Source organism: Ruegeria sp. Alg231-54 (assembly GCF_900143525.1).
Lineage (GTDB): Bacteria > Pseudomonadota > Alphaproteobacteria > Rhodobacterales > Rhodobacteraceae > Ruegeria.
On sequence record NZ_FREZ01000010.1, the window covers coordinates 54,542 to 162,923 of the forward strand.

Annotated in this window: 132 protein-coding genes (2 of these 132 cut by a window edge); 61 read left to right on the forward strand and 71 right to left on the reverse strand. The window is 57.5% G+C overall.

What is annotated here, in order from left to right:
- The 9 genes from DHN12_RS16915 to DHN12_RS16955 all read right to left on the reverse strand — a co-directional run.
- Window positions 1-698 carry the 5' portion of an aldose epimerase family protein gene (locus DHN12_RS16915; RefSeq protein ID WP_108861255.1) on the reverse strand. 319 nt of this gene lie to the left of the window's left edge, so the window shows 698 of its 1,017 coding nt (coding positions 1-698); its start codon is at window positions 696-698; its stop codon lies off the left edge, out of view.
- A gap of 134 nt (window positions 699-832) precedes the next feature.
- Window positions 833-1,129 (reverse strand): 50S ribosomal protein L23, encoded by a 297-nt coding sequence (locus DHN12_RS16920; protein WP_058272362.1) that lies wholly within the window; start codon window positions 1,127-1,129, stop codon window positions 833-835.
- Entirely contained in the window at window positions 1,126-1,743 is a 618-nt protein-coding gene (gene rplD, locus DHN12_RS16925; protein WP_050605826.1) for a 50S ribosomal protein L4, read from the reverse strand. The genes DHN12_RS16920 and rplD overlap by 4 nt, the downstream gene beginning before the upstream one ends.
- Window positions 1,740-2,465 (reverse strand): 50S ribosomal protein L3, encoded by a 726-nt coding sequence (rplC, locus tag DHN12_RS16930; protein WP_108861256.1) that lies wholly within the window; start codon window positions 2,463-2,465, stop codon window positions 1,740-1,742. The genes rplD and rplC overlap by 4 nt, the downstream gene beginning before the upstream one ends.
- 18 nt (window positions 2,466-2,483) lie before the next feature.
- Entirely contained in the window at window positions 2,484-2,798 is a 315-nt protein-coding gene (gene rpsJ / locus DHN12_RS16935) for a 30S ribosomal protein S10 (protein ID WP_008756422.1), read from the reverse strand.
- A gap of 216 nt (window positions 2,799-3,014) precedes the next feature.
- Window positions 3,015-4,256: a dipeptidase gene (locus DHN12_RS16940; RefSeq protein WP_234416674.1), complete on the reverse strand. Its 1,242-nt coding sequence runs from the start codon at window positions 4,254-4,256 to the stop codon at window positions 3,015-3,017.
- A gap of 158 nt (window positions 4,257-4,414) precedes the next feature.
- Complete coding sequence (gene tuf / locus DHN12_RS16945; protein WP_108861257.1) at window positions 4,415-5,590, reverse strand: elongation factor Tu; 1,176 nt, start codon at window positions 5,588-5,590, stop codon at window positions 4,415-4,417.
- A 113-nt stretch (window positions 5,591-5,703) separates the two neighbouring features.
- Entirely contained in the window at window positions 5,704-6,285 is a 582-nt protein-coding gene (locus tag DHN12_RS16950) for a hypothetical protein (RefSeq protein ID WP_234416675.1), read from the reverse strand.
- 110 nt (window positions 6,286-6,395) lie between these two features.
- Entirely contained in the window at window positions 6,396-8,744 is a 2,349-nt protein-coding gene (locus tag DHN12_RS16955) for a DNA topoisomerase IV subunit A (protein ID WP_108861259.1), read from the reverse strand.
- Between the two features lie 202 nt (window positions 8,745-8,946).
- On the opposite strand from DHN12_RS16955, the gene DHN12_RS16960 reads away from it, so the two are divergent.
- The 6 genes from DHN12_RS16960 (at window position 8,947) to DHN12_RS16985 (ending at window position 13,265) form a co-directional block, all read left to right on the forward strand.
- A complete protein-coding gene (locus DHN12_RS16960; RefSeq protein WP_234416676.1) occupies window positions 8,947-9,558 on the forward strand; it encodes an SH3 domain-containing protein in 612 nt (203 codons plus the stop codon).
- A 69-nt stretch (window positions 9,559-9,627) separates the two neighbouring features.
- The gene (locus DHN12_RS16965; RefSeq protein ID WP_108861260.1) at window positions 9,628-10,455 is read left to right on the forward strand and encodes an SDR family NAD(P)-dependent oxidoreductase; all 828 of its coding nucleotides are present in this window, start codon (window positions 9,628-9,630) and stop codon (window positions 10,453-10,455) included.
- Between the two features lie 81 nt (window positions 10,456-10,536).
- The gene (locus DHN12_RS16970; RefSeq protein WP_058273252.1) at window positions 10,537-10,740 is read left to right on the forward strand and encodes a twin transmembrane helix small protein; all 204 of its coding nucleotides are present in this window, start codon (window positions 10,537-10,539) and stop codon (window positions 10,738-10,740) included.
- Window positions 10,741-11,313, forward strand: a complete 573-nt coding sequence (locus DHN12_RS16975) for a cob(I)yrinic acid a,c-diamide adenosyltransferase (protein WP_058273253.1) — start codon at window positions 10,741-10,743, stop codon at window positions 11,311-11,313.
- Between the two features lie 264 nt (window positions 11,314-11,577).
- Window positions 11,578-12,336, forward strand: a complete 759-nt coding sequence (locus tag DHN12_RS16980; RefSeq protein WP_058278923.1) for an electron transfer flavoprotein subunit beta/FixA family protein — start codon at window positions 11,578-11,580, stop codon at window positions 12,334-12,336.
- Window positions 12,336-13,265, forward strand: coding sequence for an electron transfer flavoprotein subunit alpha/FixB family protein (locus DHN12_RS16985; RefSeq protein ID WP_058273255.1), 930 nt, complete (start codon window positions 12,336-12,338; stop codon window positions 13,263-13,265). Before DHN12_RS16980 ends, DHN12_RS16985 begins: the two co-directional genes overlap by 1 nt.
- 61 nt (window positions 13,266-13,326) lie before the next feature.
- Here the strand turns inward: DHN12_RS16985 and DHN12_RS16990 are convergent, their stop codons facing one another.
- Window positions 13,327-14,313 carry a DUF6473 family protein gene (locus DHN12_RS16990; RefSeq protein WP_306418411.1) on the reverse strand — a complete coding sequence of 329 codons (987 nt, stop codon included), beginning with the start codon at window positions 14,311-14,313 and terminating at the stop codon, window positions 13,327-13,329.
- Between DHN12_RS16990 and DHN12_RS16995 the strand changes: the two genes are divergently transcribed.
- The gene (locus tag DHN12_RS16995; protein ID WP_108861261.1) at window positions 14,312-15,187 is read left to right on the forward strand and encodes a 3-hydroxybutyryl-CoA dehydrogenase; all 876 of its coding nucleotides are present in this window, start codon (window positions 14,312-14,314) and stop codon (window positions 15,185-15,187) included. The two genes, DHN12_RS16990 and DHN12_RS16995, sit on opposite strands and share 2 nt — an antisense overlap.
- Before the next feature lie 51 nt (window positions 15,188-15,238).
- Here the strand turns inward: DHN12_RS16995 and DHN12_RS17000 are convergent, their stop codons facing one another.
- From DHN12_RS17000 to DHN12_RS17030, 7 genes are read right to left on the reverse strand one after another with little or no spacing between them, the layout of a single operon-like run.
- A complete protein-coding gene (locus tag DHN12_RS17000; protein WP_108861262.1) occupies window positions 15,239-16,138 on the reverse strand; it encodes a lysophospholipid acyltransferase family protein in 900 nt (299 codons plus the stop codon).
- Window positions 16,139-16,177: 39 nt separating this feature from the next.
- Complete coding sequence (locus tag DHN12_RS17005; RefSeq protein ID WP_058273259.1) at window positions 16,178-16,447, reverse strand: HPr family phosphocarrier protein; 270 nt, start codon at window positions 16,445-16,447, stop codon at window positions 16,178-16,180.
- Window positions 16,448-16,464: 17 nt separating this feature from the next.
- Complete coding sequence (locus DHN12_RS17010) at window positions 16,465-16,857, reverse strand: PTS sugar transporter subunit IIA (RefSeq protein ID WP_108861263.1); 393 nt, start codon at window positions 16,855-16,857, stop codon at window positions 16,465-16,467.
- Window positions 16,854-17,735, reverse strand: coding sequence for an RNase adapter RapZ (gene rapZ / locus DHN12_RS17015; protein ID WP_108861264.1), 882 nt, complete (start codon window positions 17,733-17,735; stop codon window positions 16,854-16,856). The genes DHN12_RS17010 and rapZ overlap by 4 nt, the downstream gene beginning before the upstream one ends.
- The gene (locus DHN12_RS17020) at window positions 17,732-18,202 is read right to left on the reverse strand and encodes an HPr kinase/phosphorylase (protein ID WP_108861265.1); all 471 of its coding nucleotides are present in this window, start codon (window positions 18,200-18,202) and stop codon (window positions 17,732-17,734) included. The genes rapZ and DHN12_RS17020 overlap by 4 nt, the downstream gene beginning before the upstream one ends.
- A gap of 3 nt (window positions 18,203-18,205) precedes the next feature.
- On the reverse strand, window positions 18,206-19,915 hold the full coding sequence (locus tag DHN12_RS17025) for a sensor histidine kinase (RefSeq protein WP_108861266.1): 1,710 nt from the start codon (window positions 19,913-19,915) through the stop codon (window positions 18,206-18,208).
- A gap of 32 nt (window positions 19,916-19,947) precedes the next feature.
- Entirely contained in the window at window positions 19,948-20,652 is a 705-nt protein-coding gene (locus tag DHN12_RS17030; RefSeq protein WP_108861267.1) for a response regulator transcription factor, read from the reverse strand.
- Window positions 20,653-20,999: 347 nt separating this feature from the next.
- Here DHN12_RS17030 and DHN12_RS17035 point away from each other — a divergent pair, with 347 nt between their 5' ends.
- From DHN12_RS17035 to DHN12_RS17045, 3 genes are all read left to right on the forward strand, one after another.
- Entirely contained in the window at window positions 21,000-22,598 is a 1,599-nt protein-coding gene (locus DHN12_RS17035) for a phosphoenolpyruvate carboxykinase (protein WP_108861268.1), read from the forward strand.
- Between the two features lie 367 nt (window positions 22,599-22,965).
- Window positions 22,966-23,256, forward strand: a complete 291-nt coding sequence (locus DHN12_RS17040; protein WP_058273655.1) for a hypothetical protein — start codon at window positions 22,966-22,968, stop codon at window positions 23,254-23,256.
- 111 nt (window positions 23,257-23,367) lie between these two features.
- Window positions 23,368-23,832, forward strand: coding sequence for a hypothetical protein (locus tag DHN12_RS17045; protein WP_234416678.1), 465 nt, complete (start codon window positions 23,368-23,370; stop codon window positions 23,830-23,832).
- Here DHN12_RS17045 and DHN12_RS17050 read toward each other — a convergent pair.
- Window positions 23,829-24,593, reverse strand: a complete 765-nt coding sequence (locus DHN12_RS17050) for a sulfite exporter TauE/SafE family protein (RefSeq protein WP_108861269.1) — start codon at window positions 24,591-24,593, stop codon at window positions 23,829-23,831. The two genes, DHN12_RS17045 and DHN12_RS17050, sit on opposite strands and share 4 nt — an antisense overlap.
- Before the next feature lie 145 nt (window positions 24,594-24,738).
- On the opposite strand from DHN12_RS17050, the gene DHN12_RS17055 reads away from it, so the two are divergent.
- The 3 genes from DHN12_RS17055 to DHN12_RS17065 all read left to right on the forward strand — a co-directional run bounded on the left by DHN12_RS17055 (window position 24,739) and on the right by DHN12_RS17065 (window position 27,642).
- Entirely contained in the window at window positions 24,739-26,430 is a 1,692-nt protein-coding gene (locus tag DHN12_RS17055) for an acyl-CoA dehydrogenase family protein (protein ID WP_108861270.1), read from the forward strand.
- A 216-nt stretch (window positions 26,431-26,646) separates the two neighbouring features.
- Window positions 26,647-27,201, forward strand: coding sequence for a hypothetical protein (locus DHN12_RS17060; RefSeq protein WP_108861271.1), 555 nt, complete (start codon window positions 26,647-26,649; stop codon window positions 27,199-27,201).
- Window positions 27,202-27,249: 48 nt separating this feature from the next.
- Window positions 27,250-27,642 (forward strand): META domain-containing protein, encoded by a 393-nt coding sequence (locus DHN12_RS17065; RefSeq protein WP_108861272.1) that lies wholly within the window; start codon window positions 27,250-27,252, stop codon window positions 27,640-27,642.
- Here the strand turns inward: DHN12_RS17065 and recO are convergent.
- Window positions 27,626-28,351, reverse strand: a complete 726-nt coding sequence (recO, locus tag DHN12_RS17070; protein ID WP_108861273.1) for a DNA repair protein RecO — start codon at window positions 28,349-28,351, stop codon at window positions 27,626-27,628. The genes DHN12_RS17065 and recO overlap by 17 nt on opposite strands.
- Window positions 28,352-28,447: 96 nt before the next feature.
- A complete protein-coding gene (locus DHN12_RS17075) occupies window positions 28,448-29,347 on the reverse strand; it encodes a hypothetical protein (protein ID WP_234416679.1) in 900 nt (299 codons plus the stop codon).
- A 278-nt stretch (window positions 29,348-29,625) separates the two neighbouring features.
- On the opposite strand from DHN12_RS17075, the gene DHN12_RS17080 reads away from it, so the two are divergent.
- Window positions 29,626-29,931, forward strand: a complete 306-nt coding sequence (locus DHN12_RS17080; RefSeq protein WP_108861274.1) for a hypothetical protein — start codon at window positions 29,626-29,628, stop codon at window positions 29,929-29,931.
- A 28-nt stretch (window positions 29,932-29,959) separates the two neighbouring features.
- Here DHN12_RS17080 and DHN12_RS17085 read toward each other — a convergent pair whose 3' ends face one another.
- The 3 genes from DHN12_RS17085 to era form a co-directional block, all read right to left on the reverse strand.
- Complete coding sequence (locus DHN12_RS17085; protein WP_108861275.1) at window positions 29,960-30,190, reverse strand: hypothetical protein; 231 nt, start codon at window positions 30,188-30,190, stop codon at window positions 29,960-29,962.
- Between the two features lie 154 nt (window positions 30,191-30,344).
- Window positions 30,345-30,674, reverse strand: coding sequence for a DUF1491 family protein (locus DHN12_RS17090; RefSeq protein ID WP_058278940.1), 330 nt, complete (start codon window positions 30,672-30,674; stop codon window positions 30,345-30,347).
- Window positions 30,671-31,579 (reverse strand): GTPase Era, encoded by a 909-nt coding sequence (gene era / locus DHN12_RS17095; RefSeq protein WP_108861276.1) that lies wholly within the window; start codon window positions 31,577-31,579, stop codon window positions 30,671-30,673. The genes DHN12_RS17090 and era overlap by 4 nt, the downstream gene beginning before the upstream one ends.
- Window positions 31,580-31,736: 157 nt before the next feature.
- Between era and DHN12_RS17100 the strand changes: the two genes are divergently transcribed.
- On the forward strand, window positions 31,737-33,113 hold the full coding sequence (locus DHN12_RS17100; RefSeq protein ID WP_108861384.1) for a multicopper oxidase family protein: 1,377 nt from the start codon (window positions 31,737-31,739) through the stop codon (window positions 33,111-33,113).
- 28 nt (window positions 33,114-33,141) lie between these two features.
- Here the strand turns inward: DHN12_RS17100 and DHN12_RS17105 are convergent, their stop codons facing one another.
- The 10 genes from DHN12_RS17105 to folK form a co-directional block, all read right to left on the reverse strand.
- Complete coding sequence (locus tag DHN12_RS17105) at window positions 33,142-33,618, reverse strand: hypothetical protein (protein ID WP_108861277.1); 477 nt, start codon at window positions 33,616-33,618, stop codon at window positions 33,142-33,144.
- 156 nt (window positions 33,619-33,774) lie between these two features.
- A complete protein-coding gene (gene rnc, locus DHN12_RS17110; protein ID WP_058279045.1) occupies window positions 33,775-34,452 on the reverse strand; it encodes a ribonuclease III in 678 nt (225 codons plus the stop codon).
- Window positions 34,449-35,288, reverse strand: coding sequence for a signal peptidase I (gene lepB, locus DHN12_RS17115; protein WP_108861278.1), 840 nt, complete (start codon window positions 35,286-35,288; stop codon window positions 34,449-34,451). Before lepB ends, rnc begins: the two co-directional genes overlap by 4 nt.
- A 57-nt stretch (window positions 35,289-35,345) precedes the next feature.
- Entirely contained in the window at window positions 35,346-35,765 is a 420-nt protein-coding gene (acpS, locus tag DHN12_RS17120; protein ID WP_108861279.1) for a holo-ACP synthase, read from the reverse strand.
- Complete coding sequence (locus tag DHN12_RS17125; protein ID WP_108861280.1) at window positions 35,762-36,385, reverse strand: LysE family translocator; 624 nt, start codon at window positions 36,383-36,385, stop codon at window positions 35,762-35,764. The genes acpS and DHN12_RS17125 overlap by 4 nt, the downstream gene beginning before the upstream one ends.
- A complete protein-coding gene (locus tag DHN12_RS17130; protein ID WP_108861281.1) occupies window positions 36,382-37,128 on the reverse strand; it encodes a pyridoxine 5'-phosphate synthase in 747 nt (248 codons plus the stop codon). Before DHN12_RS17130 ends, DHN12_RS17125 begins: the two co-directional genes overlap by 4 nt.
- Window positions 37,121-37,819: a DUF2062 domain-containing protein gene (locus tag DHN12_RS17135; RefSeq protein ID WP_108861282.1), complete on the reverse strand. Its 699-nt coding sequence runs from the start codon at window positions 37,817-37,819 to the stop codon at window positions 37,121-37,123. The genes DHN12_RS17130 and DHN12_RS17135 overlap by 8 nt, the downstream gene beginning before the upstream one ends.
- A 16-nt stretch (window positions 37,820-37,835) precedes the next feature.
- A complete protein-coding gene (locus DHN12_RS17140; protein WP_058278948.1) occupies window positions 37,836-39,968 on the reverse strand; it encodes a bifunctional (p)ppGpp synthetase/guanosine-3',5'-bis(diphosphate) 3'-pyrophosphohydrolase in 2,133 nt (710 codons plus the stop codon).
- A 26-nt stretch (window positions 39,969-39,994) separates the two neighbouring features.
- Window positions 39,995-40,348 (reverse strand): DNA-directed RNA polymerase subunit omega, encoded by a 354-nt coding sequence (gene rpoZ / locus DHN12_RS17145; RefSeq protein ID WP_010437681.1) that lies wholly within the window; start codon window positions 40,346-40,348, stop codon window positions 39,995-39,997.
- A 94-nt stretch (window positions 40,349-40,442) separates the two neighbouring features.
- Entirely contained in the window at window positions 40,443-41,000 is a 558-nt protein-coding gene (folK, locus tag DHN12_RS17150) for a 2-amino-4-hydroxy-6-hydroxymethyldihydropteridine diphosphokinase (protein ID WP_108861283.1), read from the reverse strand.
- Window positions 41,001-41,153: 153 nt separating this feature from the next.
- On the opposite strand from folK, the gene DHN12_RS17155 reads away from it, so the two are divergent.
- The 7 genes from DHN12_RS17155 to DHN12_RS17185 all read left to right on the forward strand — a co-directional run bounded on the left by DHN12_RS17155 (window position 41,154) and on the right by DHN12_RS17185 (window position 45,640).
- Window positions 41,154-41,726, forward strand: a complete 573-nt coding sequence (locus DHN12_RS17155) for an NYN domain-containing protein (RefSeq protein ID WP_058278950.1) — start codon at window positions 41,154-41,156, stop codon at window positions 41,724-41,726.
- A gap of 193 nt (window positions 41,727-41,919) precedes the next feature.
- On the forward strand, window positions 41,920-42,870 hold the full coding sequence (ispH, locus tag DHN12_RS17160; RefSeq protein ID WP_108861385.1) for a 4-hydroxy-3-methylbut-2-enyl diphosphate reductase: 951 nt from the start codon (window positions 41,920-41,922) through the stop codon (window positions 42,868-42,870).
- On the forward strand, window positions 42,867-43,319 hold the full coding sequence (locus DHN12_RS17165; RefSeq protein WP_108861284.1) for a DUF3429 domain-containing protein: 453 nt from the start codon (window positions 42,867-42,869) through the stop codon (window positions 43,317-43,319). The genes ispH and DHN12_RS17165 overlap by 4 nt, the downstream gene beginning before the upstream one ends.
- Complete coding sequence (locus DHN12_RS17170) at window positions 43,316-43,903, forward strand: bifunctional 2-polyprenyl-6-hydroxyphenol methylase/3-demethylubiquinol 3-O-methyltransferase UbiG (RefSeq protein WP_234416680.1); 588 nt, start codon at window positions 43,316-43,318, stop codon at window positions 43,901-43,903. Before DHN12_RS17165 ends, DHN12_RS17170 begins: the two co-directional genes overlap by 4 nt.
- Window positions 43,896-44,363, forward strand: coding sequence for a ribonuclease HI (rnhA, locus tag DHN12_RS17175; RefSeq protein ID WP_108861286.1), 468 nt, complete (start codon window positions 43,896-43,898; stop codon window positions 44,361-44,363). Before DHN12_RS17170 ends, rnhA begins: the two co-directional genes overlap by 8 nt.
- Complete coding sequence (locus DHN12_RS17180; RefSeq protein ID WP_108861287.1) at window positions 44,360-44,983, forward strand: trimeric intracellular cation channel family protein; 624 nt, start codon at window positions 44,360-44,362, stop codon at window positions 44,981-44,983. The genes rnhA and DHN12_RS17180 overlap by 4 nt, the downstream gene beginning before the upstream one ends.
- A 54-nt stretch (window positions 44,984-45,037) precedes the next feature.
- Window positions 45,038-45,640: an alpha/beta hydrolase gene (locus tag DHN12_RS17185; protein WP_108861288.1), complete on the forward strand. Its 603-nt coding sequence runs from the start codon at window positions 45,038-45,040 to the stop codon at window positions 45,638-45,640.
- Window positions 45,641-45,646: 6 nt separating this feature from the next.
- On the opposite strand, the gene DHN12_RS17190 is transcribed toward DHN12_RS17185, so the two are convergent.
- The 5 genes from DHN12_RS17190 to def (DHN12_RS17210) are packed head-to-tail and all read right to left on the reverse strand — an operon-like array spanning window position 45,647 to window position 48,054.
- A complete protein-coding gene (locus tag DHN12_RS17190; protein WP_108861289.1) occupies window positions 45,647-45,883 on the reverse strand; it encodes a GlsB/YeaQ/YmgE family stress response membrane protein in 237 nt (78 codons plus the stop codon).
- Window position 45,884: 1 nt separating this feature from the next.
- A complete protein-coding gene (locus DHN12_RS17195) occupies window positions 45,885-46,121 on the reverse strand; it encodes a hypothetical protein (protein WP_108861290.1) in 237 nt (78 codons plus the stop codon).
- Window positions 46,122-46,127: 6 nt separating this feature from the next.
- On the reverse strand, window positions 46,128-47,042 hold the full coding sequence (gene fmt, locus DHN12_RS17200) for a methionyl-tRNA formyltransferase (protein WP_108861291.1): 915 nt from the start codon (window positions 47,040-47,042) through the stop codon (window positions 46,128-46,130).
- Window positions 47,043-47,044: 2 nt separating this feature from the next.
- On the reverse strand, window positions 47,045-47,539 hold the full coding sequence (gene def / locus DHN12_RS17205; protein ID WP_108861292.1) for a peptide deformylase: 495 nt from the start codon (window positions 47,537-47,539) through the stop codon (window positions 47,045-47,047).
- Window positions 47,536-48,054, reverse strand: a complete 519-nt coding sequence (gene def / locus DHN12_RS17210) for a peptide deformylase (RefSeq protein ID WP_058273295.1) — start codon at window positions 48,052-48,054, stop codon at window positions 47,536-47,538. Before def (DHN12_RS17210) ends, def (DHN12_RS17205) begins: the two co-directional genes overlap by 4 nt.
- Window positions 48,055-48,148: 94 nt before the next feature.
- On the opposite strand from def (DHN12_RS17210), the gene DHN12_RS17215 reads away from it, so the two are divergent.
- The gene (locus tag DHN12_RS17215) at window positions 48,149-49,321 is read left to right on the forward strand and encodes a MalY/PatB family protein (RefSeq protein ID WP_108861293.1); all 1,173 of its coding nucleotides are present in this window, start codon (window positions 48,149-48,151) and stop codon (window positions 49,319-49,321) included.
- Between the two features lie 36 nt (window positions 49,322-49,357).
- Here DHN12_RS17215 and DHN12_RS17220 read toward each other — a convergent pair whose 3' ends face one another.
- Window positions 49,358-49,711 (reverse strand): hypothetical protein, encoded by a 354-nt coding sequence (locus DHN12_RS17220; protein ID WP_108861294.1) that lies wholly within the window; start codon window positions 49,709-49,711, stop codon window positions 49,358-49,360.
- 215 nt (window positions 49,712-49,926) lie between these two features.
- Between DHN12_RS17220 and DHN12_RS17225 the strand changes: the two genes are divergently transcribed.
- On the forward strand, window positions 49,927-50,916 hold the full coding sequence (locus DHN12_RS17225) for a glutathione S-transferase family protein (protein WP_108861295.1): 990 nt from the start codon (window positions 49,927-49,929) through the stop codon (window positions 50,914-50,916).
- Here the strand turns inward: DHN12_RS17225 and DHN12_RS17230 are convergent.
- Entirely contained in the window at window positions 50,898-51,260 is a 363-nt protein-coding gene (locus DHN12_RS17230) for a response regulator transcription factor (protein ID WP_108861296.1), read from the reverse strand. The two genes, DHN12_RS17225 and DHN12_RS17230, sit on opposite strands and share 19 nt — an antisense overlap.
- 182 nt (window positions 51,261-51,442) lie before the next feature.
- On the opposite strand from DHN12_RS17230, the gene cobD reads away from it, so the two are divergent.
- Genes cobD through DHN12_RS17245 form a run of 3 tightly spaced genes read left to right on the forward strand, consistent with a single transcriptional unit; the run spans window position 51,443 to window position 54,500 of the window.
- Window positions 51,443-52,408: a threonine-phosphate decarboxylase CobD gene (gene cobD / locus DHN12_RS17235; protein ID WP_108861386.1), complete on the forward strand. Its 966-nt coding sequence runs from the start codon at window positions 51,443-51,445 to the stop codon at window positions 52,406-52,408.
- Window positions 52,405-53,325, forward strand: coding sequence for an adenosylcobinamide-phosphate synthase CbiB (gene cbiB, locus DHN12_RS17240; RefSeq protein WP_108861297.1), 921 nt, complete (start codon window positions 52,405-52,407; stop codon window positions 53,323-53,325). Before cobD ends, cbiB begins: the two co-directional genes overlap by 4 nt.
- A gap of 11 nt (window positions 53,326-53,336) precedes the next feature.
- Entirely contained in the window at window positions 53,337-54,500 is a 1,164-nt protein-coding gene (locus DHN12_RS17245; protein WP_108861298.1) for a lytic murein transglycosylase, read from the forward strand.
- Between the two features lie 52 nt (window positions 54,501-54,552).
- Here the strand turns inward: DHN12_RS17245 and DHN12_RS17250 are convergent, their stop codons facing one another.
- The 5 genes from DHN12_RS17250 to DHN12_RS17270 all read right to left on the reverse strand — a co-directional run bounded on the left by DHN12_RS17250 (window position 54,553) and on the right by DHN12_RS17270 (window position 61,170).
- Window positions 54,553-55,350, reverse strand: a complete 798-nt coding sequence (locus tag DHN12_RS17250; protein WP_108861299.1) for a class II glutamine amidotransferase — start codon at window positions 55,348-55,350, stop codon at window positions 54,553-54,555.
- A 179-nt stretch (window positions 55,351-55,529) separates the two neighbouring features.
- Window positions 55,530-55,880: a hypothetical protein gene (locus DHN12_RS17255; protein WP_108861300.1), complete on the reverse strand. Its 351-nt coding sequence runs from the start codon at window positions 55,878-55,880 to the stop codon at window positions 55,530-55,532.
- Between the two features lie 54 nt (window positions 55,881-55,934).
- Window positions 55,935-59,390 carry a chromosome segregation SMC family protein gene (locus DHN12_RS17260; protein ID WP_108861301.1) on the reverse strand — a complete coding sequence of 1,152 codons (3,456 nt, stop codon included), beginning with the start codon at window positions 59,388-59,390 and terminating at the stop codon, window positions 55,935-55,937.
- A gap of 139 nt (window positions 59,391-59,529) precedes the next feature.
- Window positions 59,530-59,925, reverse strand: coding sequence for a hypothetical protein (locus tag DHN12_RS17265; RefSeq protein ID WP_108861302.1), 396 nt, complete (start codon window positions 59,923-59,925; stop codon window positions 59,530-59,532).
- Between the two features lie 45 nt (window positions 59,926-59,970).
- Entirely contained in the window at window positions 59,971-61,170 is a 1,200-nt protein-coding gene (locus tag DHN12_RS17270; protein ID WP_108861303.1) for a PLP-dependent aminotransferase family protein, read from the reverse strand.
- Window positions 61,171-61,326: 156 nt separating this feature from the next.
- Between DHN12_RS17270 and DHN12_RS17275 the strand changes: the two genes are divergently transcribed.
- The gene (locus DHN12_RS17275) at window positions 61,327-62,097 is read left to right on the forward strand and encodes an FCD domain-containing protein (RefSeq protein ID WP_108861304.1); all 771 of its coding nucleotides are present in this window, start codon (window positions 61,327-61,329) and stop codon (window positions 62,095-62,097) included.
- Between the two features lie 3 nt (window positions 62,098-62,100).
- Here DHN12_RS17275 and DHN12_RS17280 read toward each other — a convergent pair whose 3' ends face one another.
- From DHN12_RS17280 to DHN12_RS17310, 7 genes are all read right to left on the reverse strand, one after another.
- Window positions 62,101-62,883, reverse strand: coding sequence for a class I SAM-dependent methyltransferase (locus tag DHN12_RS17280; protein WP_108861305.1), 783 nt, complete (start codon window positions 62,881-62,883; stop codon window positions 62,101-62,103).
- A 3-nt stretch (window positions 62,884-62,886) separates the two neighbouring features.
- Window positions 62,887-63,747: a hypothetical protein gene (locus DHN12_RS17285; protein WP_159090049.1), complete on the reverse strand. Its 861-nt coding sequence runs from the start codon at window positions 63,745-63,747 to the stop codon at window positions 62,887-62,889.
- Between the two features lie 268 nt (window positions 63,748-64,015).
- Window positions 64,016-64,576 (reverse strand): F0F1 ATP synthase subunit B, encoded by a 561-nt coding sequence (locus DHN12_RS17290; RefSeq protein ID WP_108861307.1) that lies wholly within the window; start codon window positions 64,574-64,576, stop codon window positions 64,016-64,018.
- 5 nt (window positions 64,577-64,581) lie between these two features.
- Window positions 64,582-65,133, reverse strand: coding sequence for a F0F1 ATP synthase subunit B' (locus DHN12_RS17295; RefSeq protein ID WP_058273311.1), 552 nt, complete (start codon window positions 65,131-65,133; stop codon window positions 64,582-64,584).
- Window positions 65,134-65,219: 86 nt separating this feature from the next.
- Window positions 65,220-65,444, reverse strand: coding sequence for a F0F1 ATP synthase subunit C (locus tag DHN12_RS17300; protein ID WP_005981269.1), 225 nt, complete (start codon window positions 65,442-65,444; stop codon window positions 65,220-65,222).
- A gap of 48 nt (window positions 65,445-65,492) precedes the next feature.
- Window positions 65,493-66,251, reverse strand: coding sequence for a F0F1 ATP synthase subunit A (locus DHN12_RS17305; protein ID WP_108861308.1), 759 nt, complete (start codon window positions 66,249-66,251; stop codon window positions 65,493-65,495).
- Window positions 66,252-66,253: 2 nt separating this feature from the next.
- Entirely contained in the window at window positions 66,254-66,586 is a 333-nt protein-coding gene (locus tag DHN12_RS17310; RefSeq protein WP_108861309.1) for an AtpZ/AtpI family protein, read from the reverse strand.
- 231 nt (window positions 66,587-66,817) lie between these two features.
- Here DHN12_RS17310 and DHN12_RS17315 point away from each other — a divergent pair, with 231 nt between their 5' ends.
- Window positions 66,818-67,153 (forward strand): helix-turn-helix transcriptional regulator, encoded by a 336-nt coding sequence (locus tag DHN12_RS17315; protein WP_058273314.1) that lies wholly within the window; start codon window positions 66,818-66,820, stop codon window positions 67,151-67,153.
- Between the two features lie 2 nt (window positions 67,154-67,155).
- On the opposite strand, the gene DHN12_RS17320 is transcribed toward DHN12_RS17315, so the two are convergent.
- From DHN12_RS17320 to DHN12_RS17335, 4 genes are all read right to left on the reverse strand, one after another.
- Complete coding sequence (locus DHN12_RS17320) at window positions 67,156-67,569, reverse strand: universal stress protein (RefSeq protein WP_058273315.1); 414 nt, start codon at window positions 67,567-67,569, stop codon at window positions 67,156-67,158.
- Window positions 67,570-67,675: 106 nt separating this feature from the next.
- Window positions 67,676-67,954 carry a hypothetical protein gene (locus DHN12_RS17325; RefSeq protein ID WP_159090050.1) on the reverse strand — a complete coding sequence of 93 codons (279 nt, stop codon included), beginning with the start codon at window positions 67,952-67,954 and terminating at the stop codon, window positions 67,676-67,678.
- Window positions 67,955-68,018: 64 nt separating this feature from the next.
- On the reverse strand, window positions 68,019-68,933 hold the full coding sequence (locus DHN12_RS17330; protein ID WP_108861311.1) for a DMT family transporter: 915 nt from the start codon (window positions 68,931-68,933) through the stop codon (window positions 68,019-68,021).
- Window positions 68,930-69,808, reverse strand: coding sequence for a LysR family transcriptional regulator (locus DHN12_RS17335; RefSeq protein WP_108861312.1), 879 nt, complete (start codon window positions 69,806-69,808; stop codon window positions 68,930-68,932). Before DHN12_RS17335 ends, DHN12_RS17330 begins: the two co-directional genes overlap by 4 nt.
- A gap of 118 nt (window positions 69,809-69,926) precedes the next feature.
- Here DHN12_RS17335 and DHN12_RS17340 point away from each other — a divergent pair, with 118 nt between their 5' ends.
- On the forward strand, window positions 69,927-70,508 hold the full coding sequence (locus DHN12_RS17340) for an FMN-dependent NADH-azoreductase (protein WP_108861313.1): 582 nt from the start codon (window positions 69,927-69,929) through the stop codon (window positions 70,506-70,508).
- A gap of 71 nt (window positions 70,509-70,579) precedes the next feature.
- Window positions 70,580-71,320 (forward strand): aspartate/glutamate racemase family protein, encoded by a 741-nt coding sequence (locus tag DHN12_RS17345; RefSeq protein ID WP_108861314.1) that lies wholly within the window; start codon window positions 70,580-70,582, stop codon window positions 71,318-71,320.
- On the opposite strand, the gene DHN12_RS17350 is transcribed toward DHN12_RS17345, so the two are convergent.
- Window positions 71,321-71,851 carry a prolyl-tRNA synthetase associated domain-containing protein gene (locus DHN12_RS17350; protein ID WP_108861387.1) on the reverse strand — a complete coding sequence of 177 codons (531 nt, stop codon included), beginning with the start codon at window positions 71,849-71,851 and terminating at the stop codon, window positions 71,321-71,323. It lies immediately after the preceding gene.
- An 89-nt stretch (window positions 71,852-71,940) separates the two neighbouring features.
- On the opposite strand from DHN12_RS17350, the gene DHN12_RS17355 reads away from it, so the two are divergent.
- From DHN12_RS17355 to trmD, 12 genes are all read left to right on the forward strand, one after another.
- Window positions 71,941-72,459 carry a hypothetical protein gene (locus DHN12_RS17355; protein ID WP_108861315.1) on the forward strand — a complete coding sequence of 173 codons (519 nt, stop codon included), beginning with the start codon at window positions 71,941-71,943 and terminating at the stop codon, window positions 72,457-72,459.
- Window positions 72,460-72,620: 161 nt separating this feature from the next.
- On the forward strand, window positions 72,621-74,117 hold the full coding sequence (gene ffh / locus DHN12_RS17360) for a signal recognition particle protein (RefSeq protein ID WP_108861316.1): 1,497 nt from the start codon (window positions 72,621-72,623) through the stop codon (window positions 74,115-74,117).
- A complete protein-coding gene (locus DHN12_RS17365; RefSeq protein ID WP_159090051.1) occupies window positions 74,114-74,671 on the forward strand; it encodes a GNAT family N-acetyltransferase in 558 nt (185 codons plus the stop codon). The genes ffh and DHN12_RS17365 overlap by 4 nt, the downstream gene beginning before the upstream one ends.
- Complete coding sequence (locus DHN12_RS17370) at window positions 74,668-75,213, forward strand: GNAT family N-acetyltransferase (protein WP_108861318.1); 546 nt, start codon at window positions 74,668-74,670, stop codon at window positions 75,211-75,213. The genes DHN12_RS17365 and DHN12_RS17370 overlap by 4 nt, the downstream gene beginning before the upstream one ends.
- Window positions 75,210-75,761 (forward strand): GNAT family N-acetyltransferase, encoded by a 552-nt coding sequence (locus tag DHN12_RS17375; RefSeq protein ID WP_108861319.1) that lies wholly within the window; start codon window positions 75,210-75,212, stop codon window positions 75,759-75,761. Before DHN12_RS17370 ends, DHN12_RS17375 begins: the two co-directional genes overlap by 4 nt.
- Complete coding sequence (locus tag DHN12_RS17380) at window positions 75,758-76,054, forward strand: chorismate mutase (protein ID WP_058273325.1); 297 nt, start codon at window positions 75,758-75,760, stop codon at window positions 76,052-76,054. Before DHN12_RS17375 ends, DHN12_RS17380 begins: the two co-directional genes overlap by 4 nt.
- A gap of 42 nt (window positions 76,055-76,096) precedes the next feature.
- Complete coding sequence (gene rpsP, locus DHN12_RS17385) at window positions 76,097-76,486, forward strand: 30S ribosomal protein S16 (RefSeq protein ID WP_108861320.1); 390 nt, start codon at window positions 76,097-76,099, stop codon at window positions 76,484-76,486.
- Window positions 76,487-76,498: 12 nt separating this feature from the next.
- Window positions 76,499-77,134, forward strand: coding sequence for a 5,6-dimethylbenzimidazole synthase (bluB, locus tag DHN12_RS17390; protein ID WP_108861321.1), 636 nt, complete (start codon window positions 76,499-76,501; stop codon window positions 77,132-77,134).
- Window positions 77,135-77,140: 6 nt separating this feature from the next.
- Window positions 77,141-77,290, forward strand: coding sequence for a hypothetical protein (locus tag DHN12_RS24650; RefSeq protein WP_199520026.1), 150 nt, complete (start codon window positions 77,141-77,143; stop codon window positions 77,288-77,290).
- Window positions 77,283-77,786 carry a ribosome maturation factor RimM gene (gene rimM, locus DHN12_RS17395; protein ID WP_108861322.1) on the forward strand — a complete coding sequence of 168 codons (504 nt, stop codon included), beginning with the start codon at window positions 77,283-77,285 and terminating at the stop codon, window positions 77,784-77,786. The genes DHN12_RS24650 and rimM overlap by 8 nt, the downstream gene beginning before the upstream one ends.
- Window positions 77,786-78,601, forward strand: a complete 816-nt coding sequence (locus DHN12_RS17400) for a hypothetical protein (protein WP_108861323.1) — start codon at window positions 77,786-77,788, stop codon at window positions 78,599-78,601. Before rimM ends, DHN12_RS17400 begins: the two co-directional genes overlap by 1 nt.
- Window positions 78,598-79,401 carry a tRNA (guanosine(37)-N1)-methyltransferase TrmD gene (gene trmD / locus DHN12_RS17405; protein ID WP_199913526.1) on the forward strand — a complete coding sequence of 268 codons (804 nt, stop codon included), beginning with the start codon at window positions 78,598-78,600 and terminating at the stop codon, window positions 79,399-79,401. Before DHN12_RS17400 ends, trmD begins: the two co-directional genes overlap by 4 nt.
- Here trmD and DHN12_RS17410 read toward each other — a convergent pair.
- Entirely contained in the window at window positions 79,398-80,198 is an 801-nt protein-coding gene (locus DHN12_RS17410) for a GH25 family lysozyme (protein ID WP_108861324.1), read from the reverse strand. The two genes, trmD and DHN12_RS17410, sit on opposite strands and share 4 nt — an antisense overlap.
- 45 nt (window positions 80,199-80,243) lie before the next feature.
- Between DHN12_RS17410 and DHN12_RS24480 the strand changes: the two genes are divergently transcribed.
- The 3 genes from DHN12_RS24480 to rpmE all read left to right on the forward strand — a co-directional run bounded on the left by DHN12_RS24480 (window position 80,244) and on the right by rpmE (window position 81,193).
- Window positions 80,244-80,417: a hypothetical protein gene (locus tag DHN12_RS24480; RefSeq protein ID WP_159090052.1), complete on the forward strand. Its 174-nt coding sequence runs from the start codon at window positions 80,244-80,246 to the stop codon at window positions 80,415-80,417.
- Window positions 80,418-80,576: 159 nt separating this feature from the next.
- Window positions 80,577-80,960, forward strand: coding sequence for a 50S ribosomal protein L19 (gene rplS / locus DHN12_RS17415; RefSeq protein ID WP_058273331.1), 384 nt, complete (start codon window positions 80,577-80,579; stop codon window positions 80,958-80,960).
- Between the two features lie 11 nt (window positions 80,961-80,971).
- Window positions 80,972-81,193 (forward strand): 50S ribosomal protein L31, encoded by a 222-nt coding sequence (rpmE, locus tag DHN12_RS17420; protein WP_010437577.1) that lies wholly within the window; start codon window positions 80,972-80,974, stop codon window positions 81,191-81,193.
- 79 nt (window positions 81,194-81,272) lie between these two features.
- Here the strand turns inward: rpmE and DHN12_RS17425 are convergent, their stop codons facing one another.
- The 3 genes from DHN12_RS17425 to DHN12_RS17435 form a co-directional block, all read right to left on the reverse strand.
- Entirely contained in the window at window positions 81,273-81,737 is a 465-nt protein-coding gene (locus DHN12_RS17425) for an N-acetyltransferase (RefSeq protein WP_108861325.1), read from the reverse strand.
- A gap of 59 nt (window positions 81,738-81,796) precedes the next feature.
- On the reverse strand, window positions 81,797-83,392 hold the full coding sequence (locus DHN12_RS17430) for an MFS transporter (protein ID WP_108861326.1): 1,596 nt from the start codon (window positions 83,390-83,392) through the stop codon (window positions 81,797-81,799).
- A gap of 81 nt (window positions 83,393-83,473) precedes the next feature.
- Window positions 83,474-84,361: an AEC family transporter gene (locus DHN12_RS17435; RefSeq protein ID WP_108861327.1), complete on the reverse strand. Its 888-nt coding sequence runs from the start codon at window positions 84,359-84,361 to the stop codon at window positions 83,474-83,476.
- A 217-nt stretch (window positions 84,362-84,578) separates the two neighbouring features.
- Here DHN12_RS17435 and DHN12_RS17440 point away from each other — a divergent pair, with 217 nt between their 5' ends.
- A complete protein-coding gene (locus DHN12_RS17440; RefSeq protein ID WP_058273335.1) occupies window positions 84,579-85,388 on the forward strand; it encodes a division plane positioning ATPase MipZ in 810 nt (269 codons plus the stop codon).
- A 321-nt stretch (window positions 85,389-85,709) separates the two neighbouring features.
- Window positions 85,710-87,176, forward strand: coding sequence for a uracil-xanthine permease family protein (locus tag DHN12_RS17445; RefSeq protein ID WP_108861328.1), 1,467 nt, complete (start codon window positions 85,710-85,712; stop codon window positions 87,174-87,176).
- A gap of 77 nt (window positions 87,177-87,253) precedes the next feature.
- Here the strand turns inward: DHN12_RS17445 and DHN12_RS17450 are convergent, their stop codons facing one another.
- Window positions 87,254-88,498, reverse strand: a complete 1,245-nt coding sequence (locus DHN12_RS17450; RefSeq protein WP_108861389.1) for an adenylate/guanylate cyclase domain-containing protein — start codon at window positions 88,496-88,498, stop codon at window positions 87,254-87,256.
- Between the two features lie 60 nt (window positions 88,499-88,558).
- Window positions 88,559-89,011 (reverse strand): MarR family winged helix-turn-helix transcriptional regulator, encoded by a 453-nt coding sequence (locus DHN12_RS17455; protein ID WP_108861329.1) that lies wholly within the window; start codon window positions 89,009-89,011, stop codon window positions 88,559-88,561.
- A 57-nt stretch (window positions 89,012-89,068) separates the two neighbouring features.
- On the opposite strand from DHN12_RS17455, the gene hmgA reads away from it, so the two are divergent.
- The 7 genes from hmgA (at window position 89,069) to DHN12_RS17490 (ending at window position 95,702) form a co-directional block, all read left to right on the forward strand.
- Window positions 89,069-90,424, forward strand: coding sequence for a homogentisate 1,2-dioxygenase (hmgA, locus tag DHN12_RS17460; protein ID WP_108861330.1), 1,356 nt, complete (start codon window positions 89,069-89,071; stop codon window positions 90,422-90,424).
- A gap of 22 nt (window positions 90,425-90,446) precedes the next feature.
- A complete protein-coding gene (fahA, locus tag DHN12_RS17465) occupies window positions 90,447-91,703 on the forward strand; it encodes a fumarylacetoacetase (protein WP_108861331.1) in 1,257 nt (418 codons plus the stop codon).
- A gap of 10 nt (window positions 91,704-91,713) precedes the next feature.
- Entirely contained in the window at window positions 91,714-92,664 is a 951-nt protein-coding gene (locus tag DHN12_RS17470) for an MBL fold metallo-hydrolase (RefSeq protein ID WP_108861332.1), read from the forward strand.
- Between the two features lie 137 nt (window positions 92,665-92,801).
- Window positions 92,802-94,412 carry an FAD-dependent oxidoreductase gene (locus DHN12_RS17475; protein WP_108861333.1) on the forward strand — a complete coding sequence of 537 codons (1,611 nt, stop codon included), beginning with the start codon at window positions 92,802-92,804 and terminating at the stop codon, window positions 94,410-94,412.
- A 5-nt stretch (window positions 94,413-94,417) separates the two neighbouring features.
- Window positions 94,418-94,615 (forward strand): DUF2783 domain-containing protein, encoded by a 198-nt coding sequence (locus DHN12_RS17480; RefSeq protein ID WP_199913527.1) that lies wholly within the window; start codon window positions 94,418-94,420, stop codon window positions 94,613-94,615.
- A gap of 19 nt (window positions 94,616-94,634) precedes the next feature.
- Window positions 94,635-95,273, forward strand: coding sequence for a maleylacetoacetate isomerase (maiA, locus tag DHN12_RS17485; protein WP_108861390.1), 639 nt, complete (start codon window positions 94,635-94,637; stop codon window positions 95,271-95,273).
- A gap of 87 nt (window positions 95,274-95,360) precedes the next feature.
- Window positions 95,361-95,702: a DOPA 4,5-dioxygenase family protein gene (locus DHN12_RS17490; protein ID WP_108861335.1), complete on the forward strand. Its 342-nt coding sequence runs from the start codon at window positions 95,361-95,363 to the stop codon at window positions 95,700-95,702.
- Here DHN12_RS17490 and DHN12_RS17495 read toward each other — a convergent pair.
- Window positions 95,699-97,327 carry an acyl-CoA synthetase gene (locus DHN12_RS17495; RefSeq protein WP_108861336.1) on the reverse strand — a complete coding sequence of 543 codons (1,629 nt, stop codon included), beginning with the start codon at window positions 97,325-97,327 and terminating at the stop codon, window positions 95,699-95,701. The genes DHN12_RS17490 and DHN12_RS17495 overlap by 4 nt on opposite strands.
- A 218-nt stretch (window positions 97,328-97,545) precedes the next feature.
- Here DHN12_RS17495 and DHN12_RS17500 point away from each other — a divergent pair, with 218 nt between their 5' ends.
- The 3 genes from DHN12_RS17500 (at window position 97,546) to DHN12_RS17510 (ending at window position 100,561) form a co-directional block, all read left to right on the forward strand.
- Window positions 97,546-98,943: an aspartate aminotransferase family protein gene (locus DHN12_RS17500; protein ID WP_108861337.1), complete on the forward strand. Its 1,398-nt coding sequence runs from the start codon at window positions 97,546-97,548 to the stop codon at window positions 98,941-98,943.
- Window positions 98,944-99,106: 163 nt separating this feature from the next.
- Complete coding sequence (locus DHN12_RS17505; protein WP_108861338.1) at window positions 99,107-99,568, forward strand: hypothetical protein; 462 nt, start codon at window positions 99,107-99,109, stop codon at window positions 99,566-99,568.
- Window positions 99,569-99,742: 174 nt separating this feature from the next.
- Window positions 99,743-100,561 carry a DUF2189 domain-containing protein gene (locus DHN12_RS17510; protein WP_108861339.1) on the forward strand — a complete coding sequence of 273 codons (819 nt, stop codon included), beginning with the start codon at window positions 99,743-99,745 and terminating at the stop codon, window positions 100,559-100,561.
- Between the two features lie 132 nt (window positions 100,562-100,693).
- Here the strand turns inward: DHN12_RS17510 and rplT are convergent, their stop codons facing one another.
- The 5 genes from rplT to pyk all read right to left on the reverse strand — a co-directional run bounded on the left by rplT (window position 100,694) and on the right by pyk (window position 105,149).
- Window positions 100,694-101,059 carry a 50S ribosomal protein L20 gene (gene rplT / locus DHN12_RS17515; protein ID WP_058279005.1) on the reverse strand — a complete coding sequence of 122 codons (366 nt, stop codon included), beginning with the start codon at window positions 101,057-101,059 and terminating at the stop codon, window positions 100,694-100,696.
- 14 nt (window positions 101,060-101,073) lie between these two features.
- Window positions 101,074-101,274 carry a 50S ribosomal protein L35 gene (gene rpmI, locus DHN12_RS17520; RefSeq protein ID WP_010443552.1) on the reverse strand — a complete coding sequence of 67 codons (201 nt, stop codon included), beginning with the start codon at window positions 101,272-101,274 and terminating at the stop codon, window positions 101,074-101,076.
- A 182-nt stretch (window positions 101,275-101,456) separates the two neighbouring features.
- Window positions 101,457-103,007 carry a sodium:alanine symporter family protein gene (locus DHN12_RS17525; protein WP_108861340.1) on the reverse strand — a complete coding sequence of 517 codons (1,551 nt, stop codon included), beginning with the start codon at window positions 103,005-103,007 and terminating at the stop codon, window positions 101,457-101,459.
- A 14-nt stretch (window positions 103,008-103,021) separates the two neighbouring features.
- Complete coding sequence (locus DHN12_RS17530) at window positions 103,022-103,459, reverse strand: universal stress protein (protein WP_058279007.1); 438 nt, start codon at window positions 103,457-103,459, stop codon at window positions 103,022-103,024.
- A 244-nt stretch (window positions 103,460-103,703) separates the two neighbouring features.
- Window positions 103,704-105,149, reverse strand: a complete 1,446-nt coding sequence (pyk, locus tag DHN12_RS17535) for a pyruvate kinase (protein ID WP_108861341.1) — start codon at window positions 105,147-105,149, stop codon at window positions 103,704-103,706.
- Window positions 105,150-105,281: 132 nt separating this feature from the next.
- Between pyk and DHN12_RS17540 the strand changes: the two genes are divergently transcribed.
- The 3 genes from DHN12_RS17540 (at window position 105,282) to DHN12_RS17550 (ending at window position 106,716) form a co-directional block, all read left to right on the forward strand.
- The gene (locus DHN12_RS17540; protein WP_108861342.1) at window positions 105,282-106,019 is read left to right on the forward strand and encodes an N-formylglutamate amidohydrolase; all 738 of its coding nucleotides are present in this window, start codon (window positions 105,282-105,284) and stop codon (window positions 106,017-106,019) included.
- Window positions 106,020-106,084: 65 nt separating this feature from the next.
- Window positions 106,085-106,324, forward strand: a complete 240-nt coding sequence (locus tag DHN12_RS17545; protein ID WP_108861343.1) for a DUF6868 family protein — start codon at window positions 106,085-106,087, stop codon at window positions 106,322-106,324.
- 77 nt (window positions 106,325-106,401) lie between these two features.
- A complete protein-coding gene (locus DHN12_RS17550) occupies window positions 106,402-106,716 on the forward strand; it encodes a DUF1244 domain-containing protein (RefSeq protein ID WP_108861344.1) in 315 nt (104 codons plus the stop codon).
- A gap of 43 nt (window positions 106,717-106,759) precedes the next feature.
- On the opposite strand, the gene DHN12_RS17555 is transcribed toward DHN12_RS17550, so the two are convergent.
- Together DHN12_RS17555 and dgcA are read right to left on the reverse strand one after the other, a co-directional pair.
- Complete coding sequence (locus tag DHN12_RS17555; protein ID WP_108861345.1) at window positions 106,760-107,620, reverse strand: D-amino-acid transaminase; 861 nt, start codon at window positions 107,618-107,620, stop codon at window positions 106,760-106,762.
- 11 nt (window positions 107,621-107,631) lie between these two features.
- On the reverse strand, window positions 107,632-108,382 hold the 3' portion of the coding sequence (gene dgcA, locus DHN12_RS17560; RefSeq protein WP_108861346.1) for an N-acetyl-D-Glu racemase DgcA. The gene runs 215 nt beyond the window's last position; the window shows 751 of its 966 coding nt (coding positions 216-966); its start codon lies beyond the right edge, outside the window; it ends in the stop codon at window positions 107,632-107,634.

Genomic DNA, 108,382 nt, shown 5'->3' on the forward strand with positions numbered 1-108,382 from the left:
TATGCCCATCCGCCCAAAGGTCGCGGTGACCGGAGGTCAAAGGGCGTGCCCGCAACGCTGAGCGTGTCGCCTGTGGGAATGAGGTCCCCGTCAACAGGGGTGTAGTGTTCTGCGCGCACCATTAGTTCGTGCTTGCGGATGTCTGCGCCACCGTCGAGGTTGAAATAGATATGCGGGGTCAGGTTGCAGAGGCTTGCCGACGTTGTCCGCGCTTCCATTTCGATGCTCAATGTAGCGTCCGCTTCGACTCGGAAGGTCACCGTCACTTCCAAGTCGCCGCCAAAGCCCATATGGCCATCTGGCAGGGTCAGCTGCAAAGTGACTGCGCCCGGTGTGACGCTGGAAATTTCCCAGGCCAGACGATCCATACCTTGCGTTCCGCCGTGCAACGTATGGGTGCCCAAATAATTGCGATCCAGATGGTAACTTGCGCCATCCAGACTGTATGACGCGCGCGCGATCCGATTGGCACAACGGCCTACTATGGCTCCTAGGTAAGCAGTGCTGTCTTCATAGCTTGCGATCCCTGGCCACCCCAATATCAGAGGATGCCCAAAACCCTGCAAACGCAGATCCTGCAGCGTTGCACCATAGGTCAGGATACGCGCAGAAAGCGCCCCCTGCCCGATATCGATGCTTTTTACGATCTGACCATCCCGGGTTTTCCCGAAATCGCGAACCTGCTGTTCAGCCTTCATATCACCCGCTTCACTGCTTTGAAGTCACTGTGCACAGGTATGGGCCAAGTTCAACGCGGACAGATGAGCTGCGCCAACAAAAAAGGCCCCTGCATCAGCAGGGGCCCTTTGTTTTTTCCCAAAGACAGTTCCGATCAGAGACCGGTGCTTACGTCGATGGTGTTACCCTCTTCCAGGGTCACATATGCTTTTTTAACGTCTTTCCGCTTGCCCAACTGGCCGCGGAACCGCTTGACCTTGCCTTTGGTGATGGTGGTGTTCACCGCCTTCACCTTGACACCAAACAGCGATTCAACCGCTTCTTTGATCTGCGGTTTGTTGCTGTCGATCGCCACTTCAAAGACAATCGCGCCGTTCTCAGACGCCATGGTCGACTTTTCAGTGATGATCGGCTTGCGGATCACGTCGTAGTGTTCTGCCTTCGCGCTCATTTCAGACGAGCCTCCAGTGCTTCGACAGCCGCTTTGGTGAGCACCAGAGTGTCACGCTTGAGGATGTCATAAACGTTTGCACCCATCGACGGCAGGATATCCAGACCTTCGATGTTGCGCGACGCCTTCAGGAAACCTTCGTTCACGGTCGCCCCGTCGATGACCAGAGCGCGTTTCCAGCCCAGGTTTGCAACCTGTTTGGCCAGTGCAGCGGTCTTGCCTTCGGCTTCGGCGTTTTCGATCACAACCAGTTCACCAGCTGCCATTTTGGCAGACAGCGCGTGGCGCAGACCGAGTTTACGGAACTTTTTCGGCAGGTCATGACCATGCGAACGCACAACCGGACCCTTGTAAACGCCACCACCCCGGAAGATCGGTGCCGAGCGAGCGCCGTGGCGTGCGCCACCGGTGCCTTTTTGGCGATAGATCTTCTTGGTCGAGTAGGACACTTCCGAGCGGGTCTTGACCTTGTGGGTGCCGGCCTGCGCGTTGTTGCGCTGCCAACGGACCACACGGTGCAGGATGTCCGCGCGCGGCTCGAGGCCAAACAGATCGGCGTCCAGCTCGATGTTGCCGGCTTTGCCGCCGTCCAGTTTGATTACATCAAGTTTCATGCTTCACCACCTTCCACGGGAGCTTCTTCCGCAGGTGCTTCAGTTGCAGCACCTTTTACGGCTGCCGGGAAAGGCAGGCCTTCCGGTGCTTTCTTCTTGACGGCGTCCTTGACGGTAACCCAGCCCGATTTCGGTCCGGGAACGGCGCCTTTGATGAAGACCAGACCACGGTCGGCGTCGGTTTTGACGACTTCCAGGTTCTGGGTGGTTACACGGGCAGCACCCATGTGACCGGCCATCTTCTTGCCTTTGAAAACCTTGCCCGGGTCCTGACACTGACCGGTCGAACCGTGCGAACGGTGGCTGATCGAAACACCGTGCGAGGCGCGAAGGCCACCGAAGTTGTGGCGCTTCATTGCACCGGCAAAGCCTTTACCGATCGAGGTGCCCGAAACGTCAACTTTCTGACCTTCCAGGAAGTGTTCTGCCGAAATCTCGGCGCCCACTTCGATCAGGCCATCTTCGGAGACGCGGAACTCGGCCAGCTTACGCTTGGGCTCGACCTTTGCAGCGGCATAGTGACCGCGCATGGCCTTCGAGGTGCGTTTTGCTTTGGCAGCACCTGCGCCCAGCTGAACGGCAGTGTAGCCGTCTTTGTCAGCGGTCCGCTGTGCAACGACCTGCAGGCCGTCCAGGTGAAGAACGGTCACAGGGATCTGCTTGCCGTCTTCCATGAACAGGCGGGTCATGCCTACTTTTTTTGCGATAATACCAGAGCGCATAATCTATACCCTCCGATCTTACGACTGCAGCTTGATCTCGACGTCCACACCAGCGGCGAGGTCGAGCTTCATCAGCGCGTCAACGGTCTGGGGGGTCGGATCAACGATGTCGAGCAGACGCTTGTGCGTGCGGATCTCGAACTGGTCGCGGGATTTCTTGTCAACGTGAGGGCCACGGAGAACCGTGAACTTCTCGATCTTGTTCGGCAGCGGGATCGGGCCGCGCACGTTCGCGCCGGTCCGCTTGGCAGTGTTGACGATCTCTTGCGTGCTGGCATCCAGAACGCGATAGTCAAATGCCTTCAGCCGAATACGGATGTTTTGGCTTTGCATAATAACAGCCTTTTATCAGGCGTTGAGGTTGAGAGGAGGACAAGCGCGCATCGCCAACCCTCTTCGAACCCAAAAGGCGGGAATCACCCCGCCTCGATGTTCCTGTAGAGAACTCGCGCGATCTACAGGGGTTGATGGGGTTTGGCAAGGGGGAATTGAACTGGGCTCGCTAGTGCTCTCAGACCAACTTCAGCGCAATTTGCCTGTCACTGAAAATCAGCGTGTGGGGAAAAGCTCTCGAAACTCTTCTCGCATACGCAATCGCTCTGGATACTCCAAAAGGAATTGTTGTGGTGGTTTCCCCTCCCAGACCTGAGCGTAGACACGCATCTTGTTGCCACCATAAATCTTTGCAAGGTCTTCGTTGGAGTATCCGCGTGCCCAAAGATCATCCGTAATGGCGGCCAATATCTTGGCCAACTCGCCATTGCCTGTAGCACCATTGTTGAACGCATCAATCATGTAACCGCCGTCGTCATACATGCTGGCATTCGCGGTCGCGAACTCGACGACGAGCTCAGTTGAAAACATGTCGTCGGTTGCGATGCCCACATGATCTTTTCCGACCAACTGCACATAGTAATCGATCATGTCAGCTGCTTGTTTAGGAGAAATATCCTCTGGCCAAACACCATCCATCATCCACTCAGTGAACGTCGGAGAGACATAGCCGCCAGACTCGGCAGCTCTGATTGCTTCATCGTCTGGAATGGCTCGATAGCAACCACGCGGTGTCGCGTTCGGTTCGCTCTTATACAAACCCGCAGGTATCGAATGGGTATAGACGAATGGAACGCCGGGATAATTGCTCTCCATATAGGCCATAGCGTCATTGGCCGTCCGAGATCCGGTGTGGCTGAGGTCCAACAGAATTCCGAAACGAACCATCTCGTCAATGACCGACTTGCCCCAAGGCGTCAGCCCGATGTCATTTCCATTGTAGGCCGCCAATTGTCCTGACCCAGTCCTGAAAATGTCATTGTAAGCCAAGATCATGCTTTTGATCCCCAAGTCCTTGAGCAATGCCATCTTCTTGAGATCACCATTTAGGATCGTGGCGGTTTGACTGTTCCAGATGACAGCAGTTTTTCCCTGAGCATGAGCAGCCTCGATGTCTCGCGTCTGATTCACAACCAGATAGTTTTCCGGTTGCTCAGCCATTGCCGCTCGAAAATGGTAGTGCTGCTCCAAGAGCGTCTCGAAAGACATGTCTGCAGCCGCAAGGGTCATTTCGTGCCCCGTAATTCCATTTTCGCGCGCGCGTTTAAAATAGGTGTGCAACTGCTCGTATTCCGTCCACCCGGTTCCATAAGGGCTGGCGAGCATACCCAATACAATCGTATCTTTAACGAACTGCTTTGCCGCGTCCGATGCCTCCCAAACCTTGCTTTCTTCGCTGGCAGAAACCGGAGTGATAGCTATCGTTAGAAGGCTCAATAGGACTAGGGCTATTTTCACGATTGCGCTCCCAAATCTCACTGCTGCTTTTGGGATAATGCATGCAAAGCAACAATCAGGGTAGTACGAAATCTAATTTTTGAATTTAATCGGTATGAAAAAGGGCGTCCCGAGGGACGCCCTTTCTTTAGTTCAACCGATTGGGTGGCAGAGCCGCCTTACTCGACGATTTTCGATACAACGCCGGCGCCGACAGTGCGGCCGCCTTCGCGGATGGCGAAACGCAGGCCGTTTTCCATCGCGATCGGTGCGATCAATTCAACCTCGAACGACACGTTGTCGCCGGGCATAACCATCTCGGTGCCAGCTGCCAGGGTCACGGTGCCGGTCACGTCAGTTGTACGGAAGTAAAACTGAGGACGGTAGTTCGCGAAGAACGGGGTGTGACGACCGCCTTCTTCCTTGGTCAGGATATAGGCTTCGGCTTCGAACTTGGTGTGCGGTGTAACCGAACCCGGCTTACACAGAACCTGACCACGCTCAACGCCTTCACGGTCGATGCCGCGCAGCAGGGCGCCAATGTTGTCGCCCGCTTCGCCGCGATCCAGCAGCTTGCGGAACATTTCAACACCGGTACAGGTGGTTTTCTGAGTGTCACGGATGCCGACGATTTCGATCTCGTCGCCAACGTTGATCACGCCACGCTCAACACGGCCGGTCACAACGGTACCACGACCCGAGATCGAGAACACGTCTTCGACCGGCATCAGGAACGGCTGGTCAACAGCGCGCTCAGGTGTCGGGATGTACTCGTCCACGGCAGCCATCAGCTTGCGGATCGATTCTTCGCCGATTTCCGGCTTGTTGCCTTCCATCGCGGCCAGAGCCGAACCTGCGATGACCGGAATGTCGTCGCCGGGGTAGTCATACGAAGACAGCAGCTCGCGGATTTCCATTTCCACCAGTTCCAGCAGCTCTTCGTCGTCAACCTGATCCACTTTGTTCATGAATACGACCATGGTCGGGATGCCAACCTGGCGGCCCAGCAGGATGTGCTCGCGGGTCTGCGGCATCGGGCCGTCAGCAGCGTTCACAACCAGGATCGCGCCGTCCATCTGTGCGGCACCGGTGATCATGTTCTTGACGTAGTCGGCGTGGCCGGGGCAGTCGACGTGCGCATAGTGACGCGTGTCGGTCTCGTATTCCACGTGGGCGGTCGAGATGGTGATGCCACGTGCTTTTTCTTCAGGCGCGCCGTCAATCTGGTCATACGCTTTGAAGTCACCGAAATACTTGGTGATTGCTGCGGTCAGCGTGGTCTTGCCGTGGTCAACGTGGCCAATCGTGCCGATGTTGACGTGCGGCTTATTACGCTCAAACTTTTCCTTTGCCATTGCTCAGGCGCCCTTTTGCGATTGGGGGGACCCGTGGTCCCGTGGTTACATCTGCGCGCGCGAGATATTGGGTTCAAAGGGGAAAATCAAGCACATCCTGCGTGAAAAGCTGGTCAAGACGCCGGATTTTGGGTGACCTCGACGGATTCCAACGGCTGGATCAGGTCGGGACGCCGGTCAAACCAGCCGTTGTCCTTGTGTTCCTCGGCAAGCCATTCCTCGACACGATCGGCAACCTTGAGCGCCAAACCGTCCATTTGCTCTTCTCTGGTGCGGGTATGTCCAGATCCCGTAAGAGCGCTTTCACCGGTCGTGTCTTCAAGAACCTGGAACTTTTTGCCTTTGGCGAGAAACTCTTTTTTACGCACGTCGTAAACGTTCACCAGAACGATTGCCGTGCTTTTGGGATTGTAGATCACCGGCACACCCGGAGGGGCCAGCATAAACCCCTCAAGACTGATTCCTATGTCGTATTCCTGTGCACCCTCATACCGGCCAAGCCGAATATTCACGGCGTTCTGAATGGCGTCTTCCCACTCTTTAGGCGTCGCTTCCCGCGACACCGGCCCCTTCCTTGCCTTCTCGGCAAAGGCATAATTGACGCGCAATTTGAATTCGCCCAGCGACTCAGGCTCTTCGTAAACCTGTGTCTGCGTGCACGCGCCCATCAGGGCCAGTCCGGTAATCAGGGTCAAAGCTCGCAACATGTTCTCGTCTCGATTTGCCTGTTTTTCTTTGATCTAGCGCAACGATACGGCTTGTGCCAAGCCGTATCGGCAGAATTCCACCTGCAAACGCCATTTGCTCACGAGAACTTATAGTCCCGTGGGAAACCATAAGGCGCTTTTTTGCCAACACTGGCCCGTTTGGCCAGCCACTGTGACATGTCCGCCTCGTGCCGCGTTTTGTCACCACCCATGGACCACCTGAGCCCCTCTTCCCAGTTGAATGTGGTGATGTCGGACAGGCCGCCATCCAGTTCCAGTGTCCCCTGTCGGCCGCGCGCCATATTGTATTTTTGCAGGCGTACGCCCTTACCGCGCCCCATTTCGGGCAGCTCTTCCACTGGGAACACCAGGAACTTGCCGTTCTGCGACACAACCGCGACGTGATCGCCCGAAACGGGCTTACAGATCATCGCCGTCTCGTCAGCTTTGACGTTCAGCACCTGCTTCCCGTTGCGGGTCTGGGCCAACACGTCATCTTCGGGCACCATGAAACCGTTACCCGCGTCTGACGCCACCAACAGCTTGCGCCCTGGTTTGTGGATCAGGATGTCGATGATCTGCGCCTCGTTCGGCAGGTCGACCATCAGGCGCAGCGGTTCGCCCATACCGCGCCCGCCCGGCAGATTGGCGGCGCTGAGCGTGTAGAATCGCCCGTTCGAGGCAAACACCAGCAAGCGGTCAGTCGTCTCGGCGTGGAATATGAAACGCGGGCCGTCGCCGTCCTTGAACTTTAACTCGCGCTTCAGGTCGATGTGACCGGTCATGGCACGTATCCAGCCCATCTGAGAGCAAACAACCGTAATCGGTTCTTTGTCGATCATCGCCTCAAGCGGCACTTCTTCAACCTGCCCGGCTTCGGCGAATTGGGTTCGACGCGCGCCACCTTCATAGTCTTTGCCAAAGGTCTTCTTGGTCTCTTTCAACTGCTCGGCGATTTTGGCCCATTGCAGGGCCGGGTCAGCCAGCAGGTCTTCGAGATTGGCGCGTTCCAGCATCAATGCGTCACGTTCGCGGACCAGTTCCATCTCTTCCAACCGGCGCAAGCTGCGCAGGCGCATGTTGAGGATCGCATCGACCTGAACCTCGGACAATTCACCCTCGCCCGGTTTGGGCGACACATAGTCGGCCTCGCTGGTGGCGCGGATATGGTCGATGCCCCAATCCTCACGCATCAGCGCGGCTTTGGGGTCGTCGTCGTAGCGGATGATGTCGATCACACGGTCGAGGTTGAGGAAGGCAACAATAAAGCCCTCCAACACTTCCAGCCGGTGGTCGATCTTCGCCATGCGGTGACGCGAACGGCGCAGCAGCACCTCTTTCCGGTGATCAAGGAAAGCGCGCAGCACTTCCTTCATTGAGCAGACCTTGGGCGTCACCCCGTCGATCAGCACGTTCATGTTCAAGCTGAATCGCACCTCAAGGTCCGAACTGCGATAGAGCATGCCCATCAAAACCTCAGGGTCCACGTTCTTGGAGCGCGGTTCGAGGATCAGGCGGATGTCATCTGCGGATTCGTCGCGTACGTCGGCAAGGATCGGGATTTTCTTGGTCTGGATCAGTTCCGCGATCTTTTCGATCAGTTTGGATTTCTGAACTTGATAAGGGATCTCGGTGACAATGATCTGCCACTGGCCGCGGCCCAGATCTTCGACCTCGTATTTGCACCGCAGACGGAAAGATCCACGCCCGGTTCGATAAGCCTGCGCAATATTCTCTGGGGGCTCGACGATAATGCCACCGGTCGGGAAGTCCGGACCCGGCACATAGTTCAGCAACGTATCATCGCGGGCATCCGGCACCTTGATCAGATGCAGACAGGCATCACACAGCTCGGCAATATTGTGCGGCGGGATGTTCGTTGCCATGCCCACCGCGATTCCGCTGGACCCATTGGCCAGCAGGTTCGGAAACTGCGCCGGCAGTACGACCGGCTCGGACAGCGTGCCATCATAGTTGTCGCGGAAATCGACGGCGTCTTCGTTCAGCCCCTCAAGCAACGCTTCGGCCACGATGGTCATCCGAGCCTCTGTGTATCGTGAGGCCGCCGGGTTATCACCGTCGATATTGCCAAAGTTGCCCTGCCCGTCGACCAGCGGGTAGCGAACGTTGAAATCCTGCGCCAGACGCGCCATCGCGTCATAAATCGCGGCATCGCCATGCGGGTGATAGTTACCCATCACGTCGCCGGAAATCTTGGCGGATTTACGGAACCCACCGGTTGCACTGAGTCGAAGCTCGCGCATGGCATAGAGGATTCGCCTGTGCACAGGCTTCAGCCCATCGCGCGCATCAGGCAATGCCCGGTGCATGATGGTGGACAGCGCATAGGTCAGATAGCGTTCGCCAATCGCGCGGCGCAGCGGTTCAGCTATCTCGCCCCCATTGTCGGGGGCCTCCATATTGGGGTCGTCGATCGTATCGTTCATATATGATGTGATACGCCGCAAGCGCGCTCTGGTAAAGCAATCAGCTTAGATTTTGCTGGGGACAAGTCGCGCTTTTTGCAACAGGGGGAGACAAGTCCCGGAATTCCCCCGGTTTTCGACTCGGACCGCAAAATATGGTAGGCTGTCTTCATTAGACTGCTGCCGATTTCTTGTACCTAACGATTGACCTGGGGGATGCGCCATGACGCGCCTTATTATTTTGACTTTCACCGCACTTGGCTGGTGTTTTTACGTTATGAGCGGCGGACCAGATTTCGAGCCGCGCGGCTTGCGTAGCGATCAACCTGTGCGCGTTGCCTCTGTATCCCAATCTGCGGAGGTAGCACCCACCCGGGTAGAAGAACTTGTGACCAGTGTGGCCCTACGGACTCCGACGGTTCGTACACAACCCCAACCTGAAACCGAAGAGATCGTGCAGATCGTGCCCGAACCCGCCAGCCTTCCGTCTCTTTCTGGCCTATCGGTGTTCGACGATCAAACCGCAAACATAACGCTTGCTTCGCTGGAAGACGGCGTGGCGGGTTTGCGTCAGACCGATGAAGCGCCCCTACCGGAAACATCAGAGGCCGCGGCGATTCCCGAACCTGAAAAAGACATCCGCGAAATCTCGGGAACGCGGGTGAACATGCGCGATGGGCCCGGCACCATATACCCAATTGTCGGCAAAGCGGCCATCGGACAAAAGGTCGAAGTGCTGAGCGATTCCGGAACCGGCTGGCTGCGCCTGCGCGTGTTGCCCGCGCAACAGGTCGGTTGGATTTCAGCCTCACTGGTTCGAAAAATTCAAAACTGACGCTGCACCGTCATTGTCCTGCCCCCTACCTCGCAATAGTTTTGACCTGAATTGAGGGTCAGGAAGATCATGCAGAAAACCATTCTTATCACCGGCTGCTCGTCCGGCATCGGTCTGGACGCGGCACACGGTATGCGTGCACGCGGCTGGCGTGTCTTTGCATCCTGCCGCCAGCAGCGCGATTGCGACCGGCTGCGCGCGCAAGGCTTTGAAAGCCCGCGCATCGACTATACCGACGCCGCAAGTATCGCCTCGGGCCTGACCGAAGTGCTTGAGGCCACCGGAGGCACGCTGGATGCGCTGTTCAACAACGGAGCGCACGGCTTGCCCGGCGCAGTTGAAGATCTGCCGACCGAAGGACTCCGTGTGATATTCGAGGCCAACTTCTTTGGTTGGCATGAACTCACCCGACTGGTGATTCCGGTCATGCGCGCGCAGGGGCACGGGCGAATCGTTCAGAATTCGTCGGTTCTGGGCCTGGTGGCCTTCCCATGGCGCGGCGCATATGTCGCCACAAAGTATGCCATTGAAGGCCTTACCGACACGCTGCGTCTGGAACTTGCCGGAACGAATATCAAGGCCATCCTGATCGAACCCGGCCCAATCACGTCGAAAATCCGCGAGAATTCGATCCCATTCTTCGAGCGTTTCATCAACTGGGAGAACTCGGCCTTGCGCGAAAAATACGAGGCTTCGCTGTTGAAAAGACTGTACGAATCCTCAGGCCCGGATCGGTTCGAACTGCCTGCATCGGCTGTGACCGACAAGCTGGCCCATGCGGTTGAATCAAAAAGACCGCGCGCGCGCTACTATGTCACCACGCCAACCTATATCGCCGGTTATCTGCGCCGCTTTTTGCCCACCCGCACCATCGACCGCATTCTGTCGGACGTCTGAGGCGAAAATTACCCGTTCGCTTTTCATGTACATGAGGCTAGATGATAGCCAAACGAAACAAGAAACGCGGACGGTGTGCTTATGGACCTTTTGATGGTCATTTTGCTGTTGGCCATGGCGGCGGTCGTCGTCGTGCTGGCGATCGGCATCTCCAATTTCGGCAAAAGCGGCAAAGCTGCTGCGATGAAAAGCAACAAGATGATGCGCCTTCGCATCCTGTTCCAGTTCATTGCTGTGGTGCTGATCGTGCTCTACGTCTACCTGCGCGGACAAGGAGCTCAATAAATGGTCGTTCTGAACAAGATTTACACCCGCACCGGCGATGATGGAAAAACTGCGTTGGGCAACGGCGAAAGGGTCGCCAAGTATTCTGGTCGCGTGGCCGCGTATGGGACGGTTGACGAACTGAACGCTTTTGTTGGCGTTGCTCGGACCGAGGCGGAAGGCGACGTCGATGCCGCCCTGGCGCGCATTCAAAACGACCTGTTCGATCTGGGCGCAGATTTCTGTCGCCCCGACATGGAAAAAGACGCCGAGGCGGACTACCCGCCCCTACGCATCGTTGCATCTCAGATTGATCGGTTGGAAGGCGAGATTGACGTGATGAACGAAACGCTAGAGCCGCTGCGCAGCTTCATTTTGCCCGGCGGGTCGCGTCTGGCAGCGAATCTGCATGTCTGCAGAACCGTATCCCGCCGCGCCGAACGCCTTGCGGTCGAATTGACCAACATGGAGCCCGTGAACGCAGTCGCGGTGAAATACCTCAATCGTCTGAGTGACTGGTTTTTTGTTGCCGCCCGCTGCGCCAACGAAAACGGAACTGCGGACGTTTTGTGGGTTCCGGGCGCAAACCGCTGAAGTTGGCGCGGGATCCGGCGAACCCTGCAGCGACCAACAAAGCAAAACCCCAGCCAAACGGGTGGGGCCCAAAGCTCTGGCACCGGCCACCAAAGCAATAAAATTTCACGCCGTTGCGTCAAAATACATGAAACGCGACGTCTCAAGTTCATGACGTGACGATTTTGCCCTGTTGCAGCGTGAACTGAGACGCTATTCAGTCCCCCGAGAGCATTGGTGGAGTCGCTTCGCGGCTTACCGTTTTTTGTGAGGAGCAAGCGCAAAATGAAGGTACTCGTGCCTGTCAAACGCGTGATTGACTATAATGTGAAAGTTCGCGTGAAAGCGGACGGTAGCGGTGTTGATCTCGCCAATGTCAAAATGTCGATGAACCCGTTCGACGAAATCGCTGTGGAAGAAGCGATTCGCCTGAAAGAAGCAGGCAAGGCTGACGAAATCGTTGCGGTTTCGATTGGCGTCAAGCAATCGCAGGAAACCCTGCGCACCGCACTGGCCATGGGCGCTGACCGCGCCATTCTGGTTGTTGCCGCCGATGACGTCCATCAAGACATCGAACCGCTGGCCGTTGCCAAGATCCTGGCCAAAGTGGTCGAGGAAGAGCAACCCGGCATCGTTTTGGCTGGTAAGCAAGCGATCGACAACGACATGAACGCTACCGGTCAGATGCTGTCGGCCCTGCTGGGCTGGTCGCAAGGCACCTTCGCGTCCGAGCTGGACATCGAAGGCGACAGCGCCAAGATCACCCGTGAAGTAGACGGCGGCCTGCAGACCATCAGCGTCAAGATGCCGACCATCGTCACTGTTGACCTGCGCTTGAACGAGCCGCGCTATGCGTCTCTGCCGAACATCATGAAGGCGAAGAAAAAGCCGCTGGACGAGAAAACCGCCGCCGATTACGGCGTCGACGTCACACCGCGTTTGGAAGTTGTCAAAACCGAAGAGCCGCCGGCACGTGCTGCTGGTATCGTCGTCGGCTCGGTTGATGAGCTGGTCGAGAAACTCAAAGAAGCGGGGGCTGTGTAATGGCTGTTCTTCTTCTCGCAGAAGTCAACAACGGCGAACTGGCGATGGATGCCACCGCCAAAGCTGTCACGGCCGCAAAGGCACTGGGTGACATCACCGTTTTGGCCGCGGGCGGTTCTGCCGCTGCTGCCGGTGAAGCCGCCGCCAAGATCGACGGTGTGTCCAAGGTACTGGTTGCCGAAGACGCGTCGCTGGGTCACCGCCTGGCTGAATCGACCGCGGCGCTGATCGTGGGTCTGGCTGATGGCTATGAGCACATCGTTGCCCCAGCGACCACCGACGCCAAGAACGTGATGCCGCGCGTTGCAGCCCTGCTGGACGCGATGGTGATCTCGGATGCATCCGGCGTGGTTGACGGCTCGACTTTTGAGCGTCCGATCTATGCGGGCAACGCGATCCAGACCGTGAAGTCACACGATGCCAAGAAAGTCGTCACCTTCCGTACCGCGTCCTTTGACGCGGCTGGCGAAGGCGGCTCGGCTGCGGTTGAGACCATCTCGGTCGGTGACAACCCAGGTCTGTCGTCATGGGTCGAGGACAAGGTTGCCGCGAGCGACCGTCCGGAACTGACCTCGGCTGGCGTTGTTGTCTCGGGCGGCCGTGGTGTCGGCTCGGAAGAGGACTTCAAACTGATCGAAGGTCTTGCTGACAAGCTGGGCGCCGCTGTTGGCGCATCGCGCGCCGCCGTGGATTCGGGCTATGCACCGAACGACTGGCAGGTCGGTCAGACCGGTAAGGTTGTTGCACCCGACCTGTATGTCGCGATCGGCATTTCGGGCGCGATTCAGCACCTGGCTGGTATGAAAGACTCGAAAGTCATCGTTGCGATCAACAAGGACGAAGAAGCGCCGATCTTCCAGGTTGCGGATTTTGGGCTGGTTGCAGATCTGTTCCAGGCCGTACCCGAACTGACCGAGAAACTCGGTTAACCGCTGGATTAGCTTTTTCATCGCGAAATTTGGAAAGGCCCGCTAATTGGCGGGCCTTTTTTTAATGCAGATTGCGTATTGGCCGCATCAAAGCTGCCGCGATCGCCCGATGGGCAGCTGGGCCAATCATGTGCTCTGCCATTGGCTGTTGCAGTGTACCGAACAACATGTCCTCAATCTCGTCAGACTGGCCGCACACATGGGTTTTGACGTCGACGATATCCGTGCAGGATTTGCCAACGAACTGGATCATCTGATCCGTTACGTCGACATCAGCGAAGTCAATGTGATGCGCGCCCTGCTCTCCTCGAAGGACCTGCAGCCGCAAGAGGATCACCGGGGTTTCCAGGCCTTGCAAAAAATCACCGATCTTCCGAACCCAGTTTCGGCGCAGTTCGTCCAGAACAACTTCGATGCGCGCGTCGCGAACCTTTTGCAGGCAGGTCATCAGGTGGCGCACGAAATGAACCTCTGTGAAGTCGATTTCGGGATACAGGCTGATCAAATCCTTCGTTGGCGCCAAAAACCGGTCGTTACGCCTGGAATGAACGCGATAAAATTGGTTGGACTGCCCAAGAAGCCCTGGCGCCTGCATGACGCAGAGATCTGCGCCCCTTAGCAAATTGCACACCCCCCTGTCATCGCACAACGCGTCAACGCCGCTGAACAGGCATCCAAAGTTCAGAACGCGTCTTTCAAGCCGGTCTTCGAGAATTGCTGAGAATGGCCGGTCGACGAATCGCCCAAATGTCTCATCACCGCCAACGCAAGCTGCGTAAGGTTGATCCAGAACACGCCGAGCACCGCGAAACCACAGCCGCGATCCTTCATATTGGCATACCTCATGCCCGGGTCCCCCCGAGCCTGTTTGATGATAGCTCATATCACTCACCCATTTTTTCACCCGGTTGCCATCGTGCAGCCGCAAGTCTTGAGAAAATCCTAATGTGCGCATTTGAAGCAAAATCGAACTGTCGGATCCCCTTGCCGCCCGCCCCGATCTGTCGATACTGTCGCCGTATCCCGAGACACAAAGGCACCTGAACATGGATGTAAAATCGGTCGGAGTGATTGGCGCAGGTCAGATGGGCAATGGCATTGCTCATGTTCTGGCGCTGGCGGAGTATGACGTTCTGCTGAACGATGTCTCGCAGGACGCGCTGGACAGCGCCGTGGCGACGATTGAAGGCAATCTGGCCCGACAGTCATCAAAAGGCAAAATCTCGGACGAAATGATGCAAGCCACGCTGAGCCGGATCAACACGACGTTGGAGCTGCCCCAGTTGGGTCAGACCGATCTGGTGATCGAAGCCGCAACCGAGCGGGAAGCGATCAAACAGGCGATTTTCGAGGACCTGCAGCCGCATCTTCTGCCCCATACGATTCTGACATCCAACACGTCCTCAATCTCGATTACCCGCCTGGCCAGCCGAACGGATCGGCCGGAACGCTTCATGGGGTTCCACTTTATGAATCCGGTGCCCGTGATGCAGCTGGTCGAGCTGATCCGGGGGATTGCCACGGATGAAGAGACGTTCAAATCGTGTAAAGCGGTTGTGGACCGGCTTGGTAAAACCGCAGCAAGCGCGGAAGACTTCCCGGCCTTCATCGTGAATCGCATCCTGATGCCGATGATCAATGAGGCCGTATATACTCTCTACGAAGGGGTCGGCAGCGTGCAGTCGATTGATCAATCGATGCGGCTAGGCGCAAACCATCCAATGGGTCCGCTGGAATTGGCCGATTTCATTGGGCTGGACACATGTCTGGCGATTATGAACGTGTTGCACGACGGGTTGGCAGACACCAAGTATCGGCCCTGCCCACTGCTGACAAAATACGTCGAAGCCGGCTGGCTTGGCCGCAAGACCGAACGCGGGTTTTATGATTACAGAGGTGAAACACCGGTCCCAACGCGCTAAAGGGGCCCAGCCCCCCTCGCCCAGGACATTATGAGCCAAATGAAGAGCGGATCAGGAAACGCGTGATTTACCAAGCGCCATTGTGCATTTTCTGAGCCACGCCATGAAACCGCGCGGATCACTTTCCAGCAGCTTCATGTCCTCGTCCGAAATCGGCTCTCCAATCACCGGAGATTGCGGTTTGTTGCAAGAGCGAACGATCTCATGCAGCAGCAGCCCCTGTCGTAGGATCGGCGACAGCTTGTTGGCAATCTGATAGGCGCGTGAATTGCTGCCCGGAAAGAATATCGGAACCACCTGCGCGCCGGATCGGCGGATCATCTTGGCGGTAAACACATTCCATTCCTGCTCTTGCGCAGGACCGAACCAGTCGTCCGAGGACATCACCACACCTGACGGGAACAGAGCAACAACGCCGCCTTCCTTCAGGTGTTCCATCGCCTTGCCGCGCATCTCAAGCATTTTGGCTTGCGCTTCGGGGTCGTGTGGAAAAGGAACCGGGATCATGAACGAGGTCGCGGCCTCATCCAGTCCGGTCAGGACCGAGCGGGTCAGAATACGGTAATCATTGCGAACCTGCCCAATCAGTTCGGCCAGTATCATGCCGTCGACCATGCCATGCGGGTGGTTGGCCACGACGATCACAGGTCCTTCTTTCGGGATATTTGCATATTGGTCCTGTGGCGTGGTCAGGTTGATCCCCATGACTTCAAGCGCACCGCCCCAGAACCTTTGACCACGATAGTATTCGTTCTTTTTCTCGAACTTGTTGACCATCCGAAGAATAGTCAGCTTACCGGTACACCATTCGATGGCGCGGATAGCTGTAGACGTCCAGGCATCGTCGAAGGAATTCGCATAGGTCAGGGTTCTACGATCATAGATTTCGCCCTGATCTTCCGTCCCGTCCACCACTGGGCCTGTCTTGGTCTCGTGCGTCGTTTGCGCCAATTCCTGGTTTTCCCGTTCTTCGTATCGCGACTGGCAGGATCAGAACCCTTCCCCGAACTTTCCGTTCACAAGAGTTTCCAATGCATCCGCCAACGCCTCAGCATCCGGTCCGGACGTCTCGACGTCAATAGTCGTTCCGCGAGACGCTGCCAACATCAAAAGACCCATGATGCTGTCCCCTGATGCAGAAAGCCCATCTTTGGACACCTCTGCCTGCGCGTCAAACCCCTCAACCACTTCGACCAGCTTAGCCGAGGCGCGGGCGTGCAGGCCTTTTTCATTGATTATTTTCAAGCTTCGGTTGGTCATTCTTAGTCAATCCGGTCTTAATCTAACGTCACGTTTTGGGCATTGATATATTTGCGCCCAGCCTCCATCGCCCGCCGGACCGCATCCCCGATCGGCAGGTGGCGACTTTTGGCCAATTTTATCAGCATAGGCAGATTTGCACCGTAAAGAATACGCCGATCCTGCGGCGCGCAGGCTTTCAGACTCAGATTCGACGGGCTGCCGCCGAACAGATCCGTGACAACAACCACACCGTCACCGACATCGACACCGTCAGCGGCGGTGCAGATTTCTGACTGCTTGGCTTCCCGGTCGTGGTCAGCCTCAATCGAGATTGCGGCCAGGCCCGGTTGATTTCCGACAACATGCTGCATTGCGGCCAGATATTCCTGAGCCAGCCCGCCATGTGCTACGAGTACGATCCCGATCAATCCAGCCTCTCATTCAACGATCGACGTTCCATTTCGCGGTGCCTAACTGCCACTTGCTGCCCTTCCTGTGCAAGGGCCTTTGCGACCGCTTCTGCAGTTGCGACCGATCTGTGTTGCCCGCCGGTGCATCCGAAGGCCACCGAGAGGTGCGTTTTGCCTTCGGCGCGGTAGGCCGGAAGCAACAATTTCAGCAGATCGACAACACGGTCAAAAAACGGCGCGTAATTCGCGTCAGACTTTACATAGCGCGCCACGTCCTGGTTTCGACCATCTTCGGCCCGCAATTCCGGACGCCAGTAGGGATTCGCCAGAAACCTGCAATCAAAAACCATGTCCAATCCGTGCGGCAAGCCGCGTTTGTACGAAAAAGATTCGATGGATACCGCCAGATGTCGACCGCCTTCTGGAGCGAACCAATGCTCGACCTCCTTGCGTAGCTGGTGAACGTTAATCTGGCTGGTGTCGATCAGAATGTCCGCAATTTCTCTGATCGGGGCCAACAGCTCTTTTTCCTGCAATACACCGGCTTCAGGGCCTGCATCGGCCGCAACCGGATGGCGCCTTCGGGTTTCCGAAAACCGCCGCAACAGCACTTCGTTTCGGCAATCCAAATAGAGAACCATCAGCTCGACCTGCTCGGTCCGCCGCAGCCGCATAACAAGATCAATGAACCCGATGGTCGAGAAATCGCGATTTCGGGCATCGATACCCAACGCCATTGGCCGATCGTTTTCCGGACCGTCCAGCAAGCGCATCAAAAGGCCCATCGGCAAGTTGTCGATGGCTTCGAACCCCAAGTCTTCAAGCACACGGATCGCCGTTGTCCGCCCAGCACCCGAAGGGCCGGTGATCAGAACGATCCGCCGCTGTTGTTTCATTTGCTGGGCCATTCCGGGTTCACGCGCCCCATTTTCATCAGTTGCATCAATGCCGAAGCCAAGTTGGGGACGCCGCGCCCGCGAAGCAAGGGCACAGTTTGCCTGAGGGCTCGGATCGAGATCGGTTCTGGCAAACGTGCTTCTTCCCGCTGGTCCAGATCCACCACATAGCGCAGGCCCACTGGTCCTACGGGTGGCGCGCGCAACAATCCGATACCGCGGGCCTCAATAACGCCGCGGATATTTGGGGCCGCATCAGCAGTCACTTCACCGCCGCTATTGCGTAAAGCCACGCGGTCATCACCGACAAGTTCAGCACCCAGCGCCATCATCAACAAGACCAGCTCGGATTTTCCCGCTCCTGATGCGCCAACAATCAGCAGACCGCGCCCGCCTACAGCCACGCAGCTGGCGTGGAGTATGGCACTGTCCTGTTTTTCCAGATCATAGATTGACGGGGCGCTCATGATTTACACGGGCAAGCCGACTACAAAGCGTGCGCCCAGGGGGTCCGAAGTGATATCGGCGTCGGTTGGTCGGATGTTTTCCGCCCAGATCACACCACCATGTGCTTCGACAATCTGCTTTGAGATTGCCAGCCCCAGGCCCGAGTTGTTTCCAAAGTGCTCGGCGGGACGCTCGGAGTAGAACCTTTTAAAGACCTTGGTCAGGGCCTGTTCAGGAATACCGGGGCCGGTGTCTTCTACCACAACCAGCACCCTGTTTTCGCGCCGTCGGACCCAGACGCGGATCGCATCGCTTTCCTCGCAGAACGAGGTGGCATTGGTGATCAGGTTGACAAAGACTTGCGCCAGCCGCGCCTCCAGCCCGTTGATTATGATCGGATTGGACGGCAGATCGGTTATATAGTCGATCCCCTTGGCCCGTGCATCTTCACCCAGATGCTGGCTGATATTGCCAACCAGCTTCACCAGATCAAACGGCTGTTCTTCTTCCTTGACCAGTTCGGCATCCAGACGGGATGCGTTCGAGATATCGCTGACCAAACGGTCCAGGCGGCGAACGTCATGTTCGATCACACCCATCAGCTTTTCACGTTGGTCATCGCGTTTGACCATTCGCAACGTTCCCACGGCAGACTGAAGGCTGGCTAGGGGGTTTTTGATCTCATGCGCGACATCAGCGGCGAACTGTTCGTTCGCGTCAATTCGGTTATAAAGCGCGGTGACCATACCGCGCAGCGCGCGGCTGAGCAGACCGATTTCATCCGGACGCGCGGTCAGGTCGGGGATGCGGATACGGCCAGGGTTCACTCCGGCGCCCCGGTCCTTGCCCAGTTCGGCGGCCGCCGCAAGATCCGCCAACGGGTTTGCGATGGTTGAGGCGAGAACAAGGCTAAGTCCGATTGACACAAGAAGCGCGACAACAAACATCTGAAGGATGCGCTCCTGCTCGCGACGGGCGAGGGCGTCAATCTCTCCGGATGGACCGGCCATGGCAACGGCCCCTACCGCGACGCCATCTTGCAGGATCGGGGCGGCTGCAACAATGACCGTTTCGCCAAAGTCATCCTTTACGGCCTGCACCTGCATCTTCCCCTGCAGCGCGCCGGGCACTATGGTCTGAACCCGTTGCGCCAGCGTAGGCGCTTCGCTGGGTTCTGTGGAGGTGAACACGCGCGACAACCCCGTCCACACGGCGTTCAAGGCGTCGCTGATCAAGGTACTGCCGGTCTGAACCTCGGCCTCGGACGCCAACAGCGCCTGCTCGGATGCTGCGCCACGCGCCCATCCAATCAGAGTTCCCCGTTCGTCATAGACAAAGACTTCGCCCCCTTGGGGCAGTGTGAGGCCTTCCAGCGTGTCCTTTACGTCCAGTGTGCCGGCATCCTGCGACAGGCCGGATGCTGTCTGGCGCAGCTGTGCTTCGAACACGTTGCTGACCAACTGCGCATCCCCGATCAGATTGCGCGCGGTCTGCTGAACCTGCTCATCACGGGAATCGTCCAGATACAGCAACCCGGTGACAAGGATCACCAAAGCGATCAGGTTGAGTGTGATGATCTTGCGCGCAAGCGGCGAGCCGCGCATTGCAAACAAGCCGCGGCGGCGGCGCGCGTGCCGAAGTTCGGCTGACTCCGGATCCTGCGGGATGACCCAATCATCCCCCAGAACGACATCACCGTCCCGCAATTCGCTGGTTTGTTCCGTATCGCGCACGAGACCCGGTTACCCCTAGTATTTGGCCACGCCTATTCTTCGTTGTACCTGTACCCAATTCCGTACAGTGTTTCGATCGCCGAAAACTCGGAATCTGCGGCGCGCATTTTCTTGCGCAGGCGCTTAATGTGACTGTCGATCGTACGGTCGTCTACGTAGACCTGATCATCATAGGCCACATCCATCAGCTGATCCCGGCTTTTGACAAAGCCCGGTCGCTGAGCCAACGCTTGCAACAGCAGGAACTCGGTGACGGTCAAAGAAACGTCCGAACCCTTCCAGCTGACCGCATGGCGCAGGGGATCCATCCGCAGATCACCGCGCTCCATCACCTTGGTGTCACCTGTGTTGGCGGTTGTCACATCGCCAGTTGTCGCCTCTTGCCGGCGCAGCAGCGCGCGGATTCGTTCAACCAGAAGACGCTGAGAAAACGGTTTCTTGACGTAGTCGTCCGCGCCCATGCGCAGGCCGAGAACCTCATCTATTTCGTCATCCTTGGAGGTAAGGAAAATCACCGGCATCTGAGTTTTCTGCCGCAGCCGCTGCAACAGGTCCATCCCGTCCATCCGAGGCATTTTGATATCCAGAACAGCCATATCAGGCAATTTCTTGTTGAAAGCGTCCAACGCCGCCTGCCCATCATTATAAGTCTCAACCTCGAACCCTTCGGCTTCGAGCGTCATGGATACGGACGTCAGAATATTTCTGTCGTCGTCCACCAATGCAATCTTCGACATCGGGTTAACCCCTATTCCTGCTCACTCACGCAATAATTCGCTTATTAGTAGGACATCTTTGTCGTTTTTATGGCCGCGAATCAATCCGTATCTGCGAATCGTGCGATTGTTGTCACACAGATGCGGCAAAAAAGCCGTTAATGAGCGCGGAAAAGCGCCTTGTTTTCCGGCAGGAAATTAGTGGTGGCGCTAAACTTTGACTTGGTTGCGCTAACTGCGCCAAACCGTCCTGTTCATGCCCCAAACGACCATGTTAAGACCCGCGCATCCGCCGGTTTTTCCCGGTATACTGCCCCAAGAGCGCCCCCGGCCCAACTGCCGGCGCGCCGCCACAGGAGAAGAAACGCATGACATCTGGACGGGTTAACCCGCAATTCCGCCTCGAAGATCAGGGCATCGAGGGTCTGGGCAATGTCTATTACAACTTCATGGAACCGGCGCTGATCGAAGAGGCGCTGAAGCGCGGCGAAGGCACTCTTGGCAATGGTGGAGCCTTTCTGGTTACCACCGGCAAATTCACCGGTCGTTCGCCCAAGGACAAACACGTCGTCAAAACCGACAGTGTTGCGGATACCATCTGGTGGGAAAACAACGCCGCGATGACCCCCGAGGGTTTTGACGCGCTGTATACCGATATGCTCGAGCATATGAAGGGCCGTGATTATTTCGTGCAGGATCTCGTCGGCGGCGCTGATACCGCCTATTCGATCAATGTGCGCATGGTCACCGAACTGGCATGGCACAACCTGTTCATCCGCCACTTGCTGCGCCGTCCGGATCGCGAAGATCTGGAAGAGTTCATTGCAGATTTCACCGTCATCAACTGCCCCAGTTTCCAGGCCGACCCGGCCAAGCATGGCTGCCACAGCGAGACCGTGATTGCGCTGAACTTCGACCGCAAAATGATCCTGATCGGCGGTACGGAATACGCGGGCGAGAACAAGAAATCGGTCTTTACCCTGCTGAACTACATGCTGCCTGAAAAAGGCGTGATGCCGATGCATTGCTCGGCCAATCACGCCGTTGGCAACCCGGTCGACACCGCCGTGTTCTTTGGCCTGTCCGGCACCGGCAAGACCACCCTGTCTGCAGACCCTGCCCGCACGTTGATCGGCGATGACGAACATGGCTGGTCGGATCGCGGCACCTTCAACTTCGAAGGCGGTTGCTATGCCAAGACTATCAATCTGAACGCCGAAGCCGAGCCGGAAATCTACGCGACCACCAGCAAATTCGGCACTGTGATCGAGAACATGGTCTTCGACCCCGAAACCAAGGAACTGGATTTCGAGGATGACTCGCTGACCGCGAACATGCGCTGCGCCTATCCGCTTGAGTATATCTCGAACGCCTCGAGCAGCGCGCTGGGTGGGCACCCTAAGAACATCATCATGCTGACCTGTGATGCATTTGGTGTTCTGCCTCCGATCGCACGGCTGACCCCAGCGCAGGCGATGTACCACTTCCTGTCGGGCTTCACGTCGAAAGTGGCGGGGACAGAGCGTGGCGTCACCGAGCCTCAGCCCACGTTCTCAACCTGCTTTGGCGCGCCCTTCATGCCGCGTCGCCCGGAAGAGTATGGCAACCTGTTGCGCGACAAGATCGCCCAGCATGGTGCGACTTGCTGGCTGGTGAACACCGGCTGGACCGGTGGTGCCTATGGTGTTGGCAGCCGTATGCCGATCCGCGCAACCCGCGCGTTGCTGACAGCTGCCTTGGAAGGATCGCTGCGCGACGCCGAGTTCCGCAAAGACGCCAATTTCGGCTTTGACGTCCCGGTATCCGTTCCCGGCGTGGCCGAAGTTCTGCTGGATCCGCGACGCACCTGGGATGACCAGGCCGCATTCGACAAGCAGGCTGAAAAACTGGTGCAGATGTTTGCAGAGAACTTTGAGCAGTACCTGCCCTTTATCGATGATGACATCAAAGCCGTAGCAATCGGTTGAATTCAAAGGGGGCGCTTTTCGCCCCCTTTTCTTTTGCCCAGGCGAGTAACCTCTCTGTAATCTTCCTGTGGTTGTATAATGCGCAATGCATATACAAATTCGTTGCTCGCTGCAGCAGATTGCAGTACTTCACTGTGTCATTATGACGAAAAAGCCCGGCGCTTGCGCACCGGGCGTGAAGAAAAAGACCTTGGGGACACTCATGCGCGCGCACTCACATTCGCGATTTGAGCAACCTAATCAAGTATCTAGTGTAATCCATCGGGGATGGGTGTCAATATGAGACATGCTGGAAAATTTCAGTTTCCACAAGTTTCTAACTTTCGCTTCAGCGCGAAAGGCGGCAAGGAAAACAACAGGTAGGCAAATGACGGAAATCTCGAAACTGACCGAACTTCGCAAATTGATGCAGAGTATGGAACGAACCCTTGGACTGGAACAACTCTCTCCGGTTGAGCGTGACATTTATTATGCGGCCGAGGAACTGTCGAAAGCCGATCAGGAAGTTCGTACGTTCGGTTTGATCGAGCACACCCTTGTTCAAAGCGTCTCGCGCCCGACATTTTTCCGTGCGCTGAAATCTCTGGTTCAAAAGGGCTATCTGTCCCAAAGCGGCAATGCCAACCGGGGGCGGTATATCGTACATGCGCCCAGGTGACACCGCCAACCTGCGTGTTGATGGCTAATCATCGTGCGCAGATGGGCCTCTGACACTTTCTTCGCCTCACTGGCTTACATAGTTGCATCCTTCCTCACTTTCGAGGTCTTGATGCCGCTGCAAAACGTGTTCTTTCCGGAATATCCAAGCCGGGCCAGCCTGCTGTTCCTACCTCACGGGGTTCGGGTCCTGGCGGCGTGGCTGTTAGGGTGGCGCGCGATTTTCGCGTTGCTGCCGGGTGTTTTTGCTGTTTTCGCATTTCTGGCCGGCACAGATGTCTTTTTGCCAAGCCGCTTGTTGGCAATCACCATCGCAGTAACAACGGTTCCGGCCGTGTTCTACCTGCTCAAATGGGCGGGCTGGGATCTGTTTCCCAGACCCGATCGCAAACCCTGCTGGCTGTGTGTCATGGGCGTCGGCGTGATCACGTCGTTCCTGGCCTCCACCATGACAAACATGAGTTTTGGCAGTGCAGGGGTAGAGTATATCGCCTTTCTGATCGGCGATATCTCGGGACTGTTTTTCCTGATGCTGGGGCTGTACTTCACTTTTCGGTTTATGGACCGCAGAACTTAACCCATCAGACCGCGGCGCAGCAGGTTCAATCCTGCGGCCAACAGCACAACCAAAGTCACTTTGCGAAACAGCGCCTGATCGATTCTCGATTGCAACTGCATGCCCACCCACATCCCGATCACCGCCGGAGCGATCAGGGCAGCCGAAAACGGCGCGGTGTCGGCCCGCAGGATGCCTGATCCCATATGGGCGACCATCAGGGCAATTGCGCCCAGCCCATAGATGACCCCCTGCACCCGCATTTGCACGGCTTTCGGTGTGTTCAGGGCCGTCAGGTAGGCCACCGTTGGCGGCCCCCAAATACCGGACATACCACCGACAAATCCTGCGACGCCCCCTATGAGAACCTCAACACGGGCTGATGGCTCTTTCAGCGCCAGCTTTACACCCAGGACCTGGATCAAGGCAAAGAAGGTGACCGGAACGCCAATCATCAACAGGAAGGTCGATGTCGGCACCAAAGTGACCAGCTTGGCTCCGGCCAGAAGGAACACCAAGCCCACGATTAGAAAGATGCGAAACTCCCTGACCGACGACACGGCCGCGGAAACACCCTGTCCCAAAGCCTGAAAGACATTAGTTACCAGTGTCGGAAGGATCAGGCCCGCGATGGCCAGCTCGGGCGGTAAAAAGACACTTAACCCTGAAACCATAACCATCGGCATGGCAAAACCGACGATACCTTTGACCCACCCAGCCAGAAACGCAACGCTCAGAGCCAGCAGAAGGTCCTGTGGAGGTAGTAAAGAAAACAATGTCATGGCCCCCTGATATCATTCCTGACGGGCGCTGCACTGCAAAAACGTTCGAGAAATATTAGAACTTTTTCACAACGTAATACGTATTTTTGTTGCGCTGCACGTGCAGCATGATATGACCAGACGACACGAGAAAAGGACACGATTCATGGCCCATGACGGACAGGATATGACCCAGATGACGACACCTGCGATTTTGCCCGATCTTCTGACGCTGACCCGTGCGGCCGCACCCGCCGTTGAAACAGTGTTCGAGCGTGCGCGTGAGTCGGTACGCAGTATGGTTTCCGCTGATGGCCGCGTATCCGGTGCCCTGATCGAAGCCAATCAAACTGCCGCCCATGGCTTGTCATGGCTTGCCACATATTCTCAGTCCCTGAAACAGATGCAACGCTGGGCCGAGGCGCTGGAGGCCGAAGGCAAGTTCGGTGAAATCGAACAGTTGCTGCACCAAATCGCCTTTGGCGAATACCTGCACCAGGTTGCGGGCGGCATTCCGATGAACCAGGGCGAAGTCGTGCGCCTGCAGGACATGGGTCTTGGCTGGGACGCGCTTTCCGGTTTTCAGATCCCCGAAATTCAAACGTTGATGGCGCAGGCCAATTCTCAGGCCGCCCGCAGCCGTCTGGTCAAGCTGATGGAAGATCAGGCAGGTGCCACCATGTTCGGTGCCTCGGGTCTGGACGAAGAGCTTGAGATGATCCGTGACCAGTTCCGCCGCTATGCGGTCGAAAAGGTCGAGCCCCACGCTCATGACTGGCACCTCAAAGACGAACTGATCCCGATGGAAGTCATCGAGGAACTGGCGGAAATGGGTGTCTTTGGCCTGACCATCCCCGAAGAATTCGGCGGCTTCGGTCTGTCCAAAGCCTCGATGTGCGTCGTGTCCGAGGAATTGTCGCGCGGGTACATCGGCGTTGGCTCATTGGGTACACGATCCGAGATCGCGGCTGAGCTGATCATCGCAGGCGGCACCGAAGAACAAAAAGCCAACTGGCTGCCAAAACTGGCCAGTGCTGAAATTCTGCCGACCGCAGTTTTCACCGAACCAAACACCGGCTCGGACTTGGGCAGCCTGCATGCACGTGCGGTCAAGAACGCGGACGGTGACTATGAGATCACCGGCAACAAAACCTGGATCACTCACGCGGCACGGACCCATGTGATGACGCTGCTGGCGCGGACCAACCCGGACACCACCGATCACCGCGGCCTGTCCATGTTCCTCGCGGAAAAGACGCCGGGCACGGATGAGAACCCCTTCCCCACGCCCGGCATGACCGGCGGTGAGATCGAAGTTCTGGGTTATCGCGGGATGAAGGAATACGAGTTGGGCTTTGACGGATTCAAGGTCAAAGGCGAGAACCTTTTGGGCGGTGAAGAAGGCAAAGGCTTTAAACAGCTGATGGAAACCTTCGAAAGCGCGCGCATTCAAACCGCTGCCCGCGCCATTGGTGTGGCCCAAAGCGCGCTGGATATCGCGATGCAATACGCGCAGGACCGCAAACAGTTCGGCAAGTCGCTGATCAACTTCCCCCGCGTGTCCGGCAAACTGGCTATGATGGCGGTCGAAGTCATGATCGCCCGTCAGCTGACATATTTCTCAGCCTGGGAAAAAGATCACGGTCACCGCTGCGACCTTGAGGCCGGCATGGCCAAGCTGCTTGGCGCTCGTGTGGCCTGGGCTGCGGCGGATAACGGTCTGCAAATCCATGGCGGCAACGGTTTTGCGCTGGAATACAAGATCAGCCGCGTTCTGTGTGACGCGCGCATTCTAAATATTTTTGAAGGGGCTGCCGAAATTCAGGCACAGGTTATTGCACGGCGTTTGCTGGGCTAACCGGAATTAGGCATCCCGTTTCCCCAACTAGACCCGGTCTTGTGCCGGGTCATTTTCTTTTCTCAACGCCCTGGCTTCAAAATCATGGCGTTCGATCTGTGACCAGAAAGATACCCTTTCTGTGTCAGGCACAAAAAACTTCCCCCTTTGCTTTTGGCGGAAACCCCTTTAGGGCACGCTGCGACCCAGACCGGGCCGAAGGATGGTGACGATAGAATGACCCGACTATTTTTTGCGTTTTGGGCGACGATCGCAGCCCTGATACTGGGCGGTTGCGCCGCAACCCACCCTGTGGCGGGCCAGAGCGAGACAGACGAACTTGCGCTGGCGATCGAAGACCTTGGGCCGCAAGTCGATCCGGCCGAAGCGCAAAGGGCCGCCAGCATCGCTTACTCCTACTCACAGCAACTGAAGCGGGATTGGAACGTCACCGACCCGGCGATCATCCATAACACCAAGGTCATCAACGGATTTCGGGAAAAGGGGTTGTGCAACGACTGGGCGCAGGCCATGACCCGCCGCCTGCAGCAGGAAAACTTCCGAACTTTGGACGTGCACTGGGCTACGTCGCCCCCAACCGCCTTTCGGATCATCCACCATTCTGCCGCTATCAGCGCCAAAGGAGACACAATGAAAGATGGCATCATCCTTGATCCATGGCGCAACAGCGGTGCACTGTTTTGGGATCAGGTAACCGACGACACCAGATACAATTGGCGGCCGCGCCTGGACGTTCGCGAGGAACTGATCAGTGGTGAGATCCCCTACTAATCTGGCTCTCCGGTTCCCTCAGTGCCAATAAGACAGTAAGATACCCGTATGATACGCCTGATCCTGACACTGCCCTTGATTGGCCTGTTTCAATGCGACAGGGACGAATCTGTTGCCGCCTACGGCGCCGCGGACCAGACTTGGGTGCTGCAGGAAATCGACGGACAGCCTTTCGAGGCCAGCGCCATGTTGCGGTTCCCCGAAGAGGGCAAGATCGCGGGTAACGCCCCTTGCAACAGCTATAGCGGCACCCTGAACGCGCCCTACCCCTGGTTCGAGATTATGGACCTGACCGCAACACGTGCGGCCTGTGCCGGGCTTGAGGCCGAAGGCTTCTATTTCGCTGCGCTGATTGCGATGACGCAGTCCGAAGTATCAGGCGACTTGCTGATACTGCGCAATGATGACGGGCACGAAATGGTGTTCAAAGCCGCCGAGTGAACTGATCCACAAATCTTGCCCGCGCGTCCGGCAAGGGGTTATGCCCCAGGGACGGGGCAAGATGGTGTTCCAGAAAGTAACCGGTGGTTTTAAACCCTGCGGCAATCTCAGCGTCCGGTGCTTGCCCCTCACCGCGCAAACAGGGTGGCAGGGGCAACAGCCTATCCGCCCATTCGCCAGCAACATCGGCGCTAACGGCTCGACCAGTCTTGGGGGAGACATAGACCAACCCATCCGCCGCCCCGGTCACAGCACAGGCCGACAGGTCCAGGCCAAAACCCAATTCTTCAAGCAACGCCAATTCCCAGCGCAGGTAAGCCAGCGGCCAGATTTGGTCCTGCCCCAGCAGATCCAACAACTGTTCGGTCTGTTTGTAGATCGCTGGATGCGGTTCGCGCTCTGGCAGGCAAAAGGACAACAGCGCAACGGACGCGTTCAATCCTGCCAACGCCATCCGACCCGAAAATGCCGCTGCTGCACGTGAACGCAAAGGTTCAACCTGAAATGTGCCAAGGTGTTCTTCCAACCGCGCGCGCCATAAAACATCTATTTGCGCGCCGGGCTGCAGGATGGGGGCAATTTTGCGGCTGGTGCCACCGCGTACGACGCCTGCATGACGACCGTGGCCTTCGGTGAAGACCTCGATAATCGCCGCCGTTTCGCCATGCCGACGAGACGTCAGAAGGATGCCGTGATCGCGCCAGTCCAAATCAGGCTCCTTTCGTCTCAGGCTCGCCCCCGGTTTGCAACAGATCGCAAGGCGGAAACATCCGCAAGTGGGCAGGCATCCAACTGGTCTTTTGGATTAGAACCGGGCCCTGAAGGCCACCCCGACCAACGGCGCGGATTCATAGTTTTGGCGGCTGAGTTCCGTGCCGTTCGCATCATCCAGTGTAAGACGCCCATCCAATTCAGCGCCTGCGAAAACGTTCAGCGAAATGCCGGGATTGGGATTGTAGCCAAAGGAAACCACCACTGGAATACTTTTGTCTTCGCCTATTCCGTTTGGGGCCAGCCCTTCCTCGTCAAGCCGAAACCGAATGCGCTCAGAGCGAGCAGACAGGCCGAGGGTCATTGTGTCATTCAGCGCATAGCTGAGTGTCAACCCCGGCCCCTGCGTTGCGCCAATCCCCGAGCCGGTATTCAGGTTCCAACGGTCATTGATATCCCAATCCACCAGAAGCGCCGGAAAAAAATCGATATCACCGTCTTCGAACTGCGAAAACGCTCCAAACGCAGGGCCGATGGTCAGGCTCTCGCTTAACTTCCAGGCAATACCAGCAAAGACACCATAAGTTCTGCCGTCCGCCGCATCAGCGCCGCTCTGGTAGTCCCAGCGGACCTGCGGCGACACGAAAACACTTGCAGTATTGCCGGCTCGAAATCGAAGTGGAACAGAGATTCTGATGTCGCGGATGTCCTCCCACGGTTGGTTATCTACCTGACTAAAGTTGTAATCGAAACTGCCGATGCTTGCTGACAGCCCAACCGAGGTTCCACCATTCAGATTATACAAAGCGGTGGTTCGCAAAAACGCGCGACTGGCCGAGAACTCCCCGCCTTCACTCAAGTCCGCGTTGCTTTGATAAGCGGCCAACCCATCGATTTGATAGACCCACCCCAACCTCTGCTGCGCAAAGGTGGGCGAAGTCACCATGCCCAAGACAAGGATCGTTGAACAGCAGGCCAAAGTGAAGGTTTTCATCTTTTTTCAACTCGATAGGGGCAAGGACACATTCTCAGATAGCATTCTGTCGGACACGATCAAATGATTGAAGGGAACTGTATTGTAGAGTGTGACAGCGAAGTCGAAGACAGACCCTGCGCACTGGTTTTTGCTCACCACCGAAACGATGGCCGCCAGAAAAGACCTGAAATTGCGCTGCAACTCCCATCTATGGTCAATAAGTTATCAAACTTGTTTCCTTGACAAAGCGGGGTTGCCACTCATTATTTAACAACATAGTTAAACAGGAGGTCACGATGCGAGGCATAACCATTACATATTCCTTCGATGGCAACGAAGCTGATTGGGAGGCCACCATCCGCACATTTATCGAGGCAATCAACGCCGACCCCGAGGCGGCCGGAAAATTCACCTATCAGGTTGCGGTCGCTGATGACGGAAAGTCCCGGGTTCACTGGGGCCGCTGGGACAGCGCCGAGACATTGGCTCATGTGCAGTCGCAACCCTATTTTCAGGCCTTCGCACCCAAAGTAAAGCAATTCGCCGGCAAGACATTGACCACCACCGGGCACGATATCACGCTTAAAAGTAGCGGCTGGTGACGTCTTGGCACCGTTTCGTGGCGGTTTGTCAAAACGTTAAACCGGCGTGGATCAGGATGTTCAGCACCATCGAGATACCGTTGCCCACATAAATAGTCAGCTTGCCGACCACCAGCCCGTAGGCGAACCATAAGAATGACAGCAGAGACTGGCCGGTCGCGTGTTGTGAATGCGTGAAGTACAGCTTGATCAACTGCGGCAGCGTGGCAAAAGGGCCGACAATGCCAATGAATACCATGAAGCCTTCAAACCGATGCATCCAATGACCAAGCTCTGATTTTCAAGCTTTTCAGCGAGTGTTTCAGCAATACATACACCTATTATCTATTCAAACGGTGCGGCGATCCTCGCCGACAGAGTGCGGGTAAAATAGACGTTTTGGTCCGAGCGACCAAGACCCGTTGAACGGCGGGCTAGTCCAATCCCTCATCACCCAGCAGATGCCGACCCTGCCGGTCCTCGACCTCGATCACCCAAAGATCGGGGTCAAAACTGCGTTGCCGGGAGATGGCATCGTCAACCTCTGCTTCGGCGCCGGAGGAAAGCTCGACCCATTTGCGTTCACCGCTCATCAGATCAAAACTGCGTTGGAACGCCACCGCTTGCCCATCCAAGGTGTTTAGTTTGACCAACACCGCGCCCGCTGTGTCGTCGCCATGTGCCACGACAAAAGCCGGGATTTCCTGAAACCGTAGCCGTGCCAAATAGGCGTGCACCCAGAAATCAGCCGTCAGGCGGGTCATGCGTTTCCGTCTTTGAAATCCAGACCCATTTCCGAGTAACGCTCGGATTCCTCGAGCCAGTTCGGGCGCACTTTGACCTGCAAGAACAGATGTATCTTGCGGTCCAGGAACTCTTCCAACTCGGCCCGCGCGGCTTGGCTGACCGCCTTGATCGTCTCGCCCTTTTTGCCCAGCACGATGCCTTTGTGACCGTCGCGCATGACATAGATGATCTGGTCGATCTTGGCAGAGCCGTCTTTGCGCTCTTCCCAGTTTTCGGTCTCGACCGTCAGTTGATAGGGCAGTTCTTGATGCAGACGCAGGGTCAGTTTCTCGCGCGTCATTTCGGCCGCAATCATACGCAAGGGCAGATCGGCGATCTGATCTTCGGGATACAGCCACGGGCTTTCGGGCAATTCCGCAGCCAGCCATTTGCGCAGATCGTCAACGCCATAGCCCTTTTCCGCGGAAATCATGAAGGTTTCGGAAAACGGGTAGCGTGCGTTCAAGTCACTTGTCAGGGCCAGCAGCACCTCAGACTGGACCTTGTCGATCTTGTTGATCGCCAGCGCAACCTTTCGGCCCTGCCCGATCTCTTCCAGACCTTCGAGGATACGCTCGACCCCTTCGGTGATGCCGCGATGCGCCTCGATCATTAGAACGACGACATCTGCATCCGCCGCTCCGCCCCAGGCCGCGGCAACCATGGCGCGATCCAAACGACGACGCGGTTTGAACAGGCCGGGTGTGTCTACAAAGACCAGCTGCGCATCGCCTTCCATTGCCACACCGCGAATGCGGGTACGGGTCGTCTGAACCTTATGCGTCACGATCGAAACCTTGGCCCCGACCATGCGGTTCAGCAGGGTGGATTTGCCTGCGTTGGGCTCTCCGATCAGGGCGATAAATCCGGCGCGTGTGGTCATGTGTCTGGCGTTCCTGGTTGCAAGTGCGCACCCCTATAGCAGAAAGGCCGCGCGGGCCAGAGGGATTTGTCGCATTGCGGTCATGCAAAATCGGTGGCACGCCTATTCCAAGCCGCGCCAAATCCAGCCAGGCAACCATCGGAAAAAGATGCAAGACATGAAACGTCGCGAGTTTCTTTTGGGCAGCGGGGCCGCTGCCGGCGCGCTGGGTCTGGGCGGTTTCGGGTTGGCGCAGGGGACGTCGGAGTTAACCATTCAACCAGCAAGCTTTGCCCTGCGGGATACGGTGACGACCGGAATGGTCAGCCTGTCCCCTAACGCACCGCCGCCGGTATTGTATGGCAAGCAAGGGGAAGTGATGCGGTTACCCGTGCGCAATACGCTGTCGGAATACACCGCAATACACTGGCATGGGATGCGGATCGCGAACAACATGGACGGAGTACCTTACCTGACCCAAATGCCATTGGGTGAAGGTGAGGTCTTTAACTATGAATTCACTCCGCCCGATGCAGGCACCTACTGGTATCATCCGCATTGCATGACGATGGAGCAGATGGCCCATGGCTTGACGGGCGTCATGGTGATTGCAGAACCCGAAGACCCCGGATTTGACAGCGAACAGGTGATCAACCTGCGCGATTTTCGGTTGGATGAAGATGGCGCGTTCCTGCCCGCCTACACCCAGCGCGGCGCGGCACGGGCCGGGACCTTTGGCAACGTTCACACCGCCAACTGGGTGCAGGGTCCTGTCTACGATCATGCCGCAGGCAGTCTGGTGCGACTGCGAGTCGTAAATACGGACACTACGCGCATCTACAAACTGCATCTTGAGGGCGGCGATGCACGGATTATCGCTTGGGATGGCCATCCGCTTGAGATTAACATCCCGATGCCCAACACTGATGAGCCACTTCTTGTCGGGCCCGGTCAGCGTGTGGATTTTGCGGTTGCAATGCGCGGCGACGAGGGGCGCAGCGTTGCCCTGATGGCCAAACTGCCCGGTCAGCCGCATAAACTCATGGCACAGCTGCGCGCAATCGGGCCATCGGCATCGCGGGACCTGCAAGAGTTGCGCCCCCTACCCGTCAACCCGGTCGCAAAACCCGATCTGACCAATGCCGAGCTGCACGAATTTGTTTTTGGCTGGACCCCCGAAGGTGGTGAACCCAACAACGGGTTTTGCGGCTCACTGGGGTATAATTTCTGGTCTATCAACCGCAATCCATGGCCCGGTGACGCGGCGCAGGGTGTTGGGCCTTTGGCAACGCTGGAAATAGGCAAAAGCTATGTCCTGCGGCTGCGAAATGAATCTCCTAACTTGCACCCGATCCACCTGCACGGGTTGGCTTTTGTACCGCTGCGGTCAAACCTGCGCCAACTGCCGCCACTGATGACCGACACGATGCTGTTGCTAAAGGACGAAGTGGTCGAGATCGCACTGGTCGCTGACAACCCGGGCGACTGGGCGTTCCACTGTCATGTCATCGAACACCAAAAGACCGGGCTGACTGGATTTATCCGGGTGGTATGAGGGGCGCGTAAGACGCCCCCCAGGCATTTCATCCGTTCTGACGTTCGATCAGGCGCAGAACGGCAACCATGACGATCCCGTAAAAAACATGCCCGATCAACGCGACCCAGGTGATCGCCGAGAAGTTTAGGAAAGTTGGCAATCCGGACAAAGTGGTGATCCCACCCAGGGCAAAAACCCAAAGGCCAAACCCATAGATGGCCGAGGCCGCGAACATATGAACGGGGCCAAGGACCTTAACCCAGATCGGCTTGAAGATCAGAAACCACCCCAGAGGGTACGCAATCAGACCCACTAGGTAGAAATGCACGAAGAAGCCAAGGAAGGCATTGCTGGGCAGGCCGAGACTGGCCAGCAAGCTTTGGGCCAGCCCTTCGGGCGACAGATTGGCCCAGCCAATGCCGGGGCTGACAACCTGCCCCCAGAAATCGAAGGCGATCGTGGCGATAAAACCGGCGATAAACAGAAAGCCGATATTCACTGTGGTCAGTTTTGCGCTTTGCATTTGAATGCCTCAAATCATTGTATTCGTTTCGCTTTGACCCATTGCTCATAAGTAAGCGCCAAAGTGGATGACCTTCAGATACGACTGCGACCCGAGGTCCGCCATAGGCCTCAAGTTAGATTGAGAATTGTGACATAAACGGGCTGCGAAGCTTTGTTATTTCAACTGATCCAGCAGCGCTTTCGCGGCAGCTTGTTCTGCCTGACGTTTCGACCCCGCCGTCGCCTGAGCCTCGGCCCCGTCCTGCAACCGGGCCGCAATGGTAAACACCGGGGCATGGTCGGGGCCGCTGCGCTTGACCTCGACGTAAGCGGGCGGTTTTTGCCCGCGCGCCTGCGCCCATTCCTGTAGCGAGGTTTTGGCGTCCCGCGCATCCGCTTCAACGTTGTGGACACGATCCCCCCACAGTCGCAGGATGACGTCGCGCGCAGCCTCGAAACCGGCATCGCGATAGATTGCGGCGATTACAGCCTCCATCGCGTCACCCAGCAGGGCCTGTTTGCGGCGTCCACCTGACAGCATCTCGGACCGGCCCAGTTTCAGCACCACGCCAAGATCGATTTGCCGGGCCACATCGGCGCAGGCCTCTTTGCGGACCAACGCGTTGAACCGAGGGGCCAACTGCCCTTCGGATGCTTTTTTGTCGGCCTCCAGCAGGGCGGTTGCCATGACAAGACCCAGAACCCGATCGCCCAGAAACTCCAACCGCTGATTATCGGGTCGTGTCGAGGACGAAACCGATCCATGAGTCAGTGCGCGCACCAGCAGTTCAGGGTTCGAGAATTCGTACCCCAGACGCTGCTGGAACGCCTTTATCTCGGTCGAAAGCTTCAATTGACCGCCTTAAAGAAGCGATCCCCGCGCCATGTCCAGAAGAACAGCATCGACCGGCCAGCGGATGAGAACAGGATGCGATCAGCCCGCCCGATCAGGTCTTCGTAAGGCACATAGCCTACGCCACCTGCGGATTGCGGCACGCGGCTGTCGCTGGAGTTGTCGCGGTTGTCCCCCATGAAGAAGTAATGCCCTTCGGGAACCGTGTAGATGCCGGTATTATCAGCCGCCTGGTTGCCGATGTTCAGCACTTCGTAGGACACACCGTTTGGCAAGGTTTCGATCATCCGCGATTTTTCGCAGTCACCGCCAAAGCCGACAGGACCGTTTTCGCAGCGCGGGCGCAAACCTTGCGAACCTTGTGGTTCGGCGACTTCGGTGAATACACCATCAGGTTCTTGTTGTACGGCTGTGCCGTTTAGAATGATTTGACCGTCCCGCACTTGAATGCGATCCCCGGGCAGACCGATCAGGCGTTTGATGTAATCGCGGCCGCTAACCGGGTGGCGGAAAACAATGACGTCACCGCGTTCGGGGTCACCACCCCAGATACGGGTGTTTTCATCGCTCTGCATCCAGCCACAGAGATCTTCGGCGTCAACATTCAGACCGACGCTTGGGATGATCAGGCTGGGACAGGACGCGTAGGAATAACCGTAAGACATTTTGTTGACGAACAGGAAATCCCCGATCAACAAGGTGGGCTTCATCGAGCCCGACGGAATCCAGAACGGCTGAAACAGGATCGTGCGGAAGACGCCCGCGATCAGCAGGGCATAGACGATGGTTTTGATCGTCTCCCACACGGCGTTACCTGTTTTGGCTTCCTCGGCCATACTGCTCTCCGGTCGTTTATTCGTTGGGGTGCTACATGCGGGTCAGTTAAGGGCAAGTCAAGGCTGCGCGGGGCCATCGTGAAGCGGACGCGCCTCGATCACCACGAATGCCTGTGCCCAAGGGTGATCGTCGGTCAGGGTGACGTGGATAATGGCCTCATGCCCTTCGGGCGTCATCTCTTTCAGCCGATCTGCCGCCCATCCGGTGACATGCATCACAGGCTGACCGGTGCGCAGATTGGTCACCGACATATCCTTCCAGGCAATGCCCATGGCCAGACCGGTGCCTAACGCCTTAGAGCACGCCTCCTTTGCGGCCCAGCGTTTGGCGTATGTTCCCGCAATATCAGCGCGACGTTCCGCTTTGCTCTGTTCAATTTCGGTGAAGACGCGATTGCGGAACCGATCCCCGAACCGGTCCAATGTGCCCTGAATGCGGTCGATATTTGCAAGATCTGTGCCGATGCCGAGGATCATGAGAGCCGCACAGTCAAAATCTTGTAACTCGCCACTCCAAAGAACCCGGCAAAGGCGAAGTCGAACCAGCGACGGGCGCGGCTGTAGACGCGCACCATACGCTCGGAAGAGAAGAGAAAGGCGTAGCCGATAAAGATCAGCAAAGATCCTGCATAAAGCGTGGCGAAATAGCCCAGCAACATCGATAGGCTGGAATCACTCGGGGTGACGATGGCATAAATCGACCCCCAGCTCAGGATCGCCTTAGGGTTGGTCAGGTGAATGGCCGCGCCCTTGGCAAAGATTGTGCGAAAAGAGCCGGTGACAGGGTTGCCCATAGCAACCTCATCAGACGTCATCGCCCGGCGCAGCGCCTTGATCGCCAACCAGCCCAAATAGGCCACCCCCACATAGCGGATGACCTCGAACACCCAGACATTGGCCAGCATGATCGCCGATAAACCCAGCGCGGCGGCGATGCCCCACGCGGCAGAACCAGCACAAATGCCCAAAGCAAACACCAGGCCAGCGCGGCGACCTTCGTTCATTGCGGTTCCGGCAATCCCCATTGTTGCAGGCCCCGGAGAGCCACCGGCCATCAGCCAGGCAAACCAGATGGCAACAAATCCGGGTGTGATCATCCGCGCGCCTCATCCATTAGACGCCGCATCTCGGCCATGGCAGGCGTGAGGCCGCGAAAGATCGCCTCGCCAATTAGGAAGTGGCCGATATTCAGCTCGCGCACTTCGGGGAATGCCGCGATCGGTTGTACGGTGTCATAAGTCAGGCCGTGACCCGCGTGCACCTCAAGGCCCAGTGAATGGGCAAAAGCGGACATTTCACGCAGGGCTTCCAACTCACTTTTGGCTTTGTCGTCGTGGCCTTCGGCCATGGCATCGCAATACGCACCGGTGTGCAGCTCGATCACTTCGGCGCCGATACGATGCGCCGCCTCGATCTGGCGCTGATCAGCAGCGATAAAGATCGACACACGACACCCGGCATCGCGCAGCGGAGCGATAAAATGAGCCAGCTTGTTTTCCTCGCGCGCGACTTCCAGCCCGCCTTCGGTGGTGCGTTCTTCGCGCTTTTCAGGGACGATGCAAACGGCATGCGGCTTATGCCGCAAGGCAATTTTCTGCATCTCGGGCGTCGCGGCCATCTCAAAGTTTAACGGCACCGACAGGACCTCCATCAGGCCATCGATATCAGCGTCCGAGATATGGCGACGGTCTTCGCGCAGATGCGCGGTAATGCCGTCAGCCCCGGCCTCTTCCGCCAGCTTGGCGGCACGCAGCGGATCAGGATAGGCCCCGCCCCGCGCGTTGCGAACCGTGGCCACGTGGTCGATATTTACGCCAAGACGCAGGTGGTTGTCAGACATCGCTCGAATCCTTCTTAAGGCCCTGGTCTGAACCTAGGGTATTCATCAATGGAACGGCAGGCTTAGTTTCGGCCAAGCGTTTGATTTCGTCAAACTTTGCCTTGATCTTGTCGCGACGGCGCTGCTGATAGGTGCGGATCAGCGGCAAGCTGAGATAGGAGCAAATTACACCCGCCAGAATGCCCGGAAGAACGCCGCCAATCATGTAGGGAAAGAACACCTCGTTATAGAAGATGCTGAGCCCATGCCAGTCCGCGACACGGTCGGTGAACATGGCAATAAAGTTGTTCTTCAGATCACCCATTGCATCTGTGAACTTGCCCATCAGACCATGCGTGTCGCCTTTGTGGAACTTGGTTCCCAGCAGGAAATGCCCGGTCTGCAGGCAAACCACACCGATCGGCACATAGGTGAGTGGGTTGCCAAAGAATGTTCCACTCAGTGCCGCCAGAATATTGCCGTTCAGCAAGCGTGCCACCACAGCAGCGACCAGAAAATGCAATCCGTAGAACGGAGTGAATGAGGCAAAGACGCCTGCACCGATGCCACGCGCAATGCGCTCGGGGGAATCCGGCAGCCTACGAACACGATGCTTGACGTAGTGAAAGGCCCGCGTCCATCCACCACGGGGATAGACGAATTCAGACGCGATCTGGACAGGCGAGCGTCGGTCTCGGCGCTTAAATACCACTCCTGATCACCCCTTCTCAGCCAGCCGCTACTGCGGTTTTGGTCCTGTCCCTATAGCGTTCGACCGCGGCAACGTCGCTTTCGGCCTCAAGCATCAGCATCAGCGAATGCAACTGTTCCAGGTCACGCAATTCGACACTGACTAGAAGGCGGTAAAAATCCGGTTTGCGGTCGACGAATTCCAGGTTCGAAATATTGGCCTTTTTCTCGCCTATCAACGTACAAATGCGGCCCAGCACCCCAGCATCATTGCCAATCGTGACGTCCAGCGTCGCACCATGAACGGCCGGGTGCGTGCCAGAATGCCAGTGCAGATCAACCCAGCGATCTGGTTCGCTTTCGAACTCGGACAGGCGGTCGCAATCGATTGCGTGCACCACAACGCCCTTGCCACGATAGGTAATGCCGACGATGCGTTCGCCGGGCAAAGGCTGACAACAGGGCGCGCGATCGAATTTCTGGCCGGGTTCAAGACCGATCACCGCGCGGCGCGGAGAAATGGCATCACCGTCATCCTGGGTCAGTTCAGGGTAAACGGCGCTGACCACATCATGCGCCGTCAGCTCGGCGCTGCCGAGACGCGCTAACAATTCGTGACGATCCTTCAGGCGCAGGTGTTTCGCCGCGGTATCCAGCGCCTTGTCGGTTGCCTTTCGACCGACATGTTCGAAACCGGAACGCGCAAGTTCCTTGCCCAGCTTGATGAACCGCTCGCGGTCGACCTCGCGCAGCGCACGCCGAATGGCGGTCCGGGCCTTGCCGGTCACCGCAATCTCAAGCCACGTTACCTGAGGCGTCTGGCCGTCAGCGGTAATTACATCCACCGACTGACCATTCTTGATCCGCGTCCACAGTGGCACACGGATGCCGTCCACCTTGGCGCCAACACAGGCATGTCCAATGCGCGTATGGATCGCATAGGCGAAATCAATCGGCGTAGCCCCGCGCGGCAGCTTGACAACATCGCCCTTGGGCGTGAAGCAAAACACCTGGTCCGAGTACATTTCCAGTTTGACTGCTTCGAGGAAATCTTCGTGATCTTCCTCACTGTCGAACTGTTCGGTCAGGTTCGCAATCCACTTGGCCGGATCAACGGCAAATGGGTTTTCCGAGCGGACACCGTCGCGGTACGACCAATGCGCTGCAACGCCGGTTTCTGCCACATCATGCATCTGACGGGTGCGGATCTGAACCTCGACCCGTTTCCCGTCGCGGCCGGAAACTGTTGTGTGGATCGAGCGATAACCGTTCGATTTCGGCTGCGAAATATAATCCTTGAACCGACCCGGCACCGCGCGCCAGCGCTGGTGGATCGCACCCAGCGTCCGGTAACAATCTTCCTCGGACCGAGTAATGATGCGAAAACCGTAGATGTCGGACAGGCGCGAAAAGCCCTGATCCTTTTCCTGCATCTTACGCCAGATCGAATAAGGCTTTTTGGCGCGACCAAACACTTCGGCTTCGATGCCCGCCTTTTCCAGCTCGTGCCGCATGTCGCCGGTGATCCGATGAATCACGTCGCCGGTTTCACGTTGCAAGGTAATAAAGCGGCGAATGATCGACTGGCGGCCTTCGGAATTCAGAACCCGGAAAGCAAGATCCTCAAGCTCTTCGCGCATCCACTGCATACCCATGCGACCTGCGAGCGGCGCATAGATATCCATCGTCTCGCGCGCCTTCTGCACCTGCTTTTCCGGGCGCATTGCCTTGATTGTACGCATGTTGTGCAGACGGTCGGCCAGCTTGACCAGGATGACCCGCAGGTCCTTGGACATGGCCATGAACAGCTTGCGGAAATTTTCTGCTTGTTTGGTTTCGCGGCTGGACAGTTGCAGGTTCGTAAGCTTGGTGACGCCATCGACCAGCTTGGCAACCTCTTCCCCGAACAGTTCGGACACTTTGCCATAGTTGGCCTTGGTGTCTTCGATCGTGTCATGCAGCAACGCCGTAATGATCGTCGCATCGTCCAGACGCTGTTCGGTCAGGATGGCGGCCACGGCAACAGGATGCGTAAAATAGGGCTCGCCTGAATGGCGGAACTGACCGTCATGCATCTGCTTTCCGAACTCATATGCTCGGGCGATGCGGTCAGCATTAGTCTTGGGGTTGTAGTTGCGGACCAGCGCAATCAGGTCGTCTGCAGAAATCATCCGGTCCGCACCTTTATCTTTGGGGATTACCCCTGGCCTTGAGCCTCCATCAGAGCGCGCAGCAGCTTCTCTTCCGACATATCGTCATCGGCAGGTTTGTCCGATTCCGCGCCCATCAACAGAGCCATCTGATCTTCTTCCGGCTCGTCGACCTCAATCTGGGTCTGGTTAGCCTCGATCAGGCGCTCGCGCAGTTCATCCGCACTTTGGGTTTCGTCCGCAATCTCGCGCAGCGACACGACGGGATTCTTGTCATTGTCACGGTCGACGGTGATCGGGCCGCCGGCAGAAATCTCGCGCGCACGATGGGCGGCAAGCATCACCAGTTCAAACCGGTTAGGAACCTTGTCTACGCAATCTTCAACCGTCACGCGGGCCATGGGGCGCTCTCCGTTACTGAATCCATGTCAGGAAGAGGTCTATCTAAGGGCGAATCCCTGCCTTGACAAGCAAGAAATGCTGCAAATGCACCGTTCACACAGCCGTGACCGCCGCAATATCCGCAGCGGGCAGGTCTGCTAGCATTTCGGTTACCGTCCGGCCCAGCACCGGATGCCGCCAATCCGGGGCGACGTCCGCCATCGGAACAAGGACGAAGGCACGATCTTGCAGGCGCGGATGTGGAATAATCAGCCGGTCCGGCGCCTTTTGAGTCTGCTCCTGTGCTGGCAGGGTCAGCCAGCTGTCAAATTCGGTGCGATCCGGCAGAACCAGATCACCATAGCAGACTAGATCCAGATCCAGCGTTCGCATACCCCATCGCTGCACCCTTTCGCGGCCAAACTGATGCTCAATCTGGTGAAGCAGGTGCAACAAATCGGTCGGTGTCTTGTCCGATTCGATCAAAGCTGCCGCATTGACGTAGTCCGGCCCGGCACCTGCCGGGAAGCACGGGGTCTCAAAAAAACGGCTGACGGCACGAATCACCACCCCGTGACGCAAGATCGCGTCAAGTGCGCTTTGAAGTGTCACCTTGGGGCCAATACCTCTCAATTTGAGATTTGCTCCCAGCGCGATAACCGCTTTTGACATAGATTTGTACGTTCCATTCACTATATTCGGCGAATTGCATGCTTGCGATACGACCGAAATGGCCTAATTATAGAAGATCAGCGCGCCGCATATTTCCAAATACCCACTCACGTAACACCACGGCGCTCTGTATTGTACCGGAAGGACCTATTTATGTTCTATAAAGACGAACGGCTAGCGCTGTTCATCGACGGCTCGAATCTTTATGCAGCCGCAAAAGCACTGGGGTTTGACATCGACTATAAATTGCTGCGCCAGGAGTTTATGCGGCGCGGCAAGATGCTTCGGGCTTTTTACTATACGGCGCTATTGGAAAACGACGAGTATTCCCCGATCCGCCCCTTGGTTGACTGGCTGCATTACAACGGCTTCACCATGGTGACAAAACCGGCGAAGGAATACACCGACAGCATGGGGCGTCGGAAAGTCAAAGGTAACATGGATATCGAACTGACAGTCGACGCCATGGAACTGGCACCGCGGGTCGATCATATTGTGCTGTTTTCAGGCGATGGGGATTTTCGCCCGTTGATTGCCAGTCTGCAGCGTCAGGGCGTGCGCGTTTCGGTGGTTTCGACCATCCGCAGCCAGCCGCCGATGATCTCGGACGAGCTGCGCCGCCAGGCTGACAACTTCATCGAACTTGAAGACCTGCGCGACGTGATCGGGCGGCCTCCACGCGAAATGCCCATGGAGCCACGCAGCGTTGCTGCGGGTGGACAGTAAGACCGGGCCACTCACCAAACCCGAGGGAAGAAATTAGCGCGGTCAGGCTTTACCAACCAGACCGCGCTTCTTTAGCTAAAAGCAGGTACTGAAACACCTGCTGGCTAGCAGTGATTCATGTCAGATCAATGACGATGTCCTGTCTGGACCATAGCCGGGAAAAGACTTACCTGTGGCCTATGGAGACCAAGACATGACCAAGCCGCCCCTTACCCTTTACCTTGCCGCGCCGCGCGGGTTTTGCGCCGGCGTCGACCGGGCGATCAAGATCGTTGAAATGGCGCTGCAGAAATGGGGTGCCCCGGTCTATGTGCGGCATGAAATTGTGCACAACAAATTCGTCGTCGATGGTCTGCGCGAAAAGGGTGCGGTTTTTGTCGAAGAGCTGGACGAGTGTCCTAACGACCGACCCGTTATTTTTTCAGCGCATGGCGTACCGAAATCCGTTCCCGCGTCAGCGGCCCAGCGGGAAATGATTTACGTCGATGCCACCTGCCCGCTGGTCTCCAAGGTCCATGTCGAGGCGCAGCGCCATGCTGAGGCCGGATTGCAGATGATCATGATCGGGCACAAGGGCCATCCCGAAACCATCGGCACCATGGGTCAGTTGCCTGACGGCGAAGTGCTGCTGGTTGAAACCGTCGATGACGTGGCCTCGGTTCAGGTGCGCAATCCGGAGAAGCTGGCATTTGTCACCCAGACGACTCTTTCGGTGGATGACACAAAGGACATTATCGCGGCCCTCCAAGTCCGGTTCCCGGCCATCGTTGGCCCGCATAAGGAAGACATCTGCTACGCCACCACGAACCGGCAAGAGGCCGTCAAGGCCGTGGCTCCGAAATCGGATGCTTTGCTTGTTGTTGGCGCACCGAACTCTTCGAACTCACGCCGACTGGTCGAGGTCGCGGCGCGCGCCGGGTGCAACTATTCGCAATTGGTGCAGCGCGCCTACGATATCGACTGGCGGGCACTAGAGGGCATCTCAACCATCGCCATTACAGCAGGCGCGTCAGCACCCGAAGTGCTGGTGAATGAGGTGATTGACGCTTTCAACAACCATTATGACGTAACGGTTGAACTGGTCGAAACTGCCGTTGAAAATGTCGAATTCAAAGTGCCTCGCGTCCTGAGGCAAACCGCATGAGAGGCGTCCCCAAGGCGCCGTTGGTTCTAGCGCTGGCGGGGCTGATCCCGTTCATTTGGGGCGCGCTGACCTCCTTGAACGGCGATTTGCAGGATTGGGGCAGACAAGAGCTTGGGTCGCGGTTCGTCGGGCCGTATATTCAACTGTTCTACGGCTCGGTGATCTTAAGCTTTATGTCCGGTGTTCTGTGGGGGTTCGCCACCAAGACCTCGGGCAGTAAGGCAGCGACATGCTATGTGCTGTCAGTCCTCCCCGCGCTTTGGGCGTTTTTCATGACCGGCGGTGGCCCTGTCGAGGCGGGCATCAACCTGATGTACGGCTTCGCCGGTTTGCTGATGTTGGATGCGATATTTGCATATTGGCGGCTGACCCCAACATGGTGGCTGAGGCTGCGCGTTCTGCTGACAGCCATCGTCCTAATATGCCTTGCCGTAGGAGTGTACCTGTGACCGATCGCAAGACAATTGATGCCTACACCACGCGTGTTGCCGAGTACCTGAGCGTCCCATTGCCGCCCGAACAGATCGAAGCGCGTATGGCCTTTGCCGAAGCGGTTGCGCCGGGTGGCTATGTGCTGGACCTCGGCTCAGGCCCTGGGGCGGATAGCATGTTTTTCCTGCGTGAGGGGCTGCGGGTTCGGGCATTGGATGCGACGCCGGCCTTTGTGGAGCACGCCCGCGAAAATGGCGTAGATGCGCATGTCGGTACATTTGACGATGTGACCGAAACGGCCACGTTTGACGGCATCTATGCCAGTTTTTCGCTGCTGCATGCGCCGCGCAAGGATTTCCCGCGCCATTTGGAGGCCATCCACCGGGCACTCAAGCCTGAGGGTATCTTTTTCCTTGGTCTGAAACTGGGAACCGGTGAACACCGCGACGACATTGATCGCTACTACACCTATTTCTCACAGACCGAGATCGAAGAGGCGCTGGCCGAGGCAGGATTCACAATTGACCGGATTACAACCGGAGTGGGCAAAGGTCTGGCTGGATCTTATGACGGCTTTATTCTGGTGATCGCCCATGCCTGAGTTGTTTGCCTATACCGATGGTGCCTGTTCGGGCAATCCTGGCCCGGGGGGGTGGGGCGTGCTGATGCGCGCAATGGACGGCGAAAAAGTCCTGAAAGAGCGCGAGCTGAACGGCGGCGAGGCTGAAACCACCAACAATCGCATGGAATTGCTGGCAGCGATCAGCGCGCTGGAAACGCTGGAGCGGGCCTCGAAGATCACCGTGGTAACCGACAGCGCCTATGTGAAGAATGGCGTCACCGGCTGGATTTTCGGTTGGAAGCGCAACGGCTGGAAAACCTCCAACAAGAAACCAGTCAAGAATGTCGATCTGTGGCAGCGACTGGACGAGGCGCAGGCGCGCCATGACGTGACCTGGGAATGGGTCAAGGGCCATGCAGGCCATCCCGAAAACGAAAAAGCCGACGAGCTGGCCCGCGCGGGCATGGCCCCGTTCAAACCCAAAAAGGCGCAAACGTGAGCGGTCTGGCACTGCTCGACTATGCCTCAGTTCTGGTTTTTGCCCTGACGGGTGCATTGGTGGCTAGCCGGGCACAGCTGGATTTGGTGGGTTTTGCCTTTATGGCCTGCCTGACTGCTGTGGGCGGCGGAACCGTCCGCGACCTGCTGTTGGACCGGCACCCGGTGTTCTGGGTCGGTCAACCGGACTATATCCTGATCGCCACAGCGGCAGCTGTGGTGGTGTTTTTCACCGCCCATTTGGTGGAAAGCCGATACAACTTGCTGGTCTGGCTGGACAGTTTCGCTCTGTCGATTGCCGCGGCAGCAGGTGCTGGCGCAGCCTTGTCGCTGAACCAATCCGGTGTCATCGTTGTGCTGATGGGCGTCACAACGGGCTGCCTTGGCGGCTTAATGCGGGACGTGGTCTGCAACGAAGTGCCACTGGTCCTGAAACAGGGTGAGCTCTACGTCTCTTGCGCGTTTGCCGGGGCTTTTGCCGCTGTGATCGCAACCCGGCTTGGTTTCGACGAGCTGGCCACACTGGCCGCCTGTGCGTTGATCTGCTGGTCATTGCGGGCGGGATCATTGGTGTTTGGCTGGCGGCTTCCGGTTTACAAGGCGCGGCCGCCGCGGCAATAAATGGGTGCAAAATGTTCGATCTGCATTTCCTGTGCCACAGAAGTGAGAACTGAAATGAAATTCACTTTCCCCGTTTTTGTCGCCTCACTGGCCTTTCTGGGTGCGTGTGCAGAGCGATACGACGCGGTCAGCTTCGTTGTACAGGGCGACGAAATCGTTGCTTCGGGGGCTATTGATCACACGACACTCAGCGCTTTTGAAGAAATCACTGCGGCCAATCCCGAGATCAAGACACTTGTACTGCAGAACGTCGAAGGCTCGGTCGATGATGATGCAAATGTCGTTTTCAGCCGCGTTGTGCGAGACGAAGGGTTCGATACTGTGGTGCCCTCAAACGGCTTGGTCGCCTCTGGTGGCACCGATCTGTTCCTGGCCGGCAATCGACGCACTCTGGAACCTGGCGCATGCGTCGGGGTTCATAGCTGGGGCGGCAGCGGATATGTGGCTGCCAACCTGCCCGAAAACCACCCCGAGCACGATCGCTATCTCGACTATTTCAATGATATTGGTGTCGACCCGGCCTTTTATTGGTTCACGCTTGATGCAGCGTCCGAGGACGAAATGCACTGGATGTCAGCAGAGGAAGCCAATCGCTTCAAAATGGCGACGCGCAATTCGAAATCGTTGGGATCAACAGTGATTTGCGACGAGCGATAACTCCGTTCAACGACGCAGATAAGTCTGCCAGATCCAGATCACCAGCAGCGCGCCCAGAACCGCGCCCACGAAACCGGACAACCAACCTGCCACGGTGATCAAGGCCCGCAACAGGAACCCACCAACCAAAACACCAACGATGCCAATCAACATGGTTGTGGGAATGTTGGCCTCGATCCGCATCAGGCGGGTGGCCAAGAACCCTGCGGCGGCTCCGATGACGATCAGCGCGATGACAGGCAAGTCAGCTCCTCCAATGGGTCGGCACGATTATTAGCGCACCGATTGATGAAATTACAGCGTCCAAACCCGGCGGGCCAAAGCTGATGCCGAACATAATGCGCACAAAATAGAATAGAAATGCACCGCCTACGCAGATGATGATGGATGGCAAGTATCCGTTGTGCGTAAAGCCTGTCTTTTCAGACAGGTAACCGACAATCCCTGCGATCACGACAGTGCCCATCAAGACCATGAACATGTGGCGTTACTCCGAAGACAGGCGGCTGCCAACCGGGATGGGCCAGCCCCGCAGAAAGGTTTCCTTATCCTGAGCGCCTTTACCAGCCCGTTGCAAGCGCAACAGATCAACGGCGCCCTCGCCACAAGCCACTGTCAGAGCATCGTCCAGAACTTCGCCGGGAACACCCTGCCCCTCGGCCAGTCGCGACGCCAGCAGTTTCACGCGGTTCCCGTCAATCTCTGTCCAGGCACCGGGGAATGGGGACAGAGCGCGGATCTGCCGATCAACCTCAGTTGCGGGCCGCGACCAGTCAATCCGTGCCTCTGATTTGTCGATCTTGGCGGCATAGGTGACACCGACCTCGGGCTGCGGCTCGGGCGTCAGATGCGGCAGATCGCGCAAAGCTTCGGCAATCAGTTTTGCGCCCATTATCGACAGGCGGTCATGCAACTGGTCGGTGGTTTCCTCGATCCCGATATCGGTTGCTTCGCGCATAAGAACCGGGCCTGTGTCCAACCCGGCCTCCATCTGCATGATGCAGATACCGGTTTGCGCATCACCGGACATGATGGCCCGATGGATCGGGGCCGCCCCGCGCCAACGCGGCAACAGGCTGGCATGGATATTCAGACAGCCCTGTGCGGGCGCATCCAAGATGGGCTGCGGCAGGATCAAACCATAGGCTACAACAACAGCCACATCTGCGTTCAACGCTGCAAACGCGTCCTTTTCCTCAGCCGATTTCAGAGAGACCGGATGACGGACAGTGAGCCCCAGCGCCTCGGCCCGTGCATGAACCGGAGTCGGACGGTCTTTTTTGCCACGACCGGCCGGGCGCGGCGGCTGGCAATACACGGAGACAATGTCATGCTCCGCTTCGACCAGCGCATCCAGAACCGGAACCGAAAAGTCGGGCGTACCCATGAATACAATGCGCATCTCTACCCCAGCTTTTTAGCTTTGCGCAGCAGCATGTCCCGTTTGACCTTGCCGAGTCGGTCGAAATACATCTTCCCGTTCAGATGGTCGATTTGGTGCTGTACGCTTGTGGCCTCGATTCCGACAAAGTCGCGGCGGTCCACCATGCCCTGTTCGTTCAGAAACTTGACCGTCACTGCGCGCGGGCGTTTCACCTTGGCCGAAACACCGGGCAGGTTCGGGCTGGCCTCATCATGTTCGCGCAATTCGATTGAGCTGTGCAGGATTTCCGGGTTCGCCAAACGCACAGCCTTACCGCGTTCGACCGAGCCGTCCACCACGGCCAGCCGCAACAAGACACCGATCTGCGGCGCGGCAAGGCCAACACCAGGCATCGCCTCCATCGTGTCGATCATGTCGTCCCAGATGGCGCGGATTTCTTCGGTGATCTCGGCGACGTCCTCCGCCTTGGTGCGCAGGCGTTTGTCGGGCCATGGCAGGCAGGTACGAGCGGTCATGCGCGGGCCTGCTCGCGCTTTAGTTTCTGCATCTTTCGCGTGATCATCTGCCGTTTCAGCGGCTTGAGATAGTCGATGAACAGCTTGCCGTTCAAATGGTCGATCTCATGCTGAACACAGGTCGCCCACAGGCCGTCGAATGTGTCCTGCTGCAAATTGCCATCCCGGTCGATCCACGTGACATCAACCACTTTGGGGCGCGTGACTTCGGCGAATTGATCGGGGATCGACAGGCAGCCTTCCTCGTAGACATTGGTTTCATCGGACGAGGCGATAACCTCGGGGTTGAACATAATCAGCGGACGCGGGGCTTCGCCCTCTTCCTTAATGCAGTCCAACACGATCAACCGATCCAGCACGCCGATCTGAGGCGCGGCCAGACCAACGCCAGGCGCGTCATACATCGTCTCCAGCATGTCGTCTGCCAGCTTGCGCAGCTCGTCGCTGATATCTGCCACAGGCGCGCAGACCTTTTTCAGGCGGGGGTCGGGATGGATCAGGATATTGCGTTTCATGGGGTTGATTTAGGCCATCCCGCACTACACCGCAACGCCCCCCTTGCACCCGCTGGATTTGTAGCTAGCTTTCGTCCGGACAGATGGAGCAGACATGACTTTCAACGACCTGATCGACCGCCGGGGAACCAACAGTTCAAAATGGGATAAGATGGAGCAAATCTACGGTGTGCCCCCGCAGGACGGGTTGGCCATGTGGACGGCAGATTCCGATTACCCAACAGCGCCTTGCGTGATTGATGCGGTTCGAAAAGCGGCAGACCATGGGGTCTTTGGGTATTCGTGGATTCACCCGGAATATCTGGCATCGATTCAGTGGTGGATGAAGAACCGCCATAGCTGGGACATCGACACCGATTGGGTGCTGACTTCACAGGGGTTAGGCAATGCGATCGCCCTGTCTCTGGATGTCTGGAGCGAACCCGGCGACGGCGTCGTCATCTTCAGCCCCGTCTACCATGAGTTTGCCCACAAGGTGAACAAATCGGGTCGCCGCGTTGTCGAGTGCCCGCTAGTTCGCCAAGGCGAAACCTATGGCCTGGATCTGGACGATGCTCAGTCGCGTCTGGACGGGTCGGAAAAGCTGTTGCTGTGGTGCTCGCCGCAAAACCCCTCGGGCCGGGTGTGGACACCGGATGAACTGCGTGCCGTAGCCGCATTCGCCGAACGTAATGGGTTGATTTTGGTCTCGGATGAGATCCACCACGATCTGGTCTATCCTGGTAATACGTTCGTGCCGATGGATGTGGCTGCGCCGGATGCGCGGCCGTGGACCGTGACCCTGACTGCGGCGTCCAAGACATTCAACATCGCCGGTCAGCGAACCGGTAACATGATTATTCCTGACCCCAAACTGCGCGCGGCCATGCGGCACCGCATTCAGACGCTGGATTATGACCCCAGCGCATTGGGCGTGGCGATGATAACTGCCGCCTATTCACCTGAAGGGGCCGCATGGGTTGATGAGCAGGTTGCGCACCTTGCGGGCAACTGCCAGGTCTTTGACGCAGCAATCGCCGAGATCCCTGGTCTGTGGTCCATGCCGCTGCAGGCCACCTATTTGGCTTGGGTAGAATTCTCAGGAACCGGCATGACCCATGAAGAGTTTGTCCGTCGCCTGCGCGAAGATGCCAAAATCGCAACCTCCTCAGGCCCCGGTTTCGGCGCAGGTGGTGAGACCTTCGAACGGTTTAACTTGGCCACTCAGCGTGCACGGGTCGAAGAGGCATGCGCCCGGCTAAAGCATGCATTTGCTGATTTGCAGTGAACGAGGCGGCCAACGGCGATGTCGTTGGACCTGCCCTCAATCCTTGTGCCCAAGCAACGCAATCGGCGCGTCCGGCGCGCGGTAGAAATCCAGCGGAGCCTTGTCGGCTGCGGCCGTGCTGCGCTTGAACTCGTACCGCATTTCGCCTGCTTCATCCTCATCCGCGATGATTAGGCATTGGTACAAGTGATTGACACCATCATAGATATCCACAAGCCCGCGCAGTTGAGGCGTGGTATCGGCCTCAACTGTAAATCCATCTTTCCACAATCGAAGAATCTTGTAGGTATTGTCGCCAATATCGACACGTAGGCGGCTGATCTTTTTCAATCCTGCGATTCGCGCCGCATCCAATTCGGCAGCAATTTCCTTTGAAACATAAGTACTCATAAAAATATCTCCCCCGGCAGTGTATTCTATTGTGAGGCGCAAATTGTAAAAATCCAGTGAACCTGATCACAGTCAGCGCCGGGATTTCTATTTGTTGCACAGAAATCCCAATCCATCCTGTGCGTATGCGCAGGAAGGATGCGCGCGCCCTCGCATAGGAACGCCTCATGTACCCGCCTATGTTTGGCGCAAACGCTTTTCGGAGGGCATGAGCAATGGGCCTGTTGGTCGACGGTAAATGGCACGACACTTGGTATGACACCAAATCCACTGGCGGCGCGTTCAAACGCAGCGCCGCGCAGTTTCGCAATTGGCTGACAGCAGATGGCAGCGCGGGACCATCGGGCAAGGGTGGCTTCAACGCTGAAACCGACCGCTATCACCTCTATGTCAGCCTGGCCTGCCCATGGGCGCACCGCACTCTGATCTTCAGGGAACTGAAAGGTTTGAACAAGCACGTCTCAGTCTCGGTGGTGCATCCCGACATGCTGGACAAGGGCTGGACCTTCGAGACTGATGACCACGGGGCAACCGGGGACACACTTTACGGTCTGGGCTTTGCCCACCAGATTTACACCAAGGCCGACCCGACCTATTCGGGTCGTGTCACAGTGCCGATCCTGTGGGACAAGAAACAGCAGACGATCGTTTCGAACGAAAGTTCGGAAATCATCCGCATGTTCAATTCGGCCTTTGACGGGATCACCGGCAACCCCGACGATTACTGGCCCGAAGCGATGCGCGATGAGATCGAAGAGGTGAATGCGCGCATCTATTCCAACGTCAACAACGGCGTCTACAAATCCGGCTTTGCCACCAGCCAACAAGCTTATGACGCAGCGGTGGATCCGCTGTTTGAAACGCTGGACTGGCTAGAGGATCGTTTGGCTTCAAACCGTTATCTGATGGGGGATCGCCTGACCGAGGCTGACTGGCGGTTGTTCACGACGCTGATCCGGTTCGATCCCGTCTATCATCTGCATTTCAAATGCAACCGGCGGCGACTGATCGATTACCCCAACCTGTGGGCTTTTACGCGCGAGCTGTATCAATGGCTGGGCGTCGCTTCGACGGTGAACATGCACCACATCGTGCGCCACTATCACTATAGCCACGAAAGCATCAATCCGCATCGGATCATCCCGACCAACCCGGTTTTGGACTACATGGAACCGCACGGGCGCGGTCAGCGGCCCGCCGCGTAATGTTCAACCATCGCCGCCAGATCTTCTGGCGGCGTGCCGCTTTGCACATAAGCGCACGCGTTTGGACTGTGGGCAAAGATCGATCCGTCTGAAAAAAAGGTGGTGTTGGTAACAAAGATCACCCGCGCCTCGGGGCGGCGATAGCTGGCGAAATCAGCCACTGCCAACGCACTGCCATTTTCCAGCACCAGATCCAACACGATGATATCGAAATCCGTGCCATACAACGCAAGGATCGCAGCCTCTTGCCCGGCAACGAGCGTCACTTCGGCGCCTTGCCGTTCCAGATGTCTTTTCCAGACCCGACCAAGGTCGGGGTTACTCTCAACAATCAGTACATTCATTTGCAACAACCTCGGCACTTGGTAGAGTGTGCGGTGCCGACCCCCGTGGTTTGTGATCACGCTTATTCCTTAACAAAGTGTTAACGGTGCCGGTCAACCGGGCCGATCACGCGGATTTGCTTGTGCAAGCGGCAAAAATCCGCTTGAAGCACAACAAACGCGCAATTCCGACGAGAACACCGATGGCAAGCCCAAACGCAGATTTGAACCCCCGTGCCGCGCGCGACCATGGCGGCGGGCTGGACGGTGCTATCGCCCGGTTCGGCGGGGCACGCGACAATTGGCTGGACCTGTCCACCGGCATCAACCCACACCCGTATCCGGTGTCGGGGCTGAACCCGTCGGATTGGGCCGCGCTGCCGGATCACGGTGCGTTCGAACGGCTGTCTGCCGCCGCACGCCAGTTCTGGTCTGTTCCCGATGGTGCCGCGATTCTGCCCGCGCCCGGCGCATCAGCAGTAATCGCCCGCATGCCTGCCCTTGCGGAGACGGGCCGGGTGCAGATCACGGCCCCCACCTACAACGAACACGCGGCGGCTTTTTCCGCGCAGGGTTGGACAGTTCAATCGAACGGTCCAGCCGAGGCGCGCGTCCTTGTGCACCCGAATAATCCGGATGGACGTATCTGGACCGTAGAGGACGCCGATGCCCCGCTGACCGTGATTGATGAGAGTTTTTGTGACGTTTGCCCTGACGCATCCCTAATTCATCTGGCCGAGCAGCCCGGTGTGATCGTGTTGAAAAGTTTCGGCAAATTCTGGGGTTTGGCCGGGCTACGGCTGGGATTTGCAATTGGCCGCCCTGATTTGATCTCAAAGCTGAACGATTTGACCGGGCCGTGGTCTGTCTCTGGCCCTGCCCTTCGGATCGGGGAACGGGCGCTGCGGGACACGGACTGGGCCAAAGCAACCCGTCAGCAGTTGGCGGCAGCGACAGAACAGCTAGACCGGATCATGACCGGCAAGGGGGCAAAACTGGTCGGCGGCACCACGTTGTTCCGCCTTTATGACGTCGACGATGCCGCCGCTTGGCAGGCCAAGCTGGCCCGCGCCCATATCTGGAGCCGCATATTCCCCTACTCAAACACTTATCTGCGCCTTGGCTTGCCGCCTACAGACGGATGGCGTCAGCTTGAGGCCGCGTTGTGAGCACGGCTTTTCTGCTGGTTTGCGCCATGTGTCTGGACGCGGCGCTTGGAGAGCCAGATTGGATCTGGTCGCGCATTCGTCATCCGGCAGTGATGATCGGCACTGTCATCGGCTGGTTGGACCTGCGCCTGAACCGCGGAACGAATAGGCGCTTGAAAGGCGTGGCCATCGTGCTGCTGCTGATCTTTGGCGCAGTGATTCTGGGCCGCACGCTGACCTTGTTTGGGCCGGTGATCGAAATCGTCCTTGCCGCAATTCTGCTGGCACAGAAGTCACTGGTGACCCATGTGCGCGATGTCGGTAACGGGCTTCGCTCCTCCTTAACCGAGGGCCGCGCCAAAGTCGCCATGATCGTTTCGCGCGATACGCGGCACATGACCGAGGCGCAGGTCGCGCGATCCGCTATTGAAAGCGCTGCCGAAAATCTCAGCGACGGCGTAATTGCGCCCGCCTTCTGGTTTCTGGTCGCGGGCCTGCCGGGGTTGCTGATCTACAAGGCGGTCAACACCGCCGATAGCATGATCGGCTACCGGTCGGAAAAGTACCGCGACCTCGGCTGGGCCGCGGCGCGTCTGGACGATTTGTTGAACCTCATTCCCGCCCGTCTGACCTGCGTGATGATCGTGGCACTATCCGGTCAATGGGCGCGCTGGCCAGAAATGGTCGCGGATGCACGTCGCCATATCTCACCCAACGCCGGTTGGCCCGAGGCCGCGATGGCGCGCGCCTTAAACGTCGCCCTTGCCGGGCCGCGCAGCTATGACGGACAGGTCCGCGATCTGGCCTGGGTCAACGGTGATGCGCCACGTAACATCGGCGCGCCGGAGATTTTCCGCGCATGTGACATGCTTTGGCGGGTTTGGGGGCTTGCGCTGGGCCTCGTGTCGGTGTGGGTTGGGGTCAGCTTTATTTTCTGACGGACCCTAAAATGCGTTTACTCTCGGGCATCATTGCCGCCACCCTGCTCGCCTCTCCCGCCCTGGCCCAATGTGGCGGCGGGTTCAATTCCTTTGTGAAGGGTCTGAAGGCCGAGGCCGTTCAGCAAGGGTTCGATAAATCCACCGTGAACAGCTTTTTCAAAGGTGTTCAGCAGGACAGCGCGGTTCTAAAGGCGGATCGGGCGCAAGGCGTATTCCAAATACCGTTCATCGATTTTTCCCGCCGCCTGATCTCGCAGAACCGGATAGATCGCGGCAAATCCATGTCTCGCAAATACGATGCGGTGTTTGACCGGGTTGAGCGGGAATATGGCGTGTCGCGCGGTGTACTGCTGGCATTCTGGGCGTTCGAGACCGACTATGGCGCGGTACAAGGTGACTTCAACACCCGCAACGCTCTGGTCACTCTGGCGCATGACTGTCGCCGTCCCGAGCTGTTCCGACCGCAGGTTTTTGCGGCCATCAAGCTCTATAGCCAAGGGGATTTTGACCCCAACCGCACGACCGGTGCCTGGGCAGGTGAGATCGGCATGGTGCAAATGCTGCCCCGCGACATTCTGGAAAATGGCGTGGACGGGGATGGCGACGGCAAGGTCTCGTTAAAAACCTCAGCCCCGGATGCGCTGATGTCGGGCGGCAAGATGCTGTCGCATCTGGGCTGGCGTCCGGGTGAACCCTGGCTGCAGGAGGTAACTGTTCCCACCCAGATGGACTGGTCCCTGTCCGGCCCCGGCAAGTCGCGGTCCGTATCCGAATGGCAGGCCATGGGCGTTCAAGCGCGCAGCGGATCTCTGGCCAATCTGCCCGCGTCGCTGATCCTGCCACAGGGTCGCAACGGCCCTGCATTTTTGGCCTACCCAAACTTTGACGTCTATTTCGAATGGAACCAGAGCTTTGTTTACGTCCTGACCGCTGCCTATTTCGGTACGCGGTTGGAGGGCGGCCAAATCTATGACGCAGGTTCCCCGCCACAAGGCCTGTCGGGCGCGCAGATGAAGCAGTTGCAGACCAAGCTACAAGCAAGCGGTTATGATGTTGGCAAGATCGACGGCATTCTGGGCGCGGGCACACGGGCTGCCGTTCAGGCCGAACAGGCACGGCTGGGGTTGCCCGCGGATGCGTGGCCAACAGCTGATTTGCTCAACCAGTTATGAGCCCCGATGCGTCCCGCACAGACGGGACGCATCCGGACGCAACACCACAGAGTTATGCAACCTCGGCGTGGTGATGCGGCGCTTTTGGTTCAAACGCGTGTGAAGTCAACGCCCCTCCCCGCGTTTCAATCGCCGTATTGGCAGGGATTTCAGTCCATTCGCCGCTATTCGCGTCCAACGGTTCGGACGAAATAATGAACCCGTCCTTACACGCCTTGTAGTGGAGGCTTGGGGCAAAGCGGTCCGAGGCATATCGGGCGGCAAAAAGGCGATCGCCGTCCGACCAACAAGCGGCAAAGCGAAGATATGGCATCGTACCTCGGCGTCGTGACAGGTCTTCGACACGTTGGACTGCCCGCTCCATGGCGCCGATCGGATCGATATCCAGACCTTCGCCATGGGCAATCAGGAAAATCGCTTCGCTTTCGGTTGCGCCAAGCCGGTAGCTGTAGAGGTCAGGTGGTATCATCCCGTCCAACTCCTGCCGGATACGGTCATGCCCTCCGGCCTGCCCATTATGCATAAAACTCCATCTTCCAACGCCAAACGGGTGGCAGTTGTTCCGCGAAGTTGCAGTACCAGTTGATGCCCGCACATGGGCCAGAAAGAGATGCGACCGGGTGTGATGCGTAAGCTGTTTCAGGTTGGCATCCGACCAGGCGGGGTTAGTGTCCTTGTAAAAACAAGGCGTCTCACGTTCGGAATACCAGGCAAGGCCAAATCCATCTGCGTTGATCGGTGTCTTTCCGATCAGAGCATTTCGGCTTTGAATGACAAGCGATTGCTCTTGGTTCAGAACCAATTCATCTAGATAACGCTTTGCGCCTGCCCAAGCCAGAAATCGGCACATCTGTTAGCCCCATTGAGTATGAATTTTTCAGAGCATACCACCGGCTCAGATAAGAAAACTCACCATTCTTCGCGGGAATTCGGTATTATTTCGATCAAATGACAACGCAAAACGCGAATTTTAAATCAGCTAATGCCGTACTTGGATCCAATGCCTGATCGTCGAGGCGGCAACCAAACTCATTCAGGCCGGACCGGGTATCGGTCGCCTTTCTCGTCAATCAAAACTAGGCGCTTACCGCTGCGTACATAGAGATCGCAGCGGCTGAACCCGTTACGATACGCGATGCAGACACTGCCGTCGTCGGCAATGGAATATGTCCCAAACGCGGAATCCCCGCTGGCGTAGGTAAAGGAATAAGCCCCACCGGCCGAAAACTTGGACTGTCCGTCGTCATAGAAGGTCAGCGTTCGCCCCGCGAGGGCGTCCAGCTCGGCAGATGAAAGCGGGACATCTCCGGGTTTTGTTGGCCATTCCGCCGCCACAACCGGGTTGGCAGCCAACAAGGCAAAGATCAGATATCGGGTCATGCGGCCACCTTACCCCGCCACCGGGCGATTGAGGCATAACGTTGCAGTGATCGATCAGGCGACCATCTGTTCGGCCTTTTTCAGATCGACCGAAACCAACTGACTGACACCCTGTTCCTGCATGGTCACGCCAAACAACCGGTCCATCCGCGCCATGGTCACCGCGTGGTGGGTGATGATCAGGAATCGAGTATCCGTCTGGCGGCACATCTCGTCCAGCAAGTCACAGAAACGGGTGACGTTGGCGTCATCCAGCGGCGCGTCGACCTCATCCAGCACACAGATCGGCGCGGGGTTGGCGAGGAAGACGCCAAAGATCAGCGCCGTTGCAGTCAGGGTCTGTTCGCCGCCCGACAGCAGGCTAAGCGTCGACAGCTTCTTGCCCGGTGGCTGGCACATGATTTCCAGCCCGGCATCCAGCGGATCATCGCTTTCGACCATGACCAGATTGGCCTCACCGCCTCCAAACAGGTGTTTGAACAGCATCGCGAAGTTCGAGTTCACCTGCTCAAACGCGGTCAGCAGGCGCTCACGACCCTCACGGTTGAGGCTGGCGATGCCGCTGCGCAGGGCTTTGATCGCCTCTTCTAGGTCAGCCTTTTCGCTGTTCAGTGTGTCAAACTCTTCCTGGACTTCCTTGGCGTCTTCTTCGGCCCGTAGGTTCACCGCACCCATCGCGTCTCGCTGGCGCTTGTGGCGGTTTACTTCGGCCTCCAGCGCGTCAGCGGCAGGCATCTGGTCGGGGTTCACATCCAGTTGGTTCAGCAACTGGTTCGGCGTCAGCTGCTGATCTTCAGCGATCCGCTCAGCGGCGGCCACGACGCTTTCCTTGGCCGCGTCACAGCGCGCCTCAGCTGCCGCGCGGGATTCGCGGGCTTCGGACGCCAAACGCTCAGCTTCACGCTCGGCCAGCACGACTTCGCGCTGCTGCGTCTCAGCCTCGGCAAGTTTGTCAGCGGCCTCGGCACGTCGGGCCTCGGCTGTCTCGATCAACTCGTTCAGTTCTTCGCGGGCTTCGGCGATCTCACCCGGAGCGGCCATCGCCTCAGACAGTTCCTCCTCAGAGCTTTCCTTGCGTTCGACCAATTCCGCGATACGTTTTTCTGCCGAATCCAGCCGGTGCCGCCAGCCACTGAGGTCCTTGGTCACTTCCTGGGCCCGCCGGGTTCGTGCCTCGCCTTCACGGCGCAGTTCATCATGGGATGAGCGATGGGTCAGCATGGTGATCCGCGCGGCCTCAACCGTCTGTTTGATATCCTCGACCTGCGCGCGCGCGCTGTCGACGTCACCTAGGCCGGCCAGAGCGCCTTCGGCCTCGCGTAGTTGCGCGCGGGCAGACATGGCATCGTCTTTGTGCCGATCTACTGCAAGGGTCAGCGTTTCCAGCTTGCCCTCAGCCAGATTGCGGTCGGCCTCAGCCCGGCTTAGCCGGCGCGCGGATTCCGCCATCCGCTGATCGGCGGCGCGTCGGGCTTCGCGGGCCCGGCGGTCTGCCTCGGTGACATCCGCCAGTTGCTGCGACAGCGCCTCATGTGCGGCACGGGCACCATCAGCCTGCGCTTCGGCGCGGGTAAGCTCCTGTTTCAGAGCTTCAAGCTTGTTGAGCTGCTCCAACCGCAAAGCTGCAGCGCTTGGCGCATCTTCGGCCCATGCCCGGAACCCGTCCCAACGCCACAAGTCACCCGAACGGGACACCAGACGCTGCCCCGGCTTTAATGAGGCTTGCAGCCGCGCGCCCTGATCCGCATCAACCAATCCGATCTGAGCGATCCGGCGGCTCAGACGGTCTGGGCCCGAGACATGCAACGCCAATGGTTCTGCCCCATCGGGCAGGCGCTGATCTGCATCGTAGCCTGACACCTGCACCCAGCCGGATGGTCCATCGGCATCGACCAACGGTGTACGCAGATCATCAGCCAGTGCCGCCCCCAGCGCCTTTTCATAGCCGGGCTCGACCCGCAGCAGATCCAAAACCTGCCCGCCTTCGGCCGTATCCCGTTCAACCAGCTTGGCCAAGGCGGATGTCTCGGCACGGATCGCGCCCAGTTCACCCTCGGCCTCAGACCGCTGGGCGCGTGCTTCGGCTTCTCTCGCTTGCGTTTCATTGCGCAGCTCGTCCGCTGCGGCCAGCGCTTCGTCGGCGGCCTCAGCGGCCTCGCGCGCTTCTTCCTCACCCTCTTGCGCTTCCTCAAACGCTTCGCTGGCGCGGGTCAAAGCATTGCGGGCTTCGTCTACCGCAGCACGGGCTTTCTCTTCTTCGCCTTCGGACCGGGTCAGCGTCTTGCGGCTGTCTTCGACCAAACGCTGAGCCGACTGGTGACGCGCCACAAGACGCGCCACATCTTCGGTTTCCTGCGACAGGTGATCTTCTCGGTCTTGCAGCACGGATGCGGCTTCGCGCGCGATCTCGGCGGCCTCAGCCACTTTGTCGTCATGCCCATCTGCCGCTTTGGCCAGTTCGCGCGCTTCCCATTCCAGACGCTCAATCATCTGGCCCGCGTCCCGGTTCAGGCCGGTTTCGCGTTCGATATCGTTGGCCAATTGCTGAATGCGGTTGGTCAGCGTCTCGATCGTCTGACGCGCGCGGGTTTCCTGATCAGCCAGTTGGTCGCGTTGCACCTGCTGTCGTTGCAAGACGGCGGCGGCAATGGCTTCCTCCTCGCGCAGAGGCGGCAGAGTTTCCTCGATTTCAGACCGCTTGGCGCTGGCGGCGCGCGCTTCAGCCTCGGCACGCGAGGCTTCGGTGATCCGCTCGCGCAAGACGTCTTCGGCCTGCTGGCGGGCCATGTCGGCCTCTTTCCAGCGGCGATAAAGCAGCATGCCTTCAGCCTGACGCAGTTGTTCCCCGATCTCTCGGTACCGGGCGGCTTGACGGGCCTGCCGCGCAAGCTGCGCTAATTGGGTGCCAAGCTGTTCGAGAACGTCATCCACACGGGTCAGGTTGGATTCAGTGCCCTTTAGCTTCAGCTCTGCTTCATGGCGACGTTGATAAAGGCCCGAGATACCTGCCGCTTCTTCCAGAATACGGCGGCGTGCACGGGGCTTGGCGTTGATCAACTCGGCAATGCGGTTCTGACCCACCAGCGCCGGAGAATGCGCACCTGTCGAGGCGTCAGCGAACAGCATCTGCACGTCACGCGCACGCACATCCTTACCATTGGTCTTGTAAGCGCTGCCCACATCGCGGGTGATGCGGCGCACAATTTCCAACTGATCGCTGTCATTGAACCCAGAGGGCGCCAACCGCTCAGAGTTATCCATCGTCAGGACAACTTCGGCAAAGTTGCGGGCCGGGCGTGTCGCGGCCCCGGCAAAGATCACATCCTCCATCGCGCCACCGCGCATGGATTTGGGACGGTTTTCACCCATTACCCAACGCAACGCTTCCAGAAGATTGGACTTGCCGCAGCCATTTGGACCCACCACACCGGTCAACCCATCCGCGATGATCAGATCGGTCGGGTCAACAAAGCTTTTGAAGCCGGTGAGTTTAAGTTTGCTGAACCGCAAAGGCCGCTCGTCCCATGATTCCTATATCTGGAAGTCTGCGCAACCCATTGGGGGTGAGTCAACGGAGTAACGCAGGATATGGGATTTCACGCCAAGTTATCCACAATATCTTGCCAAAATACGCAAAAAAGCGCGTATCTCAGTAAGGAGCGCACTCAAAAAACTGATAGCCATAGTCTTCGTAGTAGCCATAGTCGATACATTCATAGGGACCGCGAAGAAGGCTGCCGAAAATCAGCTCTTCCCCAAGTTCCCGGTCACAACCCAGAATGCCCACAGTGACCGCAGCATCGCCCAGAACATCCAACAACGGGCAACCTGACACCTGTGCCATAGCCAGTGCGGCCCGGTCGCGAATGGGGCCAAGGCGCGGAGCATATTGAGAGTTGATGCGTACAGCCTCGGCCAGTTGATCGCGGACCCGCACGTCAAACACACTGCCATTCACCGCAACGCGGGTCGCAGGCACATCGCGAAAGTGGGGCGTGCCGGCCGAGCAAGCGGCCAGCACTAGAAGGGACAGGTACCGGATCATACCCCCAGCATTGCGCCACCAAGGTTAACAAAACCTTTCCGCCGATCAGGCGCGCAAAACCTCACCCAATCGGCGAATACCCTCGCTGATCGTATCCTCATTCGAGTTCGAGAAACTCAACCGGATCGTGTTGCTCCCGCTGCCGTCCGGGAAAAAGGCCCCACCCGGGACAAAGGCTAATTTGACCGTGTCCAGCGCCCGGGCTAACAGTTCGGCCCCGTTTGTACCGACCGGCAATGTCAACCACACGAACATGCCACCTTCCGGCTTGGTCCACTGCACGCCATCGGGCATATGGTCCTGCAACGCCTGCAACATGGCGTCGCGGCGGGCACCGTAGACACGACGCAGCATCGGGATATGCGTGTCGAAACAAGCCCGTGCCACCTGGTCAATGGCCATCTGGTTGATGGTCGCCGAATGCAGATCGGCAGCCTGTTTCATCAACACCATTTGGGAAATCACTGGCTTTGCCGCCACGACCCAACCAACCCGCAACCCCGGAGACAAGGTTTTCGAAAAGCTTCCACAATAGATCGTGCGGCAGTCCTCAATCGACCCTTTGCACGCCAATTCCAGTGCCAGAACCGGTGGGATTGCATCCCCGTCATAACGCAGGGCCTGATAGGCGCCATCCTCGATCACCGCACAGTTTAACTGATCCGTCAGATCCAGCAGCGCTTCCCGCCCCCGCAGATCCACGGTTTCGCCTGTCGGGTTGGCGAAATCGGGCGAGAGATAGGCAAATTTGACCGCGCCTTCGCCCGCTAACGCAGCGTACTCAGCCGCGCCCCGGTTGCCATTGATGCTGAGCCGGTCAAAACGCGGTTCATAGGCATTGAATGCGGCCAGTGCGCCCAGATAGGTCGGCCATCCGACCAACGCAGTATCGCCCGGCGACAGATAGAGTTTACCCAGATAATCCAGTGCCTGCTGCGAGCCTGACGTGATCAGGATGTTCTCAAGCCCGCATTTCACACCAATTGAACCCATGTGGTCGATGAGCCATTCCCGCAGCGGGACGTAGCCTTCGCTGACGGAATATTGCAGCGCCTGGGCCTGCTGGTTCGGCCCCAACGCAGCTTGAAAGGCGGCAGAGAATCCTTCGGCTGGAAACAACGCGGGATCGGGGATGCCGCCTGCAAACGAGATGATCCCCGGCTGATCCAACAGCTTTAACAACTCACGTATCTCAGACGCTTTCATCCGGGATGCCCGCGTGGCGAACAATTCGTGCGTAGACATGAGTCTCCTCCGCTCTCAGTCACGGCCAGCGTAGAGAGGAATAGCATAAAGTCAACAATGCTGACCTAAATTTTTCAAGCCACGCGAACCCGAATTCTTGAACCTCGCCGCCATCCATGGTCATATCATTTGACCAATTTCCGGAATGACGCCTGTATGCCTTTTCAAAAAGTTCAGACCGAAAAGCTTTCAATCGCGGTGGTTCGCCAGATTGAACTGCTGATCCTGCGCGGCATACTGCGCCCCGGCGAACGTCTGCCCGCCGAACGCGAATTGGCCGAGCGGCTGGGCGTATCCCGGCCGTCCCTGCGCGACGCGATCGCGGACCTGCAAAGCCAAGGGTTGCTGACAGCAAAAGCAGGATCCGGGATCTATGTGGCCGAGGTTCTGGGCTCCGCCTTCTCCCCGGCGCTGATCCGGCTGTTCGGCAGCCATGACGAGGCGGTGTTCGATTACCTCTCGTTCCGGCGCGACATGGAAGGGTTGGCCGCCGAGCGCGCAGCCCGGCTGGGCTCGGACAGCGATCTGAAGGTGGTTCAGACGATTTTTGACAAGATGGAAGCCGCTCATACCAGCAACGCGACCGAAGATGAGGCGCAGCTGGACGCGCAATTCCACATGGCGATCATCGAGGCCAGCCACAATGTGGTCATGCTGCATATGATGCGGTCAATGTACGATCTGTTGCGGCAGGGTGTGTTCTATAACCGCCAGATGATGTTCCAGCAGCAAACGACGCGCGAAGCAATTCTGGACCAGCACCGCGCCATCAACACGGCGCTTCAGGCACGCGACCCGGCTGCGGCCAGACACGCGGTTCAAGAACATCTAAGCTTTGTTGAACGCTGCATGGCAGATCAGCAAAAAGCAGAAAGAAACGAAGAAATCGCTCAGCAACGCCTTCAACACGAGGCAGGCACACTGTGATCGTCAACGTTTGAGTTGCATCGACTTTACGCGTTGCTTCATGTCTTCATAGTCCTGTTGCGTCAGGCTGGCACGGCGGAACGCATTTAGAATTCTCCATTGGTGCCACCGGCTGGGCCACGTGAGGCTGTCCAGCGCAGTGAAGGCATAAAGGTCTCCACGGAGGTGGACTTTCCGCATCTCCAACTGCTCAGCCATAAAATCCAGGCTTTGCTCAGAGAAAAAGCTGATGTGCTGGCCCGTCTCAAAAGCCCAGTACCACCAGTCGCGCGGCGGTAGATCCTTTGGATCGAAGCAAGTCGCCGAAAAAAAGAGCGTTTCGAAACCAAATTTCTTGCGCGCCTCTTTTATGTGCGAAAGCGGATCCGGCAAATGTTCAAGAACTTCAAAGGCCGTCGCAACTGCATATGTTCCATCATCCGCCTCGAACCCACGCGCCAACAGGTTTTCTGCATAGCGGTCGGACCAGTGAAAATTCAGTCCAATGTCCCTTAGGCCGCGAACAAACAACCCATAGCCTCCGCCAATGTCGACCCCACGGGCATCTGCAAGACCATTCGCTCGCATGACTGTTGAAACACGGCGCAGGTTCGACAGGTTTCGGGCAACGATCCCTGTATCCGTCAACGCGATCGCATCGCTATACGCTTCTTCCAGCCATGTCGGGTTTTCCACCCAGATATAACTGCAGCTTTCATCCAGAAAGTACTTTGCCGGGTGCCGCCCGATCACTTCGCTTTCAAAAAGCAACACTCCAAGTTGCCTGGTGATTGGAGAATAGGGCATTGATCACGTTGCTCCGCTCGAAAGGTCTTGTAGGTTCGGTGGAAATGGTGCTCCGCTGCCTTCACCAAGATGCTCTTGCGGCGCGATAGTCGTCAACGCCGGGTCGATATAGAGCCTGGCACCTCGTGTACGCATTTCCTGATGAAACAGGACATGTTCACAGACCAGCCGGTTCTCCTCATCTCGACATTTGTATCTCAGGCCTCGTAACGCCTGAGTTTTATAAAGGCCGGCTCCCGCAAATGCGCTGTCGACAGGTATAAGTTGGCAATCTTCTGGAATATGAAACTGACGGTCATGGATCATAGTCTTCAAAAGGTTTCGACGCCATTTTTGTCTGCCAAACAGAGGCTTACGCGCGTTGTGTATCTGTTGCCAGACATCCTGTTCGCACCACCCCCGGCAGCGCAAGGCATATAGGTCGTAGTAGGCAGGCCTTGAATTTGCAAAAACCGCTTCCCACTGAATTTCAGAACGCTTGGCTGCTGCCAAGACAGCTTCGGGATTCAAACAGATGTTCGGCCCGTCTAAATCCAGCATCAGAGTCAGGTGGTTGTCACGACCTCTCTTTTCGAGAGTTTCAAGTATAGAGTTTCGAGCAGCAGTGATACGTTCGACACGTTCAGAAATGTCCGAGATCACACCATCCAGCCGAATGATATGAACCTCGGCACACCGGTTTGCGAATTCGGACAGTGTCTGGTCTGTGTCATCTGTATTGTCATTGGTGGCAATGATGACCGAGTATTGCCCCACCCGTTTCGAAAAGTCTTCGATCCGATGGATCGTTTCTTTCAGAGCCGAACCCCCGTTGCGCACCGCGCCGACAATGTTCATGGAAATAGTGTTGTCTGTGGCGGGCACGGTCACTCTTTTCCTGTTTCTGGATTTCAGCTTTCTACCTCATCCGACGTTGTTTTGTGCATTCCCAGAGTCTCCGGAAAGGGAAGTGGACGCACTATGGCTCTGTCCTAAAACGCCCAAACAACGCCTTCGCATCCGTCAAATCACAATTCGGATCCGCTGCACAAGTGGCTAGATTAGGATCGCGCGCCGTCGCTATAGAAATCAAATGACCCGAAAGCATGCGGCTTCCGGGTCACTTCTGTTATTGATTTGCTATCCGTCGGTGTCAGTGCAGTTTGTCACCAACATCCGCGATGGCCGCGTCGATCAGCTTGTTCGCCTGTGCCGCGGTCATCTGCTTGGCCAGAACCGCGTTGGCAGCCGATACCGCAACGGTGATGGCCTGATCACGGACTTCCTTGACAGCTGACGCCTCAGCCGAAGCGATCTGGTCCTGAGCTGCTGCCAGACGGCGGGCGATGGATTTCTCCAAATCGACCTTTGCCTGTTCTGCCGCCAGAATAGCGTCTTCCTTGGCTGCAGCCACGATGGCATCCGCTTGGGTCTGCACTTCACGCTGCTTGCGCTCGTACGAGGCCAACAGGCTGCGTGCCTCTTCATGCAGGGCGCGGGCTTCGTCCAGTTCGGACTTGATGCCGTCAGCGCGATTGTCCAGCGCGCCACCAATCATGCCCGGAACCTTGAAATAGAACAGGACCGCGATGAAAACGATGAAGCCCAAAAGGACCACAAAGTCGGTATTGCCAAGCGAGAAGAACGGGCCGCTTGCAGCCAGCGCGGGGCTGGCGGTGCCGACGATCAGGATAAGGGCAAGAGTATTCCGCATGTCACTTATCCTTTCGTCTGCGCGTCAATTGCACTGTCGATGGCTTTGGCATCTGCCTCACCGCCCAGTGCTGTGACCAGTTCAGCCGCCGTATCCTTGGCAACCACTTGAATGCTTTCCAGCGCGCCGGCACGAATATCGGCAATTGCCTTTTCCGATTCAGCCGCCTTTGCAGCGATTTCCAAGTCTGCCTTGGCAATCGCGTCATCCAGACCAGACTGAATTTCAGCGCGGGCTTCCGCCGCGATACGCTGTGCCTCAGAACGGGCATCGGCCAGCGCCTTGTTATAGGCCTCTTCAGCCTCGACCGCTTTGGCCTTCAGATCTTCGGCCGCAGCCAGGTCATTTGTAATGGTCCCCTGACGTTCCGCCAGGATTGCCGCGATGCGGGGCAAAGCCACGCGAGACAGGACCAGAAAGATGACGACCAGCGTAATGACCAGCCAGAAAATCTGGTTGGGGAACCAATCGAAGCAGAGTTGGGGCATCCCGATCGCCGACCCATGAGAGTCAACGCAAGTACCTGCAATCTCTTCGTATACGGGTTCTGTCGCCATGATGTCCTCCGTCGGAACATTGTCTTTACAACAGGTGGGCCGCTATGGCTTGGACCCACCTGCGCGTAAGGATCAGGTTCCGCAGATTAGACGGCGAACATCAGCAGCAGCGAGACCAAGAATGCGAAGATCCCTAGGGCTTCTGCGAATGCGATACCGATGAACAGGGTTGCGGTCTGCGAAGCAGCCGCCGAAGGGTTGCGCAGGGCGCCGGCCAGGAAGTTGCCTGCTACGTTGCCCACCCCGATTGCGGCTGCGCCGGAACCGATTGCTGCCAGGCCTGCGCCGATGTGTGCGAGATCGCCTTCCATGATGTTTCTCCTTACGAATTGGAAGTTTCGATGTTTGGGTATCGGACCTTAGTGCGAAGGATGCAGCGCATCTTTCAGGTAAACACAGGTCAGAATGGTGAATACGTAGGCCTGGATGAAGGCCACTAGGACCTCGAGGCCGTACATTGCGGTGATTGCCAGAACGGACACGGGCGAGATCACGGCAATCGCGGCAAAGCCTGCGAACACCTTGATAACCGCGTGGCCCGCCATGACGTTACCGGCAAGACGAATAGAGTGGCTGACCGGGCGCACAAAGTACGAGATCAGCTCGATGATCGCCAAAATCGGACGCAGCGCCAGTGGGGCGCTGGACACCCAGAACAACCCCAAAAACGCGGCACCGTTCTTGACGAAACCCAGGATGGTCACGGTCAGGAACACGGCCAGCGCCAGCGGGATGGTCACGGCGAAATGCGATGTGGTGGTGAACGATGTCGGGATCAGACCCAGGAAGTTCGCGGTCACGATGAACATGAACAAAGTCATGACATAGGGGAAGTACTTAACGCCTTCCTTACCGCAGATGTCTTCGAGCATTTTGTAGATGAAGCCATAAGCCAGTTCCGCGATCGATTGCATACGGGTAGGAACGATGGCGCGCTTCGAGGTGCTCAGAACCAGCAGGCCGATGATGGCCAGGATGGCAAGGAACAACCACAGGGTCACGTTGGTAGGTGTGTACCAGGCAATCGAGTCACCGCCAAAAAGCGGCTTGACGATGAACTGATCCATCGGATGAAAAACTAGGCTGCTGCCTTCTGCTGCGGTGGTCTCAGTCGCCACGTTCAGTCCCTCTCGTCCTTGTCGGCTGCCTCAGCCGCCGTTTGCTTTTCCTGAGCCTGCTGTGCGCTGCGGAGCATAACCTTCACCCCGGCGACCAAGCCCAGTACTGTAAACAGCACCAGAAAGATCGGGATTGTCCCGAGCAGGCTGTCCAGCCCGTATCCGATGCCAAATCCGATCCCCAGACCGGATACCATTTCGATGACCATCCTCCAGGCAAGCTCGCCCCCGGACACGTCAGCATCCGCACGAGGTTTCGGCGCTTTGGCCTTTTTTGCCGCGTCGATCTTGGCCTCCAGCTGCGCCATACGCTGCTTTTGGTCATCATCGGTCACGGGCAATTCCCTCGCACAGTCTTGGGTAGGGTGCTAAGGGGCGCAAGGCACAGAGTCAACGGTGTTCAACGCCCGATTTGACGCAAGCTAAGCATCTGGTTTTAAGCGATTTATTCATGCATCCGAGGCACCTCAAAATTGCTCCCATCCATCGGCCCGCGCAAAAACCACTCAATTCGCATATTCAACCAAATGGTTGACCAAAATCGTGCGCTGTGATTGAGCGATGGCATGTCCAATGACCTCGATACCGTTTTCGCAGCCCTCGCTGACCCGACCCGCCGCGCCATCCTTGCGATGCTCCTGGAAGATGACATGGCCGTCACCGACGTCGCCGACCCGTTCGAAATGTCGCTGGCCGCGATCTCGAAACATCTGATCATTCTGACCAAGGCCGGGTTGATCAGCCAGGAAAAGCGCGGGCGGGTGAAGTGGTGCAAGCTGGAACCCGACGCGCTGCGCGCAGCATCCGTCTGGATGCAGGGGTTCGGTCAGTTCGAACCGGTCAATCTGGATGCGTTTGAACGTTTTCTGGAAGTCGAACTGCCCGCAACAGACGATCCCTAGACCTATCTGACGACAAACACCGATACCTTGGCGTGCTTGGCCAGATATCCAGCATGGCTGGAAAAGATATGGTCTGTGATGCGCGGTGCATGGGTCCCAACGACGATCAAATCGGCCCCAATCTCTTCGGCGGCGCGGGTCAAATCACCGTCGACCTCTGCAGCTACATCTACCGAGTGGATGTTGCGCGCTGAAACCTCGGAGCCGCTCTGCTCGGTAAGTTGATCCACAATGGCTTGCAGTTCGGTGCTGATCTCCGCATCTGAATGCGTGACGTCGCCCGGCTGGGTTCCGGTCACGCTGACGATCGTGATCCGGGCGTTTTGCCATCTCGCCATTTGCGCCGCGACATCCAGAGCTTTGCGAATTTCCGGCGGCAGGTGAATATCAACCGGGATCATAATGTGACTAAACATGGCATCTTCCTCCTGCCGCCGATGTTAGCGGGCTCAGGAATAGAGCACTTTGATCTGCCTCATGTAGTTGATCGCGACTATTTCTATCGGTTTGGTCCGTTCCCAGCTAGCCTTCCTGACTATACTCGACGCCGATGATCACACCCGTTGCATCCGCAAGACACAACCACGGTGCCTGAGCGCCAGCGACCTCAATTGTCGTGATTGTTCCAGTCGGTACCGATTCAGTCGAAACCGCGTTGACGTCAGCGGCCTGAACACCCGTCTCAGCCGATACCAGCGCCTCACAACTGCCTTGAAGGTCGGTCTCTGACGACCCCTGTCCCCCTCCTTGCGTACAGGCGGATAACATCGCACCAACGACAAATAGAATAGCTTGCTTCATCATTCCCCCCGGGATGGTTCATCAGACCCGAGGGTTGTAGGATTACGGCCAATTGGCAAGGGGGTCATTCCGAGACCGGCGCAGTATCTTTCGCAGGTTGTTCTTCGCTTTTGAGCAGCAGAACCAGCGCGATCGCGGTTAAAACGACACCGACCAGCACCATGACGGTTGGCGCGGGCCGCCCAAGCGCGATCTCCCACAGGATCACCCAGCTGGGGATCAGATATGTGTAGGCCATAACCTTGGCCGACGGCAGGCGCAGCGCTGCAAACTGGACCAGAACGAAACTGGAGGCCGTTGCGAAGATAGAAAGATACAGCAGACTGACCCAGACGATCAGCGGCAGGTTCGCCCAATCGGTTGCACGGATGTCTGACCAGCCGACCACCGTCAGGATGACGCAGCCTGCAACCAGTGTTCCAAATGTAAAGACCACTGCGGGCTCGCCCCGGTTCAGTTTGCGCACCATCGGCGTGTAGATTGCATGCGCCATGCAGCCCCAGAAAAAGATGATCTCTCCGCCACCGATCTCGAAGGCGCGAAAGGACTGCCAATCGGCGCGAAAGATAACCCATAAAGCTCCGGTTGCCCCCACCGTCAGGGCAAAAGCCATACGCGGCGTGGTGATCTGGCGCAGCAGAACCCACCCGGCGACTGCAGACATGACCGGCGTCAGGGTGAATACCGCGGATGTGCTGACCGGATCTGCGGTTTTCAGGCCGTAAAACATAAGAACAAAGTAAGTGGCGAACAGCCCGCCCAAAACGGCGTATCGCCACGGCGCTTGCGCAGCGCTGCGCGGCAAACCGGTGGTGGCTAACGCGGCAATGCCGATGATGACGGCCGCAATCAGAAACCGTCCGGCTGTAATCGCCAACGGCGCAATCTGATTGGCCACGATGGACCCCAGCGAGAAGCTACCTGCCACCAAAACCGAGAAGGTGATCATGGCCAGATGGCCACGCGCCTGCGGTGTCACGAAAGCCAGCCCTTGGACTGTTCCTTGAGGAATGACAGGAACGCCTGCACCTTGGTCGTACGATGCAGGTCTACATGTGTCACCAGCCATAGCTTGCCCGACCATTCGGGCAGCGGTTCCATTACTTCGACCAGTTCCGGATCGCGGGTTGCTTCCCACCGGGCCATGAAGCCGATCCCAGCACCTGCCAGAACCGCCTCGCGCATGCAGAAGTTGTTGGTACAGCGGAATGCGATTGCCTCGGCAGGAACGTTTTCGCGCAGCCATCTGGAAAACGGTGCGCGGCTGTTCTCATCATCCGTGCCGACAAATAGGTGGTCGGCGAATTCGTCCAAGCTGGCCGGTCGACCGCGGCGCGCAATGTAAGACTTGCTGGCAAACAGCCCGATTTCTTGCGGGATAAACGGCTGCACCACATTGTCAGGCTGATCCGGGGCAGCGCCCGCCCTGATCGCCACATGTGCCTCGCCATATTCCAAACGGAACAGGCGGTCCCCGGTCAGGTAACGCACGATCAGGCCCGGATGCATTGATTGGAACTCGGACAGGGCGGGAACGACTAAGGGCGCCAGCGAGGCCAGAGATGTTACAACCAATTCGCCCGACACGTCATCGCCGCGCCCTTTCATTCGGCCCACCAACTGATTGAACTGATCTTCGGTGGCCTGAGCCACGCGCAGAAGGTCCTCTCCGGCATCGGTTGGGGTATAGCCACGGGCGTGGCGTTGGAACAGTTTGACGCCCAGTCGCGCCTCGATCGCGTCGATATGGCGGATCACGGTGGCATGGTGCACGCCCAAGATTTCTGCCGCGCCGCTGACGGTGCCCATCCGAGCGACCTGATACGCGGTTTTGACTTCGTCCCAATTATCCATGCTCAAGCCCACTGTGCAAATTCCAACAATACCTGTTGGTATATCCGCGTTTCGTTCGCTGGCGCAACACTCATATTGGGATCGGAAACAGACACCCCGCCAAAAAGGAAACCCTGACATGACCAAGACCATCCTGCATATCGACGCCTCGGCCCGCCGCACCGGATCCGCCACCCGCGACCTTTCCGGCCAGATTATCGGGCATCTTGGCGCCGGGCGCATCATCCGTCGCGATCTTGCCAGCCCCCTGCCCTTGCTTACCGAAGACTGGATCAACGCCAACTTCACCCCCGCGGATCAGCGTGACGAGGTTCAACGTGATCTGCTGGCCCTGTCCGACGAGTTGGTAAGCGAGCTGCAAAACGCCGACACCATTGTTATCGGGCTGCCGATCTACAATTTCTCGGTGCCTGCGGCCTTCAAGGCCTGGATCGACCTTGTCGCCCGCGTGGGTCTGACCTTTGCCTATTCGGAAACCGGCCCCAAAGGCCTGCTGGAAGGTAAGCGCGCCGTGCTGGCAATCGCGTCCGGCGGCACCGAAGTAGGGTCCGAGATCGACTTTGCCACCAACTATGCCAAGCACGTTCTAGGGTTCATCGGCATCCGCGACGTCGACGTGATTGCGGCTGACAGGATGGCGCTGGATGCGGACGCCGCGTTGGCGAATGCCCAAAAAGCGGTAACTCAACTCGCCGCCTGATCCACCTCTGGCCTTTGTCTTGTGAAACGTCCAGTCTGCCTCAAGCGAGATTTGCAGACTGGGCGTATATCATGAAGAAAATCGGCATTCTGGGCGGTGTGGGCTGGGCTTCGACCGTGGATTATTACCGAGCGATCGCAGAAGGGGCCAGCAGGCACTTTGCCAATCGCGGCCACGGCTCGCCCCTGCCGATCCCACCCATGACAATCGAATCCGTAACACAAGCCAAAACCCGCGCGCTGCGGGGCACCGCCGGGAACGAAACCAGTTGGTCCGGGTTTGACGCGGTGTTTCGCGAGGCGCTGCTGACGCTTGAAAACGCGGGCTGCGACTTTGGCATCATCGCCTCGAACACTCCGCACGCGCGACTGCATGCGATCCGGCAAGGTATCACCATGCCCATTCTCAGCATTTTCGATGCAACGGCTGAGGCCACAGCATCTGCCAAGGCGTCCACAGCCCTGGTTCTGGGAACGACAGTGACCATGCAGGCCAGCAATTATTCAGACCGGTTGGCCGCCGAATGGATCACTGCAAATGATCGCCTGCCCGAAACGGAAATTGCCGAGATGCAGGCGATGATCGACAGTGACTTCTACGGCGGCGCATCAGACACAGCGCGCGCGCGTTTGCTCGCTTTCTGTGACAAGCACGCAAAGCCTGGAACTGCGATCCTGTTGGCGTGCACCGAACTGCCGCTGGCCTTTCCCGACCACCTGGATCACCCTGTTTTCGAGGCCGACGGCCACCTGTTCGTCAATCCGTCCGCTGCCCATGTCGCCGCAGCCCTCGAAGAGGCGCTGAGCGACTGATCACAGCAGCCAGGTGACCTCGCATCCGATCCGATCGAAGAATGCCATTAGGTCATCGCGTGTCATGGCGACAGTCCGGTCATTTACCAGCGGATGCATATAGATGACGTCCGCCGTTTGCGCGGCGGCGTCCATGAAGAACCGCACATCGTTTGACGCCCCGTTGATCATGGCCAGCGGACTGACCGCGCCGGGGCGGATGCCAAGGTTCTGAAACAACCGATCCGCCGATCCAAAGGACAGATTACCGATCCCCAACTCTGTGCCCAACGCCTTGAGGTCAATCTCGCGGCTTTGTTCCAGCGTCACCAGATAGTTCCGCTTTTTCTTGTCGCGCAGGTACAGGTTCTTGAGGCGCAGGGAGTTTTCGCCCGGCACCAGGAATTGCTCTTTAACGCCTTTGGCATCCTCAACCGTGCGCAGGGGGATATGCGTGTGCAGACGATAGCTCAGCCCCCAGTCATCCAACCGCTGCAACAGCGCGTCTGAACTGATCGGCAACGTGTCTTGAAAAGCGGATGACGCGTCCATGAGAACCTCCTCGTTTGAGGCGCTCATCGCGCAATGCGCTGACAGATTCAAGCCACGACAGGCCTAAAAATCGATGCTAGCGTGCCGCCATGAAAGTCACGCGCAGCACCCCGGACCAACTGATCCTGACCAACACGCCATGGTTCATCGGCATCACGCTGGTACTCTTTATCCTCTGTTTTGTTGGGGCTGGTTTGTTCATGGTCAGCGAGGGTGGCGAAGGCATATTGTTCGGCATCTTCTTTGCTCTGTTCGGTGGCGGGTTGGGCTTTGGCGCATTCTGCGTCTTTGTGCGCCGCGTACAGGTCATATTGGACCGCAACAGCAATAGCATCTTGATCCGTCGCCAATCGATCTTTGGATATGACGCAGTAGAACATGAGTTGTCGAACCTGTCCCATGCCGAGGTGGAAACCACCACCTCGACCCGCGACAGAACCACGTCCAAGATGCATCGCCCCGTTCTAGTCCTTAAAAAAGGCATGAGTGCTGGTCGTCACCCGATCGTCGAAGCCTATGTCAGCGGGCGCGGCGCACAGCGGATGGTTGATGCGGTCAACAACTGGCTACCCGCGCGAGAGGTTGACTCGGACAGCCAATCGGCCTAAATCGCCGTCAAACATCCGGAAGCGTCTGATCTTCCGGTCCCTTGAGTCGTTCAGGGATCGCCCCCCACCAGCGTGTCACGCCCGTGGGGGCAATTGTGCATTTAACCGGCGCTTCCTACCTAGGAACTGCCATCAGATAACCGGCTAAGGAGGCCGAAGGCATGTTTGAAAATCTATCCGAACGCCTCTCTGGCGTCTTTGACCGGCTGACCAAACAGGGTGCCCTGTCCGAAGAGGACGTCAAAACCGCTCTGCGTGAGGTTCGGGTTGCCCTGCTTGAGGCTGACGTCTCGCTGCCGGTGGCGCGCGAATTCGTCAAGAAAGTGCAGGATCAGGCCACCGGTCAGGCGGTGACCAAATCAATCACCCCCGGACAGCAGGTCGTCAAGATCGTGCACGACGCGATGGTTGACACCCTGCGCGGCGAGGAAGACCCCGGCGCTCTGAAAATCGATAACCCGCCTGCTCCGATCCTGATGGTCGGCCTGCAGGGCTCAGGTAAAACGACCACGACCGGTAAGCTGGCGAAGCGCCTGAAAGAGAAAGAGGGCAAGAAGGTCCTTATGGCCTCGCTGGACGTTTATCGCCCGGCGGCGATGGATCAGCTGGCCGTTCTGGGCACGCAGGTCGGCGTCGATACCCTGCCGATCGTTCCTGGCCAGAAACCCGTCGACATCGCCAAACGTGCCAAGCAACAGGCGACGCTGGGTGGCTATGACGTCTATATGCTGGATACTGCTGGCCGTCTGCACATTGACGAAGTGCTGATGAACGAGGTCGAGCAGGTTCGTAACGTTGTTGATCCGCGCGAGACCCTGCTGGTGGTCGACGGCCTGACCGGTCAGGTCGCCGTTGAAGTGGCCGAGGAATTCGAAGCCAAGGTCGGCATTTCCGGCGTAGTCTTGACTCGGATGGACGGCGACGGGCGCGGTGGTGCGGCGCTGTCTATGCGTGCGGTCACCGGCAAGCCGATCCGCTTTGTCGGTTTGGGCGAGAAAATGGACGCGCTCGAAACCTTTGAGCCGGACCGGATCGCGGGACGTATTCTGGGCATGGGCGACATCGTTGCCCTGGTCGAAAAAGCCCAGGAAACGATGGAGATGGAACAGACCGAGCGCATGATGAAGCGCATGGTTAAAGGTCAGTTCAACATGAACGACCTGAAGATGCAGCTGGAACAGATGATCCAGATGGGCGGCATGCAGGGCATGATGGGCATGATGCCCGGCATGGGTAAGATGGCCAAGCAAGTCGAAGAGGCGGGCATGGACGACAAGGTGCTCAAGCGCCAGATCGCCCTGATCCAGTCCATGACCAAACGCGAACGTGCCAACCCGCAACTGTTGCAGGCGAGCCGTAAGAAACGGATCGCAGCCGGTTCCGGCATGGAGGTCAGTGACCTCAACAAGCTGATCAAGATGCACCGGCAGATGTCGGACATGATGAAGAAGATGGGGAAAATGGGCAAAGGCAAGATGCTGAAGCAGGCCATGAAAGGCATGTTCGGTAAAGGTGGCCCCAGCCCCGAAGACATGGCCGCAGGCATGGACCCCAAGGCGCTGGAACAGGCGGCCAAAGCGATGGGCGGAAAGATGCCTGGAATGGGTGGCGGCATGGCCCTGCCCCCGGGTCTGAGCGGTTTCGGAAAGAAAAAGTGACACCAGCACGCTGCACCCAGCCCCCGTCCGGAAAGGCGGCGATGGCAGCAGCGCAATATCGCGCGGCCCTGCCGGTCATTCAAACCCGGCGGCTGGTTCTGCGTGCATCCACTCTGGATGACTTGCCTATTTGGACCACAGTTTGCGGCGAGAGCTTTGGCAGTTCCGAACAGGAGGCTTGGACCGAGTTTTCCTACTATACCTCCGGCTGGCTTCTGCATGGGCATGGCCTGTTCACGGTGACCCTGAAGAACGATGATCAGATCGCTGGTTTCGTTTTGCTGGGGCTGGAATGGGATGACCGCGAGCCCGAGCTTGGCAATATGCTCAGCGCCGAACACCGCATGCAAGGCTACGCGACTGAGGCCTGCACTGCCGTACGTGACTTCGGTTTCGACCTGCTCGGATCGGGCCAGTTCGTCAGTTATGTCTCGCGGTCGAACATGCGTTCGAATGCGTTGGCGCAACGCCTTGGCGCATCCCGGGACGCAGCGGCCGAGAGCGCCTTTGACGCAGATCAGCGTGTCTGGCGCTATGGCGAGGTGCAAGCATGACACCGTCGATCCCCAGGTTGGAAACCGAACGCCTGATCATGCGGGCCCCTAGCGAAGCGGACTTGGAAGCCGAGGCCGAATTCTTTGCCAGCGACGCATCGAAATTCGTCGGCGGCCCCCTGCGCCCTGATGAAACATGGCGCGCCATTGCCATGCTGCTGGGTCATTGGGCCATGCGCGGCTACGGGTTCTGGGGCGTCGAGGAAAAGGACACAGGCTCCTATGTCGGCCACGTCGGCCTGTGGTGCCCGCACAGCTGGCCCGAACCTGAAATCGGTTGGACGTTGATGAATAACGCAACTGGTAAAGGTTACGCGACCGAGGCCGCGCTGGCCGCGCGCGCGCATGCCTATGATGTGCTGGGCTGGGAAACGGCAATTTCGCTGATCGACCCGGAGAATCTGGGCAGCAAGGCCGTGGCCGAACGTCTGGGTGCCCAGTTCGATTATACTTTCGAACATCCGGCTTTTGGCACGATGCAAGTCTGGCGGCACCCTGCCCCGGCCGATCTGGTGAACGGCGGGATGGAGGCCTACGCATGACCTCGTACACCATCCCCACCGTAGAAACAGAAAACCTGATCCTACGGGCACCACAAGAAGGTGATCTGCCCGCGATGACAACCTTCTTCGCGTCGGACCGCAGCCGCATGGTCGGTGGCCCAAAAACGCCACTGGAAGCATGGCGGTCCCTTTTGGGCCGGTTCGGGCATTGGGCCATTATGGGTTACGGTGGTTGGCACATCGTTGAAAAAGCCAGCGGCGCCTTTGCAGGCTGGACCGGCATCATCAACGCGACGGGCTGGGATGAGCCCGAATTGGGCTGGGTCATTTTTGATGGTTTCGAAGGCAAAGGAATTGCGTTCGAGGCCGCGATGGCTGCCCGCGCCTATGCCGCCCAACACCAGGGGGTGAATGGCCCGATTTCGTACATCGCCCATGAAAACAACCGCTCGCGCGCATTGGCCGAACGTCTTGGCGCCACCTATGAACGCGAGGGCGAGGTTGTGGGTCAACGCTGTCAGGTTTGGCGGCACCCGAAGCTCGAATTCTCTGACACCGCTTTGACCACCGAAAGGACCGGCCAATGAACAACCCTGTGACTCGGGCTGCGACGTTGCTGAAAGAGCATCGCGAAAGCATCGACCGGCTGGACGCGATCCTCGTCTACACTCTGGGCGAGCGGTTCAAGCACACCCAGGCCGTTGGCAAGCTCAAGGCCGAACACGACCTTCCCCCGTCCGATCCCTCGCGCGAGTCCGCGCAGATCGCACGGTTAGAAGACCTGGCGGACAAGGCCCATCTGGACCCAGATTTCGCCAAGGCTTTCCTGAACTTCATCATTCAGGAAGTCATCCGACACCACAAGAAACACCAGAACTAAACCGGTTAATCACCGGATACGCCATTCAAAGGAGATACCACCATGGCAATGAAAATTCGTCTCGCCCGCGGCGGCTCGAAAAAGCGTCCTTTCTATCGCATCGTGGCTGCTGACAGCCGCATGCCGCGCGACGGCCGTTTCATCGAGAAACTGGGCACCTACAACCCGCTGCTGCCGAAAGACAGCGAAGAGCGCGTGAAAATGAACATGGAGCGCATTCAGTACTGGCTGGATCAGGGCGCACAACCCACCGACCGTATTGCACGCATGCTGGAAGCTGTAGGCACCCTTAACAAGGCCGAGCGCAACAACCCCAACAAGGGTACCCCGGGCAAGAAAGCTCAGGAACGCGCAGAAGAGAAAGCTGCAAAGGTTGCTGAAGCCGCCGAGGCAGCTGCTGCTCCGGCTGAAGAAGCAGCGGCAGAAGAGTAAGCAGGACAGCGCGTGCAGGATCAGGATTTCACCGACGATTTTCGCACGCAGTTTGAACTGCTGATGCGGCTCCGGCGCGATGTGCGCCGGTTTCGCTCCGATCCCATGGACGAGGCGGTGCTGACGCGCTGCCTCGACACATTTCGCCTGGCCCCTTCGGTGGGCCTGAGCGAACCTTGGCGCGTCATCCGCGTCGAAAGCGAAGCGGCGCGTGCCGCCGCGCTGGAAAATTTCCAACACGCCAATGAAAAGGCCCTTGCAGGCTATTCGGGCGACAAGGCGCTGAAATACAGCCGCCTGAAGCTGTCCGGCATGCAGGAAGCGCCTGTTCAGCTGGCTGTGTTCTCTGATGAGACGACCAACAAAGGTCTGGGGCTGGGCGCGGGCACGATGCCCGAGATGCGCCGCTATTCCGTGGTCGCCGCGATCACCTTGTTCTGGCTCGCTTTGCGGGCCGAGGGATTGGGTCTGGGCTGGGTCTCAATCCTTGATCCAGAACAGATGAAACGCGATCTGGCTGTGCCTGACGATTGGTCTCTGGTCGGCTACTACTGCGTGGGCTGGCCGGAAGAAATGTCTGAAAGACCCGAACTTGAGCGTGCCGGCTGGGAACAGCGCAGCGCCCGATTGCATATCGAAACGCGGTAAAGCCAGATGTTCGGACTGATACGACTTCCCATCCTGTTGCTGATCGCTTTTATTGTGGGCGTGTTCTTTGAGCGCAATAACCAACGCGAGGCATGTGCCCCGCTTGGAGACTGGCAGGACGGATTATGTGTAACCACGGAAGAGCCAAATGACTGATCTGATCTGCGTGGGCAGCGTTGCGGGGTCTTACGGCGTGCGCGGCGAAGTGCGGCTAAAAAGTTTTTGCGCCATCCCTGAGGATATCGAGACCTATTCGCCCTTAACTGACGAAGACGGCAAGGAACGCTATCCGCTGGTGCTGACCCGCCCAATCAAAAACGGCTTTGCGGCGCGTCTGGGTGGGATCGAGACCAAGGAACAGGCAGACGCTATCAACGGCCTCCGCCTGTTCGCGCGGCGTGATCAGCTGCCATCATTGCCTGATGATGAATTCTATCACACCGACCTGATCGAGCTTGAGGTCTATGACACCGGCGGTACGCTGCTGGGTCGCGTGAAGTCGGTGCAAAACCACGGCGCTGCAGATCTGCTGGAACTTCACGGGCCGGGGCTGAAAGGCACCGTTTTGCTGCCCTTCACGCTTGAGGTTGTTCCGACCGTGGATCTGGACAAAGGTCGCATCATCGCAGACCCGCCCGAGGGCCTGATCTGATGCGACGCGTTCTGCTGCATCTGGGGCTGCACAAGACCGGAACCACCGCAGCACAATCGTTTCTGTATGAAAACCGCGAGTTGATCTGGCCACATTTCGCGCTGTTGCTGCCTTACAAGACGCGCAAATTTGGGCTGTCAGGTGCCGCGACCCGACATTCCATCTATGGAACCGTAGGAACGCTGTCCGAGTTCAGCTCGCAGACCCGAGAGTATCTGGCCACGCGAAACTTCGGCACGAAACGCGGCCTGATCGTCAGCGAAGAGAATTTCAGCGGCCTGCGACCCAGCCGCAATATCGAACAGGGATATGCTGCCGCACCGGATCTGGCCGCTTGTCTGGTGGACGCCGTCCGCGATCGGTTCGAGGATCAGGAGGTCGATATAACGATCTACCTATCCCTGCGCCAGCGCGGAGCGTGGTTGCGCAGCCTTTGGGCGCACGATCTTCAGAGAACCCGCGAGGTCCAGGATTTCGAAACCTTCCGCACGAACATGGATCACCTGCCTCCGCTAGAGGAAACGGTTTCGGATATTCGCAAGAAACTGCCGTCGGTCACCGTGACCGAAGAGTGGCTGGAAGAGACGCATTTGCGACGCTTTGGTCCCGGTACGCCATTTGCCGAATTCCTGAACTTGCCTCGGGAAAAAGCGCAGCTTTTAGTGCCGCCCACAAAGTCCAACAGCAGGCTGCCGGAAAGCGTGCTAGCCGAATTGCTGACGCTGAACCGATCCCATCTGGACGAAGCGGAACTGACCCGGCAAAAAGCGCTGGTAGTAGAGCGGGCAAAGAACGCGATGGTCGGCACAATATGATAGACAAGCCAAGCAAATCTCATGGACGCAAGGCAATCCGACCCACGCTGAAGCCTCGTGAATTGATGACTCCAACACCTGATCTGCACGGGGTCTGGAAGGCAAAAATCATCACCCTGTTCCCTTCCGCCTTTCCCGGCGTTCTCGGCGAAAGCTTGACGGGCAAAGCCTTGCAAGAAGGGTTGTGGCAATTAGAGACCGTGGATCTGCGCCAGTTCGGCGTTGGCAAGCATCGCAATCTCGATGACACGCCGGCTGGCGGCGGCGCGGGTATGGTGTTGCGCGCAGACGTGCTGGGTGAGGCAATCGAACACACAATGGCTGGCGTGCAGGGCAACTGGCCATTGATCTACCTCAGCCCGCGCGGTCGCCGCATGGATCAACGTATGATGCAAAACCTCGCACGCTGCGACGGCATGACCTTGCTCTGCGGTCGGTTCGAAGGCGTCGATGAACGCGTGTTGGAACATTACGGCGTTCAGGAAGTCAGCCTTGGGGATTTCGTGATGACCGGAGGTGAGATTGCGGCCCAGGCGCTGATTGACTCAACTGTGCGGTTGATTCCCGGCGTATTGGGCAACCAGGCCTCAGCCGAAGACGAAAGCTTTTCCTCGGGTCTTTTAGAGCACCCGCAATACACCCGACCCGCAGATTGGAAAGGCCGCCCGATCCCCGACATTCTGATGTCTGGTCATCACGGGCGCATTGCCGAATGGCGGCACCAGATGTCTGAAGAGATCACCCGCAAGCGACGCCCTGATCTGTGGGAACGTTATCAGAAAACGCGCAAAGACGATTAACCGCCGGCCTTCCACCGCGCCCATATCTCGGGCGGACCATTGAACGTGTTGATATCCACCTTGCCCTGAACACCGGGGACCAGCCCCGTGCCCGTATACTGCCAAAATCGCCACGCGGCCTTGGGGTAAACGTTGCGCGGGTGCCCGGCGACCGACCGCAGCCAGAATTCCGTCTTGGGCAGGCGTGCGATATCGGTATCACCGTAGAAATCCACGGTCGTATAGACGATCGGGCGGCGGCCATAGTGGCTTTCCAGGATATCAAGGAACCGCTTCGCCTCGGACCGGACGGTGGCACCGTCGGGTCTGATTGTGCATGTCTTGGAATGTGGCGTCCATTCCATATCCAGCACGTGCGGCAGGTCGGCACCTCGGGGCACGTTCTCGATGAACCATTTCGCCTGCTCATGCGCTGGTCGGCAGAAATAGTAGTAGTGATAAGCCCCCCAGGGAACGCCCGCGGCTTGCGCGCCTCGCCGGTGGTCGTCGAACAAAGGATCGGCCACGTCGCCCCCCTCGGTCGCCTTGATGAATACGAAACTGACACCGGATGACTTGGCCCTGCGCCAGTCAATCGGACCCTGCCACCGCGAAACATCGAGCCCGTGAACCGGATAATGCCCCGGGTGCCGGCCTTCCCACTCGTGCGGCTTGGCATCCCCAAAGCTTGGAAAAATGACCGAGGGCGACGTGGTGCTCAGAAATGCCTTAGCTTCGACCTGTTGGGGCGGAGGGCTGCTGCGACCGCAGGACAGGGTCGCGAAGGCCAAAACAGCCAGCATCAATGCTGTGCGCATGGTATGTTCCTGTTCCAAATTTCTGCTCTTATAATTCCCTCTAGAATGCCTGATCTGCCTGACAAGGCAACGATGTTGTTGGCCGGTGGCGAAATCTTACCATCTGGCCCTGACCATTCTTGCGATTCAGGCTTGATCCCTGCCCACAAAGCCCGTAAAGCAGCGCAATCCGGTGCCGCGACCTGCGACTCCGGTGTTTTGGTTTGCATCATGGCGTGACGCCCGGCTTTCTTCGGCCACGGCGCGGCAGGGCGAACCGGACCAAAGGAATATTCGATCTGACCTCTGGCGGGCTGTACGCAGGACCCGGTGAAGACCAAGAGCTCTCAGGCCGTGCTCAACTTCGTGGACCAACCACGAGCAGATAGGAGAAATGCGATGGACCTGATCGCACAGCTTGAGGCGGAACAGATTGCCGCCCTGGGGAAAGACATCCCCGATTTCAAAGCCGGGGACACCATCCGTGTCGGCTTTAAAGTGACCGAAGGGTCGCGCACCCGTGTACAGAACTACGAAGGCGTCTGCATCGCCCGCAAAGGCGGCAACACCATCGCCGGTGCGTTCACCGTTCGCAAAATTTCGTTTGGCGAAGGTGTGGAGCGTGTGTTCCCGCTGTATTCGACCAACATCGACAGCATCACCGTTGTCCGCCGTGGCCGCGTCCGTCGCGCCAAACTGTACTATCTGCGCTCGCGCCGTGGTAAATCCGCGCGTATCGCAGAAGTCACCAACTACAAGCCCAAGGCTGGCGCCGAAGCGTAAGGAACGGAAAGATGAAAAAAGACATCCATCCCGATTATCACGTCATCGACGTCAAAATGACCGATGGCACCGTAGTTCAGATGAAATCCACCTGGGGCGCCGAAGGCGATCAGTTGGCTCTGGAAATCGACCCCTCTGTGCACCCTGCATGGACCGGTGGTTCGTCGCGCCTGTTGGACGCCGGCGGCCGTGTGTCGAAGTTCAAGAAGAAATACGAAGGTCTGGGCTTCTAAGCCAGACCCGTTTGAGATGCGAAAGGCCGCCCACCGGGGCGGCCTTTTTTGTGCGTAGAACGTTGCCAAAAATAAGTGGCTAAGCCAGCCGCATGATCAACTCGACCTCACCATCGACAAGCCGGCCAGTCGGCGCAAACCCGAACGATTGATAAAGCGGCAGCGCACTGCCAGGTTCGTCGACGACGCTGATCACCAGGTTAGAGCGACCCTTTTTCAAAGCCACGGATTTCGCAAAATCCAATGCGGCTATTCCATAGCCCCGGCCCTGACGAGATCTATCGACCATCAGCCGCCAGATATAGACGCCATCCGGGTCATCCTCGTCATCCAATTCTGCATCGGGATGTGCCATGTCGATAATGGCAAGCAATCCCACCGCATCGCCGCCATCCCAAATGCCATAGATTTCTGACCCCGGTTCGAAAATCGACTGCGCCATCGTCATTAGATTTGTCGCGACAAACCCTGCCTGATTTTCGCGCACAGACAATGCCGCCAAAGGGCGCAAGGTTTTTTGAGAGAGTAATGCAAACTCAACCATGGAGACCTAATATCACAGCCGGATTTCCAGTAGAAGAATTGCCAACAGTTGAAGCAAACTCAACTCTTCGCACGCGTCAGCTCGGCTGCGCTGTGTACGGGCGGAACCGGGCCCCGAAGCAACATCAGCGCCAAAGCCATCCCGACTAGAGCCGCCACCGCAGCAACAAGCATCGCGCTGTCGAAGGCGTTGTCCTGCAAGTCCCTAAGGGCCTTAGCTAAAGCGCTGCTAGTTTCAGGATCCATTTTAGCGATCAGTTGTTGGATTTGGCTCGGCGTCCCATGGGTTAGGGCATGGGCCAGATCTTCTCGCTGGGCGGACCCGGCGGGCAAAGCACTCATGACCTCGGAAATACCTCTGCGGGTCGTTATTGCTTCGGCCAAACCTCCGACCACGGCGCCCAGTGTCGCGCCAAAATATAGGCAGGCGTTAATCACCCCGGATCCCTGCCCCACATGCTCTTCTGGCAACACGCGCAGACCGAGCCGGGGTAAAAGTGAAAAACAGATACCTAATCCAATGCCGACGATCATCAGCTTCCACCAGATCTCGGCATATAGGGTGGAGTTCGAAGTTGTCATCAACAGCAAGAACCCACAGGCCATCGCCCCCAAGCCGATCACGATAGGCCATTGAAAGCTGTAGGGCGCCAGAAACCGGGGTGCGGTGACCGAGATCACGAACATGCTGAGGCTAAGCGGCATGATCGCCAAACCTGCGCCGATGGGCGAATAGCCGAAGGCATCCGGGGATTGAACGAACGTGTTGAAGTACACAAAGAAACAGAACAGCGTGAAGCCGGTGAAGAACATGCCAACGGCGGCCATGAAATAACGCGGATGCTTGAAGTATCGCAGTTCGATCAACGGATCGTCGCTGCGGCGGGACACGATAACAAGGATGATTGTCGCAACCGCCGCAACACCCAGCGGCATCAATGTTATCGGCGTTGCCCACCCGCTACTTTCCCCATTGCTGAGCGCAAAGGACAGCGGGCCAAGGAACAACAGCAACGCAAAAGCGCCCGGATAATCAAACTTCGCCCCGGCCTGACGCGTGTCCGGCACGTACCCACGTCGGCTGACATGCAGCCCAATCAGGAAGGCGAACACCAGCAACACCAAATCGGTCGCAAACACCGCGCGCCAGCTTATATAGTGGGCAAAGGCACCGCCGACGATCGGCCCGACACCAATGGCAAGACCGACAATTGCGCCCCATGCGCCGGTAACACCGGCGCGCTGTTCTTCTGGTGTGGCGGCGGTGAGCAATGACAGAGATGTTCCAAACAAGGCCGCAGCACCCGCACCCTGCGCCCCGCGCCCAAACAGAAGCATCGCGCCGTCTTGCGCAAACAGGACCGAGGCGGACCCAATTCCGAAGACAATCATACCAGCGAAGAACACGCCCATCTTGCCGGTGATATCGCCCAACCGGCTGACTATTGTGACCAGCGTGGCGCTGGCCACTGTATAGGTTGCCATCACCCATTGCAGACCGGATGGCGTCAAATCGAACTCAGCCTTGAGGTTCGGCAGGATGGTCGCAACAGCCGTTGTGTTAAACCCAACAACCATCATACAGATAGCCGTCATCGCCAGCACAACGCGGGCACCCCCCTCATGCGATGGGTCAGAAGGCGTCTTGTCGGTCATAATTCCACCCGAAAACTCATTGTTCTTAAAAGCAATTAATCAGCAGTTTAGCGATTTTTGTCGCTGCGCATAGGGTCGGCTTTAGATCCAGTAAGACAGAGCCACCGGCAGGACGATGATCGTGGCCAGCGTCGACACAAGAATGAAACCAGCAACATCCGGCCCGTATTCCGGCACATGCTGGTCAATGAACAGGTAAGTCGCAACCGAGGACGGCATCAGGCAACACAGGATCACCGCGCCGCGCTCAGCCCCGGTGAAACCAAAAACCCATACCAAAGCGCTGGCGATTGCAATCGCCATGACCAGATGCAGAACGGTCAACAGCACCGCCCGGCCCAGGCTTTTGATCCGCAACGTTGCCAGCGTATGGCCCAATGTCAGCAGCATCAGTGGGATCGAGAGCCCCCCAAGAATGTCGAAGGATTTTGCCAGCGGTTGAGGCAAGCTTGATCCGCTCGCCATAAGGATCAGGGATAGGATCACTGCATAAATGATCGGGGACGTGACGAGCTTTCTGGGCGAAAACTCCCCCGACGGGATCCACATGCCGACGGTGAAAATGCTGATCAGCACCACCACGACAAATCCCATTGTATAGGCCATTCCCGCATCACCCAACGCAAGCAAGGCGATAGGCAACCCGATATTGCCCACGTTCCCATGCATAAGCGGCGTCAAAAAGGCCCGAACCGGCAGACGCATGGTTTTAAGTGCCAGAAATCCCAAAACTCCGAACCCCGCAATGGCCAGCGCTGCGGCCGTCATGACGTCCAGAAAGGTGCCTACCGCGATCTTGGTTGTGGACAGGTGCGAGATGATCAGCGTCGGGTACCCAACGCGCGAAACGATCCCACCGATAACTTTGTTGTCGAACGGTGCCTTGATCGCGGCAAGAGCATAGCCGATTCCGGCGCAGATCAGCACCGGCAGAACCACGTTCAAAACGTTCAAAAACAGATGGTCCAACCGGTTCCCCTATTGCAAAACCCTGATTTTAACTGTGAAACAGCCTATTCGCTTTGGCAAGCGCGGGTCCTAACCGACCCAGCCGGTTGAGTTTTCCAAATTAGAGCCTGATATTGCTCTGCGCGGGCGCTTGGGGTTCTTCCCTTCCCGGCCTCCACAACATATAGTGGTCGGTAACAACGTGTGGTTAAGCACGGCGGGACGTGGGAATACAAGCATGGCACATATTATCGTAGTGGGGAACGAGAAGGGCGGCGCGGGCAAATCGACCGTGTCGATGCATGTAGCGACCGCACTGGCGCGATTGGGTCACAAGGTCAGCACACTGGACCTTGATCTTCGACAGCGCAGCCTTGGTCGATACTTCGAGAACCGCGGCAATTTTCTGAAAAACGCGGACCTGACCCTGCCCGGCCCCCGCCATCATGACCTGCCCGAGATTGATGCGTCCAAACTGAAGCCCGGCGAGAATATCTATGATCACCGCTTGTCCGCCGCGGTGTCCGAACTGGAAAGCGACAGCGATTTCATCCTGATCGATTGTCCCGGATCGCACACCCGCCTAAGTCAGGTGGCACATTCGCTGGCCGATACGCTGATCACGCCGCTGAATGACAGCTTTATCGACTTTGACCTGCTGGCACGGATCGACTCGAAGGGTGAAAAAATCCTGGGCCCGTCAGTCTATTCAGAAATGGTGTGGAACGCGCGCCAACTGCGCGCGCAGGCGGGACTAAAGCCCATCGACTGGGTGGTTGTCCGCAACCGCGTCGGCACCCAGCGCATGGTCAACAAGGAAAAGATGCAGCGCGCGATTGAGATGCTGTCCCAGCGCATCGGCTTCCGCGTCGCCTCGGGTTTCTCCGAGCGGGTGATTTTCCGCGAGCTTTTCCCACGCGGCCTGACCTTGCTGGACCTCAAGGATATCGGGGTCAAACAGCTGAACATTTCGAACATCGCTGCACGGCAAGAGCTGCGCGACATGATGAAAGAGCTTAACCTGCCGGGCGTTGAGATCGACTTCTAACGGCCACGTTTGGACGTTCCAGCCCCAGCGCTACTATACCTCGCTAAAATCGTAGATCGGGTGCGCCCCTGCCCTTTTGGGCAATGAGTTTTGACAATACCGGCAGCCTGACGCTTCAGCGTCGCGTTAAGGCTGACTCTGGATCGCCATTGGTTTCTTTATCAAAAATACAACCATCCAAAACACCTTTTTGGTATTTTTGATAATCCCAGCTATCTGCTTGATCTAATAATAGACAACTTTGAATGGATCAGGATGTGAATTCCACACCAGGCTATCAAAGGACAGGACGCCAAAACGCGCGTTTACGGGAGGACAGCCATGACCGATTCATCCATTGGGACGCCGGAGCAACTTCGGGATCCAAACTATTTTCCAGCCATTTATCGGGCCGTACCGCTGGGGATACAGCACGTGCTTGCAATGTTCGTGTCGAACGTTACTCCGGCGATTATCGTTGCCGGCGCGGCGGGTTTTGGCTTTGGCTCAAACAGCCCGGACTTTCCCGAGTTGCTGTATCTGATCCAGATGTCGATGCTTTTTGCTGGCGTTGCCACGCTGTTGCAAACGGTAACACTTGGCCCGGTTGGCGCAGCGCTTCCGATCGTACAGGGCACATCCTTTGCCTTCATTCCGATCATGATCCCTCTGGTTGCCGGAAAAGGCGTGGACGGTCTTGCCGCCCTGTTCGGGGGCGTGATCATCGGCGGATTGTTTCACGCCCTGTTGGGCACGGTAATCGGCAGGATACGCTTTGCACTACCGCCCTTGGTCACCGGATTGGTTGTGACGATGATTGGTCTTGCGCTGGTAAAGGTCGGCATCGAATACGCAGCCGGAGGCGTGCCAGCCAAGGCTTCAGGTGCAGAAAGCTATGGCTCATTGTCCAGCTGGACACCTGCGCTGATCGTTGTGTTTGTCACCTTGGGGCTGAAGTTTTTCGCGCGTGGCATGCTTTCCGTATCGGCTGTCCTGGTCGGTATTTTGGTGGGCTATGTTTATTGCCTCCTGGTTGGGAAGCTGCCCGTTGAAGTGATCTCAGGCTCGTGGGAACGCTCGGCGGCTTTCGCACTGCCGCAGCCTTTCAAATACGGCTTCGAGTTCTCGTTCGCCGCAGTAATCGGTTTCTGCCTCATGGCCTTTGTGTCCGCTGTCGAAACGGTCGGCGATGTCTCGGGGATCACCAAAGGTGGCGCAGGTCGTGAGGCCACCGACAAAGAGATACAGGGCGCCACATATGCTGACGGTTTCGGCTCTGCCATTGCTGGTGTCTTTGGCGGGTTCCCGAATACCTCGTTCAGCCAGAATGTCGGTCTGATCGCTATGACCGGTGTCATGAGCCGCCACGTAGTCACCATTGGTGCCATTTTCCTGATTGTGTGCGGTCTGGTGCCCAAGGTCGGCGGATTGATCCGAACGGTTCCGATCGAAGTGCTGGGCGGCGGCGTCATAGTCATGTTCGGCATGGTTGTCGCCGCAGGCGTATCCATGTTGTCGGATGTTGTATGGAACCGTCGCAACATGGTGATCTTTGCGGTTTCGCTTTCGATTGGTTTGGGGCTTCAACTCGAAGTCATGAACGTGGCACCCGGATCGGCAAATGCGCTGCAGCACCTGCCCGACACCCTGCGCGTCCTGGGCGCGTCAGGCATCCTTCCAGCGGCGTTTATCGCTATTGTGCTTAACCTGATCCTGCCAGAGACACTCGCTGATGAGGCGACAGAAGAAGTCTCTGGGGGTATGGCCGGCCACGGGCGCGGCGCGTTGGTTAAGGACGATCACGTCTGAGCCAGAAACCATTGCTTGGGCCTGTTCACAAATGGATAGGCCCAAGCCGCAGTTAATTTCGGCCACGAAACGCAAACTCAATCCCGTGCGTCATTCACTTTGTAAACCGTAAACAGTTCTTTCGGTTCCGGCACTCCACGCAGCATATAGCGACCGACAGAGACCAGTTCTGACGCGGCAGGTCGTGCAGCCTTTGCCACATCGTCCGAGATCAGGATCCGTTGCCCCAGCGACCGGTGCATTCCGGCAATCCGCGCGGTCTGGTTGACGGTCGGGCCGATGACGGTGAAGTCTAGGCGGTTCTCAGAGCCGATATTGCCGTACAGAATCTCACCTGCATGCAGCGCCAGCGTATAGTTCGACACGGGCAGGCCATCGGCGGAACGTTGCGCGTTCAGTTTCGCCATCGATGTCTCCAATTCGGCGACGGCCGCCAGTGCCGCACGCGCGTCCGCATCGATCTCGCCCACATCGAACATGGCCATTAGCCCGTCGCCCATGAACTTGAGGATGCTTCCATCGCATTTGTGGACCACGTCTATCGCAGCGGCCAGATACTCGTTTAGCATCTCAATAAGGGCATCACCCGGCAGCTCTTCGGACAGGCTGGTGAACCCCTCAAGGTCAAAGTTCCAGATCACTGCATCGATCTGCTGAAGCGACCCGCGCCTGATCTCGCCGGACAAAACGCGCCGACCGGCATCACGACCCAGATAGACGCGCATAAGGTCCTTTGATATCCGCTGGTTGTTTGCAGATTTCAAAGCCAATCCGAGATGCGGCAGGGCTGTATTGATCAACGCCAGATCGCTGTCCTTGAAACCCTCGGGCGCGTTTGACGTCCAGGACAACAATACACCGTTCACCGCCTTTTTGGCGTCCTTCGGCTGATTATGAGTCGGAATGTCAAAGGACACACCCGTCGCGTAATATTCAGTGGCGCCATGTTCGCGCAGTTCATTCAGCAAGGGAAATCGGCTTGGTTCGTTCTGATCCACCAACCGTTCGTGCACAACGCTTTCGCCTTCGTTCAGAACAGAAAACAGAGGGCTAGCTCGCCATTGATCGCTGGGTTGTTCAGAGTATTCGAACTTTTGATATTCCCCGCCCTTGCCGTAATACCAGCTATAGCCGGTTCCGCCATAAATCGGGTGCAGGGTCGATTGGGCCACGTGAAATCGCATTAGCGGAACGCCCAGTTCCACCAGGCGATTGCAGTACTCCTCCAGCAGTTCTTCTTTTTCGACACCCTCAAGTCCGCGCGCCACCAGCCAGTTGATCAGATCGCTTGATTTTGCCGTATCGGCATCCAAGGTCGTCATGTTTTGTCCCATTTTTGTTCTGGGCTTCATCTGGGAATTGAGGCAGTAAATTACCAGTGGTCAATTCATATGCGCCAGACGCCGAAGCATTTTGCGCAACAGTTCTGCTTCGTCCCGGGAAAACAGGCCGGCAAGCTTTGAATCATAGGCCTCGGCCACCAGGCGCAAATCCCTGTAAACCGTCTGACCTGCGGATGTCAGCGTCAATTGTTCAACCCGGCGGTCGGATGTGTCGCGATTACGGGCTAAGTATCGGCGCTGTTCCAATTTCGAAACTGCACGGCTGACCTTGGTTTTGTGAATTTTGGCGCGCTCACCTATTTCTTTCGCAGTCATCTCGCCGTAATTTCCCAGATGAAACAAGACGCGCCATTCGGTGCGAAGCATTCCGTAACGGTCCTTATAGACCTGCTGAAACTCCAGCGAACTTTCTTCGGCTGCACGGTTCAGCAGATACGGCAGGAATTCCTGCAGATCAAAGTCATCTTTTTTGGCAGATTTGTCCTGAGTCATGCTTGTTAGTTACAAAATCAACTATTACTCGACAAGCAGCAATTGGAGGAACACAGGATGAACCATCCGACGGATCCGCACAAAATGACGCAAGCCGGCACGCCCGTTGGCACGCATGCGGGTTATATGCCCGGCTTTGGAAACGACTTTGAAACCGAGGTCCTTCCCGGCGCGCTGCCGCAGGGCATGAACAGCCCGCAGCGTTGCAATTACGGCCTTTATGGTGAACAGCTTAGCGGCACGGCCTTTACAGCCAATCCGCCCGAGCGCACGTGGTGCTATCGCATTCACCCGTCGGTCAAGCATTCGCACCGTTATGAAAAAATCGACCTGCCACATTGGAAATCCGCGCCCTGCGTTGACCCAGACGTGATCAGCCTTGGCCAATACCGCTGGGACGCAGTGCCTCATTCCGATGAGGGGCTGACATGGCTCACCGGTATGCGCACCATGACAACGGCGGGGGATGTGAACACGCAGGTGGGCATGGCCAGCCACATCTATCTGGTCACCGACTCTATGGAGGATGACTATTTCTTCTCGGCCGATTCCGAGATGTTGGTGGTGCCACAGGAAGGTCGCCTGCGGTTCGCGACTGAACTCGGAATCATTGATCTGGAACCCAAGGAAATCGCCATTCTCCCCCGTGGCCTCGTGTACCGTGTCGAGGTGCTGGAAGGCCCGGCGCGCGGATTTGTCTGCGAGAACTACGGCCAGAAGTTCGAATTGCCCGGCCGCGGTCCAATTGGGGCTAATTGCATGGCCAATCCACGCGATTTCAAGGCTCCGGTGGCGGCGTTTGAAGACCGCGAGGTGCCTTCGACCGTGACGGTCAAATGGTGCGGGCAGTTCCATACCACAAAGATCGGCCAAAGCCCGCTGGACGTGGTGGCGTGGCACGGGAACTACGCGCCCTACAAATATGACCTGCGCACCTACTGTCCGGTCGGTGCAATTCTATTCGACCATCCCGATCCGTCGATCTTTACTGTCCTCACCGCGCCCTCGGGGCAACCGGGCACGGCAAACATCGATTTTGTCCTGTTTCGAGAACGCTGGATGGTGGCCGAGGATACGTTCCGCCCGCCCTGGTATCACAAGAACATCATGTCCGAGTTGATGGGCAACATTTACGGCCAGTACGACGCCAAACCGCAGGGGTTTGTTCCGGGCGGCATGAGTCTGCACAACATGATGCTGCCGCATGGGCCGGATCGGGAAGCGTTTGAAAAAGCATCAAACGCGAACCTCGGGCCAGACAAGCTGGACAACACGATGTCCTTCATGTTCGAAACCCGTTTCCCGCAGCATCTGACACCATTTGCAGCCAACGAAGCCCCGTTGCAGGATGACTACATCGACTGCTGGACGTCGCTTGAGAAAAAGTTCGACGGCTCACCGGGCAAAAAGTGACACCCTAAAGAGGTCTGAATACATGTCATTAATGAAATCCTGGGTGGCCTCGGCCAATGAGGCCGATCACCCGTTTCCCCTGAACAACTTGCCGTACGGCGTTTTCTCGACCGAAGGCAGTGATCCGCGTTGCGGCGTGGCGATTGGCGACATGATTCTGGACGTCACCGCAGCCGAGGCAGGGGGCCTGATCGAACTGGCCGACGAGCCGCTCTTTGACCTGCCCTTCTGGAACCCGTTGATGGAGGAAGGTCCTGCCGTCTGGGCTGCATTGCGCAACCGCCTGACCGCATTGTTGGCCGAAGGCGCCGAGGAACAGGCGCAGGTTGAACCGTTGCTTATTGCTCAGATCGACGCCGAAATGCACATGCCTTTTGCGGTCAGCGAATACACCGATTTCTATGCCGGACGTCACCACGCGCAAAACGTTGGCACCATGTTCCGCGGACCGGAAAATGCCCTTCCGCCGAACTGGTTGCATATCCCCATCGGGTATAACGGCCGGGCTTCTTCCGTTGTCGTGTCGGGCACCGATATCCGTCGGCCTTGGGGTCAGCTCAAGTCGCCCGATCATGACATGCCAGCTTTTCTGCCCAGCCGTCGTTTTGACATCGAGCTTGAGATGGGCGCGATTGTAGGTGCACCCTCGGACGGACCCATCTCGGTTCAGGAGGCCGACGACAACATCTTTGGCTATGTTCTGCTGAACGATTGGTCCGCACGCGACATTCAGGCCTGGGAGTATCAACCCTTGGGGCCGTTTCAGGCCAAAGCCACAGCCACTTCGATCAGCCCGTGGATTGTTACAAAGGCGGCGCTGGAACCATTCCGCTGCGACACGCCTGCGCGTGAATTCGAGTTATTGGATCACATCAAAGACTGCGGTCCGATGCTGTATGACATTGATCTTGAGGTCACGATGGAGCCCGACGGCAAGGACGCCACAGTCATTGCTCGGACGAACTACAACGAAATGTACTACTCGGCCGCCCAACAACTGGCACACCATTCGACCTCGGGCTGCCCGATGAACACGGGCGACCTGCTTGGGTCTGGCACGATTTCCGGTCCAACAAAACCAGAGCGGGGCTCGCTGCTGGAACTCAGCTGGGGTGGAAAGGAACCGCTGACGCTGGATACCGGCGAAACCCGCACTTTTATCGAGGACGGTGACACACTGACCCTGACAGGTGCTGCCAAAGGCAAAGGCTACATCATCGGGTTTGGCGACTGTGTTGGGACCCTGCTGCCCGCCCTTGAAAACCCATACACCCGATAAGGAACTCATCATGGCCAAGGCATTCGCGTCCCAGGGGGACATGTCGGAAAAGAAGATCTCTTTCACCGAGGTCGGCGAGGGCCTGTTTGCCTTCACCGCCGAAGGCGATCCGAATTCCGGCGTCATCATCGGCGATGACAGCGTCATGATTGTCGAGGCGCAGGCGACTCCGCGCCTGGCCAACAAGGTGATCGAATGCGTGCGATCCGTGACCGACAAACCGATCACGCATGTTGCGCTGACCCATTACCACGCAGTCCGCGTATTGGGGGCCAGCGCCTTTGGTGCGCAACAGATCCTCATGTCCGATATGGCGCGCGCCATGGTCGTTGAACGCGGGCAAGAGGACTGGGACAGTGAGTTTCAGCGTTTCCCCCGCCTGTTTGAAGGTCATGAAAGCATCCCCGGCCTGACCTGGCCCACCACCACATTCAGCGACACGATGACGGTCTATCTGGGCAATCGCCGGGTCGATCTTATGCATTTGGGCCGCGCCCACACCGCAGGTGATATCGTCATTCACGTACCCGACCAAAACGTCATGTTCACCGGTGACATCGTCGAATACCACTCGGCCTGCTATTGCGGCGACGGGCATTTCGGCGATTGGGGTGATACGCTGGATGAAATCAAGTGGTTCGACGTCGATGCCATCGCACCAGGTCGCGGAAATGCCCTGGTCGGCAAGGACATGGTCAATGCAGCGATCGAAAACACCCGTGACTTTGTCGAAAGCACCTATCGCCCTGCTGCGAAAGTGGCGGCACGCGGTGGATCTCTGAAAGAGACATGGGATGCAGTGCGCGCAGAGTGCGATCCGAAATTCGCCGATTACGCGATCTACGAACATTGCCTGCCCTTCAATGTCGCCCGCGCCTACGACGAAGCGCGCGGTATCGACACGCCCCGTATCTGGACCGCCCAGCGCGACTTGGAGATGTGGGAGGCCCTGCAGGGCTGAAGTAGACGGGCAAACTTGATCCAGATCGTTTTGCACAGGGGAAATAAGTGGAATCATAGGGCAAGGCCTTCTGGCGCACATGTGCCAGAGGGCGGGATCTAGTGCGCCCACGGCGCCTGAGTATCGGGGGAGAGCCCATGAACAAGATTTTCGAAGTTCCACTCTATGCCTATCAACGCAGCCCGGATCAGGACACGGCAAGCTCGGTACGACACAAGGTTATCGTGATTGGTGCCGGCCCGGTTGGGTTGGCCGCAGCCATTGACCTGGCCCAGAAAGGGGTCCCTGTCGTCGTGCTGGACGACAATGACAAGGTTAGCTTTGGTAGCCGCGCGATCTGCTTTTCACAGCGCTCTCTGGAAATCGCCGACCGTCTGGGCGCCGGGGGTAAGTTGGTCGATAAAGGCGTGCTGTGGGATGCCGGCAAAGTCTTTTTTGACAACCGTCAGGTCTATGAGTTTCACCTGCAACCCGACGCGGGCTATGCGCACCCCGCCTTCATCAATCTGCAACAATACTATTTTGAAAAAGCGCTTGTTGAACGGGTACGGGAATTGCAGGCCGATGGCGCGCCGATTGAAATTCGCGGCCAGAACAAGGTCGAAGCCGTCGGTACGCACAACGATCACGTCAAGCTTGAAGTCGAAACTCCCGAAGGCCCCTATAACGTTGAGGCGGATTGGCTGATTGCCTGTGACGGTGCAAACTCGCCTACCCGCCGCATGCTCGGCCTGGATTTCGAAGGCCGCGTATTCGAAGACAACTTTCTGATCGCTGACGTGGTGATGCAGGCGGACTTCCCGACCGAACGCTGGTTCTGGTTCGACCCGCCGTTCAATCGCGGACAGTCTGCCCTACTGCACAAACAACCCGACAACGTGTGGCGGATCGACCTGCAACTGGGCAGGGACATCGACCCCGAGCAGGAAAAACAACCTGAAAACGTGATCCCCCGGCTCAAGGCGATGCTGGGCGAAGAGATCAATTTCGAACTTGAATGGGTCTCGATCTACACGTTCCAATGCCGTCGGATGGAGCGGTTCCGTCATGGTCGCGTTTTGTTTGCGGGCGACAGCGCTCATCAGGTCAGCCCCTTTGGCGCGCGCGGGGCCAACTCTGGTCTGCAGGACACAGACAACCTGTGCTGGAAACTAAAGATGGTTATAGACGGCGAAGCCCCCGAGCTTTTGCTGGAAAGCTATAACCGCGAACGGGTCGAAGCCGCGGATGAGAACATTCGCATGTCCACCCTATCGACGGAATTTATCACGCCCAAATCCGATATGTCGCGTCTTTTGCGGGATGCGGTTTTGGACCTCAGCGAGCACTACGCATTTGCGCGCCCGCTGGTCAATTCCGGCCGGTTGAGCACACCATGCGCATATTCCGGATCATCGCTAAGTTCTGCGGATGCTCTGACCGGGCCAGAGATCACGCGCCCCGGTTCCGCCTGCCCGGACGCGCCTTTGGGCGAGGAATTTCTGCTGCCCAAGTTGGCCGGGAAATTCACTTTGTTGACTATAGATGCGGATGCTCCTGACAGTCTAGAAGAAGGCGGCGTTACGGCCACGCGACTGGCTCTCTCGGTCAAGGATGACCTGACTTTGGAGTTGAAGCGCAGGTATCTGGGCGATGCCCCGGGTGCGGTTTATCTGATCCGACCTGACCAGCACGTCGCCGCGCGCCGCGACACGTTCGAAGAAAACGCATTCCGGCAGGCGATCCGCCGGGCAACAGGTAAGGAGTGAGCGAAATGACCGATCTGATCCTTTCCCCCAATCTGGAAAATGCCGACGGTTTCTATGCCGATCTGGTGGCGGCGCATGATGGGCTGGTCAAAGCCGACAGTGACGCCCTGAATGCACGTCTGGTTCTGGTCCTGGCCAATCACATTGGGAACGCAAATGTATTGTCTAGCGCCCTGATAGCCGCCACGCTGAAGGACACCTGACGAACTGAGGAGATCGATGATGAGCGGCGTGGTGCTGTATGACTTTTGGCGGTCTTCGGCCAGTTACAGGGTGCGCATCGCACTGAACCTGGCTGGGATCAGCTATCGCGCCGCTTCAATTGATCTGGCAGCGGGCGAACAAAGGTCCGGCAACCACTTGGCGCGTAATCCACAAGAGTTGGTCCCCGTGCTCGAGATTGACGGGCTGCGGTTGACGCAATCTCTGGCTATTATCGACTATCTTGACCAAACGCGCGGCCTTGGACTGTTGCCTCCGGAACCGGCGGCCCGGGCGCATGCGCTGGCTTTGGCGCAATCCATCGCGGTTGATGTGCATCCGGTCTGCAACTTGTCCGTCGCGCAGTATGCGGCCGCGCTGAGTGATGGTGCTGACGGGATGCCCGGCAACTGGATGCGCCATTTCATTCGCCCTGGCCTACTGGCTTTTGAGGCGCTTCTCGAGGGTTTCGAACAAGCGCCCTATTGCACCGGGACCAAGCCCGGACTGGCCGATGTTTGTCTGGTCCCGCAAATGTATAATGCGCGCCGTTGGGACGTGGAGCTATCGGACTTGCCGCGGAGTCTAGGCGCCGAGGCCGCTTGTGCCGAAAATCCCGCCTTTGCCGCAGCCCACCCAGATCTCCACGCACCCGATTGACCTGGCGCACAGAGCCTGTGTGACGGCGCAAGTGGCAATACCATTTGCAGCGCCGTACCTTGTTCGAAACGTATGCAAGAGGTCCCAATGTCAGAGATCACCGGCTATCACGCCCATGTCTATTACGACGCAAATACGCTAGCCATTGCCCGGCAGGTCTGTGAAGAGGTCGCCGGCCTGTTTCCTGTTCAGATGGGGCGCATGCATGCCAAAAATGTAGGCCCCCACCCACGATGGAGCTGCCAGCTGGGCTTTGGCCCGGACGCGTTCGATCAAGTCATGCCTTGGCTAATGCTGAACCGACAGGGCCTGACCATCTTCACCCACCCAGAAACCGGAGATCACCTGGCGGACCACCGGGACCGGGCGATCTGGATGGGCGAAATGTTGGATCTGGACCTGTCGATCTTTGACAGGATCGGCGTTTAGGTCAGCGCCCGCGCCTGATCCCGCAGTTTGAATTTTTGTATCTTTCCGGTCGAGGTTTTGGGCAAAGGTCCGAACACTACCGTCTTTGGTGCTTTGAAATGGGCCATATTATCGCGGCAGAATGCGATGATATCAGCCTCATTCGCCTGCGCGTTTGGCTTAAGTTCGATGAACGCACAGGGTGTTTCACCCCACTTGTCGTCCGGGCGCGCGACCACGGCTGCCTCCATAACGGCCGGGTGTTTGTAAAGGATATCCTCAACCTCGACCGACGAAATATTCTCGCCACCTGAAATGATGATGTCCTTGGACCGGTCCTTAAGCGCGATGTAGCCGTCCGGATGCATCACCCCCAGATCACCCGAGGCAAACCATCCACCCCGGAACGCCTTGTCCGTGGCGTCGGCGTTCTTCAGATAGCCTTTCATGACGACGTTGCCCTGCATGAAAATCTCACCCATCGTCTCGCCATCAGAGGGCACAGGTTCCAGCGTGTCCGGATCCGCAACCATCAGCCCCGACAGAGCCGTATAGCGCACACCCTGACGGATCTTCAGCGCGGCGCGGTCTTCGGCCCCCTTGTCGTTCCACTCGTCTTTCCAGGCGCAGACAACTGACGGACCATAAGTCTCAGTCAATCCATAGACATGGGTAACCTCGACGCCCATGTTTTCCATACTTTCGATCACCGCGGCGGGCGGCGGCGCGCCAGCGGTCATCACCTTGATCTCATGATCGAAATCCTTGAGGTGGTCGGGCGCATTGGCCAGCATGTTAAGAACAATCGGTGCTCCGCAGAAATGTGTTACTTTCTCATCCCGGAATGCGGCATAAATCGGTTCGTCCCGCACGGCCCGCAGACAGACCGAAACACCCGCATTCGCGGCCATCGCCCAAGGAAAACACCAGCCGTTGCAGTGGAACATTGGCAGGGTCCACAAATAGACCGAATGCTTTGGCATGTTCCAGTCCAGCAGGTCCGACTGCGCGTTCAGCGCAGCGCCCCGGTGGTGATACACGACGCCCTTGGGATTGCCTGTTGTCCCCGAGGTATAGTTCAACGTGATCGCGTCCCACTCATCTTTGGGTAAGGACCAGTTGAATTCAGGGTCGCCCTCGGCCAGTAAGGCGTCATAGGTCAGGACGCCGAGCTTCTCACCACCGTCAAAGCTCGGGTCCTCGATATCGACGATCAGTACATCGTGATCCACCTGTTTCAGCGCCTCTTTGACCACGCCTGAGAACTCGGGATCGACCAGAAGGACTTTGGATTCCGCGTGATTCAGAATGAAGGCAATGATCGGTGCGTCCAATCGAGTGTTGATGGCATTCAGAACAGCACCTGCCATCGGCACGCCAAAATGCGCCTCATACATTTCCGGAATGTTGGCCGCGATGACTGAAACCGTGTCGCCCGTGCTGATTCCGCGGGCGGACAATGCGCCTGCCAGCCGGCGGCAGCGGGCATAGGTTTCAGCCCATGTATAGCGACGCGCGCCGTAAACCACGGAAGGATAATCCGGGTAAATGTGCGCTGTCCGCTCGATAAAACTCAGCGGTGACAACGGCGTATAGTTTGCCCGGCATTTGTCCAAATGACGCTCGTAGATGCTGGCTTGTGTCATTTGCTGACCCTCCCTCTGCGGTTCTGGCGAATTGAGCACAAAGTCGTTCCTCTGACAAACCCGTAAAAATACGGCGTGGCCATGGACTGGATTTACGGGATGGTGCAATCTGGCCCTATCTCCGACAGAGCTTTCGCGGTGATCTGAGCCATCGAAAACACAAAGCCGGGACGGCCCTTTTCGCCGCCCGCGCCCCAGCCATTCTGAAAGGACATGTCATGGACGGCACGTTCAACGAAAACGATCTCTCGCACGTGGTCGAAGCCGACCGCGCCCATATCTGGCACCACCTGCTGCAGCATAAGCCATTGGAAAGCAACGATCCGAAGATCATTGTCGAAGGCAAAGGCATGCGTGTCTGGGACCAGAACGGCAAAGAGCATCTGGATGCCGTGTCCGGTGGCGTCTGGACCGTTAACGTCGGCTATGGCCGCGAATCGATCTGTAAGGCGGTTCACGACCAGCTGATGAAGCTGTGCTATTTCGCAAATACCGCAGGGTCTATCCCCGGTTCGATCTTTGCTGAAAAACTGATCAGCAAAATGCCGGGCATGAGCCGCGTTTATTACACCAACTCCGGTTCCGAAGCGAACGAGAAGGCGTTCAAGATGGTTCGCCAGATCGCGCACAAGCGCTATGGCGGCAAAAAAACCAAGATCCTGTACCGTGACCGCGACTATCACGGCTCGACCCTGGCAACCATGTCTGCTGGCGGCCAGGACGAGCGTACGGCGCAGTACGGTCCGTTCGCACCAGACTTTGTCCGCGTTCCGCATTGCATGGAATACCGCAAGCACGAGCTGGGCTTGGAAGAGCTGTCCGGCGAGGCATTCGGCAAAGCAGCCGCGGACGCCATCGAAGAGGTGATCCTGCGCGAAGGCCCCGAAACCGTTGGTGCGCTGTGCCTTGAGCCTGTGACCGCCGGTGGTGGCGTGATTGAAGCGCCCGAAGGTTACTGGGAACGCGTGCAGGAAATCTGCAAAAAGTACGACATCCTGCTGCATATCGACGAAGTCGTCTGCGGCGTCGGTCGTACCGGCACCTGGTTCGGCTATCAGCAATACGGCATCAAGCCTGACTTCGTGACCATGGCCAAAGGCGTTGCCTCGGGCTATGCGGCGATTGCCGTGATGGTTACCACCGAAGAAGTCTTTGACATGTTTAAAGACGACATGTCGGATCCGATGAGCTATTTCCGCGACATCTCGACCTTTGGTGGCTGCACCGCCGGGCCAGCTGCTGCAATCGAAAACATGCGCATCATCGAAGACGAGAACCTACTGCAGAACTGCATTGATATGGGCGACCGGATGTTGGGCAACCTGCAGGCGCTGATGGATAAGCACGAAGTTATCGGCGACGTGCGCGGCAAGGGTCTGTTCCTGGGTGCCGAACTGGTTTCCGACCGGGCCACCAAAGAGCCCATGGACGAGAAAAAGGTTCAGGCGGTTGTTGCCGACTGTATGGCGCAGGGCGTCATCATCGGGGCCACCAACCGTTCGATCCCCAGCCGCAACAACACGCTGTGCTTCTCGCCTGCACTGATTGCAACCGCAGACGACATCGACCAGATCACTGATGCGGTCGACGGCGCACTGGGTCGTGTGTTCGGCTGAACCTAACTGGAATATATCTGCCACGACTCATGCAATCACGGCAGATGGACTTAGACCGGCGCGCCCACCGCGCCGGTTTTTTTGTGTTTACACACACGGGTTTGTCAAAAGCGCCAACTCAAGTACCTTGTGGCTATCACACCCCTTGCAGGAGACGTGTCCAATGGTACTCAAGCTCATCCGAAGCCTCGCGGCCGTGGCCATCCTTGCGGTTGCCACCGCTTCCAGCGCCAATGAAGGCAGCGGCTTTCCCCAGATCGTCGGCACCTGGCACGGCACCTATCTGGTGGCTTTCGCCAAGTCGAACCCAAACCACGGGAAAGGCCTGCTAAAAACCGAGATGGAACTGGAGGTCACCAAACTGGACGGCAACCTAATCACCGCCACCAACCGCTGGCGGCGCATCGGGGACAAAGATTGGATCGTCGAAGAAGCAATGGGCACTTTCAGCCTGGACGATCCCACTCGCTTTGTTCTGGCCGAGGCTGGGATTTCGGGCGAAGACGTCTCGGCGGGGATTTTCAACGGAGTCTACCTGGATGACGTGATCATGATCACCTATGCCGGTCCGGGAACCGGCGTGGCGTTTGCAGCGCAGTTGGTGAAGAAAGACCCAAGCAAATAGACTTATGGCTCCGCCAAATTCAGCGAAACACGCCAGCCAAAGTTTGGCCGCCATCCTATCTCTTGCCGTTATGCCGCCACTGATGCAGACTTGAAACAGGAAGGATGTCTGCTTCACCGCTTAGCAAGTTGGCAGACCACCCAGCGCGACACCATTCTTTGAGAGGAGTGTGTCATGGCATCCAAAACTACAGGGTCCACACCACCGGACAACCTGACACCGCAACAAGCGGCTATGCCCCAAATCAATAGGGTAACGACAAGTGATATCACCGCATCGCTGAAGGCAGGGTTTTCCGACTTTCTGGCGCGCCCCTTCATGAGCGGCTTCTTCGGCCTGTTCTATGCAGTTTTCGGAATCCTGATGGTTTGGAGTCTGGTCTGGCTCGGCAAGATCTGGATGATCATTCCCGCCATTGTTGGTTTTCCTCTGGTCGCACCTTTCGCTGCCGCTGGGCTTTATGAAATGTCCCGTCGGTTGCAGAACGGAGAAAGGTTCGGCTGGTCAGAAATCCTGACCGTGATGGCCAATCAACGCAAACGCGAAATGGGCTGGATGGCCTTTGTCACCCTGTTCATTTTCTGGGTTTGGATTTACCAGATCCGGCTTTGGCTGGCGATCACCCTGCAAAACGCATCCTTTTCGGATTTTGAAGGGTTCTTGAATATCGTATTCTTCACACTTCAGGGCTGGACCTTCCTTGCCATTGGCACCTGCGTCGGCGCATTTTTGTCGGCCGTACTATTCTCGGTGACCGTCGTTGCCATGCCCATGCTGCTCGACCGGGAAACCAATTTTGTTTCGGCCATGCTGACTTCTTTGCGCGTCGTCGCGGAAAGCCCGGGTGTCATGCTCACTTGGGCCGCGATCATCTCAGTTACCATGCTGTTGTCGCTGGTTCCGGCGTTTCTGGGCCTGATCTTTACCTTGCCGATCCTTGGCCACACCACATGGCATCTTTATCAACGGGCGGTACCGCCAGTGCGGGAGTGATCCGTCGGAGTATCACCATAGCCATTGTGCGCTTTTAATTGTCGAAGTGTTGCTGAGTTCGCTTTCGGCTATCAATCAAAAAAGGCCGCCCCAAATGGGACGGCCCTACATTCACTGTCTCTCGAAAGAGGATCAGGCAGCCAGAGCAGCCTGAGCTTGGGCGACGATCGTGCCGAACGCTTCCGGTTCGTGCACGGCCAGGTCGGCCAGAACTTTGCGGTCCACTTCGATACCGGCCAGGGTCAGGCCGTTGATGAAGCGGGAATATGTCAGTGCTTCGTCATGCGAACGAACAGCAGCGTTGATACGCTGGATCCACAGCGCGCGGAAGTTGCGCTTGCGGTTTTTACGGTCGCGGGTTGCATACTGGTTCGCCTTGTCGACGGCCTGACGGGCAACCTTGAAAGTGCTCTTGCGGCGGCCATAGTAACCTTTGGCGGCCTTGATAACCTTCTTGTGACGGGCGTGAGTTACGGTTCCACCTTTAACGCGGGACATCTCTTAATCTCCTCTTAGCGGTCGTAGGGCATGTAGCCCTTGACGATCTTGGCGTCGGGGGCGGACAGGGTGGTGTTGCCACGGGCGTCGCGGATGAATTTCTTGGTCCGCTTGATCATGCCGTGACGTTTGCCGGCCTGGCCAGCAAGGACCTTACCGGTCGCAGTCACCTTAAAGCGCTTTTTGGCGCTCGACTTTGTCTTCATCTTAGGCATTTCCGTCTCCTTTCGGGGTTCGGTACTAAACGCGACTCGGCATGCCACATTGGCCGGTCACGCGATCAGAAGCGCCGTTTACGCAAGTTCGACCATACTGGCAAGGGGATTTAGACCAGAATCTGCGCTTTTTACAGGCTGATCAGGCACCGGGGCGACCAAGGCCGCCCCGGTGGTTTGAGTTAATGCTCAAATTTGCGGATTTCGCCAGTCTTCAGTCGGCTCGCATAGCTGGCCAGTTCTTCACGCACCACCTTCATCAGGAAGTAGAGCGCAAACACGTTCACGACCGCCATCGCAAAGATTGCCGCATCCGAGAAGTCGATGACAGGGCCAAGATTGGCCGCCGCGCCGATAACAACGAAGATGCAGAAGATGACCTTGAACACCAGCTCCTTGGCGTGGCCTTCCCCGAACAGATAAGTCCAGGCCTTGAGGCCATAGTAGGACCAGCTGATCATGGTTGAGAAGGCAAACAAGACCACCGCAATCGCCAGTACATATGGGAACCAGCTGAAGGCACTACCAAAGGCTGCCGAGGTCAGGCTGACGCCCGAGTTGCCATCAACAGTCGCAATAGCATTGCCCGCTTCGTTCAGCATGTAATTGCCGGTTTCCGGATCGACGATCAGCTGCTGGGTGATGATGATCACCAGCGCAGTCATCGTACAGATCACGACCGTATCGATGAACGGCTCAAGCAACGAGACGAACCCTTCGGTGATCGGCTCTTTGGTCCGCACCGCCGAGTGTGCGATCGCTGCAGAACCCACGCCCGCTTCGTTCGAGAACGCAGCACGACGGAAGCCTTGGATCAGCGCCCCGACCATACCACCAGCGACGCCGAGGCCGGTGAAGGCACCTGCGAAAATCTGGCCGAACGCCCAGCCGATTTGATCAGCATTCATGATGATGATCACCAACGCAGCAGCCACATACAGGATGCCCATGAATGGAACGACCTTTTCGGTCACCCGTGCGATGGATTTCAGTCCACCCACAATGACAAGGAACACGATGATTGCAAAGACAACCCCTGTGATCCATCCGGGATAGTCGCCCGTGATACCCGCGATCTGTTGATGCGCCTGATTGGCCTGGAACATATTGCCCCCGCCCAGCGCGCCCAGAATACAGAAGATCGAGAACAGGACGGCCAGAATCTTGCCTCCAGGCAAGCCAAGCTCGTCAAAGCCCTTGGACATATAATACATCGGGCCACCGGAAACGGTGCCATCCTCGTATTCGTTGCGGTATTTCACGCCCAACGTACATTCGGTGAATTTCGACGCCATGCCCAGAAGGCCCGCGACAATCATCCAGAAGGTGGCACCCGGTCCGCCAATGCCGACAGCAACCGCCACACCGGCGATGTTTCCTAGGCCAACCGTACCCGACAGCGCCGTGGCCAGAGCCTGAAAGTGGCTGACCTCACCCGCATCGTTGGGGTCGGAGTAGTCACCTTTGACAAGGCTGATCGCATGGCCAAAGAACCTGAGCTGTACAAAGGCAAAGTACAGCGTAAAGACAGTCGCCGCGACAACCAACCAACCCACGATCCACGGGAAACTGGTTCCCGGGAACGGCGCAAAGATAAAGCTGACAAATGGCCCGGTGAAATCGGCAAATGCCTGATTGATCTTGTCGTCCAGTCCAGGCGCGTCTTGCGCCATTGCCGGTGCGGCGATCACGGCGGCGATTACAGCCAGCCAGAGATGTTTCAACATAGTCATTCTCATCCCTCCCGTCAGTTCACAACAGTGACTGGCACATCGGCGTGCATGACCAGATTTTGGGTCGAGCTGCCAAACAAGCGTTTCTTGAACCCATCGGCCGAGGCGCGCCCGACGATGATCTGCGAACCGCCATTCTCGACGGTGATTGCGTTCAGAGTTTCAGCCACGTCGCCATGACGCACGATGCCCTGCACTGTGTAACCATCTGCGGTCAGGGCTTCGACAGCCGGGGTAACAATCCGGTTCGTCGCAAGTTCGATTTCTTCTTCTCGCCGCTTGTGCCGCAATGCGTTCTCTTCAGGGGTCTGAAAAGTAAATGGGGACCATTCGATGACATAAACAACCAGCAATTCACACGTACCAATTCGGCCAGCCAGATCTTTGGCAAAGGCGATGGCGTGTTCTCCGGTTTCTGTCCCGTCCAGTCCAATGACAATTTTCGTTGTCATAACGTTCCTCCAATAATTTTGGTTATGCCGGGACCCGTGTACCCGGCAGGGCGGCCGGAACCTGGAACTTATTAAGTGGACCGCCCATGCGCCCGAGTATCCCGGAAAAACCCTCAAAAACAGAGAGTTATCTTCCAAACACATCCGTTATTTCGGCATATCATTGAAATCAATATACTTTTTTCGCCTAAAATTTAGGCGTATCGGTTTGATACCAGCTTTTCAAGGCCCTGCATCGCAACTGTCACCCGGGATCAGTGTTGTAGATCAGCCGCTCATCACAGGGTGCGATGCGCAAAATATTGGTCGTTCCCGGGACGTTGAAAGGCACACCGGCAGTCACTACGATCTGATCGGCTTCGGATGCGAACCCACCGGCACGGGCCGCACGGGCCGCGTTGACGACAGCGCCTTTGAACCGCTCAAGCTCGGGCGTCATCACGCAATGACAGCCCCAGCTCAGACACAGACGTCGCGCGGTTCCGGTGGCTGGCGTCATCGCGATGATCGGAACGCCTGGACGTTCGCGGGCGGTCAGCAGCGCGGTGGTGCCGCTTTGGGTAAAACAGCAAATCGCCTTGATATCTGTTTTTTCTGCAATCTCGCGCGCGGCGGCAACGATACCATCGGCAATAGTGGTCCCCTTTGCCGTCCGGGACGCTGCGATAATCTGCGTGTAGGTCGGGTCGGCTTCGACCTCGATTGCGACCTTGTTCATGGTTTGCACGGCCTCGATCGGGTACGTACCCGCAGCGGATTCCGCGCTGAGCATGATCGCATCCGTGCCTTCGTAGATTGCCGTCGCCACATCCGAGACCTCGGCCCGAGTTGGCATCGGGCTTTCAATCATGCTTTCCAGCATCTGGGTGGCCACGATCACAGGCTTAGCCGCCCCACGGCACTTGCGAACAAGGCGCTTTTGAATAGGCGGCACCGCCGACACCGGAAGCTCGACACCCAGATCGCCGCGCGCGACCATGATCCCGTCAGAGGCATCCAGAATGTCGTCGAATGCTTCAACCGCTGCAGGCTTTTCGATTTTGGACAGGATGGACGCACGCCCATCAGCCAGCGCGCGGGCCTCAAACACATCCTTGGCACGCTGCACAAAGCTGAGCGCCAGCCAATCCACGCCCAGTTGGCAGACAAATTCCAGATCATCGCGGTCCTTGGCCGACAAGGCGGCCAAAGGCAGCACCACATCAGGAACGTTCACACCTTTGCGGTTCGAGATCGTACCGCCGACCTCAACGGTGCAATTGGCAAAATCCTGGCCACAGTCCTGCACGGTCAGACGGATTTTGCCATCATTGACCAGAAGGCGCGCACCCGGCTCCAACGCGGCAAAAATCTCGGGATGCGGCAGGCAAACGCGGTTGATATCCCCGGGCGCAGGGTCCAGATCCAGACGGAAGGCGGCACCTTCTTCAAGTTCTTCTGCGTCGTTGGCGAACACCCCGACACGCAACTTGGGTCCTTGAAGGTCAGCCAGAATTGCTATTGGCCTGTCCAGATCTTTTTCAATCTGTCGGATGATCCGGTGGCGTTCGCGGATCTCATCATGGCTGCCGTGGCTCATATTCAGGCGGAAGACGTCTGCGCCTGCCTCGTACAGCGCGCGGATCATGTCATAGTCATTTGACGCCGGTCCCAGCGTCGCCACGATTTTCACATTTCTCAGGCGTCGCATTGGTCTGGCTCTCCTAACGTCTTCTCTTGATTCTGCGCAAATGTTACCGCAAACATTGCTTCGCCTGCTTATTGCGCAATTCCCTTTTCAAAGCAACTGCCCTACACCTGCGACAAACTAGATGACAGGCTTATGACGTATTCCCCGTTTTTTATCCATGGCGCGGATCGGCCCTCGCGTTGGCTGATCACATGCGACCACGCATCCAACTTGGTTCCGCCCGACATCCACGGTGGCGACCTTGGCCTGCCTCGTGAAGATATGGAACGCCACATCGCTTATGATGTAGGTGCCTACGAGGTGTCAAAGCATCTGGGTGAGCTTTTGAATGCGCCCGTGATCGCAGCCAATTTTTCCCGCCTCGTGATTGATCCGAACCGCGGCGAAGATGATCCGACCTTGTTGATGAAGCTTTATGACGGGTCGATCATTCCCGGCAACCGGCACGCTGATGCGGCAGAACGAGAGCGGCGGTTGAACAAGTGCTATCGCCCGTATCATGACGCGCTGGCGCAGATGGCTGCGCTGCCGCATGCGGTGATCGTGTCGATGCACTCGTTCACGCGGCAACTAAGGGGGCGTGATCCCCGCCCTTGGCATATCGGAGTTTTGCATACTCCGGACGAACGATTCTCGGGCCCGTTGATTAACCGTCTTGAGGCCGAGGGTGACCTTTGCGTCGGCGTTAATGAACCCTATACCGGCGTGCTGCCCGGTGATGCCATTGACAAACACTGTACCAGTTTTGGTCGCCCCAACGCACTGATCGAGCTGCGCAATGACCTGATTGCCGAACACGCGGGACAGCGAGAATGGGCCGAGCGGCTAGCCCCTATCCTGCAGGACGCACTGGGCGAAAGCGGCTTGTGACAAAAGCCCTCACGTCATTGTGAGAACCCGCCCCAGACCCCATATTATTGGGAAAGGAGGCCACAATGACTCAGGAATTTCTGACGTCCGTCTTTGGCTGGATGGCTGTGCTTAACATCGCGGTTCTGCTGTTCACCACAGTGATGATCTTGCTCTTGCAGGATTGGATCGCAGGCATTCATGGCAAGATGTTCCAGATGGAGCGCCCCGCAGTGAAACGGGCATATTTCCGGTATCTGGCCAACTACAAGATTTTGACACTGATCTTCTGCATCACTCCTTGGCTGGCATTGAAACTGGCCTGATACGCTGATCGTTGAAACATCGCCCTTTGGCCGCTAGGTCACATACAGCACGCATTCCTCTCATCCGGAGCCAGACCATGGACAAGCAAACCGAAATCGAACTTCAGGCCGCCGCATTCCGTCGCTTGCAACAGCATCTGATGGAGGACCGCACCGATGTGCAGAACATCGACATGATGAATCTGGCCGGGTTCTGCCGCAATTGTCTGTCGCGGTGGTATCAGGAAGCCGCCAATGAAAAAGGCATTGAGATGGGCAAGGACGAAGCCCGTCAAATTTTCTACGGCATGACCATGGATGAATGGAAAGCCAACTACCAGACCGACGCCAGCCCGGAAAAAAAGGCCGCCTTCAAAGTCGCGTTCGAAGAGAATGTGACGAATAAGGGCTGACGCCCAAAATGAAAGAAGCCCGCCAAACTGGCGGGCCTTTTGTTTAGATTGCGACCTTGCGGCTTTCGTCCAGATAAATCTCTCGCAAACGCTTGGCGATTGGCCCCGGTGTTCCGTCGCCCAGCGCAATCCCGTCAATCTCGACCACTGGCATGACAAACGCGCTGGCCGAAGTGGTGAAAGCCTCATCCGCTTCCTTCGCCTCATCAATGGTGAACAGGCGCTCTTCGACTTCCATCTGTGCCTCGGCCGCCATGCGCAGCACTGCCTTTCGGGTGATGCCGTGCAGAATGTCATTCGACAGCGGGCGGGTGACGATCTTGCCGTCCTTGACGTAGTAGGCGTTGTTGCTGGTGCCTTCGGTCACATAACCGTCCTCAATCAACCACGCATCGTCACAGCCAGCCTTCTTGGCCATCATCTTACCCATCGACGGGTACAGCAGTTGCACGGTCTTGATGTCGCGACGGCCCCAGCGGATGTCTTCGATCGAGATGATCTTGGCGCCCTTCTTGGCGGCTGGGCTATCGGCCAGGCCGGGCTTGTTTTGGGTGAACAGCACAAGGCTGGGCTTGGTATCTGCGGACGGGAATACAAAATCGCGGTCGCCATCCGAACCGCGGCTGACCTGCAGATAGACCAGCCCTTCTTCGATGCCGTTCAGCTCTACCAGCTTGCGATGAATTTCCAGCAACTCATCCTTTGTGCAGGGCTCAGCCATCTCCAGCTCATCCAGAGACCGTTTGAGGCGTACTGCGTGACCTTCGAAATCGATCAGCTTTCCATCCAGAACACTGGTGACCTCATAGACGGCATCTGCAAACAGAAACCCACGGTCAAAGATGGACACTTTGGCCTCGGTCTCGGGCAGGTATTCGCCATTTACATAAACGGTGCGGGTCATGTCTTGTCTCCTCAGCCCCAGAGGTCCGCTTTGGGCGGGTGCACTCCGGCATCATCAAAAATCAGCGGGTTGTCGCGGTCTTCGGCCAGCAGAAGCGGGCCGTCAAGGTCTGTCACCATCGCACCCTGTGCCAACAATGTCGCAGGTGCCATAGCAAGCGAGCTGCCAACCATGCAGCCGACCATCACGCGATAGCCTTCGGCCAGCGCCGCCTCGCGCAACGCCAGCGCCTCGGTCAGGCCGCCCGTCTTGTCCAGCTTGATGTTGACGACGTCATACTTACCCTTAAGAGCAGGCAGGCTGGAACGGTCATGGCAGGACTCGTCGGCACATACCGGCACTGGGCGCTCCATTCCGATCAGGGCGTCATCCTCACCGGCGGGCAACGGCTGCTCGACCAAGGCAACACCCAGACGCATCAGATGCGGCGCCAGGTCCGCGTATACCGCAGCGGACCAGCCTTCGTTTGCATCCACTATGATCTTGGCATCTGGCGCACCTGCGCGCACAGCTTCCAGTCGGGGCATGTCATCCGGCGTTCCCAGCTTGATCTTCAGCAAGGGCCGATGCGCGTTGGCGGCAGCCTGTGCCTGCATCTTTTCCGGCGTATCAAGCGACAGTGTATATGCGGTGATCTCTGGTCCTGGAACCGGCAGCCCCGCCAATTCCCAGGCGCGCTTTCTGGCGCGTTTGGCCTCCAGATCCCAAAGGGCGCAGTCCACCGCATTCCGCGCCGCGCCTGCAGGCAAAAGATCCATCAGG

What these genes read in the sequence shown, in the direction of transcription:
- DHN12_RS16920 (WP_058272362.1), bottom strand. Translation starts at nt 1,129, where the DNA reads ATGAGCGCGAAGGCAGAACACTACGACGTGATCCGCAAGCCGATCATC.
- rplD (WP_050605826.1), bottom strand. Translation starts at nt 1,743, where the DNA reads ATGAAACTTGATGTAATCAAACTGGACGGCGGCAAAGCCGGCAACATC.
- rplC (WP_108861256.1), bottom strand. Translation starts at nt 2,465, where the DNA reads ATGCGCTCTGGTATTATCGCAAAAAAAGTAGGCATGACCCGCCTGTTC.
- rpsJ (WP_008756422.1), bottom strand. Translation starts at nt 2,798, where the DNA reads ATGCAAAGCCAAAACATCCGTATTCGGCTGAAGGCATTTGACTATCGC.
- tuf (WP_108861257.1), bottom strand. Translation starts at nt 5,590, where the DNA reads ATGGCAAAGGAAAAGTTTGAGCGTAATAAGCCGCACGTCAACATCGGC.
- DHN12_RS16955 (WP_108861259.1), bottom strand. Translation starts at nt 8,744, where the DNA reads ATGAACGATACGATCGACGACCCCAATATGGAGGCCCCCGACAATGGG.
- DHN12_RS16960 (WP_234416676.1), top strand. Translation starts at nt 8,947, where the DNA reads ATGACGCGCCTTATTATTTTGACTTTCACCGCACTTGGCTGGTGTTTT.
- DHN12_RS16965 (WP_108861260.1), top strand. Translation starts at nt 9,628, where the DNA reads ATGCAGAAAACCATTCTTATCACCGGCTGCTCGTCCGGCATCGGTCTG.
- DHN12_RS16970 (WP_058273252.1), top strand. Translation starts at nt 10,537, where the DNA reads ATGGACCTTTTGATGGTCATTTTGCTGTTGGCCATGGCGGCGGTCGTC.
- DHN12_RS16975 (WP_058273253.1), top strand. Translation starts at nt 10,741, where the DNA reads ATGGTCGTTCTGAACAAGATTTACACCCGCACCGGCGATGATGGAAAA.
- DHN12_RS16980 (WP_058278923.1), top strand. Translation starts at nt 11,578, where the DNA reads ATGAAGGTACTCGTGCCTGTCAAACGCGTGATTGACTATAATGTGAAA.
- DHN12_RS16985 (WP_058273255.1), top strand. Translation starts at nt 12,336, where the DNA reads ATGGCTGTTCTTCTTCTCGCAGAAGTCAACAACGGCGAACTGGCGATG.
- DHN12_RS16995 (WP_108861261.1), top strand. Translation starts at nt 14,312, where the DNA reads ATGGATGTAAAATCGGTCGGAGTGATTGGCGCAGGTCAGATGGGCAAT.
- DHN12_RS16990 (WP_306418411.1), bottom strand. Translation starts at nt 14,313, where the DNA reads ATGTTCAGGTGCCTTTGTGTCTCGGGATACGGCGACAGTATCGACAGA.
- DHN12_RS17005 (WP_058273259.1), bottom strand. Translation starts at nt 16,447, where the DNA reads ATGACCAACCGAAGCTTGAAAATAATCAATGAAAAAGGCCTGCACGCC.
- rapZ (WP_108861264.1), bottom strand. Translation starts at nt 17,735, where the DNA reads ATGAAACAACAGCGGCGGATCGTTCTGATCACCGGCCCTTCGGGTGCT.
- DHN12_RS17020 (WP_108861265.1), bottom strand. Translation starts at nt 18,202, where the DNA reads ATGAGCGCCCCGTCAATCTATGATCTGGAAAAACAGGACAGTGCCATA.
- DHN12_RS17030 (WP_108861267.1), bottom strand. Translation starts at nt 20,652, where the DNA reads ATGTCGAAGATTGCATTGGTGGACGACGACAGAAATATTCTGACGTCC.
- DHN12_RS17035 (WP_108861268.1), top strand. Translation starts at nt 21,000, where the DNA reads ATGACATCTGGACGGGTTAACCCGCAATTCCGCCTCGAAGATCAGGGC.
- DHN12_RS17040 (WP_058273655.1), top strand. Translation starts at nt 22,966, where the DNA reads ATGACGGAAATCTCGAAACTGACCGAACTTCGCAAATTGATGCAGAGT.
- DHN12_RS17045 (WP_234416678.1), top strand. Translation starts at nt 23,368, where the DNA reads ATGCCGCTGCAAAACGTGTTCTTTCCGGAATATCCAAGCCGGGCCAGC.
- DHN12_RS17050 (WP_108861269.1), bottom strand. Translation starts at nt 24,593, where the DNA reads ATGACATTGTTTTCTTTACTACCTCCACAGGACCTTCTGCTGGCTCTG.
- DHN12_RS17055 (WP_108861270.1), top strand. Translation starts at nt 24,739, where the DNA reads ATGGCCCATGACGGACAGGATATGACCCAGATGACGACACCTGCGATT.
- DHN12_RS17060 (WP_108861271.1), top strand. Translation starts at nt 26,647, where the DNA reads ATGACCCGACTATTTTTTGCGTTTTGGGCGACGATCGCAGCCCTGATA.
- DHN12_RS17065 (WP_108861272.1), top strand. Translation starts at nt 27,250, where the DNA reads ATGATACGCCTGATCCTGACACTGCCCTTGATTGGCCTGTTTCAATGC.
- DHN12_RS17075 (WP_234416679.1), bottom strand. Translation starts at nt 29,347, where the DNA reads ATGAAAACCTTCACTTTGGCCTGCTGTTCAACGATCCTTGTCTTGGGC.
- DHN12_RS17080 (WP_108861274.1), top strand. Translation starts at nt 29,626, where the DNA reads ATGCGAGGCATAACCATTACATATTCCTTCGATGGCAACGAAGCTGAT.
- DHN12_RS17085 (WP_108861275.1), bottom strand. Translation starts at nt 30,190, where the DNA reads ATGCATCGGTTTGAAGGCTTCATGGTATTCATTGGCATTGTCGGCCCT.
- DHN12_RS17090 (WP_058278940.1), bottom strand. Translation starts at nt 30,674, where the DNA reads ATGACCCGCCTGACGGCTGATTTCTGGGTGCACGCCTATTTGGCACGG.
- era (WP_108861276.1), bottom strand. Translation starts at nt 31,579, where the DNA reads ATGACCACACGCGCCGGATTTATCGCCCTGATCGGAGAGCCCAACGCA.
- DHN12_RS17100 (WP_108861384.1), top strand. Translation starts at nt 31,737, where the DNA reads ATGAAACGTCGCGAGTTTCTTTTGGGCAGCGGGGCCGCTGCCGGCGCG.
- DHN12_RS17105 (WP_108861277.1), bottom strand. Translation starts at nt 33,618, where the DNA reads ATGCAAAGCGCAAAACTGACCACAGTGAATATCGGCTTTCTGTTTATC.
- lepB (WP_108861278.1), bottom strand. Translation starts at nt 35,288, where the DNA reads ATGGCCGAGGAAGCCAAAACAGGTAACGCCGTGTGGGAGACGATCAAA.
- acpS (WP_108861279.1), bottom strand. Translation starts at nt 35,765, where the DNA reads ATGATCCTCGGCATCGGCACAGATCTTGCAAATATCGACCGCATTCAG.
- DHN12_RS17125 (WP_108861280.1), bottom strand. Translation starts at nt 36,385, where the DNA reads ATGATCACACCCGGATTTGTTGCCATCTGGTTTGCCTGGCTGATGGCC.
- DHN12_RS17130 (WP_108861281.1), bottom strand. Translation starts at nt 37,128, where the DNA reads ATGTCTGACAACCACCTGCGTCTTGGCGTAAATATCGACCACGTGGCC.
- DHN12_RS17140 (WP_058278948.1), bottom strand. Translation starts at nt 39,968, where the DNA reads ATGATTTCTGCAGACGACCTGATTGCGCTGGTCCGCAACTACAACCCC.
- rpoZ (WP_010437681.1), bottom strand. Translation starts at nt 40,348, where the DNA reads ATGGCCCGCGTGACGGTTGAAGATTGCGTAGACAAGGTTCCTAACCGG.
- folK (WP_108861283.1), bottom strand. Translation starts at nt 41,000, where the DNA reads ATGTCAAAAGCGGTTATCGCGCTGGGAGCAAATCTCAAATTGAGAGGT.
- DHN12_RS17155 (WP_058278950.1), top strand. Translation starts at nt 41,154, where the DNA reads ATGTTCTATAAAGACGAACGGCTAGCGCTGTTCATCGACGGCTCGAAT.
- ispH (WP_108861385.1), top strand. Translation starts at nt 41,920, where the DNA reads ATGACCAAGCCGCCCCTTACCCTTTACCTTGCCGCGCCGCGCGGGTTT.
- DHN12_RS17165 (WP_108861284.1), top strand. Translation starts at nt 42,867, where the DNA reads ATGAGAGGCGTCCCCAAGGCGCCGTTGGTTCTAGCGCTGGCGGGGCTG.
- rnhA (WP_108861286.1), top strand. Translation starts at nt 43,896, where the DNA reads ATGCCTGAGTTGTTTGCCTATACCGATGGTGCCTGTTCGGGCAATCCT.
- DHN12_RS17185 (WP_108861288.1), top strand. Translation starts at nt 45,038, where the DNA reads ATGAAATTCACTTTCCCCGTTTTTGTCGCCTCACTGGCCTTTCTGGGT.
- DHN12_RS17195 (WP_108861290.1), bottom strand. Translation starts at nt 46,121, where the DNA reads ATGTTCATGGTCTTGATGGGCACTGTCGTGATCGCAGGGATTGTCGGT.
- fmt (WP_108861291.1), bottom strand. Translation starts at nt 47,042, where the DNA reads ATGCGCATTGTATTCATGGGTACGCCCGACTTTTCGGTTCCGGTTCTG.
- def (WP_108861292.1), bottom strand. Translation starts at nt 47,539, where the DNA reads ATGACCGCTCGTACCTGCCTGCCATGGCCCGACAAACGCCTGCGCACC.
- def (WP_058273295.1), bottom strand. Translation starts at nt 48,054, where the DNA reads ATGAAACGCAATATCCTGATCCATCCCGACCCCCGCCTGAAAAAGGTC.
- DHN12_RS17215 (WP_108861293.1), top strand. Translation starts at nt 48,149, where the DNA reads ATGACTTTCAACGACCTGATCGACCGCCGGGGAACCAACAGTTCAAAA.
- DHN12_RS17220 (WP_108861294.1), bottom strand. Translation starts at nt 49,711, where the DNA reads ATGAGTACTTATGTTTCAAAGGAAATTGCTGCCGAATTGGATGCGGCG.
- DHN12_RS17225 (WP_108861295.1), top strand. Translation starts at nt 49,927, where the DNA reads ATGGGCCTGTTGGTCGACGGTAAATGGCACGACACTTGGTATGACACC.
- DHN12_RS17230 (WP_108861296.1), bottom strand. Translation starts at nt 51,260, where the DNA reads ATGAATGTACTGATTGTTGAGAGTAACCCCGACCTTGGTCGGGTCTGG.
- cobD (WP_108861386.1), top strand. Translation starts at nt 51,443, where the DNA reads ATGGCAAGCCCAAACGCAGATTTGAACCCCCGTGCCGCGCGCGACCAT.
- DHN12_RS17245 (WP_108861298.1), top strand. Translation starts at nt 53,337, where the DNA reads ATGCGTTTACTCTCGGGCATCATTGCCGCCACCCTGCTCGCCTCTCCC.
- DHN12_RS17250 (WP_108861299.1), bottom strand. Translation starts at nt 55,350, where the DNA reads ATGTGCCGATTTCTGGCTTGGGCAGGCGCAAAGCGTTATCTAGATGAA.
- DHN12_RS17255 (WP_108861300.1), bottom strand. Translation starts at nt 55,880, where the DNA reads ATGACCCGATATCTGATCTTTGCCTTGTTGGCTGCCAACCCGGTTGTG.
- DHN12_RS17265 (WP_108861302.1), bottom strand. Translation starts at nt 59,925, where the DNA reads ATGATCCGGTACCTGTCCCTTCTAGTGCTGGCCGCTTGCTCGGCCGGC.
- DHN12_RS17270 (WP_108861303.1), bottom strand. Translation starts at nt 61,170, where the DNA reads ATGTCTACGCACGAATTGTTCGCCACGCGGGCATCCCGGATGAAAGCG.
- DHN12_RS17275 (WP_108861304.1), top strand. Translation starts at nt 61,327, where the DNA reads ATGCCTTTTCAAAAAGTTCAGACCGAAAAGCTTTCAATCGCGGTGGTT.
- DHN12_RS17280 (WP_108861305.1), bottom strand. Translation starts at nt 62,883, where the DNA reads ATGCCCTATTCTCCAATCACCAGGCAACTTGGAGTGTTGCTTTTTGAA.
- DHN12_RS17290 (WP_108861307.1), bottom strand. Translation starts at nt 64,576, where the DNA reads ATGCGGAATACTCTTGCCCTTATCCTGATCGTCGGCACCGCCAGCCCC.
- DHN12_RS17295 (WP_058273311.1), bottom strand. Translation starts at nt 65,133, where the DNA reads ATGGCGACAGAACCCGTATACGAAGAGATTGCAGGTACTTGCGTTGAC.
- DHN12_RS17300 (WP_005981269.1), bottom strand. Translation starts at nt 65,444, where the DNA reads ATGGAAGGCGATCTCGCACACATCGGCGCAGGCCTGGCAGCAATCGGT.
- DHN12_RS17315 (WP_058273314.1), top strand. Translation starts at nt 66,818, where the DNA reads ATGTCCAATGACCTCGATACCGTTTTCGCAGCCCTCGCTGACCCGACC.
- DHN12_RS17320 (WP_058273315.1), bottom strand. Translation starts at nt 67,569, where the DNA reads ATGTTTAGTCACATTATGATCCCGGTTGATATTCACCTGCCGCCGGAA.
- DHN12_RS17325 (WP_159090050.1), bottom strand. Translation starts at nt 67,954, where the DNA reads ATGAAGCAAGCTATTCTATTTGTCGTTGGTGCGATGTTATCCGCCTGT.
- DHN12_RS17335 (WP_108861312.1), bottom strand. Translation starts at nt 69,808, where the DNA reads ATGGATAATTGGGACGAAGTCAAAACCGCGTATCAGGTCGCTCGGATG.
- DHN12_RS17340 (WP_108861313.1), top strand. Translation starts at nt 69,927, where the DNA reads ATGACCAAGACCATCCTGCATATCGACGCCTCGGCCCGCCGCACCGGA.
- DHN12_RS17345 (WP_108861314.1), top strand. Translation starts at nt 70,580, where the DNA reads ATGAAGAAAATCGGCATTCTGGGCGGTGTGGGCTGGGCTTCGACCGTG.
- DHN12_RS17350 (WP_108861387.1), bottom strand. Translation starts at nt 71,851, where the DNA reads ATGGACGCGTCATCCGCTTTTCAAGACACGTTGCCGATCAGTTCAGAC.
- DHN12_RS17355 (WP_108861315.1), top strand. Translation starts at nt 71,941, where the DNA reads ATGAAAGTCACGCGCAGCACCCCGGACCAACTGATCCTGACCAACACG.
- ffh (WP_108861316.1), top strand. Translation starts at nt 72,621, where the DNA reads ATGTTTGAAAATCTATCCGAACGCCTCTCTGGCGTCTTTGACCGGCTG.
- DHN12_RS17370 (WP_108861318.1), top strand. Translation starts at nt 74,668, where the DNA reads ATGACACCGTCGATCCCCAGGTTGGAAACCGAACGCCTGATCATGCGG.
- DHN12_RS17375 (WP_108861319.1), top strand. Translation starts at nt 75,210, where the DNA reads ATGACCTCGTACACCATCCCCACCGTAGAAACAGAAAACCTGATCCTA.
- DHN12_RS17380 (WP_058273325.1), top strand. Translation starts at nt 75,758, where the DNA reads ATGAACAACCCTGTGACTCGGGCTGCGACGTTGCTGAAAGAGCATCGC.
- rpsP (WP_108861320.1), top strand. Translation starts at nt 76,097, where the DNA reads ATGGCAATGAAAATTCGTCTCGCCCGCGGCGGCTCGAAAAAGCGTCCT.
- DHN12_RS24650 (WP_199520026.1), top strand. Translation starts at nt 77,141, where the DNA reads ATGTTCGGACTGATACGACTTCCCATCCTGTTGCTGATCGCTTTTATT.
- rimM (WP_108861322.1), top strand. Translation starts at nt 77,283, where the DNA reads ATGACTGATCTGATCTGCGTGGGCAGCGTTGCGGGGTCTTACGGCGTG.
- DHN12_RS17400 (WP_108861323.1), top strand. Translation starts at nt 77,786, where the DNA reads ATGCGACGCGTTCTGCTGCATCTGGGGCTGCACAAGACCGGAACCACC.
- trmD (WP_199913526.1), top strand. Translation starts at nt 78,598, where the DNA reads ATGATAGACAAGCCAAGCAAATCTCATGGACGCAAGGCAATCCGACCC.
- DHN12_RS17410 (WP_108861324.1), bottom strand. Translation starts at nt 80,198, where the DNA reads ATGCGCACAGCATTGATGCTGGCTGTTTTGGCCTTCGCGACCCTGTCC.
- DHN12_RS24480 (WP_159090052.1), top strand. Translation starts at nt 80,244, where the DNA reads ATGCCTGATCTGCCTGACAAGGCAACGATGTTGTTGGCCGGTGGCGAA.
- rplS (WP_058273331.1), top strand. Translation starts at nt 80,577, where the DNA reads ATGGACCTGATCGCACAGCTTGAGGCGGAACAGATTGCCGCCCTGGGG.
- rpmE (WP_010437577.1), top strand. Translation starts at nt 80,972, where the DNA reads ATGAAAAAAGACATCCATCCCGATTATCACGTCATCGACGTCAAAATG.
- DHN12_RS17425 (WP_108861325.1), bottom strand. Translation starts at nt 81,737, where the DNA reads ATGGTTGAGTTTGCATTACTCTCTCAAAAAACCTTGCGCCCTTTGGCG.
- DHN12_RS17430 (WP_108861326.1), bottom strand. Translation starts at nt 83,392, where the DNA reads ATGACCGACAAGACGCCTTCTGACCCATCGCATGAGGGGGGTGCCCGC.
- DHN12_RS17440 (WP_058273335.1), top strand. Translation starts at nt 84,579, where the DNA reads ATGGCACATATTATCGTAGTGGGGAACGAGAAGGGCGGCGCGGGCAAA.
- DHN12_RS17445 (WP_108861328.1), top strand. Translation starts at nt 85,710, where the DNA reads ATGACCGATTCATCCATTGGGACGCCGGAGCAACTTCGGGATCCAAAC.
- DHN12_RS17450 (WP_108861389.1), bottom strand. Translation starts at nt 88,498, where the DNA reads ATGACGACCTTGGATGCCGATACGGCAAAATCAAGCGATCTGATCAAC.
- DHN12_RS17455 (WP_108861329.1), bottom strand. Translation starts at nt 89,011, where the DNA reads ATGACTCAGGACAAATCTGCCAAAAAAGATGACTTTGATCTGCAGGAA.
- hmgA (WP_108861330.1), top strand. Translation starts at nt 89,069, where the DNA reads ATGAACCATCCGACGGATCCGCACAAAATGACGCAAGCCGGCACGCCC.
- fahA (WP_108861331.1), top strand. Translation starts at nt 90,447, where the DNA reads ATGTCATTAATGAAATCCTGGGTGGCCTCGGCCAATGAGGCCGATCAC.
- DHN12_RS17470 (WP_108861332.1), top strand. Translation starts at nt 91,714, where the DNA reads ATGGCCAAGGCATTCGCGTCCCAGGGGGACATGTCGGAAAAGAAGATC.
- DHN12_RS17475 (WP_108861333.1), top strand. Translation starts at nt 92,802, where the DNA reads ATGAACAAGATTTTCGAAGTTCCACTCTATGCCTATCAACGCAGCCCG.
- DHN12_RS17480 (WP_199913527.1), top strand. Translation starts at nt 94,418, where the DNA reads ATGACCGATCTGATCCTTTCCCCCAATCTGGAAAATGCCGACGGTTTC.
- maiA (WP_108861390.1), top strand. Translation starts at nt 94,635, where the DNA reads ATGAGCGGCGTGGTGCTGTATGACTTTTGGCGGTCTTCGGCCAGTTAC.
- DHN12_RS17490 (WP_108861335.1), top strand. Translation starts at nt 95,361, where the DNA reads ATGTCAGAGATCACCGGCTATCACGCCCATGTCTATTACGACGCAAAT.
- DHN12_RS17495 (WP_108861336.1), bottom strand. Translation starts at nt 97,327, where the DNA reads ATGACACAAGCCAGCATCTACGAGCGTCATTTGGACAAATGCCGGGCA.
- DHN12_RS17500 (WP_108861337.1), top strand. Translation starts at nt 97,546, where the DNA reads ATGGACGGCACGTTCAACGAAAACGATCTCTCGCACGTGGTCGAAGCC.
- DHN12_RS17505 (WP_108861338.1), top strand. Translation starts at nt 99,107, where the DNA reads ATGGTACTCAAGCTCATCCGAAGCCTCGCGGCCGTGGCCATCCTTGCG.
- DHN12_RS17510 (WP_108861339.1), top strand. Translation starts at nt 99,743, where the DNA reads ATGGCATCCAAAACTACAGGGTCCACACCACCGGACAACCTGACACCG.
- rplT (WP_058279005.1), bottom strand. Translation starts at nt 101,059, where the DNA reads ATGTCCCGCGTTAAAGGTGGAACCGTAACTCACGCCCGTCACAAGAAG.
- rpmI (WP_010443552.1), bottom strand. Translation starts at nt 101,274, where the DNA reads ATGCCTAAGATGAAGACAAAGTCGAGCGCCAAAAAGCGCTTTAAGGTG.
- DHN12_RS17525 (WP_108861340.1), bottom strand. Translation starts at nt 103,007, where the DNA reads ATGACTATGTTGAAACATCTCTGGCTGGCTGTAATCGCCGCCGTGATC.
- DHN12_RS17530 (WP_058279007.1), bottom strand. Translation starts at nt 103,459, where the DNA reads ATGACAACGAAAATTGTCATTGGACTGGACGGGACAGAAACCGGAGAA.
- pyk (WP_108861341.1), bottom strand. Translation starts at nt 105,149, where the DNA reads ATGCGACGCCTGAGAAATGTGAAAATCGTGGCGACGCTGGGACCGGCG.
- DHN12_RS17540 (WP_108861342.1), top strand. Translation starts at nt 105,282, where the DNA reads ATGACGTATTCCCCGTTTTTTATCCATGGCGCGGATCGGCCCTCGCGT.
- DHN12_RS17545 (WP_108861343.1), top strand. Translation starts at nt 106,085, where the DNA reads ATGACTCAGGAATTTCTGACGTCCGTCTTTGGCTGGATGGCTGTGCTT.
- DHN12_RS17550 (WP_108861344.1), top strand. Translation starts at nt 106,402, where the DNA reads ATGGACAAGCAAACCGAAATCGAACTTCAGGCCGCCGCATTCCGTCGC.
- DHN12_RS17555 (WP_108861345.1), bottom strand. Translation starts at nt 107,620, where the DNA reads ATGACCCGCACCGTTTATGTAAATGGCGAATACCTGCCCGAGACCGAG.